The sequence below is a fragment of the Curtobacterium sp. PhB25 genome, assembly GCF_004365375.1.
GTDB lineage: Bacteria > Actinomycetota > Actinomycetes > Actinomycetales > Microbacteriaceae > Curtobacterium.
The window spans coordinates 868,563-983,487 of record NZ_SODR01000001.1; the positions used below are offsets into that span (position 1 = coordinate 868,563).

A 114,925-nucleotide genomic window follows, 5' to 3' on the forward strand; every position below is an offset into this window, starting at 1 on the left:
CGCTGGGCCTGTAGCGCGGCGCGCGCGCACTCGCTTCGTGAGCACAAATGGTCGGGTCCCATCACGGGACCCGACCATTTCTGCTCACCATGGGCGGTCTGCCGCACACCACGTCGGACGGGAGGCCCGTGGCGGCGTCGCCACGGGCCTCCCGTCCGGTGCGTGGGCACGCCCACTGCGCGCGGTCAGTGGATGGGGACCGGCCTGCGGTCTGTCCCGCCACAGCGACACGGTGCCGCCGATGCCGGCGGTCCGTTCCACGAAAGCGACAGTCTGCCGCGAACAGTTCGCGGCAGACTGTCGCTTTCGCGAACCGCGCTGGCGGCGCCTGCGCGCGATCAGTGGATGGGGACCGGCGCGGTGATCGGGCCGGTGCTCGGCGACGGGGAGCGCAGCGCGGCACGGCGCGTGGTGCGACGCTCGACCGAGTAGCTGAACATCGTGACGAGGACACCGAGCAGCGCGAGGACGATGCCGAGCCAGCCCGGTGCGACGAACCCGAAGCCGGCAGCGATGACCGCACCGCCGAGTGCTGCGCCGAGCGAGTTGCCGATGTTGAACGCCGAGTGGTTGAGCGCCGCGGCGATCGTCCGGGCGTCGCCGGCGACGTCCATCAGGCGGGACTGCACCGCCGGCGGGATCGCCGACGAGGTCGCACCGAGCAGGAAGGCGCCGAGCAGCATGCCCCAGAGCCACTGCGCGGTCAGCACCGTGAGCAGCAGCGCGCCGATGAGCGAGAACATGCCGAAGTAGATCGTGCGCTTCACGCTGTGGTCGGCGAGGTGTCCGCCGAGCACACCACCGACGACCATGCCGATGCCCACGACCACCAGGACGATCGGCACGAACGACTCCGGCATGCCGGTGACGTGCTGCACGAGCGGGGAGATGTACGAGTAGACGGCGAAGAACCCACCGAACCCGACGGCGCCGAGGCCCATCACGATCCAGACCTGCGGCACGCGGAAGGCGCGGAGCTCCCGGCCGATCGTCGCGTGCTCGTCACGGGCGCTCTTCGGCACGAAGGCCGCGACGGCGAGGAACGTGAGCGCGAACAATGCGGCGACGACGCCGTAGGCGATCCGCCAGCCGGCGAGCTGGCCGACCCAGGTGATCGCGGGGACACCGACGACGTTCGCGACCGACAGTCCGAGCAGCACCATCGCGATGCCCTTGCCGCGCTTGCCCGGGCCCATCATGTCGCCCGCGACGATCGAGGCGATGCCGAAGTAGGCGCCGTGCGGCAGGCCGGCGACGAAGCGGGCGACGAGCACCAGTCCGAACGACGGCAGGAGCGCGCTCGCGATCGTCGCGAGGACGAACCCGACGAGCAGCACGAGGATCAGGCCCTTGCGCGGGAACTTCGCCGACATCGCCGCGATGGTGGGAGCACCGACGACGACCCCGAGGGCGTAGGCGCTGACGAGCCAGCCCGCGTGCGCGATGCCGGCATCCGGGTCGAGGCCGTACTGCTGCGGCAGCAGCGCCTGCGCGATGTTCGGCAGCAGGCCCATCGCGACGAACTCGGTCGACCCGATGGCGAAGCCGCCGAGGGCGAGCGAGATGAGCGCGGCGGTGCGACGCGCAGGCGTGAGCTGTGACATGGGGCCTGTTCTCGGACGACGTCCTGCACGGGCGGCGTCGGATCGGGGTGTCGGCTGGACGGTGTCGCCTGGGCGACGGTGGTGACGGAGGCGTCCCGCGGTCGTCGCGGTCCACGTGCCGATCGGCAGCGCGGCCACGCCCGAACGGGGTGCCGGTCCGGGTTCAGCAGCGAACGGGACGGTCCGGGTGGCGACGACCATCCGGTCCGAGCAGTGTAGACCGCTCCAACGGCCGAACGGAAGTCGCCGTGCGCGGCCAGCACGGGTCGCACCGGGCTTGCCCGGTCGTACCCGAGGTGAACCGGGTCAGGCCGCCTGGCGCTCCGTGTGGGCGGGACGCGTCGACGCGGGTGTGAGATCGGGCAGCTCGTCGCGGTGCGTCCAACCGGCGCCGCACTCGGCGCACGTGGCCCAGGCGTTCTCGCCCTGTTCGTCCGTGTCGATGACGACCGTTCGCAGGTCGCAGTCGGGGCACCAGCCGTCGTGGGTCATCACGCGCTCCTCGTCGTCTCGGGGCCACCGGATGTGGCTCGACACGGGCCATGAGACACCCGACCACCGACATCCGAGGGAGGGCGTCGGCGTGTCGCGCGGGCCCTCGTTGTTCAATGAGCACGTGACCCTCGCCGCCACCGTGCTCGCCTCGTGCCGCGCCGGCGCGCCCGTGAACTGCGAGGACGCCACCGACCCGATGGGCATGGTCATCGTGCTCATCGCGGTGCTCGCCGGCATCGCGCTGCTGACGGTGTTCGTGGTGCTCGGACCGGACCCCCGCCGTCGGACCCGGGCACGGCGGCGCGACAAGCGCTGAGCGCTGCAGCCGCAGCGCGCGCCAGCGGGTTCAGCGCTACTCGCCGAGCGCAGCCTCGAGCCGCTCGAGCTTGCCGTCGATCTCGCCGGTGTGCCCCGGTCGGATGTCGGCCTTGAGCACGAGCGACACCCGCGTGCCGTAGACGCCCACGGCCTCGGTGGCGCGCTTGACGACGTCCATGACCTCGTCCCACTCCCCCTCGAGCTCGGTGAACATCGACGACGTGCGGTTCGGCAGGCCGCTCTCACGGACCACCCGCACGGCTGCGGCGACGGCGTCGTGCACGGAGCCGTCCGCCTGTTCGGAGGGACCACCGGACGGAGCAACGGAGAAGGCGACGATCATGCGTCCATCCTGCCCGCGCCCCGGCCCATCCGCACCAGCTCGACCACGGTCCACGCCAGGATCGCCACCTCGAGCACGTTCCGCAGCGTCAGCACCACGAGCATCCACGGCTGCAGCGTGAGCACCTGGTCGTAGTAGGCCGGGTAGATCAGCTGCGTCAGCACGGCGGTGGGGAGCGCGGCGATCGCGATCGGCACGAACCGGCGCACACTCGGCGTCCCGGCGGCCAGTCCCCACACGATCGGCACGGCGAGCCACCCGATGTACTGCGGCGACCCGACCTTGTTGGTGGCGATGAGCGTGGCGACGAACAGCAGCGCGAGCACGGGAGCGAGCTCGGCCCGACGGGCGCCACGGCGTGCGGCCCACAGCGCGAGCACGACACCGGCGACGACCACGAGGGCCATCAGCGGCGTCGAGACCGCGGCAGCGGCGTGCGTGCCGGCCCCGGAGACCTCGAACGTCAGGATCTGCTGGTTGTAGAACACGGCCGCACCGGGAGCCCCGAACGCTGCCGCCCACATGAACGGCGTCGCGAGCGGTGACTCGATCTGCAGCGCCCGACCGGTCTGCTCCCCGATGAACGACAGCAGGTACGGCGCTCCGCCCCAGAGCACGTCGACGAGCACGATGAGCGCGCTGAGCACGAGGGCACCGGCCAGCACACCGCGGCGGTGCCCCTTGCGCAGGAGCAGCAGCACGGCGACGAGGGCGGCCGGCCAGACCTTCGTCCACGCACCGGCGGTGAACAGCGCCGAGGCGACCGCCGGCCGCGAGGCGACGAAGGCCACCCCGACCAGCGCGAACACCGTCGCCACCGTGTCGATGCGACCGAGCGCGATCGGCCCGAGTGCGAGCAGGAACGCGAGCCACCACCACACGACCCGCACGCCACGCGACGACGAGCCGTCCGCACGCGAGCCGAACGCACCGCGCGCCCGGAACCGCCACAGGAACGCACACGCGACGGCGTCGAGCAGCACCATCAGCAGCAGCCACCCAGAGCCGATCGACGCGATCCCACCGAGTGCTGCGGCGGCCATCGGCACGATCGCCAGGATCGGGTAGACCCACTCGCCGTCGATCCCGACCCAGAAGTCCGCGCTCCGCCCGGTCTCGATCCACCGGCTGTAGGTGATGGTGACGTCGCCGAGCGGCAGGTTCGCCGAGATCGCGGTCAGCCACCACAGCGCCGCGTGCACGGCGGCGAACGCCAGGACGAACCCGACGCGTTCGATCCACGGGTTCCCGGTCCTGCGCACCGAACGAGCGTACCGGCAGGGAGCGCACCCGAACCCGCAGCGAGCGCACCCGAACCGGCTGAGAATCCCAGGCTCCCCCAACCATGACGTGTCACCGTCTTGCTCGTGACCACCGAAACCCCGCGCGGGCGCCGCAAGGCCGTCATCTGGATCTCCGTCATCGCCGCCGTCGTCGTGCTCGGCGTCATCGGGGCGATCGTCGCGACGAACGTCTACACGAGCAACGAGAACGCGAAGGCGTCGGCGGCACCGTCCGTGGCCGCCAGCCGCGAGGCCTCCACCCTCGACGACTCCGACCTGTCCGGCGCGTGGACGGTCGGCGGCGACTCCGAGGCCGGATACCGCCTGCACGAGGTCCTCAACGGCTCCGACGTCACCGTCACCGGCCGCACCGACAGCGTCTCCGGCAGCGCCACCGTCGACGGCACGAGCATCACGAAGGCGACGATCACGGTGCAGGTCGCCGACATCGCCACCGACTCCGACCAGCGCGACTCCTACTTCCGCGACTCCGCGATGGACACCGCCGCCTTCCCCGAGGCCACGTTCGAACTCACCGAGCCGATCGCCGACGCGGTCCCGAGCGGCTCGGACACGACGAAGGTCACCGCTGCCGGCAAGCTCACGCTGCACGGCGTCACGAAGGACGTCACCGCCGACCTGCAGGTCGGCCTGAACGGCGACGGCGTCGACATCTCCGGCTCGATCCCGGTCACGTTCTCGGACTACGGCGTGCAGGCGCCGAGCCTCGGCTTCGTGAAGGTCGACGACTCCGGCACGGTCGAGTTCCTGGTGCACGCGACCCCCGCGAGCTGACGTCCGCGACGCGCGTCACGCCCGTGACGTGCGCGACAGGCGGACGGGAGGCCCGTGGCGGCCCCGCCACGGGCCTCCCGTCCGTCCCCTGCTCGCGTCCCAGGCCGCGCCCGCGCACGCATGCGTGCGCATGTTGCGACCTTCCACCTGTCGAACCCGCGGTGTCCCGTCGGAACATGCGCACGTACCCATTGCGTGCGCATCTTCCGACAGAACACGCGTCGATCACCTCGTGGATCGTCGGAAGGTGCACGCGCACCGACCGCTACCCGCGCGCGTCGCCGTCGATGACCAGGTCCCGCACGACCCCGGGCAGCTCGGCGATGAGCCCGGTCATCGGGAACGGCCCGCCACCGGAGGCCCGCCGCGCCGCGAGCCCGTGCACCACCGCGGCCGACGCGGCCAGGTGCGCGAGGTCCGACGGCGTCAGGGACGACCCCGCAGCCTCGACGGAGCCCTGCCGCGACGCCACGAGCGCGCCGAGCACCCCGCCGAGCACGTCCCCGGCACCGGCGGCGGCGAGCCACGGCGTCGCCGACGACGCCACCAACCGGACCGACCCGTCGGGCGTGACCACGTGCGTGCGCTCGCCCTTGAGCAGGACGACGCTGCCGGTCTGCGCGGCGGCACGGAGCGCTGCTGCGGCCGGGTCCTGCTCGATCGACTCGCGGGAGACGCCGAGCAACGACGCGAGCTCCCCCGCGTGCGGGGTCAGGACGGCGAGCGGGCCGAGGTCGACGAGCGGGATCGCGCCCGCGTCGACCACGACCGGGACGCCGTCGTCCGAAGCGTGCGTGAAGGCCGAGGCGGTCGTGTCGTCCAGGTCACCGAGCGATGACGCCGAGATTCCTGAGCCGACGAGCCAGGCCTGCACCCGACCGACGCCGGCGACGGACTCGGGGCGACGCGCCAGGACGTGGTCCGACGCCCGCGACGGCCCGACGTACCGGACCATGCCGACACCGGTGTGGATCGCGGCGTCGACCCCGAGCACCGCGGCACCCGGGTACTGGTCGGAGCCGGTCGCGATGCCGAGCACCCCGCGGCGGTACTTGGTGGACTCCCCCGTCGGCGCGGTGACCCACGCGGCGGCATCGGACGGCTGGACGGGCACGAAGTCGTTCACCGGCCCCACGTTACGGTGGAGCGCATGAGCCTGTTCCTGCCTGGTCGCGTGGTGGTCTTCGACTACGGCGAGGTGATCAGCCGGACGCCGCACGCGTCGCGCGACGCCCTCGTCGAGCTGACCGGGGTGCCCGCCGACGAACTGTTCCCCTCCTACCAGGAGCTCCGCCACGACCTCGACCGCGGCGACCTGTCCGTGGTGGCGTACTGGCGGGCGATCGGCGAGCGCGTCGGGCGGACCTGGAGCATCACCGACATCCACCGGTTCTGGGCGGTCGACTTCACCGGGTGGTTCGAGGTCGAACCGGAGACCCTGGCGATCGTCGAGGAGCTGCACGACGCGGGGACCCGGGTGGCGCTGCTGTCGAACGCCGGCTTCGACTTCGGTGACCCGTACCGACGCTCCCCGATGGGCTCGCTGTTCGAGACGGTGGTGGTGAGCGCCGAGGAGCACGTCCTGAAGCCCGACGCATCCATCTACCGCGACACGTGCGCACGTCTGGGAATCGAGCCGCAGCAGATGGTGTTCGTGGACAACAGGGCCGAGAACGCCACCGGCGCGGAAGCGATCGGGGCGGTCGGCCACCACTACACGTCGTCGGCGTCACTGCGGTCGTTCCTGACGGAACTCGCGGCCGAGCCGGCGCCCGTCCCCTGAGGAGTCCCGCGTGACGCACGCCCTGTTCGAGCCGATCACCATCCGCGACCTGACGGTCCGCAACCGCATCTGGGTCTCCCCGATGTGCCAGTACTCGGCCGAGGAGCAGGACGGCGTGCCGACCGCGTGGCACCTCGTCCACCTGGGCGGCTTCGCCAAGGGCGGTGCCGGTGCGGTGGTCGTCGATGCGACCGGCGTGGTGCCGGAAGGCCGGATCAGCCCGCAGGACCTCGGGCTCTGGAACGACCAGCAGCGCGATGCCTTCAAGCCGATCGTCGACTTCCTGCACGCGCAGGGCGCTGCCGCCGGTGTCCAGCTCGCGCACGCCGGCCGCAAGGCGTCGACGTTCCGCCCGTGGGAGTCCACGCACGGTTCGGTCCCCGTCGACCAGGGCGGCTGGTCCACCGTCGCCCCGTCCGCCGTGGCCTTCGACGGCTACGCGGTCCCGCGCGAGCTGGAGACCGAGGACATCCGGGTCGTCGCACTGGCGTTCGCGCAGTCCGCTCGCCGCGCCGTCGAGGCCGGGTTCGACCTGGTCGAGATCCACGCCGCCCACGGGTACCTGCTGCACCAGTTCCTCTCGCCGTTGAGCAACCACCGCACCGACCAGTACGGCGGGTCGCTCGAGAACCGTGCCCGGGCGCTGCTCGAGGTCCTCGACGCCGTCCGTGCCGAGGTCGGCGAGGGCTTCCCGATCGTCGTGCGGTTCTCGGCGACCGACTGGGTGGACGGTGGGGTCACGCTCGACGAGACAACGCATGTCGCTCGGTGGGCCGCGGAGCACGGCGCGGACCTGGCCGACGTCTCGACCGGCGGCAGCGTCGCGAGCGCGCCGATCCCGGTCGGCCCCGGCTACCAGGTGCCGCACGCCGCGGCGATCAAGCGCGACGCCGGCATCGGCACCATCGCGGTCGGCATGATCTCCGAGGGCTTCCAGGCCGAGCAGATCGTCGCGACCGGCCAGGCCGACGTGGTGATGGTGGGCCGCGAGTTCCTGCGCGACCCGGGCTTCCCGCTGCGCGTGGCCGTCGAGCTCGGCGTGACCGTCGACTACGAGCCGCAGCAGTACCACCGCGCGCGGGTCACGGCGTAGACGCGCGGCCTTCCTGAACGGATTCTCGGTCGGCCCCTCGGGCAGGCAGTACGATTGGCAGCACTGTGGACGATCCCCCGAATAGTTCTTCGCCTCACTCATCCGCCGCTCACTCGGTGAGCTGCACGTCATCCCCGTGCGCGGACGGGGGTGAATCATGAGTCCGATCGACATCGTCATGCTCGTCGGCGGCATCCTGCTGACACTCGGCACCGGGGTCTTCGTCGCGTCCGAGTTCGCGCTGGTCAACCTCGACCGCGCCGACGTCGAAGCGCGTCGTGACCGCGGTGAGCCGGGCCTGGCACCCGTCATCGGGGCGTTGAAGGTCACCTCGACGCACCTGTCCAGTGCGCAGCTCGGCATCACGCTGACCACGCTGCTCACCGGCTACCTGCTCGAGCCGTCCATCGCGAAGCTGCTCGAAGCGCCGTTCCTGGCGATGAACCTGCCCGAGGGCATCGTCGAGACCGTCGGATCGATCATCGCGCTCGTCATCGCGACCCTGCTGTCGATGATCCTCGGCGAGCTCGTGCCGAAGAACTTCGCGCTCGCGCTGCCGCTGCAGACCGCGAAGCTCGTCGTGCCGTTGCAGATCGCCTTCACGACCGTGTTCAAGCCGGCGGTCGCGGTGCTCAACGGCACCGCGAACGCCGTGCTGCGGTCGATCGGCATCGAGCCGCAAGAGGAACTGTCCGGTGCTCGCAGCGCCGAGGAGCTCACCTCGCTGCTCCGCCGTTCGGCGTCCGAGGGGTCGCTCGAGCAGGACACCGCGACGCTCCTCCAGCGGACGATCTCGTTCTCGGAGCTCAGCGCCAGCGACGTCATGACGCCGCGCCCGCGGCTCTCCACCATCCGGGTGTCCGAGTCCGCGCAGGACGTCATCGCCCTCGCCCGCAAGACCGGCTTCAGCCGCTTCCCCGTCATCGAGGAGGACGCGGACGACGTCGTCGGCATCGTGCACGTCAAGCAGGCCGTCGCCGTCCCCCGCGAGAAGCGCCCGGAGGTCCCCGTCGGAGCGCTCATGACCGACGCCGAACGCGTGCCCGAGACGATGCCGGGCGACACCCTGCTCGCCGAGGTCCGCGGCCGCGGCTACCAGATGGTCATCGTGGTCGACGAGTACGGCGGCACCGCCGGGGTCGTCACGCTCGAGGACCTCATCGAGGAGATCGTCGGCGAGGTCTCCGACGAGCACGACCGCGCGCGCATCGACGTGGTCCGTTCCCGCGACTGGCTGACCTTCCCCGGCCTGCTGCGTCCCGACGAGCTCGAGGACCGCGCCGGCGTGAAGGTGCCGGAGGACGGCCCGTACGAGACCGTCGGCGGCTTCCTCATGTCGACGCTCGGCCGCCTGCCCGTCGTCGGTGACGAGGTCCCGCTCGACAGCGGTGTCTTCCGGGTCGAACGTCTGGACGGCCGCCGGATCGACCGCATCCGCTGGACCCCGACGGACACCGCGGCGACCGCCATCATCATCCCGGCCACGAAGACCGGCACCAAGACCGCGAAGCGGTCCGAGACGAAGGAGAGCACCCGATGAGCTCCGACTGGTGGGGGATCTTCTGGCTCTTCGTGCTGCTGCTCGGCAACGCGTACTTCGTCGCCGCCGAGTTCGCCGTCATCTCCGCCCGCCGCTCCCAGATCGAACCGCGCGCAGAAGAAGGCTCGAAGGCCGCGCAGATGACCCTGTGGGCGATGGAGCACGCCACCCGCATGCTCGCGACCACGCAGCTCGGCATCACGGTCTGCTCGCTGCTCATCCTGAACGTCTCCGAGCCGGCGATCCACCACCTGCTCGAGGTGCCGCTGCACCTGACGGGCTGGAGCGTCGAGGTCGTCGGCACCGTGGCGTTCGTGGTCACGCTGCTGCTCGTCTCGTTCCTGCACGTGGTGTTCGGCGAGATGGTCCCGAAGAACATCTCGTTCTCGATGCCGGACCGCGCAGCGCTGCTGCTCGTGCCGACGCTCTGGTACATCGGCCACGGCCTGCACTGGGTCATCGTCGGCCTGAACGAGGTCGCGAACGCCGTGCTGCGCCTGTTCCGCGTCGAGCCCAAGGACGAAGCCGTCAGCGCCTTCACGGTGGAAGAGGTGCAGACGATCGTGGAGCAGTCCCGCCGCGAGGGCACCCTGACCGACGACGGCAAGCTCGCCCTGGCGTTCGAGTTCACCGAGAAGAAGGTCCGCGACGTCGCCGTGCCGATGGCCGAGCTCGTCACCCTGCCCGAGGACGCCACCCCGGCGGACGTCGAGCGTGCGGTGGCGCAGCGCGGGTTCTCGCGGTACGTGCTCGTCGGCGAGGACGGCTCCCCCACGGGCTACGTGCACGTGAAGGACGTCATCGACCTGCGGCCGGACGAGTTCGACGACCCGGTGCCGCCGAAGCGCATCCGCCAGCTCATCTCGCTCTACACGGAGATGGACCTGGAGGACGCCCTGGCCACCATGCGGGCTGCGGGCCGCCACGTCGCGCGGGCGTTCGACGCCGATGGCCGGACCCTCGGCGTGCTCTTCCTCGAGGACATCCTCGAGGAGCTCGTCGGCGAGGTCGAGGACGCGACCCGACGCCGGTAGCCGCACCGCCAGTCCCGCCAGTTCCGCCAAAGCGACAGATTCCCGCGAACGTTCCGCAGGGATCTGTCGCTTTCGCGATGGCGGACGGGAGTCCCGCGGCAACGCAGCCACGGGCTTCCCGTCCGCCCCGCGGCCAGCCGCGAGACTCGGCGTGAGCGACCGATCTCACGGCCGGCGCTACAGATTCGGTCGCCCAGCCGAGACTCGGTGCCGCCAGTCCCGCCAAAGCGACAGATTCCCGCGAACGTTCCGCAGGGATCTGTCGCTTTCGCGATGGCGGACGGGAGGCACGTGGCGGTCTCACCACGGGCCTCCCGTCCGTTCGTGGTCGCGACCAGGGCCGCGCCCGCCGGCGCGCTACCAGCTGACGGGGAGCGGCTTGCCCTCTTCGTAGCCGGCGGCGGACTGGATGCCGACCAGGGCACGCTCGGAGAACTCGGCCAGCGACGCGGCGCCCGCGTAGGTGGCGGAGCTCCGGACGCCCGTGGTGATCATGTCGAGCAGGTCCTCGACGCTCGGGCGCTCCGGGTCGAGGTAGATCGTCGACGACGAGATCCCCTCGGCGAAGAGCTCCTTGCGGGCCCGCTCGTACGGGTCGAGCCGCTCGAAGCGCTCGCGGACGGCCTTCGCGGACGCCATCCCCCAGCTCTCCTTGTAGGCCTTGCCGGCGGCGTCGCGACGGAGCACGCCCGGCGCTTCGAGGGTGCCGGCGAACCACGAGCCGATCATCACGGCCGAGGCGCCGGCCGCCAGTGCGAGGGCGACGTCGCGCGGGTAGCGCACCCCGCCGTCGGCCCAGACGTGCGCGCCGAGGGACCGGGCGGCGGCGGCGGTCTCGAGGACGGCGGAGAACTGCGGCCGACCGACGGCGGTCATCATGCGCGTGGTGCACATGGCGCCGGGTCCGACACCGACCTTGATGATGTCCGCGCCCGCGTCGACGAGGTGGGCGACGGCGTCGGCGGTGACGACGTTGCCGGCGACGAGCGGGATGCCGAGCCGGAGCCCCGCGACGGTGCGGAGCGCGCGGAGCATGCTCTCCTGGTGGCCGTGCGCCGTGTCGAGCACGAGCACGTCGACCCCGGCGGCGGCGAGGGCCTGCGCCTTGGCGGCGACGTCGCCGTTGATGCCGATCGCGGCCGCGACGCGCAGGCGACCAGAGACGTCGACGGCCGGCGTGTAGATGTCCGAGCGGATGGCGCTGGTCCGGCTCGTGGTGCCGACGACCTTGCCGTGCCGCACGACGGGCGCGAAGTCGACCTCGGCGCCGCTCAGGACGTCGTAGACGTGGCGGGGCGTGCCGGCGTCCTCGGCGTCGATCGCGGTCGAGGCGCCGTGCAGCAGGTCGCCGAGCGTCGCGTCGGGACCGGCGTCGCCGAGCCGGCTGGCGGGGACGCACCCGAGGTACTCCCCGGCGGCGTCGCGGACCACCACGCCCCGACCGGCGACGGGCAGCAGCTGCTCGAGCGCCTCGGCGACGGTGGTGGACGAGCCCATGTCGTAGGCGGTGTCGTAGTCGACCGGCTGGTCCTTCACCCAGCGGATCGCGGCGTCGAGGTCCTGCAGGTGCATGTCCTGCGGCAGGACGCCGAGGCCCCCGCGCCGGGCCAGGGTCGCGGCGAGGCGCGGACCCGTGACCGAGTTCATGTTGGCGCTCACGATCGGGATCGTCGCACCGCTGCCGTCGTTCGACGCGAGGTCGACGTCGAAGCGGCTCGTCACGCCGGATCGGCTCGGGACGAGGAAGACGTCGGAGTAGGTCAGGTCGTGTGTCGGCCGCGTCTCGTAGAACCTCATGGGCCCCACTGTACGGCTCCGCCCGGAGGCCGGACCGGGCCCCGACTCGCGCCGCGGCTGACACCGAACGGACATGTGCGAGCGGCTAGGCTTGGCACCTGTGCGGGGCAGGGTTGCACCGCACGACACACACGAGCATCTATCGACGGAGAGTGGGCGATCGGCTGTGTCGAGCCATCTGACCGGAACGGACGAGACCGCGGGCGAATTCGGGGCGAACGAGTGGCTCGTCGACGAGCTCTACGAGCAGTTCGTCGCGGACAAGGAGTCGGTCGACAAGTCCTGGTGGCCGGTCCTCGAGAGCTACCACCGCACGCAGGTCGGCGGCGCTCCGGCAGCTGACCAGCAGTCCTCGACGCCCGCGCAGTCGACCACGCAGCAGCCCGCGACCGGCGACGCGCCGGCCCCGCAGCAGGCAGCGCAGGGTGGTCCGATCCAGGCGAAGACCACGTCGCGCCAGCCGACCCCGCCGCCGATCCCGGCCGAGGCCAACGACGCCGCCGACGACCACGAGGAGACCCACGAGGACGTGGCGACCCCGCTCCGGGGCATGGCGAAGACCCTGGCGTCGAACATGGACGCCTCGCTGACCGTCCCGACGGCAACGAGTGTCCGGACGACCCCGGCGAAGCTGATGATCGACAACCGGATCGTCATCAACAACCACCTGCGCCGTGCCCGCGGCGGCAAGATCTCCTTCACCCACCTCATCGGGTGGGCGATGGTGCAGGCACTCAAGGACTTCCCGAGCCAGAACGTGTTCTACGAGGAGCGCGACGGCAAGCCGTTCGTCGTCGCCCCGGCGCACGTGGGCCTCGGCATCGCGATCGACGTCCCGAAGAAGGACGGCACCCGGTCGCTCCTCGTGCCGAGCATCAAGCGTGCGGAGACCCTGACCTTCGGCCAGTTCCTGTCGGCCTACGAGGACCTGGTCAAGCGGGCCCGCGACAACAAGCTGACGCCGGCCGACTTCCAGGGCACGACGATCTCGCTCACGAACCCGGGCGGCATCGGCACCGTGCACTCGGTCCCCCGCCTGACCAAGGGGCAGGGCGCGATCATCGGCGCCGGCGCCCTCGAGTACCCGGCGCAGTTCCAGGGCTCGGCGTCGAAGACCCTCGTCGAGCTCGGCATCGGCAAGACCATCACCCTGACGAGCACCTACGACCACCGGGTGATCCAGGGCGCCGGCTCGGGCGAGTACCTCAAGCACGTGCACGAACGCCTCATCGGCGAGCACGGCTTCTACGACGGCATCTTCGCGGCGCTCCGGATCCCGTACAAGCCGATCCAGTGGGCGAACGACATCAACGTCGACCTGGCGCACCGGGTCAACAAGACCGCCCGCGTGCAGGAGCTCATCAACAGTTACCGCGTCCGCGGGCACCTGATGGCCGACATCGACCCGCTCGAGTACCGCCAGCGCACGCACCCCGACCTCGAGATCGAGAGCCACGGGCTGACGTTCTGGGACCTCGACCGCGAGTTCGTCACCGGTGGGCTGGCCGGCACGACGAGTGCTCCGCTGCGCGACGTCCTCGGGATCCTGCGCGACGCCTACTGCCGCACCGTCGGCATCGAGTACATGCACATCCAGGACCCGGAGCAGCGCCGCTGGGTGCAGGAACGCATCGAGGTCCCGTACTCGAAGCCGTCGAAGGACGAGCAGCTGCGCGTCCTCGGCAAGCTCAACGAGGCCGAGGCGTTCGAGACCTTCCTGCAGACCAAGTACGTCGGGCAGAAGCGCTTCTCGCTCGAGGGCGGCGAGTCCACCATCGCGTTCCTCGACACGCTCATCCAGCACGCTGCCGGTGTCGGCCTGGCCGAGGTCGCGATCGGCATGGCCCACCGCGGTCGCCTGAACGTCCTGACGAACATCGCCGGCAAGACCTACGGCCAGATCTTCCGTGAGTTCGAGGGCTCGTCCCTGCCGGGCTCGGTGTCCGGTCAGGGTTCCGGCGACGTGAAGTACCACGTCGGCACCGAGGGGCTGTTCCGCACCTCGGACGGCTCGAGCATCCCCGTGACGATCGCGGCGAACCCGTCCCACCTCGAGGCCGTCGACGGCGTGCTCGAGGGCATCGTCCGGGCCAAGCAGGACAAGCAGGGCCCCGGTTCGACGAACGTCCTACCGGTGCTCGTGCACGGCGACGCGGCGATGGCCGGTCAGGGCGTGGTCGTCGAGACGCTGCAGATGTCGCAGCTCCGCGGCTACCGCACGGGCGGCACCGTGCACCTGGTCATCAACAACCAGGTCGGGTTCACCACCCCGCCCGAGTCGGCGCGCAGCTCGGTGTACTCCACCGACGTCGCCAAGACGATCCAGGCGCCGATCTTCCACGTGAACGGCGACGACCCCGAAGCCGTCGCACGCGTCGCCGACCTGGCGTTCGCGTACCGCGAGGCGTTCCACCGTGACGTCGTCATCGACCTCATCTGCTACCGCCGCCGCGGGCACAACGAGGGCGACGACCCCTCGATGACCCAGCCGCTCATGTACAACCTGATCGAGGCGAAGCGGTCCGTCCGCACGCTGTACACCGAGGCCCTCGTCGGCCGCGGGGACATCACGCAGGAAGAGTACGACGAGGCGCACCGCGACTTCCAGGACCGCCTCGAGCGTGCCTTCGCCGAGACGCACGAGGCGCAGACCGGCACCATCCCGGTGATCCAGGTCGACGACGACGGTGCCGTGCAGGGGCTCGAACGCCCGGCGGCGCAGCAGGACGACTCCGAGGTCGAGGTCCGCGAGACCGCGGTGTCGGAAGAGCTCGTCCGCTCCATCGGTGACGCGCACAGCAACCCGCCCGCTGGCTTCTCGATCCACCCGAAGCTGCAGCAGCTGCTGTCGAAGCGCACCGACATGACGCGCAACGGCGGCGTGGACTGGGCGATGGCCGAGCTCATGGCGATCGGTTCGCTGCTGGTGGAAGGCAAGCCCGTCCGGTTCGCCGGCCAGGACGCCCGCCGCGGCACCTTCGTCCAGCGCCAGGCGGTGTTCCACGACCGGTCGAACGGCCAGGAGTGGCTGCCGCTGTCGAACCTCACCGAGGACCAGGCCCGGTTCACCATCTACGACTCGCTGCTCAGCGAGTACGCGGCGATGGCGTTCGAGTACGGCTACTCGGTCGAGCGGCCCGAGGCACTCGTGCTGTGGGAGGCGCAGTTCGGCGACTTCGCGAACGGCGCCCAGACCGTCATCGACGAGTTCATCTCGTCCGCCGAGCAGAAGTGGGGGCAGCGCTCCGGCCTCGTCCTGCTGCTGCCGCACGGCTACGAGGGCCAGGGACCGGACCACTCGTCCGCCCGCATCGAGCGCTACCTGCAGCTGTGCGCCGAGGACAACATGGTCGTCGCCCGCCCGTCCACTCCGGCGTCGTACTTCCACCTGCTGCGCCGCCAGGCGTGGGAGCGTCCGCAGAAGCCGCTGATCGTGTTCTCCCCGAAGGCCATGCTCCGCCTGCGCCAGGCGACGAGCGCGGTCGAGGCCTTCACGAACGGCACCTTCCAGGAAGTGATCGACGAAGACCGTCTGCGCTCATCCGACCACCCCGACAAGGCGGCGGTGCGTCGGGTGGTCCTGCACTCCGGCAAGGTGCACCACGACCTGCGCGCCGAGGCGGACAAGCGCGGGGTCACCGACGTCGCCCTCGTCCGGCTCGAGCAGCTCGCGCCGCTCCCCCTCGAGCGCATCCTCGAGGTGTTGGCCGGCTACCCGGACGCCGACGTCGTGTGGGCGCAGGAGGAGCCGGAGAACCAGGGCGCCTGGCCGTTCGTCTGCATGAACCTGTCGCCGCACCTCGACGGTCGGCCGCTGTCGGTCGCCGCCCGTGCCGCGAGTGCCGCGCCGGCCACCGGCTCGTCGAAGCGCTCCGCACAGGAAGCCACCGAGGTCATCGAGAAGGCGTTGAACGCGTCGGCCTGAGCGTCAGGAAGCGCCCCGCGCGGGAGTCCGAGGGACTCCTGCACGGGGCGCTTCGACGTTCGCGAGGAACGTGACGGCTACGCGATCTTCGTGTAGCGCACACCCGCGTCGTGGTACCCGCGCTTCTGGTAGAACCGGTGCGCGCTGTCCGTGGCAGCCGCACTGACGGCGCTCAGGCGACGCGCGCCCTGCTCGACCGCCCACGCTTCGAAGGTGCCGATGAGCGCGGAACCGGTGCCGAGCCTCCTGGCCGTGTCGTCGACCACCAGCAGCAGGAGCTGCGCCGTCGGCTCGTCGCTCGCGTACGCCCAGGTGACCTGCGCGCCGGCGACGGCGACCGCGCGACCGTCGTCGCCACGCACCACCCAGGTGCGGTGTCCGGCCTCGGGCGTGAGCCGCTCGAGGCGTGCGCGCATCGCCGCGTCGTCGACCTCGTGGCCGAGCAGGCGGACGAGGGCAGCGACGTCGGAGACGTCCGTGTCGGACCAGGTGGTGATCGACTCGACGAGGAGGGTCATGTCCGTGACACTACCGACCCGACCCGCCGTGTGACGACGGAGCCGAGGACCTCAGTGGGTCGACTGCTCCAGCCGGATGCGCGCGAGGATCTCGCCACGCAGTTCTTCCGGAGCGGTCTCCTTGCACGCGCGGCGCACGGTCTCGATCAGGACGACGCCGACGCGGTGTTCGGTCGTGCAGTCCTCGCAGTCGTCCATGTGCTCACGGATGTCCGCCGCGTCCTCGCGGCAGAGCTCCCCGTGCAGGAACTCCTCGAGCTCGGCCTTCGCCTTGGAGCAGTCGCAGCCGCTCATCGTGCTTCCTTCCCATCGACGCGACCCTCGGTCGCGGCAGTCTTCCGGCCTCGTCCGCGCATCGTCGCCGTCGACGCTGCGTCCGGGACGATGCCGGTCTCACGGGCGTGGTCCGCCAGGAGCCCCCGGAGGAGCCGGCGACCACGGTGCAGACGGCTCATGACCGTCCCCACGGGGGTCTTCATGATGTCGGCGATCTCCTGGTACGAGAAGCCCTCGACATCGGCGAAGTACACGGCCATCCGGAAGTCCTCGGGGATGGCCTGCAGGGCGTCCTTGACGGCGGACGACGGCAGGTGGTCGATCGCGTCGGCCTCGGCGGACCGTGCGGAGATCGACTGGGTGACGCTCTCGGCGCCGCCGAGCTGCCAGTCCTCGAGCTCGTCGATGGTGCCCTGGTACGGGTTCCGCTGGTTCTTGCGGTACGTGTTGATGAACGTGTTCGTCAGGATCCGGTACAGCCAGGCCTTCAGGTTCGTGCCCTGCTTGAACTGGCGGAACGCGGCGAACGCCTTGACGAAGGTCTCCTGCACCAGGTCCGAGGCGTCGGCCGGGTTGCGGGTCATCCGCATCGCCGCGCCGTACAGCTGGTCCATGAAGGGCAGTGCCTGGGTCTCGAAGAGGGCCCGGAGTTCGTCGGCCGACACGGTCTTGGCGTCGACGAAGGACTCGTCGTCCGCTTCTTCCGCCTCGACCGCGTCGAGCTGCTCCTCGGTCTCCTCGACCAGGTCGTGCGGTGCTGCCTGCGGCTCGTCGGTCGTCATCGCGGGCCAGTCTAGAGCGAGCGACGTGGACACGCCGGGCAGGCGCGTCCGCGAGGGTGCGAGTGCTGTCGCCAAGGGTCCTCCCGATCGTTTCAGTAGTCTTGTGAACCGATGGCAGACACGACGCATTCCCAGAGCGGTGCACAGGCCGCCGCGGACCCGGCCCCCTGGATCGCCCCGCTCGCGCGCGGTCCCCTGCGTGGCGACGTCGCGCTGCCCGGCTCGAAGTCGCTGACGAACCGCGAGCTCGTGCTCGCCGCCCTCGCCGACGGCCCCTCCGTCATCCGCCTGCCGCTGCACTCGCGCGACTCGGCGCTCATGATCGCGGCGCTCCGGCAGCTCGGCGTCGGGATCGACGAGGTCGAGCCGGCACCGGGAACGCAGCCGAACCCCTACGGGCCCGACCTCCGGATCACCCCGGCACCGATGCACGGCGACGTCCGCGTCGACTGCGGCCTCGCCGGCACCGTGATGCGGTTCCTGCCGCCGCTGGCCGCCCTGGCGGTCGGCCCGGTCGTCGTCGACGGCGACCCCTACGCCCGCAAGCGTCCGATGCACGCGATCATCGGGGCGCTCGTCGACCTGGGCGTCGACGTCACCGACGACGGCGCCGGCTCGATGCCGTTCGCGTTCACCGGCACCGGGTCGGTCCGCGGAGGCGCCCTGTCGATCGATGCATCGGCGTCGTCGCAGTTCGTGTCGGGCCTGCTGCTCTCCGCGCCCCGCTTCGACGAGGGCCTGCACCTCACCCACGTCGGGGAGCGCCTGCCGAGCCTGCCGCACATCGAGATGACCGTCGCCGCGCTCCGTGCCCGCGGCGTGACCGTCGACGAACCCGCGGTCGGCGAGTGGGTCGTCCACCCCGGTCCGATCGCCGCGCGCGACGTCACCATCGAGCCCGACCTGTCGAACGCCGCGCCGTTCGCGGTCGCCGCGCTCGTCGCCGGCGGCACCGTCCGCATCCGCACCTGGCCGCGCGAGACCACGCAGGTCGGCGCCGACCTCGAGACGCTCCTGCCCCTGTGGGGCGCGACCGTGGCCCGTGACGGCGACGACCTGGTCGTCGACGGCGGCGTCGGGATCCGGGGCGGGGCCTCCTTGCCGGGTCTCGACCTGGACCTCAGCCGCGGCGGCGAACTCGCACCGGCGCTCGTCGCGCTGGCCGCGCTGGCCGGCGGGCCGACCGAGATCACCGGGATCGGCCACCTGCGTGGGCACGAGACGGATCGTCTCGCCGCGCTCGCGGCGGACGTGAACCGGTCGGGAGGCGCGGTGCACGAACTCGACGACGGCCTGCGCATCGAGCCTGCCGCGCTCCACGGCGGCGGCTGGGCCGCGTACGACGACCACCGGATGGCGACGGCCGGCGCCGTCGTGGGCCTCGTCGTCGACGGCGTCGCCGTCGACGACATCGGGTGCACGGCCAAGACGCTGCCGCAGTTCCCCGAGCTGTGGGCGGCGCTCGTCTCGACCGGGGACGCGGGGGCCTGACGCATGAGCTGGTGGGACGACGTCGACGGTGACGACTCCGACGCGGACGAACCGTACGGACAGTACGACGAGTCGAGCGTGCGGGTGCGTCCGAACCCGAAGGGCAACCGGCCCCGCACGAAGACCCGGCCGACGTACGACGACGCCCCCGTGGGGTGGGTCACGAACGTCGACCGTGGGCGGTTCGGCGTGCTGGTGGGGACGGGCTCCGGCTCCGATCCCGGATCCGAGCACGTCATCACGGCGACGAAGGCCCGCGAGCTCGGCAAGAAGTCCGTCGTCACCGGCGACCACGTGTCGCTCGTCGGCGACGTCTCGGGCGACCCCGGATCGCTGGCGCGCATCGTGAAGGTCGCCGAGCGCACCACGCTGCTCCGCCGCAGTGCCGACGACTCCGACGAGGTCGAGCGCGTCATCGTGGCGAACGCCGACCAGATGCTCATCGTCGTGGCGGCCGCCGACCCCGAGCCCCGCACCCGGCTCATCGACCGCTACCTGGTCGCCGCGTTCGACGCCGGGCTCGACCCGATCCTCTGCATCACGAAGACGGACCTCGCCGATCCGGCACCGTTCCTGGCGCACTTCGCCTGCCTCTCCTTGCGGATCGTGACGAGCCGGTCCGACGACGTCCCGTTCGAGGCCCTGCACGACCTGCTCGACGACAAGGTCACCGTGACCGTGGGGCACTCCGGTGTCGGCAAGTCGACCCTCGTGAACGCCCTGACCGGGTCGACGCGGGCGATCGGCGTCGTGAACTCGGTGACCGGGCGCGGGCGGCACACCTCGTCGTCGTCGATCGCGCTGCGGGTCCGTGACGGCGGGTGGATCATCGACACCCCGGGCGTCCGGTCGTTCGGCCTCGGGCACGTCGACCCGGCGAACGTCTTCCGCGCGTTCGCCTCGCACGCGATCCCGGTGCGGCCCGCGCGGGACGACATCCCGTTGGCGCAGGCGCACGACTGGGAGATCGTCGACCGGGTGCAGGACGGCGAGCTCGGCGCCACCGGTGTCGAACGGCTCGACTCGTTCCGCGCACTCCTGACGGGCATGGGCGCCTCCGACCCCGGCCTCGAGTAGCCCGCGGCGCGCCCGCGCCCGCCGGCGTGCGCCGATGGGTCACGAACTGTCGCCTGACAGAGCAGCATTCAACGGTTCGTGGCCGCTCGAGCTCCGACGCATGGCATGTCGTGACCACTCCGGCGCCCCGTCCCGCTCGCCCGTCCTGTCCAGGCGTGGCCAGTCCCGCCCGTCCCGTCCAGTCGCGGCCCTCCAGTCGCGGCCCGTCCAGGTTCCGAAATCTGCACATCTCGGCGGTGGTTCGGGCCGTTCGTGAAACCTCGGCGAACCGCGTGCGGCATGTCGTGGAACCTCGGCGGAGGGCGCTCGGGCGTGGCACCTCGTCCCACCGCGCCCGGCCCGACCGCACCCCCACCCAGCACGCGTCGACAAGTGCGCAGCGGTGTTGTACAGTGAACCCTCGTGTCTGAAGTTGCAAAGTACAACTTTGCGCCGACCCCCGCCGTCGACGCCCCGTCCTCGAGCACGACAACGACGTCGCACGCGCACCACTCCCCCACCCACAAGTCCTCACGAGCACCGCGACCGCAGCGCACCGACAGCGTCCTGCGCCCGGCCGGCCTCGGACGGGTGCTCCTGACCTTCGCCACGCACATCCTCGTGCCGCTGTTCCTCGCCGCCGGCATGGGCCTGGCCTACCTCGGTGCCTTCCACGCCCCCGCGCCGAAGGAACTGCCCGTCGGCATCGTCGGGCAGTCCGCCGCGACCCAGGTGTTCGCCCAGACCGTCACCGACGAGTCCGACGGTGCCCTCGTCGCCCACGTCGTCCCCTCGACCAAGGACGCCGAGCGGCAGATCCGCGACCGCGACCTGGCCGCCGTGTACGCCCCGACCACCACGGGCGCGACGCTCTACGTGTCGACCGCGGCATCGGAGACGACCGCGAGCGCCGCACAGAAGGTCTTCCTGCCGATCGCGTACGAGCAGCACGTGCCGTTCCGGGTCGTCGACGTCGTCCCCACGGGCGAACAGGACAGCACCGGCCAGGGGCTGTTCTTCCTGCTCGTCGCCCTGAGCGTCGGCGGCTACGCATCGGCCATCGCCGTGGCGTCCGTCGCGACGAAGCTCCGCGCGGTGTGGACCGCGGTGGTCGGCCTCGCCGCCGCCGGGGTCGTCGCCGGCATCGGGATCATCGTCGCCGGGCCGATCTACGGCGTCATCACCACGCACCACTGGCAGGTGTTCCTGTTCGCCTGGCTGTACGACGCGATCATCGTCGCGATCGGCGTCGGCCTGCACCCGGTCCTCGGGCGGTGGACGACACCCGTGCTCACCATGCTGTTCGTGATGCTCAACTTCACGTCGTCCGGCGGCATCTTCCAGGCGTCGTTCGTGCCCGGGTTCTTCTCCGCACTCCACTCCTTCTGGAGTGGCGCCGCGTGGCTGCAGGCGGCACAGGACCTGCAGTACTTCCCGGACGCCTCGCTCGGCCGGTCGTCCCTGGTGCTCGCGCTCTGGCTCGCCGCAGCCGTCCTGCTGTGCGTGGTCGTGCACGGCCTCGTCGCCCGCCGCACCCGCATCGCCCGCGAGCGTGAGGTCACCCGGCTCGAAGAGGAAGAGGTCGTCGCCGCGTAGCCCCGCTACGCTCGACCCGTGGACCTCAGCGCCGACTTGGACTTCGCCCGCTCGCTCGCCGACATCGCCGACACGATCAGCCTCGAGCGGTTCCGCGCCGCCGACCTGCACGTGTCGAAGAAGGCCGACAGCACGCACGTGACCGACGCCGACCAGGCCGTCGAACACGCCCTGCGCGAGCGGATCGCGACGGAACGACCCGACGACGCGTTCCTCGGCGAGGAGACCACGGCGGACACCGGCGCCGAGGCGACCAGCGAGGGGCACCGTCAGTGGGTCATCGACCCGATCGACGGCACCGCGAACTACCTGCGCGGTGTGCCGGTGTGGGCGACGCTCATCGCCCTGGCGGTCGACGGCCGCCCCGTGCTCGGCGTCGTGAGCGCCCCCGCGCTCGGCAAGCGCTGGTGGGCGGCCGAGGGCCTCGGCGCGCACTCGTTCGACGGCGACCTCCGCGTCTCCGGTGTCGCGGACCTGTCCGACGCGAGCCTGAGCTACAACAGCATCCAGCAGTGGGACGACGACGACCGGCTCGAGTCCCTCGTCGGCCTGTCCCGCAAGGTCTGGCGGACGCGCGCCTACGGCGACATGTGGTCGTACATGCTGGTCGCCGAGGGGGTCATCGACATCGCGGGCGAACCCGACCTGAAGCCGTGGGACATCGCGGCCCTCGTGCCCATCGTGGAGGAAGCCGGCGGGCGCTTCAGTTCACTCGACGGCGACCCCGGGGCCTGGCACGGCAGTGCACTCGCGACGAACGGCCTGGTGCACGACGCCGTCGTCGAGGTCATCCGCCGCTAGCACGACCCCGAACGACACGCTCGACGTCGGATGACGTCGCGGGTGTCGGTCCGAGTCGATCAGGCGGCCGCAGCCGCCGCCTCACGCCGAGCCGCACGCCGCCGCACCACCAGGTCCCCGACCGCCAGCACGAGCGCGAGGGCCATCAGCGAGACCGTGAACGTCGTGCCGCTCCGGAACGCGTCGTGGTACGCATCGAGCCGACTCCCGCCGGAGCCCCCGGCAGCAGCACCCCGCACGATCCCGTAGAAGATGCTCGTCGCCACCGCGGTCCCGATCGCGGTCCCGACGCGCTGCCCGAGCTGCTGCATCGACCCGGCGACCCCGGACTGCTCCACGGGGATCTCGGCCAGGGTGAGCGTCTGGTTCGGCGACACCACGAACCCGCCGCCGAGGCCGCCGACCAGGAAGGCCCCGGCCATCGCCCACGGCGTCACCTCCGGCGGGGTCAGCACCGCGGCGAGCATGAGGAGCACGAAGCCGACGACGACCATGAAGAGCCCGAAGACCACCAGGGCCCGTCCGACCCGGTCGACGATCCGTCCGCCGATGTAGGACCCCACGGCGCTCGTGGCCGCGAACGGGATGCTCACCATGCCGGCGAACAGCGGTGACAGCCCGAGCCCCTCCTGCAGGAACAGCGTCACCATCAGGAAGGACGCCGGGATCGCCGCGAAGTAGACGGCCACGATCGACAGCCCGTTGCGGTACGACGACAGCCGGAACAGCTCGAAGTGCACCACCGGTGACTTGCCCTGCTGCTTGTACCGGACCTCCCAGAGCACGAACAGGCCGAGGAACACGACGAAGGCGATCAGCCAGAGCCACCGGGCACCGGAGTCGCCGGCACCCGTGGTGAGCACGAACGGCAGCATCAGCGTGATGATGGCGGCGCCGAGCAGCAGGATGCCGACGATGTCCAGCTCGCGGTCCTTCGCCTGTCCCTGCGCCCCCTTGGGCAGCAGCCGCATCGCGAAGAACAGCGCGACGAGTCCGAGCGGCACGTTCATCCAGAACAGCAGCCGCCACCCGTTCTCCTCGCCGCCGATCGCGATGAGGCCACCGCCGATCGTCGGGCCGAGCGCCGTCGAGATGCCGATCATGGCGCCGAACAGCCCGAAGGCCCGTCCTCGCTCCGGGCCCCGGAACAACTGCTGCACGAGTCCGATCACCTGCGGCATCTGGGTGCCGGCGGCGAAGCCCTGCAGGATCCGCGTGACCATGAGCACCTCGATGGTCGGCGCCACGGCGCAGAGCAGGCTCGACACGGTGAACGCCACGAGTCCGATGATGAACAGGGCACGGCGGCTCTTCAGGTCGCCGAGCCGACCGGCGGGCACGAGGGCGAGGCCGAACGCCAGCGCGTACCCCGCCACGATGAGCTGCAGGGATGAACTGGTGGCGTCGAGGGACTTCTCGATCGACGGCAGCCCGACGTTGACCTTCGACAGGTCGAGGATCGTCAGGGCGGCCACCGCGACGCACACGGCGAAGGCCCTCCAACGCGTGCGGTCGTCGAGGCGGGCGTCGGTCGGGTCAGCGCTGGACATCACCATCGTTCGTACACCGACCGGCCTCCGGGCGGGCGAGACCCACCCCCCGGGTGGGTGACACCCCCTCGTCGTGGCCCCCCGGACTGGGGGCACCGTTGCCGGATACGCGGTGCGCGGGGCGGCTCAGATGGTCAGGACCTGAGTTATCGTGCTCGTACGGAAGGTCACGCAAGCACCTGGATTCCCTAGATCCGAGTACACGTGCACGGCCTCCCGTGTTCGTCCGAAGACCCTAACCCGAGGGGTGATACAGACGATGACATCATCGTTCCCGAGCGGAACCGAGTGCACCCTCACTCGTCGACCGCATTCAATCCACGACAGCTCCGGCGCGCGCGCAGTCGCCGCCATCCGTCCGCACTCCGACACGGCCACCCACCGTGCAGCAGTCCGGTCCGCCTCACGGCGCCCCGTCGCAGCGCTCGCAGCGTTCGCCGACGACCTCTCCGCAGGATCCGCTTCCGGGCCCGGAGGCCGGTGAGTCATGGCACTCACCGGTCGACGTCTCGAGGTCGACCGGATCGCGACCCTCGCTGTACTCCCTCGGGAGTCCGCGATGGTCGTGGTCGGCGACCCTGGTTCCGGACGCAGCAGCGTCCTCGACGCGGTCTCGAACCGCGTTTCCCTCCCCGTCGTGCGGGTCGGTGTCAACGGGAGTGAATCCCGTTGGCCGCTGGCCGGCGTGACCTCCTTGTTCACCGCGCTCGACGACCCTCGTGCGACGGCCCACATCGCCCATCTCCTGCAGACGGGTGAGACGGCGGTCCCCGTGACCGCCGGACTGGCGGCGGCGCACGACTTCCTCGACGCCGTGCACGCCCTCACCCTGCCGCCGACGCTCGTGCTGATCGACGACCTCGACCGCATGGACGTCGAGAGCCAGGAGCTCATCGCGTTCCTCGCCGGCCGACTCGCAGGCACCGCCCTGCGCGTCGTGGCGACGGTCCGTTCGGTGCCGTCGGACGGTCCGCTCGCGGCCCTGCCGGCGCTCCGCATCGAGCCGCTGCCGTCCGACGAGGCACTCATCCTCGCCCGGACCATGGCACCGGAAGAAGCGAACGACGGCGTCCTCGCCGTCCTCGCCGCGGAGACCGGTGGCAACCCCGGCGCGCTCCGCGAACAACTCGCGGTGCTCAGCCGCGAGCAGCTCACCGGCGCGGAGCCGATCGTGCTCCCGCTCCGACCCACTCCGACGACCGAGGCCCTCGCAGCCCTCGCACTCGGGTCCGCCGCGGGACGAGATCTGGACGTCCTCGCGAAACTCGCCCTGGTGCCGGTCGCGAAGACCACGGCCTGGGACCGCGACGAGTTGGACGACCTGGTCGGAGCAGGCCTCGCCACCGTGCGGGGCCAGAGCGTGACGGTCCGCGACCCCCTGGTCCGGTCCTCGCTGTACTGGCGTATGCCCGCCCGTGACCGCCGCGCGGCGCACGCCGCGCTGGCCACGGCGAGCGCCGAGTCCGACCCGCGGGCAGCCGCGTGGCACCGGAGCTTCGTCGACGACGTCCCCGACGTGGTCGCGTTGCTCAGCGCCGCACGGTCCTACGTGGTGGACGGCAACGTGCACGCCGCGATCGCCCTCACCGAGCGTGCCCTGCACGTCGGTGGTGGCACCGAGGACGAGCTCGTCGCGCTGCTCGGGGTCGCTGAGGCCCTGCTCGGCAACCGGCTGCTCGGCTTCGCCGCGCGGTACCTCGCCGCGCTCCGTCCGTTCCGGACGACGGCGCACGAGGTCCGCCGGCTGCGCCTGCAGTACTCGGCGCAGTACCTCAGTGGCGACGCCGTGCACGCGGACGAACTCCTCGTGTCGGTGGACGCGACCGAGCCGGCCGACGTGGACGCGGTCGCCGGGCTGATGGCCATGGTGGCGTGCTTCCGTGCCGAGGCGTGGGAGCTCGACCAGGCGAAGGACCTGCTGCACCGCGTCGAGCCCCTCGAGGCGTCGGCGTCTCCGCACACGTTGGAGATCACGACGACCGCGCGGGAGCTCATCGCCGCGATCGACGGCACCCTGCCGTCGGACACCGACCTGCACGACGGACTCGCAACGTCGGTGCTGCTGGCGATGTCCGACCCGACCCTGCTGCTCCTCGCCCACGCGCTGAGCATCGCTGAGCGGTACCGGAGCGCGCGTCGGGTGTTCGCACTCGTCCTCGCCCGTGGCCCGCAGACGGCGCCGGTGTGGACCGAGGCAGCCCGCTACCTGACCGCCGAGAACGAGGTGCGCTCCGGGAACTTCCGGCAGGCGCTCCGCGCGATCGACGTGTGGGAGGCCGGTTCCTCGGTGGTCGAACGGCTCCGTGAGCCGTCGCGGGCCATCGCGATCGCCTGGCGGCACTTCGCCGAGGGGCGCTCCGCCGATGCCCTCGCGGTCGTGGACCGGTGCCTCGAGCACCGTTCGACGAGCCGCCTGTGGGGTGCGACGGCGAAGCTGCACGCGCTCCGCGGTCGGGTCCTGCTGCTCGACGGCCGACTGGAGGAGGCAGCCGCCGCACTCGAAGCGGCGGACGCCATCGGCAGGTCCCTGCGGAACCCCGCGGTGCTCCGGCACCTCGGCGACCTGGTCGAGGCGTACGCACGCCTCGGACGGATCGACGACGCCCGCACCATCACCGCGCGGCTCGCTGCGGACCACCACGCCCGACCGGGTCGCTGGGGTGCGCTCGTGCTGCCGAGGAGCCTCGCGCTCGTCGCCGACGACACCACCAGGGACACCGCCCGTCGCCGCGCGTTGGAGCTGTTCCAGCCGCACGACTCGCAGTTCGAGCGGGCACGGACGTTCGCGGCCCTCGCGACGGTCGGCAACCCCGCCGAGCGTCCGCGTCTCGGTGCGGCAGCAGCGGCGGCGTACGAGGCGGCCGGCATGCGCCGTCCCCTCGTCACCCCCGCACCGGCAGCGGCCATGCCGCCGTTCGGCACGGGGCCGTCGCTCCGGTCCGCACCGGTGCTGTCCGCGTCGATGCCGGGGACGCCCCGGAGCGCTCCGGACGCCTCGGCGGTGCTCACCTCGCTCACGGCCGAGGAGCGCGCCGTGGTGCAGAAGGTGACGGAGGGCTACCGCAACCGCGAGATCGCGTCGTCGCTGTTCATGTCGCAGCGCACGGTGGAGCTGCGGCTCACGCAGATCTACCGCAAGGTGGGCGCGCGGTCGCGCTCCCACCTGGTCGCGCTGCTCACGTAGTCGACGCGAGCACAAGGCGGACGGGAGGCCCGGTACCAGCTGGTACCGGGCCTCCCGTCCGCCTTTTCGCTGTTTTCACGCAACCGGCCTCGCAGGCTCGGTCGGCGCTGGCGCCGCGCGCCGCTGGCGCGTCGCTTCATGCGGAGCGCGCGCGTTGCGGGAGTCCGCACGCGACCGCACCGCGGCGCCCCCCGCACGCGGGGAACCGCAAGAGCAGTCGACGACTGTTGCCGTGGCGGCGTCGCCGGGTGAGGCTTCTCATGCACCGACCGCCGTGCCCCTCCCGAGGGGCCAGACCGCGGTACCCCGTCCGGTACCCGAACCTCGTGGCCCACCCACTCCGTCGTCCGTCCTCGCCTGATCCGAGGACGGGCGCCGGTCAGGACCGCGAGGGCCCGGACGCGCGGCAGACCCGACGGCGGTCGGTGCCGAACCCCGCTCCACTCCCCCACCCCGTTCCCCCGAAGGGACAGCCGATGTGCGGCATCATCGCGGCCCGCGTGTCTGACGACGCGACGCCCTACCTGCTCGACGGACTCGAACGACTCGAGTACCGCGGCTACGACTCCGCCGGCATCGCCGTCCGGACCGCCGCCGGACGCACCGAGACGATCCGCTCGGTCTCCCGTGTCGGGGACCTGCGCACGCTCGTCGCCGCCCGGTCCGGCGACGCCCTGACCGGCGTCGGCATCGGCCACACCCGCTGGGCCACGCACGGTGCCGTGCGCGAGGCGAACGCCCACCCGCACGCCGACTGCTCGCGCCGGATCAGCATCGTGCACAACGGCATCATCGAGAACGCCGACCGCCTGCGCGACATGCTCACGGCGCAGGGCCACCGGTTCCGCTCCGAGGTCGACTCCGAGGTCATCGCGCACCTCGTCGAGCGCGCCCTGGCCGTCGACCCGGACCTGATGCTCGCCGTGCAGATCGCGACCGCGCAGCTCGAGGGGTCGTGGGCGATCGTCGTCCTCGACGCCCGCGACGGCCGGATGGTCGTGGCCGCGGACCGTTCCCCGCTCGTCGTCGCCCGGTCCGCCCGCGGCGACTTCGTGGCGAGCGACATCGGCGCGATCGCCGAGTGGTGCGAGACCTTCGTCGCGCTCCGCGACGGTGACGTCGTCGAGCTCGGCGAGGCCTGGACCTGGTCGTCGAACGGGATCACCGTCCCCGTGCCGTTCCCCACCCCGTCGCCGTTCGCCGCCACCGCGCTGGACCTCGGCGACCACCCCGACCACATGGCGAAGGAGATCGGCGAGCAGGCCGACGTCGTCAGCACGATCCTGGACCGCATCGCCCGCCGCACCGCTGACGGAAGTATGTGGGTCGGCCTCGGCCTGCCCGCCTTCCAGCGCCTGGCGATCGTCGCCTGCGGCACCTCGCTCAACGCCGGCCAGGTGATCGCCACCGCGCTGCGTGGCATCGGCGGCGTCCCCACCGACATCGTCGTCGCCAGCGAGGCCGACCAGGCCGTGCTCGGCCCCGACACCCTGGTCGTCGCGATCAGCCAGTCCGGCGAGACCGCCGACGTCCTCCGCGCACTCGACCGCTTCGAGGACCGCCACCCGGTGCTCGCGCTGACGAACAACGTGCACTCCTCGCTGGCCCGTCGCGCCGACGCCGTGCTCGACTGCCACGCGGGTCCGGAGATCGGTGTCGCCGCGACGAAGACGTTCACCGCGCAGGTCGTCGTCGGTGTCGCCGCGGTGATCTCCGCACTCGTGGCGTCCGGCCGCATCGAGATCGCACGTGCCCACGCGCTCGTCGACGAGCTCCTCGACCTGCCGGCACGCATCGAGCACGCCACGCAGGTGTCCGCCGACCGGATGCCGCTCCTGGTGTCGAGCGTGAAGGAGGCCACCGGCTTCCTGTTCCTCGGCCGCGGTGCCGGCCTGCCGTACGCCGCCGAGGGCGCACTCAAGCTCAAGGAGCTCAGCTACCGCTGGGCCGAGGCGTACCCCGCGGGCGAGCTGAAGCACGGCCCGCTCGCCCTCGTCGACGAGGGCACCCCCGTCGTCGTGATCGACCACGGCGAGCCGAAGATCCAGTCGGCGATCGCCGAGGTCCGGGCCCGCGGCGGGTTCGTCATCACCATCGGCGGCGAAGGCTCCGACATCCCGGCGCTCGGCAGCCGCGGCACCGGCGGACTCGCCTGGGGCGCCATGGCGGCGCCGTGGGGTCCGCTCGAGGCCGTCGTGCCGCTGCAGATGCTCGCCCGCGAACTCGCACTGCAGCTCGGCTGCGACGTCGACAAGCCGCGCAACCTGGCGAAGTCGGTGACGGTCGAGTGATGCGCGGTCGGATGAACCACCTGACGACGTTCCTGGTCGTGCTCACGGCGTTCGCGATCGCCATGACGACGGTGCTCGTCGTCGTGGTGGCCGGGCCGACCGTCCTGGGCTGAGCCGGGCGGGTGGGCGGGCGCCGACTCGGATCGACGTTCTCGATGTCGTACGACGTCGAGGGTGTCGTTCCACATCGTCCTCGACGCCGGGTCTCGGGCAGTTCGCGGGACACGGCTGCGATGCTGGTCCCTTGACCACCGCAGCCCCGCCCCTCGTGTTCGTCGCGCTCGTCGTCGGCGCGCTCCTGCCGTTCCTGCCGCTCGTCGGACGCGTCGCACGGATCGCCGCGACCATCGCGCACGAGGTCGGGCACTGCATCGTCGTCGTCCCGTTCGGCGGCCGCATCCAGCGCATCGACCTGCACCCGGACGGCTCCGGCGAGGCCTGGGTCCAGCTCGGTCGGGTCCCCGGCGGCATCCGCTGGCTCGTCCGGATCCTCAACCTCTACGCCGGGTACAGCGCGCCGCTCTGGGCCGGGGTGCTCCTGGTGACCGGGGTGCTGCACGGCTCGCGGTGGCTGCCCGTCGCCGTGCTCGGGGTCATCGGGCTCGTGGCGCTGGTGTTCGTGCGGAACTGGTTCGGGCTGCTCGTCGTCCTCGGGTTCGACGTCCTGGCGCTGTGGGTGGCACTGCGTCCGTCCGAGACCACGGTGCTCGTGGTCGCCGCCGTCGGGGCGTTCTTCGTCGTCGACGGACTGCGGTCCGTCGTGCAGGTCGCACGGTGGCTGCTCACCGGCGCCCGCGTGCAGACGGACTTCCACATCGCCGCAGCCGAGATGCGGGTGCCGGCCGGGGTCTGGTTCGTGCTGTTCGTGCTGGTGAACGGCCTGGCGGTGTGGCTCGCACGGGTCCCGTTGCTCGAGGTCTGGGACACCGTGGTGGCGGGCGTGCGCGCGCTCTTCTGACGGGGTGCCGTGGTCGCACCACGTCCGCGACGATCCACGCGGTGATCGACTGGTGCAATGACGCAGAACGGGTGCGCAGCCCCGCGCTTACTCCCAGGGGCGCTGCGCGAGCTCGGCGGGGTCGAACACCCGGCCGCCGGCGACCACGAGCGACCGCGGCACCCGTCGCACCAGGGCGTCCATCGGGTTCTCGGCGTCGAGCAGCACCACGTCGGCACGCGCCCCCGCCACGAGGTCGTGCGCCTCGTCGGTGACGAACCGGGCACCGTCGCGCGTGGCGAGCTCCACCACGCGGGTCAGGTCCTCGTCCCGCACCACACCGCCGGCCCGCGCGTACTGCCACGCGATGCCGAGCAGGTCGCCGTCGCCGTAGGGGCTCCACAGGTCACGGATGCCGTCGGTGCCGAAGCCGAACCGCACGCCGGCCTCGTCGAACTCGTACAGGGGAAGCTGTCGCATCCGCACCGGGGCGACGGTGGTCATCGTGACGCCGAGCGACGCCATCCGGGCGAGCAGGTCGCGGCGACGCACGGGATCGACGTCGACGATCGCGAACCCGTGGGCGATGTTGACCCTGCCCGGTGCGATGCCGAGCCGCTCCACCCGGTCGAGCACCAGGTCGAACGCGAACGCACCGAGCTCGGCGGGCTCGTGCAGGTGGATGTCGATGCCGCACCCGGTGTCGGCGGCGATGGCGAACAGGCCGTCGAGCTGCCCGACCGGGTCGCGGTCGATGAGCGACGGGTCGAGCCCACCGATGTGGTCGGCTCCGGCCGTCGCCGCCTGCCGCAGCAGGTCGAGCACACCGGGCCGCCGCAGCACGCCGTCCTGCGGGAAGGCGACGATCGACACCTCGACCGCACCGTCGAGCGCGTCGGCCGCCGCACGCACGGCCTCGATCCCCCGCAGCCCGACGCCGAGGTCGACGTCGACGTGCGTGCGGACCCGGGTGGTGCCGGTGCGCAGCCCCTCGCGCAGCACCCGCGTGGCGACGGGTTCGCTCGGGATCCCGAGGGCGTCACGCCGAGCCCGTTCGTGCGCGATGCGCCCCTGCGTGCCGGGCTCGCCGCCGTACGACTCCCACTCGTGCCCCCACCAGCTCTTGTCGACGTGGGCGTGCGTGTTGACGAGCCCCGGCAGCGCGAGCTGGCCGCGCCCGTCGACGACCCGAGCACCAGCACCGGCACCGGCACCGGCACCGCCACTGGCACTGGCACCGCCCGCGACGCCGTCGCCCGCTCCGGTCGCGGTGACCGAGACGATGCGGCCGTCCGCCACCCGGATGTCCGACCGTGCACCACCCCACGGACGGACATCGCGGATGATCAGGGTCGCTTCGTCGGTCGCCATGCCCCCATCGTGGCAGCCGCCAGGGCCCCGCCGCGACCCCACCGCACCCCGGTTCCGCGTAACGGAACGCCGCAATCGCCTGTCCACGCAGCGAAGGCTGCGAGGCTACCGCCAGACGACTCCCGGAGGTGTCCCATGGCGAACGACGATCACGGTTTCTCGACCGAACAGGTGCACGGCGGCTTCGTGCCCGACGCAGGGCACGGCGCACGGATCCCGGCCATCCACATGTCCTCCGGCTTCCTCTTCGACGACTTCGACCAGGCGCGCGACCGCTTCGCCGGCACCGAGGACGGCTACACCTACACCCGCCTCGGCAACCCGACGAACGCCGACGTCGAGCGCCGCGTCGCCCTGCTCGAGCGGGGCGTCGAGGCGATCCTCGTCGGCAGCGGCCAGGCGGCGGCCACCATCGCGTTCCTCGGGCTCCTGCAGGCGGGCGACCACGTCGTCGCCGCCCGCAGCATCTACGAGGGCACCAAGGGGCTGCTCGTGCAGAACCTCGGCCGCCTCGGCATCGAGGTCGACTTCGTCGCCGACCAGCGCGACCTCGACGAGTGGGCACGGCTCGTCCGCCCGAACACGAAGGCGTTCTTCGCCGAGACGATCCCGAACCCGAAGAACGACGTCCTCGACATCACCGGCGTCGCCGACACCGCGCACCGTGCCGGCGTCCCCCTGATCGTCGACAACACCCTGGCGACGCCGTACCTGGTCCGGCCGGTCGAGCACGGTGCCGACATCGTCATCCACTCGGCATCGAAGTTCCTGTCCGGCCACGGCGCGGGCCTCGGCGGCGTGGTCGTCGACGGCGGCACGTTCGACTGGTCCGCCTCCCCGGAGCGCTGGCAGCACCTCACCAGCCCGGAGCGGTCACTCGGCGGCGACAGCTACGTCGAGCGTTACGGCAACCGGGCGTTCGTCGTCTTCGCGCGTGACGTCGTCGCCTCGCGCATCGGCCCCACCCCGTCGCCGTTCAACGCGTTCCTGATCCGCCAGGGCATCGAGACGCTGAGCCTGCGCGTGGAACGCCACAGCGCGAACGCGCTGGCGGTGGCGCAGTGGTTGGAAGCACAGCCGGAGGTGACGAGCGTCGACCACGCGGGTCTGGCCTCCAGTCCGTTCCACGACCTCGCCCAGCGCTACCTGCCGCGCGGTGCCGGCTCCGTCTTCGCGTTCACGCTGGCGGGCGGCGAAGCCGCCGCGCACACCTTCATCGACAGCGTCCAGCTGTTCAGCCGCATGACCCACCTGGGCGACGTCCGCTCGCTGATCCTGCACCCCGCGACGACGACGCACGCCGGCAAGACCGCCGCGGAGCGCGCCGACCAGGGCATCGACGGCGGCCTGATCCGACTGTCGGTCGGCATCGAGGACGTCGCGGACCTGCTCCGCGACCTGGAACGCGGGTTCGCCGCGTTGCGTTCCGGGATCGACGGGGAGAGCCTGGAGGCCCGTGGCGCGTCCGACGCGGAGCGTGCGTCCCTGGAACACTCGGTCCCAGGCACGCACGTGATCTCGGAGGAGCTCTAGACGATGGCACGACCGCAACACTTCGGGTACTTCTTCTCGCGCGGGTTCGGCCCGCAGGCGTGGGGGCGCTCGGACTGGGACTGGGGCCACGACTGGACCAAGCCCGACCTGTACCAGCAGTCCGTCCGCACGCTCGAGCACGCCGGCATGGACCTGGTCATCGCCGAGGACGCCATCTCGCTCGGTAACCCGTCGACGCTCGACCTGCGCATCCGCCAGGCGTACGGCGGCCCGAAGCACGACCCGCTGCTGCTCGCGCCGTACCTGTTCGCGGCGACCTCGCACATCGGCATCGCGCCGACCGTGAACGCCGGCTTCACGCCGCCGTACCTGGCCGCACGACAGTTCGCCACACTGGCGCACCTGTCCTCCGAGCGGCTCGGCATCAACGTCGTGACCGACGTCGGCAGTGCCCGGCACGCCGGTCTGCCGCCGCTGCCGCACGACCAGGCGTACGACCGTGCCGAGGAGTGGATCACGCTGCTCCGCCGGCTCTGGGGGTCGTGGGAGTCGTCCGGGTACGTCGGGGACCCCTCCGACTGGCACTTCGCTGACGGCGACGCCCTCGACGCGTTCCACCACGAGGGCGCGTACTTCACCGCCGACGGCCCGCTCAACGCGCTGCCCCTCGACTCGGACCCGGTGGTCGTCTCCCCCGGTGGCTCCGGTCGGGGCCTCGCGTTCGCCGGCACCCACTCGGACGTGCAACTCGCGCTCGCGCCCCTGTCGGCCGCCGCGGTGGCGGACTACCGCGGTCGCGTGATCGCCGCAGCGCAGGCCGCCGGACGCACGGCCGCCGACCTGCGCATCCTGTTCGTCCTCAAGCCCGAGATCGTCTCGTCGTCCGACGAGGCCGACCGGATCGTCGAGGCGTCCCGGCACCCGTCCGACGACGACCTGCGGACCGCGGCGATCGCGTGGTCGAGCGACTCCGAGACGGACCTGCTCGCGCTCGACCTCGACGCGCCCGTGCCGGACGGGACCTTCGGCGACCACGTCTCCGCCGGCACGATCCGCGGGCTGCTCGGCGACACCCCGGACGCCCCGCTGCGCGCGCTCCTGGAACGCAAGGCCCGCAAGGGGCGGGTGTCCTCGCGCGAGGGCTTCGTCGGCACCGCCGACGAGTTCGCCGACTTCATCGAGGAGCTCGGGTCGGACGCCGACAACGACGGCATCATCTTCTCGGGCGACCTGCACCCGGCGCAGATCCACCGGATGTTCGGCGACCTGGTGCCGGTGCTCCGGCGCCGTGGGCTCCTGCGGCGGGAGTACGGCGCCGGGGGCATCCGGGCGAACCTGTTCGACTTCTAGTGGTGGACCGGCTCGACTAATGGTGGACCGGCTCGACTAGTGGTGGACCGGCTCGACCACGCCTGATTCCTCGACGTCACGGACGTCGTCGGCCGTGCGGAGGATCTCCGCACGGTCCGAGGCGGAGTTGATCGCCCAGTAGTAGATCACCAGCGAGAACACCGCGACGACGACGATGTCGATCCACAGCGGGAACACCGGGTGCGTCAGCGGACCGAAGTCGCTGAGGAACACGATGAGCCCCATGCCGATCAGGTACGGCAGCAGCCACTGCGCCGCCTTCCAGTCCCAGCGCGGCCGGACGCTCGAGGCACCGCGGAACACGTTGTTCAGGATGATCACCACGGCACCGATGAGGATCGCGACGCCGAGCTTCCAGTCGGTGTCCCACCCGGTCCACAGGATGATGAGGTTCGCGACGATGAACGCGATCGGTGACAGCACCGCTGCGGCGGGCATCCGGTAGGGGCGCTCGATCTCCGGGATCCGCTTCCGGAACGCACCGAGCGCCAACGGGGCACCGGCGTACATCAGGACCGACGCGCTCGTGATGAGGCTCACCAGCCCCTGCCACGAGGGGAACGGTGCGAAGCACGCGCAACCGACGACGAACGCCGCGACGAGCCCGACCCACGGCACGCCCTGCTTCGTCGTCCACTCGAACGCCTTCGGGAAGTACCCGTTGCGACTGAGTCCGTAGGAGATGCGGCTCGTCGCCGTCACGTAGATCAGCCCGGTCCCCGCGGGCGAGATGATCGCGTCGATGAAGATGACCACCGCCAGCCACGTGATGCCCGCGGCCATCGCGATGTCGGCGAACGGCCCCGTGTACTTCGTGAAGTCGGCGGTGGCCCAGGACCCCTGGATCGCATCCGACCGGAGCACCCCGAGGAACACGACCTGCAGCAGCAGGTAGATCACCAGCCCGATGAGCACCGAGCCGATGACGGCGCGCGGGATGTCCCGCCGCGGGTTCTTCGCTTCACCCGCGAGCTGGTCGGCCTGCTCGAAGCCCAGGAAGGCGAAGATGATGCCGGAGGTGGACACCGCCGCCAGGACCCCCTTGGCACCCTCGGGCATGAAGCCGTCAGCCGCCGTGAAGTTCGAGCCGTGGAACCCGCTGAACGCCAGCACGATGATGACCAGCAGCGGGATGGCGACCTTCCACCACGTCGCCGCCGAGTTCGTGTTCGCGAGGATCCGGACGCTGAGCAGGTTGATCACGGTGACCACCGCCATGAGGACGACGGCGACCGCGATGCCCGCGCCGGTGAGCAGCTGCTGCGTCTCCCCGTCCACCGTCGTCGTGTGCAGCCACGGGTGCGCGAACTGCCAGTGCTGCGCGTACTTGATCATCGCCTCGACCTCGATCGGGGCGACGGTCACGGACTGCAACCAGGAGAACCAGCCGAACGACGCGCCGGCGATGCCACCGAACGCGATGTGCGGGAACCGTGCCGTCCCGCCCGCGATCGGGAACATGCCGCCGAGTTCGGCGTGTACGAGGGCGAGGACGAGGATCGCCACACCACCGATGAGCCACGAGATGATCGCGGCCGGGCCGGCGGTCTTCAGGGCCTCCTGCGACCCGAAGAGCCAACCGGAGCCGATGATCGACCCCGTCGAGGCCCAGATGAGCCCGATGAAGCCCACGTTCCGCTTGAGGCCGGAGTCCGGCAACGCCGGCGTCGTCGTTGTAGCCACTGCTGCTCCCGTCGAGTGAGCGGGCCCCACGAACGGGGGTCGCGCTCATCGACTCTGGCACCGGGACAGCGGCTTGGCCGGATTCTTTAACATGCCGGAAACAATTGTGCTGTATAAGCACTCAGGCTGCTACTTCTTGGACTTCTTCTTCTTGCCGTCGTCCTTCTTGTCCGACTTCTTCTTGTCGGACTTCTTCTTGCCGTCGTCCTTCTTGTCCGACTTCTTCTTGTCGGACTTCTTCTTGCCGTCGCTCTGCTTCTTGGACGGCTTCTCGTCCGACTTCTTCGGCTTCGCTTCCCCCGAAGGCAACGGCAGGACCGGTGCCTGCTCCGGCGACTCGACCCCGTCGATCGGCTCGACGACCACGGCGGAACCCGTGTCCAGCGCGACGTCGACCGCGTGTTCCTCGAGCACGGGCGCGAGCGCGTCCGTCACCCGCTCCACGGTGAGCACCGCGTCGTCCTCGGCGAGCCGCAACAGCGCCTGCGCGGTCCGCACCCGGGTCGTGGTCTTGCGTGCCAGGACGTCGGCGCGCGCACCCTCGAGGAACGTGCGGAGCGTGCGCTCGACGACCGACCGTCCACGCGGTGCAGCGCGGTCCAGGCGGTCCAGCTCACCGGCGACCCCGGCCACGTCATCGGCGACGTGCTCGTGCCGCACCGACTCGATCAGCGCCGCGATCGCTGCTGCACCCCGTTCGACAGCAGCCGAACGCTGGTCGAGCACGACGAGCATCTCGACGACCGAACCGTAGGTGACGGTCTCGAGGCGGACGGGCTCGGCACCCCGGCCGCGGACGACCAGGCGGGCGTCGGGCGTGGGCAGCCAGGCAGCGAGGGCGGCAACCGTGGCGACGGACCCCACGATCCGCTCGTAGTCGGCGAGCACCACTCGCTCCTGCTCGCGCAGACGGACTCGGATCGCGATCTCCTGCACCACGTGGGGGCCTTCCGTTCGGGGTCGGCGCGGGCGTTTCCCTGCGCCTCCTCCGGAGCGTAGTCCCCTGACGTGGCGAGACAGCGAACGCCCCGGCATCGTCCAGGGACGGTGACGGGGCGTTCGTGCAACACGTGGTGACAGCGGCTCGACGACCGGCGAATGGTGGAGATGGGGGGAATCGAACCCCCGTCCATCGCTGCAATTCGACGTCTTCTACGGGCGTATCCGGATAGTTCGTTCTGCTCGGCCCCGTCCTTTGCTACCGGCTTCTAGGACGACGGGCCCAGTCTCAGTGCAAGTCCCGCACGGCCCTGAGGCGCAACCGTGCGGCAAGTCCTCTGGATGACGCCGGGATCAGGTTAGGGGACGGTCACCTGGCCGACGGACTTCATGTGCTGGGCTGCTTACGCAGCGAGAGCGAAGTCAGTGCGCTTGGAATTGGCACTTGTTGTTTTCCACGGATCGTTCACGAGATAACCGTGGGTCCTCGGCCCGCTTCCCGTCGGCACACAGGCAATGTCGAAACCGATCATCCCCATGCGGGCCGGACGTGCGAGCCGCTGTCACGCTGTTGAGTTGTGTTGCGACTACTCCGATCGGAGCAGTCCCTCAGTCTAGCTGACCGAGGTGCGAGGCCGCTACTCGCCGACGCGGTTCTTCGTGCGCATGGCCCGCTCGGCCTCACGCTTGTCGGTCTTCTCCCGCATGGCCTGACGCTTGTCGAACTCGCGCTTGCCCTTGGCGACCGCGATCTCGATCTTGGCGCGACCGTCGTGGAAGTAGATCTGCAGCGGCACGAGGGTGTAGCCGCCCTGGGCCGTCTTGTGCGAGATCTTCACGATCTGCTGCTTGTGGAGGAGCAGCTTGCGCTTGCGCCGAGGTGCGTGGTTGTTCCACGTGCCCTCGGTGTACTCGGGGATGTGCACGGCATCGATCCAGGCTTCGCCCCGGTCGATGTAGGCGTACCCGTCGACCAACGAGGCGCGTCCCATGCGCAGGGACTTCACCTCGGTGCCGGACAGGACCATGCCGGCCTCGTACGTGTCCTCGATGAGGTAGTCGTGTCGGGCGCGACGGTTCGTCGCGACGATCTTCTCACCGCGTTCCTTCGCCATGACGACTCCTCTCGTACCGGGCACTGCGCTGCGCAGCCCTACAGACTACCCAACAGCAGGCGCCGCACGCACCTTCCCGGCGCGGCGGATCAGACCTTGAGGTAGCGGCGGATGGCGATCGACGCCGACACCGCGGCGAGCAACACCCCGATGACGATCACCGACGGCACCACGATGGCCGCATCCCCCATGCCGATGAAGGCTGTGCCGGTGAAGCGCTCGGCCAGGAAGTTCCGGACGAAGAACCACACCACCGCGGTGATGGCACCACCCGCCAGGACGGCTCCGATGGCGGCGGCGATCACCCCCTCGAGCACGAACGGCGTCTGGATGAACCGGTTCGACGCACCGACCAGCCGCATGATGCCGAGCTCTCGCCTGCGACTGAAGGCGGACAACCGGATCGTGGTCGCGATGAGGAGCACGGCCGCGACGAGCATGAGCGCCGCGATGCCGATCGCCGTGTACGACGACGCGTTGAGCAGGTTGAAGATCGGTTGCAGGTAGCCGCGTTGGTCGACGACGCTCTGCACACCGGCGACCTTCGACAGGCTCTCGACGAGGACGTCGGCCTGCGACGGGTTCTTCAGGTTCACCCAGAACGTCTCGTTCAGGTACTCGGGCTTGACGAACTCGGTCGCCGCGGAGTCCTTGAACTGCTCCTTGAAGCGGGTGAACGCCTGGTCCTGGTCCTCGTAGTACGTCTTCTCGATGTACGGCTTGAGGGTGGACGACTCGAGCTGGGCCTGGACCTGCTTCCGCTGGTCCTCGGTGGCCTTGGCACCCGTGCAGTTGCCGGTGGTGTCGGTGTCGGTGCACAGGTAGACGGCGACCTGCGCCCGGTCGTACCAGTACCCCTTCATCTGGTTGATCTGCATCTGGAGCAGGATCGCTGTCCCGACGAAGGTGAGCGAGATGAAGGTCACGAGGACGACGGAGACGACCATCGACGCGTTGCGCCGCAGGCCCGAGCCGACCTCGGACATGACGAGCCCGAGCCTCATCGGATGAGCCCCGGGATGGTCTGGATGCCGGTGGTGTTCGACACGGTGCCGCGCTGGATCGGGACCGCCTGGGTCTGGTAGCCGCCGGACTGCTCGTCACGGAGGACCGTGCCGTTCGACAGCTCGATGACCCGACGCTGCATCTGGTTCACGATGCTGGCGTCGTGGGTCGCCATGAGCACGGTGGTGCCTCCCTGGTTGATGCGTTCGAGGAGCGCCATGATGCCGGCGGACGTGGTGGGGTCCAGGTTGCCGGTGGGCTCGTCGGCCAGCAGGATCGCCGGTTTGTTGACGACGGCGCGGGCGATCGCCACGCGCTGCTGCTCACCACCGGAGAGCTCGTGCGGCATGCGGGTCGCCTTGCCCGCGAGTCCGACGAGCTTCAGCACGTCGGTGACGGCCTCGCTGATGAAGCCCTTGCTCTTGCCGATCACCTGCAGCGAGAACGCGACGTTGTCGAAGACGTTCTTGTTGGGCAGGAGTCGGAAGTCCTGGAACACGACGCCGAGGTTGCGCCGGAAGTACGGGACCTTCCGCGACGCCAGGGACCCGAGGCGCTGCCCGAGCACGTGGATCTGGCCGCGGGAGGGCTTCTCCTCCTTGAGCACGAGGCGCAGGAAGCTGGACTTGCCGGAACCCGAGGCGCCCACGAGGAACACGAACTCGCCCTTGAGGATCTCGAGGGTGAGGTTGTCGAGCGCCGGACTCGGGTTGCCCGAGTAGACCTTGGTGACCTGGTCGAATTTGATCATGACCGGATCAGGGTAGGTCGCCCCGCTTGGAAAGCAAGCGAGGCGCGCGGCTCACGAACCCCTACGCGTCGACGGATTGCTTGCGCCAGCGGATGCCGGCGTTGATGAAGCCGTCCAGGTCGCCGTCGAACACGGCTGAGGGGTTGTTCACCTCGTGCTCGCTCCGCAGGTCCTTGACCATCTGGTACGGCGCCAGCACGTAGGACCGGATCTGGTCGCCCCAGCTCGCCGTGATGTTGCCGGCGAGTTCCTTCTTCTTCGCGTTCTCCTCTTCCTTCTTCAGGAGGAGCAGGCGCGACTGCAGCACGCGCATGGCGGCCGCACGGTTCTGGATCTGCGACTTCTCGTTCTGCATCGAGACGACGGTGCCGGTCGGGATGTGCGTCAGGCGCACCGCGGAGTCGGTCGTGTTGACGGACTGCCCGCCGGGGCCCGACGAACGGAAGACGTCGACGCGGATGTCGTTCTCGGGGATGTCGATGACCATCGTCTCCGGCATGAGCGGGATGACCTCGACCGCGGCGAACGAGGTCTGCCGCTTGCCCGCTGCGCCGAACGGCGACATGCGCACGAGTCGGTGGGTGCCGGCCTCGATCGACAGGGTGCCGAAGGCGTGGGGCGCGTCGACCTCGAACGTGGCGGACTTGATGCCCGCTTCTTCGGCGTAGGACGTCTCCATCACGGTGGTCTTGAAGCCGTGCTGTTCGGCGTACCGCAGGTACATGCGCATGAGCATCTCGGCGAAGTCCGCGGCGTCGACGCCACCGGCCCCGGCGCGGATGGTGATCACGGCGGGGCGGTCGTCGTACTCGCCGTCGAGGAGCGTCTGCACCTCGAGGTCGCCCATGGTCTTCTGGACCGCCTTGAGCTCGGCGACGGCTTCGTCGGCCGAGTCCTGGTCATCGCCCTCGTTCGCCATCTCGACCAGCACCTCGAGGTCGTCGATGCGTCGCTCGGTGTCGGTGATCTTCTTGAGCTCCGACTGCCGGTGCGAGAGCGCGCTCGTCACCTGCTGCGCGTGCTCGACGTCGTCCCAGAGGTCCTGGGCGCCCGCCTGCTCGCTGAGGTCGGCGATCTCACGCTGCAGGCGGTCGACGTCGACCACCGAGCGGATGTTGCCGAAGGTCTCTCGGAGGGCGGAGAGCTGCTCGGTGAAGTCCAGTTCGACCATGGTCACCGATCCTACCGGCGCGGCAGGCCGGTCGGCGTCGCACCCGCGCCGGCGGGCGCGCTACCGCCCCAGCAACGGCTCCCGTGACGCCATGCCCGCAGCCCCGGCCCGCGCGACCGCGTCCGGCAGCGCCGCCAGGAAGGCGTCGACGTCCGCATCGGTCGAGGTGTGTCCGAGCGTGATCCGGAGCGCGCCGCGGGCGTCCTGCTCCGACAGGCCCATCGCGAGCAGCACGTGCGACGCCTCGGGCACACCGGCCTGGCACGCGGATCCGGTCGAGACGGCGACCCCGGCCGCGTCGAGCAGGAACAGCAGCGAGTCGCCCTCGCAGCCCGGGAACGTGAAGTGCGCGTTGCCGGGCAGCCGGTCGTCGGGGTCCCCCATCAGCACGGCGGACGGCACGGCCGCACGGACTCCGGCGACGAGCCGGTCGCGCAGGGCGACGAGCGACGGGTGCGGCATCGGCTCGGCGGCGACCATCGTGGCCGCGACGCCGAACGAGGCCGCAGCGGGGGCGTCCTGGGTGCCGCTCCGCACCTGGCGCTGCTGCCCGCCGCCGTGGATGAGGGGCTCGACGGTGGCCTTCCGCCCGAGCACCAGCGCACCGATGCCGACCGGTCCGCCGACCTTGTGCGCGGAGACACTCAGGGCGTCGAGGCCGGACGCGGCGAACGACACCGGCACCTGGCCGTAGGCGGCGACGGCGTCGCTGTGCACGGGCACGCCAGCGGCGTGCGCCAGCTCCACGATCCGTGCCACGGGCTGGATGGTGCCCACCTCGTTGTTCGCCCACAGGAACGTGACCAGGGCGACGTCGTCGGCGGAGGCGAGCCGTGCCTCCAGTCCGACGAGGTCGACGCGACCCTGCGCGTCCAACGGGACCACGTCGATGACGGCCCCCTCGTGCGTCTCCAACCAGGTCAGGGTGTCGACGGTGGCGTGGTGCTCGCCACCCGGCACGACGATGCGGGGGCGGGCACGGTCGCGTTGCCGGGCCCAGAACAGGCCCTTCACGGCGAGGTTGATGCTCTCCGTGCCGCCGGAGGTGAAGACGACCTCGACGGTGTCGGCGTCGAGCGACCGGGCGACCGCGGCGCGACCGTCCTCGAGCAGCATCTTGGCGCGCTGCCCGGCGCTGTGGATCGACGACGGGTTGCCGACGGTGCCGAGCGCATCGGTGAACGCGGCGAGCGCCTCCGGCAGGATCGGCGTCGTCGCGGCGTGGTCGAGGTAGACCGGCATCTGCACCCCCTGGAACGAGCGGTGTCCAGGATACGCGCCGGTCCTCGTACCCTTGTCGGGTGCACGAGACAGCGATCGACCACACCCCGGGGTTCGACCTCGGGGCCGACGTCCCGCGGTTCTCCCTGCGGTCCGCCACCGCCACGGCCGTCGTCGTGGTCGTCGAGCGAGCGGACGGGCAGCCGGTCCGGTACCCGCTCGAGCGGCTGCCGGCGACCGACCTGTGGACGGCCGAGACCCCCGGCGCCGCCCCGGGTGACCGGTACCACCTGCTCGTCGACGGGCCCGTCGGACCGCGGAACGAGTTCGACCCGACACGGCCCCTGCTCGACCCGTACGCCCGCGGCATCGCCCCGACCGGACTCGGCACGCCCCGCTGGACGAGCGTCGTCGTGGACGACGCCTTCGACTGGGGCGGCGTCGTCAAGCCCACGGTCCCGCTCGACCGCGCCGTGGTCTACGAGGCGAACGTCCGCACCCTGACCGCCGCGAACCCGCACCTGCCGGAGCACCTGCGCGGCACGTACGCCGGGGTGGCGCACGAGAGCACCATCGCGCACCTGCACCGGATCGGTGTCACGACGCTCGAGCTCCTGCCGGTGCACGCGTTCGACACCGAGAACTGGTTGCGGGACGCCGGCCGCGAGAACGCCTGGGGCTACAACACCCTCGGGTTCTTCGCGCCGCACGCCGCGCACGCTTCCGCACCCGCACGGGCCGAGGGCGCGTCCGCGGTCCTGCGCGAGTTCAAGGGCATGGTCCGGCTGCTGCACGAAGCGGGCATCCAGGTGGTGCTCGACGTCGTCTACAACCACACGGCGGAAGAGGGCCTCGGCGGGCCCACCACCAGCCTGCGCGGCATCGACGGTGCGGAGCGGTACCGGTGGACCCAGGCCGCGCCGCCGTTCCGGGACACCTACTACGACACCACCGGCTGCGGGAACACCCTGGACACCTCGGTGGAGTCCACGGCGGACCTGATCGTCGACAGCCTGGTCTACTGGGCGCGCGAGGTGCAGGTCGACGGCTTCCGCTTCGACCTGATGGCCGCGCTCGCCCGCGACGCCCACCACGTCTTCGATCCGCAGCACCCCCTGCTCGAGCGGATCCGGAACCACCCCGACCTGCAGGACACCCTGGTCATCGCCGAACCGTGGGACGTCGGACCCGACGGTTGGAAGACCGGCTCGTTCGGGGCGGCCGGCGACCGGACCAGTGAGTGGAACGACGGCTTCCGCAACACGGTCCGCCAGTTCTGGCTGACGGACATCGCCGAGGAACGCCGCAACGGCATGCCCCGCACCGGCATCGGCGCCCTCGCCGGCGCCCTGACCGGCTCGCGCCACGTCTTCGGTGCCGACCGCGGTCCGCTCGCGAGCGTCAACTTCGTCACCGCCCACGACGGCTTCACGCTGCTCGACCTGGTGTCGTACGACGGCAAGCACAACGAGGCGAACGGCGAGGAGAACCGCGACGGTTCGAACGACAACCGCTCGTTCAACCACGGCATCGAGGGCGACACCGCCGACCGCGGCGTCCGGGCAGCGCGCGGCCGGTCGATGCGGAACCTCGCGGCGACGCTGCTGCTCTCCGCCGGCGTGCCGATGCTCACCGCGGGTGACGAGCGGAGCCGCACGCAGCACGGCAACAACAACGCGTACGTCGTGTCCGACGACCTCACCCCGGTGGACTGGTCCGACGACGAGGACGCCGAGTCGATGACCGAGGCCGTCGCCGCGCTCGCCCGGTTCCGGCAGGCGCACCCCGCACTCCGGCCGACGCGCTTCGGCGTCGAGGGGCAGGAGACCCCGGGTGCCTCGCGGATGTCCTGGTACGGGCCGGACGGGCACCCGATGACCATCGAGGGCTGGGACCAGCCGGTGCACCGCGTCCTGCAGTACTTCGCCGAGTCGACGCCCGAGCACGAGCCGTACGACCGCGTGCTGGTCGTGGTGCACGGCAGCGGGCGCACCCGTGACCTGACGCTGCCGGTGCGCGAGGACGTGCTCGGCTACCGCCTCGCGTGGTCGAGCGAGAAGCACCGTGACCACGAGCGGCTCCGCCCCGCCGGTCAGGTGTTCACCGCGTACGGCCCCGGCATCCACCTGTTCGAGCCGGCGTAGCGCGCGATCCGGCCCGCGCCCGGCACGTGACCAGCGGGCGGACGGGAGGCCCGTGGCGGCCCCGCCACGGGCCTCCCGTCCGGTTCCTCCACAGGTCCACGGCGCGCCCGACCGCCCACAGCGGGCGGATTCCGGGGAACGCGGAGGCGCTCGCCGGGTAGCGTCGGCTCCGTGGCCACCGCAGACCGACCCCGCCGACCGAAGATCGGGCGCATCCCGATCACCGAGCTCGCCCCGAGGACGCCGAACGGGTTCCCCGGCAAGGCGTTCGACGGCGAGGTGATCACGTTCGGTGCGACCGTCTTCCGAGAAGGACACGGCATCATCGGCGCCGACCTCGTCCTCGAACGCCCGGACGGGGGCACCAGGACCGTCCCCCTGGCCCTCGGCGCGCCCGGGACCGACCGGTACGAGGCGACCGTCCAGGTCGACCACGTCGGCGTCTGGACCTGGCACGTCGAGTCCTACTCCGACGACTGGGCCACGTGGCTGCACGCCGCGCGGCTGAAGATCGCGGCCGGGGTGGACACCGAGGCGACGCTCCTCGACGGCGCCCTGCTGCTCGACCGGCTCGCCGACGAGACCGACTCCCCCGCCGCCACCCGTGCGGCAGCCAAGGTGCGCGACACCGACCTCGACCCGGCCGAGCGCCTGGCCGCCGTCGACGACCCGCGCATCGTGGCCGAGGTCGAGGAAGCCCCGCTCACCTCGCTCCGGACGCACTCCCCGACGCAGCTGCTCGACGTCGAACGCACCCGTGCCGGGGTCGGCGCCTGGTACGAGTTCTTCCCCCGCAGCGAAGGCGCGAAGAAGAACCCGGACGGCTCGTGGAAGAGCGGCGACTTCCGGACCTCGGCCCGTCGTCTGCCCGCCGTCGCCCGGATGGGCTTCGATGTCGTCTACCTGCCGCCGATCCACCCGATCGGCACGACCGCGCGCAAGGGGCCGAACAACACGCTCACCCCGGGGCCGCACGACCCCGGCAGCCCCTGGGCGATCGGCTCCCCCGAGGGCGGGCACGACGCGATCCACCCCGACCTCGGGTCCGAGGACGACTTCCGCGACTTCGTCGAGACCGCCAAGAACACCGGCATGGAAGTGGCGCTCGACTTCGCGCTGCAGTGCTCCCCCGACCACCCCTGGGTCACCGAGCACCCGAACTGGTTCACGCAGCGCGCCGACGGCTCGATCGCCACGGCCGAGAACCCGCCGAAGCGGTACCAGGACATCTACCCGATCCAGTTCGACTCCGACCCCGAGGGCCTGGTCGCCGAGGTCCTGCGCGTCCTGCGGCACTGGATCGACTTCGGCATCCGGATCTTCCGGGTCGACAACCCGCACACCAAGCCGCTCTGGTTCTGGGAGCGCGTCATCCGCGAAGTCCGCGACGAGCACCCGGACACCGTGTTCCTGGCCGAGGCGTTCACCCGGCCGGCGATGATGCGCGCACTGGCCGAGGTCGGGTTCCAGCAGTCGTACTCGTACTTCACGTGGCGGAACACGAAGGAAGAGATCGAGTCCTACTTCGAGGAGCTGTCGCACGAGACGAGCGACTACCTGCGCCCGAACCTGTTCGTGAACACACCGGACATCCTCACCGAGTACCTGCAGTTCGGCGGTCGCGCCGGCTACAAGGTTCGTGCCGCGCTCGCTGCGACGGGCGCCCCGACGTGGGGCATGTACTCCGGGTACGAGCTGTTCGAGGACGTCGCCCGACCCGGCTCGGAAGAGAACATCGACAACGAAAAGTACGAGTACAAGCCGCGTGACTTCGCCCTGGCTGAGGCCGAGGGCGCGTCGCTCGCCCCGTACGTGACGATGCTCAACCGGCTCCGTGCCGCGCACCCCGCGCTCCGCCAGCTGCGGAACCTGCACGTGCACGCCGCCGACGACCCGGCGACCGTCGTGTACTCGAAGCACCTGTCCGGCGAGTTCATCCGCTCCGGGCACGCCGACACCGTGATCGTCGTCGCGAACGTCGACCCGCACTCGGCGCGTGAGACCACCGTGCACCTGGACCTCGCTGCGCTCGGCCTGCCGGCCGACAGCCGGTTCGACGTCCGTGACGTCGTGACCGGGCAGCGCTGGGTCTGGGGCGCGTCGAACTACGTCCGCCTGGACGCGTTCCAGGAACCCGTGCACCTGCTCGTCGTGGAAGGACTGCACCGATGACGAACGACCCGACCGCACCCCAGCCGACCCCGCCGTCGCGCCGCGGCCCTGCCGTACCGCCGGTCCCGCCCCCGCCGCCGCCCGTGCCCGCGCGGACACCGTCCGACGCGAAGCCGGAGCCGCGCTACGAGCCGCGGGTCTCCGCCCCCGACGAGGACCTGCCAGGCGCTCCCGCTGCACCGCGCGAGGCGCCCGACCGCGGGGTCGCCGAGTCCGCCACGCTGGCGGGGCACCCCGCCGACGCGACGCACCCGCGGGTACCGTCCGTCGACGCCGTCGCGTCCTCGGGCGCTCCGACCGGAGGCCCGTCCACCGTCGCGCCGTCGACCGCCCTCCCGACGCCGCCGGCTCCCGAGCCCGCCACCGCCGACAGCACGGGCCCGCGCCCGGCTCCGGTCGAGCAGTGGCTGCGCCAACAGGTCGCCGAGGGCCGCTGGTCCCAGCCCCACGACGTCCTCGGCCCGCACGCCGTCGACGGTGGCACGAGCGTCCGCGTGGTGCGCCATCTGGCGCAGGCGGTCCGGCTCGTCCGGCTCGACGGCGACGACGTCGAGCTGACCCACGAGGGCGACGGTCTCTGGGCCGGTGCCACCGCCGAGGAGCTCGGGCGCTACCGGGTCGAGGCCGACTACGACTTCGACGAGTCCTCGGAAGAGGACGACGCCACCTGGACGACCGACGACGCGTACCGGTTCGCCCCGACGCTCGGCGAGCTCGACCTGCACCTGTTCGGTGAGGGCCGCGACGAGCAGCTCTGGCACCACCTCGGCGCGCACGTCCGCACGATCGACGGCGTCGACGGCGTCGCGTTCTCCGTGTGGGCACCCCGAGCGACCGCCGTCCGCGTCATCGGCGACTTCGAGGGCTGGGAAGGCCGCACCACCGCGATGCGCCGCCTGAGCGACCTCGGTGTCTGGGAGCTGTTCTGGCCCGGAGCCGTCGCGGGGCAGCGGTACAAGTTCCAGATCCTCACCGACTCCGGCTGGGTCGAGCGCGCGGACCCGTTCGCCCGCGAGGCCGAGATCGCCCCGGCCACCGCCTCGGTCATCACCGAGTCGAGCTACACGTGGTCCGACGGCGACCGTGCCTGGATGGAACGCCGCGCGGAGACGACCACGCACGACCAGCCGATGAGCGTCTACGAGGTCCACCTCGGCTCGTGGCGCCCCGGGCTGTCGTACCGCGAGGTCGCCGACCAGCTCATCGGGCACGTGCAGTACACGGGCTTCACGCACGTGGAGTTCCTGCCGCTCGCCGAGCACCCGTTCGGCGGCTCGTGGGGCTACCAGGTCACCGGGTACTACGCCCCGACCGCACGCTACGGCTCCCCCGACGACCTGCGGTACCTGATCGACCGCCTGCACTCCGCCGGCATCGGCGTGATCATGGACTGGGTCCCCGGACACTTCCCGAAGGACGAGTGGGCACTCGGACGCTTCGACGGCCACGCGCTGTTCGAGCACCCGGACCCCCGCCGCGGCGAGCAGCTCGACTGGGGCACCTACGTGTTCGACTTCGGGCAGCCGCAGGTCCGGAACTTCCTGGTCGCCAACGCCCTGTACTGGCTCGAGGAGTTCCACATCGACGGCCTGCGCGTCGACGCCGTCGCCTCGATCCTGTACCTCGACTACTCCCGCACCGACTGGCTGCCGAACATCCACGGCGGCCGCGAGAACCTGGACGCCGTCGCGTTCCTGCAGGAGACGAACGCCACCGCCTACAAGCGCTACCCGGGCATCGTCATGATCGCCGAGGAGAGCACCTCGTGGCCCGGCGTGACCCAGCCGACCAGCGCCGGTGGTCTCGGGTTCGGCCAGAAGTGGAACATGGGCTGGATGCACGACTCGCTCGAGTACGTGCAGCGCGACCCCGCGTACCGCAGCTACCACCACGACGAGATCACGTTCTCGCTCGTCTACGCCTTCAGTGAGCAGTTCACCCTGCCGATCAGCCACGACGAGGTCGTGCACGGCAAGGGTTCCCTCTACGGCAAGATGCCCGGCGACGAGTGGCAGAAGCTCGCGAACGTCCGGGCCTACCTGGCGTTCATGTGGGCGCACCCCGGCAAGCAGCTGCTCTTCATGGGGCAGGAGTTCGCCCAGCCCGCAGAGTGGTCCGAGGCGAAGGGGCTCGACTGGTGGCTCCTCGACCAGCCCGGGCACCGCGGCGTGCAGGACCTCGTCGCCGCCCTGAACCGGGTCTACAAGGACACGCCCGCGCTCTGGACGCACGACAGCACGGCCGACGGCTTCGAGTGGATCGAGGGCGGCGACGCACCCCACTCGACGCTCGGGTTCCTGCGCAAGGACGGCGACGACCGGCTGGCGGTGTTCGTGAACTTCTCGGGCGTGCCCGTGGAGCGTCGGTTCGGCCTGCCGAGCGCCGGCGAGTGGCACGAGGTGCTCAACACCGACGCCGCGGAGTACGGCGGCTCCGGTGTCGGCAACCTCGGAGTCGTCACCGCCGAGGACACCCCGTGGGCCGGCCGCCCCGCATCGGCGCACCTCGTGGTGCCGCCGCTCGGGGCCGTCTGGCTCAAGCTCGAGCGCTAGCTGTGGCCCGCGTCCTGGACGCGGCCGCAGACGGACGGGAGGCCCGGTGCCAGCTGGCACCGGGCCTCCCGTTCGTCGGTTGCGGACCGCTAGTACAGCGCGCTCGCCAAGCGACGGCGGGCCGCGACGACGCGCGGGTCGTCGGTCCCGATGAGCTCGAAGTACTCGACCAGGCGGACGCGCAGGGCCTCACGGTCCTCGCCGAACACCGTCGGCACCAGGTCGAGCAGGCGCCCGAAGGCGTCCTCGACGTGGCCACCTGAGATGTCGAGGTCGGCGACCGCGAGCTGCGCCTGGACGTCCTTCGGACCCGCACCGGCGGCGGCACGGATGTCGTCGGCGGTGTGGCCGTTCAGCCGGTCCAGGAGCGACACCTGCGCGAGCCCCGCGACGGCCATCTGGTCGTGCGGGTCCTGCAGGATCGCGGTCTTGTACTCGGTGATCGCCGTGGCGTAGTCGCCCTGCTCGATCGCGTCGTACGCGGCCTGGTGGTGCGGCGGCAGCGCTTCCGGCTCCGGCTCGCCCTGCTCGGCGGTGTCGTCCGGCGGAGCGGCACCGTCCACGGTGACGCGACCGGAGACGCCGTTCTGCTCGGCTGCCTGGAGCACCTGCTCGTAGACGTCGCGGACCTGCGCCTCGGGCAGCGCGCCGACGAAGAGCCCGAGCGGGCGTCCGCCGATCAGCGCGGCCACGGTCGGGATCGACTGCGCCTGGAACGCCTGCACGAGCTGCGGGTTCGTGTCGGCGTCCACCTTGGCGAGCAGCACGCGCCCGCCGTACTCGGCGGTCAGCTGCTCGAGGATCGGCGAGAGCTGCTTGCACGGCCCGCACCACTCGGCCCAGATGTCGACGATCACCGGCACCACGGACGACAGCTCCAGGACGTCCTGGAACGTGTCGTCGGTGACGTCGAGCACGAGCGACGGGACGGTCAGGTCGCCGCCGGTCTCGGTGCCCGGCGCTGCTGCACCGGTCGGGCTTCCCGCCTGCGCCGGAGCACCGGCAGGCGGCTGGGGCGGCCGCTGTGCGCGGTCGACGAGGGACGACAGGTCCACGGCTCCGCGGAGCCCGGACGGGGTCGGGGGGATGTTGCTCATTGCACCTCACTCGCTGCGGTCAGGCCCTGCGTGAACCCGAGCAGGACCACTTTGTCATCCGAGGCGACCGGCGGCACGTAGAAGAGCAGCTGGACGCCGTACGTGGCGCTGATGCCCTTCTTGCTCGTGTCGACCCCGGACAGTGCCCTGACGGCACCCTCGGTGTTGACCTCGGCGCCGGAGGCGGTCGGGGTCACCTTCTCGATCTCGTTGAGGTCGGCGGAGACGAGCGCGCCGGCGTCGTCGGTCGCGATCGCGACGGCGGAGTCCTCCGGGGTCTCGGACGAGTACTCGATCTTCGCCGTGTCCGGCAGGGACTTCGCCTTCTTGTCCTTGTACGCCTTGCCGATGGTGGTGCGGAGGCCGTCACCCTCGGTGGCGAACAGGTCGGCGTACTCGCTCTTCGAGTCCTTGGACAGGATGTCGCCGTAGGCGGTCGCGACCTGGTCCGGGGCGATCGCGAGCAGCTTCGACTGCGGAGCCAGGAGCGCCGCGCCGATCGACGTCGGCGCGAGGCTCGGGATCTTGGCGTCGGCCTCGAGCGAGACGTCGTAGGCGACCTTGTACGGGTCGCGCGCGGTGTCCTGCACGAGCGTCAGGGCCTGCGGTGCCGACTTGGCGTCGCAGTCCTCGGCGACGATCACGAACACCGTGCGCGGCCACGTGTCGGTCTGCTGGGGCAACGCGACGCACACCTGACCGGCCGAGATCGCCGGCGGTGCCTTGGCGTCGGAGTCCTTGCCGCGGATGGAGTAGTTCGCCAGGCGCAGGTCGAGCGCGGCACCGGTGAAGCGGGTCTTCGCCAGGTCACGGTCACGGGCGCCGTCGGACTGCTTCGCCACCGTGGCGATCCGCTCGACGACCCGGGTGATCTGCTGCTTGGTCGCCGCCGTGGGCTCGGTGGTCTCCGCCGCGCCGGTCGCGCTGGCCGTGGGGGTCGGGGTCGCGAGCGAGGGGTCCCCGCCCTGCGGCCAGTAGTCGGAGGAGCAGCCGGCCAGGGCGAGCGTGCCGACGAGCACCACGGGGACCGCGATGAACGCGCGCGATCCACGGCGGCCCCGCGTCGGGACCTGTGCACCGGCGGCGGCGGCACGGCGCGAGGCCCGCACGCGCGGCGGTCGGGTGCCACCGCTGCGACGACGCGGCCCACGACCGCGGCGCTGGTGCAGGAACGCCAGGACCAGCAGCACGATGCCGCCGAGTGCGAAGACGCCACCGGCGACCAGCAGGGGGCCGACGGACGGCGTCGCGGTGTCCTTCGGCCAGGTGACCGAGACGTCGCTCGGGGCGGCGGCGGTGCCGTCGCTGACGATGAGGACCGAGACGTCCTGCGGCAGACGGACCGTGAACTGCCCGGAGCCGTCGTACTCCTGGTACCAGAGGTCACTGCCCTTCGGCGACGGGACGGACGCCTCGGAGCCGGTGGTCTTGCCCACCAGCTTCGCGCTCTCGGCGTCGAACCGGAGCGTGGTGTGCTCGGCGTCACCGACCCACGCGTCGACGTCGGCCGTCTTGCCGTACGCCGCGAAGACCTTGCCGGAGCCGGACACGTTGATGCGCTGGTAGCCGGGGTTCGCGTTGAGCGTCGACCCGGGGATCACGGTGACCGGAGCAGAGCTGGTGGTCGAGCTGTCCGCGACGAGCGAGGACGGCGGAGCGAACACGGTCCGCTGTCCGACCGCCAACGCGACGAGCAGCAGGCCGATGACGAAACTGACGATCGCCAGGACGAATCGCACGAACACTCTCCCTACCGCGCCGGGGTGGGGATGTCGGCGCGCGAATCAGCGACTCAGGATAGCGAGCATGGCTGAGCAGCGCATCCATCCGGGCTGTCGTCGGACTCAGACGACCCCGTCGGGCCACCACTACACTCGACCGCGGGCCGGATCGGGCCCTCCGCCGAGCACCCAGGAGCGACACGTGGCGAACGACGAGGCAGAGTTCGGGACCGAGCTGCGCGGGTACCGCCGCGACGACGTCGACCGCTCACTGAACGACCTGCGCCGTGAGCTCATCAAGTCGAACACCGACCGTGCCGACGCCGCGAAGGAGATCCGTCTCCTGCAGTCCCGCGTCTCCGAGCTCCAGGGCGAACTCGACGAGGCCGGCACCCCCACCTACAGCGGCCTGGGCACGCGACTCGAGTCGACCCTGCGCGTGGCAGAGGAGCAGTCCACCCGTCTCATCAGCCAGGCGGACATCGACGCGCAGCGCCTGCGGGCGTCGAGCCGGGCCGAGGCCGACCGCACCGTTCGCGAGGCACAGGCAGAAGCCCGCGACACCCTCGAGGACGCGCGCACCCGCTCCACCAACGAACTCACCCGTGCTCGTGCCGAGGCCGCCGACACCGTCGAGCGTGCCCGTGCCGAAGCCGGCCTGCTGACCCAGGACGCCCGCAACGAGGCCGCCGCCATCCGGGGTGCCGCGGTGACCGAGGCCGCCGAGGTCCGCTCCGTCGCCATCCGTGAGACGAACGCCCTGCGCGCCCAGGTCGAGCACGAGGTCGCCGAGCTGCGCGAGATCGCCCAGCGCGAGTCGGCCGACTCCCGCACCGCCGCAGCCGACCTCGACCGCGAGACCGAGCACCGGCGCTCGGTGTTCGAGGCCGACCACGCCCGCCGGGTCGAGGACCTCGACCACGAGGAGTCGACCCGCCGTCAGGCACTCGAGCGCGAGGTCGCCGAGGGGCGTGCTGCGTGGCACCGGGAGCGCGACGAGCAGCAGCAGGCGCACACCCTGGCGATCGAGACCGGCCGCGCCGAGCTGCAGGCCGAGGTCGACCGACGTCGCGCCGAGATCGACGGCGAGTTCGCCGACCGCCGCCGGGTCGTGGACGAGGAACTCGCCGCCGCCCGTGCCGAGTGGGACCGGGAGCTCGCCTCGGCGCGCACCGCCCTGGCACAGGAGGCCGAAGCGTCGCGTGCGCAGCTGCGCGTCGACGAGGAACAGACGCGCGTCGAGAACGAGCGCCTCGTGCAGGAGACCGCCGACCGCATCGCACGCGAGCTCGAGGAGCACGACACCCGCATCGAGCGGGAGCGCGCCGAGGCCGACGCCGCCGCCGAACGCGCGGACCGCGAGCACGAGAACGCGCTCGCCGCCCGCCGCGAACGCGAGCACGCCGAGGTCGACACCGAGATCGCCGACCGTCGCTCCGCCGAACTCGACACCCTCGAGTCCGAGCGCACCGCCCTCCGTCAGGAGATCGACACCGCGCGCGCCGACCTGGCGAAGGAACGTGACGAGGCCCGTGCCGAGGTCGCCCGCGAGCGTGACGAGGCCCGCACGACGCTCGAGTCCGAGCTCGCCTCACGCCGGGACGACGCCGAGCAGGACTACCTGCAGAAGCACCACGAGACCGTCACCGAGACGCAGAAGTACCTCGACGAGGCGAACCTGCAGCTCGCCGAGGCCACGCGCCGTGCCACCGAGGCCCGTGAGCGCGCCGAGCGGCTCCAGCAGGAAGCCGACGACCTCGAGCGCACCAGCACCGCCGACGCGCAGGAGCACGCCCGCACCATCGTCGCCGATGCCCAGGACCGCGTGCACCGGATGGTCTCCGATGCCGAGGAGCGCACGGCTGCCATCACCGCCGAGGCCGAGGACCGACTGTCGGCGATCCGCACCGAGCGCGAGGCCGTTGCGGGCTACCTGGAGAACCTGCGCGGCGTGCTCACGCACGCGACCGGCCTGCTGGGGACCGCACCCGGTACTGCGCCCGGAGCGGCCGACGACGCAGTGGACGCGACCGAACGCTGACGCGAGCCGACCAGGAGGCGCGGGTCGCGCCTCCCGGTCGGCCCACCGCACCGAAGTGGGCACGTACCGTGCGTCGGACCGGCGAGTGCCGTCAGACCGGCCAGTGCGTCGGCAGCGGCGCGCTGCCCGGCACGACGAGGTCGGCGACGGCGTCGAGGACGATCCGGACGTACCGCTCCCCCACCCACAGGTGCTTCGCGCCCTCGATCGGGACGACCCGGACGTTCGGGGCGACGGCGAACCGGGCAATCGCTTCGTCGGGCTGCAGGAAGTCGTCGTGCTCGGGCACCAGGGCCACCACCGGGACGTCCACGGCTGCCCAGCGCGCGAGCTCGTCCGCCGTGGTGCGGTGCAGCGGCGGCGAGAGCAGGACCGCGCCCGCCACGGTGCCGGCCTCGACGTGTTCCAGCGCGTGCTTGAGGATCACCTCGGTACCGAAGGACCACCCGACCAACCACGGCGTCGGCAGACCACGGTCGACCACCTCGGCGACGGCGGATCGCAGGTCGAAGCCCTCGGAGACACCCTCGCCGAACACGCCCTCGGACGTGCCGCGTGGTGACGTCACCGACCGGAAGTTGAAGCGCAGGACCGCGATGTCCGCCAGCGCCGGCAGACGTGCGGCGGCCTTCTTGAGCACGTGCGAGTCCATGAAGCCGTGCGCGGTCGGCAGTGGGTGCAGCGTCACGACGGTGCCCCGTGCCGGGCGCGACTCCGGTTCGGCGAGCTCCCCGACCAGGGTGAGGTGGTCGTCGGTGACGAGCTCGACGTCGGTGCGGCGGGCGGGCAACTGCGTGGCGGAGCGGATCTCGCCGTCGGGCTCGGTGTGCTCGCTCATGCAATGCTCCAGCAGTGGTTGTGCCAGTGTCGGCGTGATGCCAGGTCGGCAGCGTCGCCGAGGACCCCGTCGGAACGCCAGACCACCACGTGTGCGGTGCCGGGCAGGACCGTACCGCCGCACCCGGGGCAGACGTACTCCTTCTGCGCCGAGGCCGCGGAGACGGGCTGGACGAGGTACTCCCGCCCGCGACGCACCTCGGTGCGCTTCCACGAGCTCATCAGCCGATCGAGGCCGGTGTCCTCGTCAGGCTCGACGTCGCGACCACGGGGACGCCGCGGCCGGTTGCTGCGCGGCACCCCAACTGCCGATCAGTACCAGTTGTTGGCCTGGCTGTGGCCCCAGGCGCCGCAGGGCGTGCCGTAGACCCCGGAGATGTAGTTGAGACCCCACGTGATCTGCGTCGCGGGGTTCGTCTGCCAGTCGGCACCGGCGGTCGCCATCTTGCTGCCCGGGAGCGCCTGCGGGATGCCGTACGCACCGCTGGGGTTGTAGGCGTTCACCCGCCAGCCGGACTCCTTGTTCCACAGCGAGACGAGGCAGTTGTACTGGTCGGTGCCCCAACCCCGGGCCGTGACGAGCTGCAGGGCGATGGCCTGTGCGCTGCCCGCGTCGGGCGTCGCGGCCACGGCGGCCAGCGTGTTCGCGGCGGAGACGCTCTCGGTCTCGGTCGCGGCGGCGTCGGTCGTGTCGTCGGTGGTGGCGTCGTCGGCTTCTTCCTCGACGACCGGCTTGACGACCTTGGGCGCCGGCACGGTCACGCCGTAGCCGTCACGGTCGGCAGCGGCGTCGCCGTAGGTGCCGTGCGCGGTGTACTGCTGCGGGGCCTGCGGCGTCTTCACGAGCACCGGGGTGTCGACCGCGGCCTGCGCGACGTCGGCCTGGAGCGGGTTGAAGAGCGACGCACCGACGAAGAGGAAGACCCCGACGAACGAGAACGCCGGAACCGAGGAACGCTTCCGTGCGAAGGCGTTGACCGCGGCGGCTGCGCCACGGCTCGGCTGCTGCGCCGTCGCGGTGCGCTGCTTCGCGGCACGCGGGTCCACCCGGGCCGCGGGGGCCTCGTGCGCGAACGCGGCGATGCGTTCGTCGGACACGCGGTTCGCTGCGACGGACTTCGGCGTCGCGACGGGACCGGTCTCCGGCAGGACCTGCGGGTTCGCCGGGAGCACCGAGGTGTCCGCCGTACGGGTTCGGTTCAGTGCCGCGCGGCGCTCACCCGAAGCCTGGAGGCTGAGGTGCTCGCGGGGATCGCGGTCGGAGCTGTGGTCTGCCGTGTGCCTGCCCATGAGTAGGACCAGGGTAACGGAACGATCACGGAAAGCGAAGCACCTGGGTGCAGCGCGTCGTCAGCGGACGGCGAGCATGACCTCGACGACGGCGTCGAGCAGCGCGTCCACCTGGCCCTCGCGGTAGCCGCCGTGCTTCGGGCGGAACACGATCGACCGCACCTCGGTGAGGCTCAGCGGCTTGCCCTCGCGGAAGTAGCCACCGAGGCGGGCCGCGAACGCGTCGACGTCCTTCGGGTGGTAGCCGGTGCCGAGCACGCTCACCCGGTTGAACCGCTGTCCGTCCGGGCGCTCGAGGCGGGCCACGACGTCGGAGGCCTTCGTGCGGGCCTCGGCGTACCAGGCCTTCTGTCCGGCGTCGCCGATCTCCCGCTCGCGCTCCCGGGCCGCGAAGGCGTCCTCGAGGCGCTCCAGCGCTGCGTCGACGTGCGAGGTGGAGTAGCCGCCCTTGCGCATCGAGAACGCGGTGGCGCGGATCTTCGCAGCCTCGATGCCGGGGGCGCTGTCGTCGGCGGAGTACGCACGACGGGCGTCCTCGAGGAAACGCTCGACTTCGTCGACGTCGTATCCGAGGGCGGAGCGGGCTGCGGTCGGGAAGGTGGTGGCCACGGCGTCATTCTGCCAGTCCCGACCCGTGGCACAACCTGGACGCGCTGAGGGCGGCGCTCAGGGTGGGCCGACGAGGTCGATCGAGGTCGGTCAGTGGTTGACGATCAGGTACAGCACGTAGGCGACGGCAGCCGACGGCAGGATGCTGTCGATGCGGTCGAGCAGTCCGCCGTGCCCGGGCAGGAAGGACGAGATGTCCTTGATGCCGAGGTCGCGCTTGATCATCGACTCGGTGAGGTCGCCCAGGGTCGCCGACCCGGAGATCAGCACGCCGAGCACGACGCCGGTCCACCAGGGCAGGCCGAGCATGAGCCAGGCGACCAGGATGCCGACGATGATGCTCGCTGCGACCGATCCGGCGAAGCCCTCCCACGTCTTCTTCGGGCTGATCCGCGGCGCCATCGGGTGCTTGCCGAGGTTCAACCCGGTGGCGTAGGCACCGGTGTCGACAGCGACGACGACCAGGATGAAGCCGATCACCCACAGGTTGCCCTGCGACTGCGCGGAGAGCAGGACGACACAGGCGCCGAGCAGCGAGATGTACGCCTGCACGAACAGGCCGTTCGTGACGTCGCGGAACACGTCGCCGGCCGACGGCTTCTGCCGCGAGAGCGCGACCTCGATCAGACGCCAGAGGCTGATCAGGACGATGCCACCGAGCAGTGTGAAGAGTGCCGCGACCTGCCCGAGCAGGAACGCCGCCGGCACGATCGCGATCGCGACGGCGACGCTCGGGATCCGCGGGACGTCCCGGCCCGCGAAGCGCATGGCGCTCGTGAGCTCGTAGACGCCCACGCCGAGCAGGAACGCCGCCACGACCATGAACGACGGTGGCCAGATGAGGAGCGTGCCGAGCATGACGACGGCGAACGCGAGCGCGATGCCGATCGCCGCCGGCAGGTTGCGCCCGGTGCGCGCCGTCAGGGCCTCGTTGCGCGCACCGAAGTCGGCCTTGCGCTGCCGGAGCTGCGCCTCGAAGTCGGTGCGGGCCGCTCGGGCACGCGCATCGAAGTCCTGGCGGAGCCCCTTCTTCACGGGCCCGGTGTGGTCGGGTCCGTGCTCTGCTGTGGGGCGTTCACCGCCCTGGTCCGGGCGGCGCATCAGACCTCGAGGAGTTCGGCTTCCTTCTTCTTCAGCGACTCGTCGATCTGGTCGACGTGCTTCTTCGTCAGGGCCTCGAGGTCCTTGTCGCCGCGCGAGATCTCGTCGTCCGAGATCTCACCTTTGAGCGCGTCGAGGTCGTCCTTGGCCTTGCGGCGGATGTTCCGGATGACGACCTTGTGGTCCTCGCCCTTCGTCCGCACGAGCTTGACGAACTCCTTGCGGCGGTCCTTGGTGAGCTCCGGGATCGTCACGCGGACGATGTCGCCGTCGTTCGTCGGGCTGGCGCCGAGGTTCGGGAACGTCGCGATGGCGCGCTCGATCTCCTTGAGCGCCGTCTTGTCGTACGGCGTCACGATGAGCGTGCGGGCCTCGGGCGTCTGCAGCGACGCGAGCTGCGCGAGCGGCGTCGGCGTGCCGTAGTACTCGACCGGGATCTTCTGGAAGAGCGCCGCGTTGATGCGGCCGGTGCGGACGGTCGAGAAGTCGTCCTTGGCGACCTCGACAGCCTTCGCCATCTTCTCGGTGGCTTCGGTCAGGACATCACTGATCACGGTGTTACTCCTTCGGTACTGGCGTCGAGTCTAGTCAGCGGTGCGGGTCAGTTGCTGACCACGGTGCCGATGCGCTCGCCACGGATGGCGGCCTGGACGTTGCCGTCGCCCTCCATGCCGAAGACGTGCATCGGCATGCCGTTGTCCATGCAGAGCGAGAACGCGGTGGCGTCGACGACCTTCAGACCCTTCAGGAGCGCGTCCTGGTAGGTCACGTGGTGCAGCTTCTCGGCCGTGGCGTCCTTCTTCGGGTCCGCCGTGTACACGCCGTCGACACCGTTCTTGGCGACGAGGACCTCGTCGGCCTTGATCTCGAGTGCTCGCTGCGCGGCCACCGTGTCGGTCGAGAAGTACGGCAGACCGGCGCCGGCGCCGAAGATGACGACGCGGCCCTTCTCGAGGTGCCGCTCGGCGCGCCGCGGGATGTACGGCTCGGCGACCTGGGTCATCGCGATGGCCGACTGCACGCGCGTGGCGGCCCCGGCCTGCTCGAGGAAGTCCTGCAGCGCCAGCGCGTTCATCACGGTGCCGAGCATGCCCATGTAGTCGGCACGGCCGCGGTCCATCCCGCGCTGCGAGAGCTCGGCGCCGCGGAAGAAGTTGCCCCCGCCGACGACGATCGCGATCTCGACCTCGCGCGCGGCGACGGCGATCTCCTTGGCGATGGCCCCGATCACGTCGGGGTTCACGCCGAGCGATCCGGCCCCGAAGGCCTCTCCCGACAGCTTCAGCAGTACGCGGCGTCGTCCGGTCTTCTCGTCGGTCATCTGATCGCACCCTTCGTCGTGGTCTCGTGGAAATGTACTCGCGGATGTGTCGCGTGTGTGTCGCGCCCGGAGGCGCGAAAAACGGGGCCAGGAACCTGGTTGGTTCCTGACCCCGTCACGGGTTCGTTACGCGCCGACCTTGACGCGGGCGAAGCCCTGGATCGTGATGCCGGCGTTCTCGGCGGCCTTCGCGACGGAGATCTTGTTGTCCTTCGCGTAGTCCTGGTCGAGGAGCGACACCTGCTTGATGTAGGCGTTCACCCGACCCTCGACGATCTTCGGGAGCGCAGCCTCGGGCTTGCCCTCCTCGCGCGTGATCGCCTCGACGGTCGCACGCTCCTTGGCGATCTCGTCGGCCGGGACCTCGTCGCGGGTCAGGTACGTCGGGTTCGCGAACGCGACGTGCTGGGCGATCGAGCGGGCCTCGGCAGCGTTGTCACCCTCGTACGCGATGACGACGGCGATCTGCGGCGGCAGGTCCTGGCTGGTCTTGTGCAGGTAGATCTCGAAGGCCGAGCCCTCGACACGGCGGACCGTGCGGACCTCGAGCTTCTCGCCCAGTGCGGCGGCCGACTCGTTGACGACCTCGAGAACGGTCTTGCCGTCGACGGGGGCGGCGTTCGCGGCGGCGACGTCAGCTGCACCGGCGGCCGCGACGGCCCCGAGCACCTTGTCGGCCAGCGTCGTGAACTTCTCGTTCTTCGCGACGAAGTCGGTCTCGCTCGCGAGCTCGACGACCGTGGCGGCGCCGTTCTCGGAGCTCGCGACGACGACGCCCTCGGAGGTGGCACGGTCGTCGCGCTTGGCGACGGCCTTCGCACCCTTGATGCGGAGCAGCTCGACGGCCTTGTCGTAGTCGCCGTCGGCCTCGACGAGCGCGTTCTTCGCGTCCATCATGCCGGCGCCGAGGTCCTCGCGGAGCTTCTTCACGTCAGCAGCGGTGAAGTTTGCCATTGACTGTCCTTTCTGGACGGTACGTGTGTGGAGAGTGGTGACGCAGGCGCCGGACCCGATCGGGTCCGGCGCCTGCGACAGGTCACTCGGCGGGGGTGGTCTCCGCGGCTGCCTCGGCCTCGGCCGTCGGCTCCGCGTTCTTCGCGTCGTCGGCGATCGGCTCGCCGATCTCCTTCGCGGCGACCTGCGCGTCAGCGTTGTTCTCCTCGACGGTCGCACCCTCGGGAGCGGCGTCGGCGGACGGCGTCGCGGCGTCGCCACCGAGGAGCTCCTGCTCCCACTCGGCGAGGGGCTCTGCGGCCTCTTCGTCGTCGCCACCGTTGTGGCGGGTCTTCAGGCCCTCGGCCGCGGCGTCGGCGACGATGCGGGTGAGGAGACCGACGGAGCGGATCGCGTCGTCGTTGCCCGGGATCGGGTACGTGATCTCGTCAGGGTCGCAGTTGGTGTCGAGGATGCCGATGATCGGGATACCGAGCTTCTGCGCCTCGTCGACCGCGAGGTGCTCCTTCTTGGTGTCGACGATCCAGAGCGCGCTCGGGGTCCGCGTGAGGTTGCGGATACCACCGAGGGTCTTGTGGAGCTTGTCCAGCTCGCGCTTCTTGATGAGGAGCTCCTTCTTGGTGAAGCCCTTCGTCGTGTCGTCGAAGTCGATCTCCTCGAGCTCCTTCATGCGCGCGAGGCGCTTGGAGACCGTCTGGAAGTTCGTCAGCAGACCGCCGAGCCAACGCTGGTTGACGTACGGCTGGCCGACGCGGGTCGCCTGCTCGGCGATGGAGCCCTGCGCCTGCTTCTTGGTGCCCACGAAGAGGATCGTGCCACCGTGCGCGACCGTCTCCTTGACGAAGTCGTACGCGCGGTCGATGAAGGCCAGCGACTGCTGCAGGTCGATGATGTGGATGCCCGAGCGCTCGGCGAGGATGAAGCGCTTCACCTTCGGGTTCCACCGACGGGTCTGGTGTCCGAAGTGGACGCCGCTGTCGAGCAGCTGGCGGATGGTGACGACGGCCATGTGCCGTCCTCCTTCTGTGTTCTCGGAGCGCAGCTGTGCTGTGCCCCTGTTGCGGTTGTGTCGAGCACGACCGGAGGTCGTGATCCCTGGTGTCCTGGCACGCGACCGCCCGCTCGTGAGAGCGGGACCGGTGGTCGGGTGCCGGGTCGGAGACGGCGAACCGTTGACGACCCTGTGGACACGCGAAGTCAGCGCGCATCAGCGCACTGCTGGAGAAATGCTAGCAGACAGGAGGCCCGGATCACGCGCGCCGACCGGCTGACGTGATCCGGGCCTCCTGTCCGGTGTTCTGGGTGTCTCAGACGCGACTGATCACGCCTTCGCGTTCACCGTGTCGCCCTCGGCGGAGATGCCCATCTCCTCGAGCGAGCGACCCTTGGTCTCCGGGATCTTCGCGATGACGAAGAAGAACGAGATCAGCGCGAACAGCGCGTAGATGCCGTACGTGACCGTCAGGTTGAAGCCGGACAGCACCGGGAAGGTGATCGTGACGATGAAGTTCGCGACCCAGTTGGCGGCCGAGCCGATGCCGAGCGCCGTGGCGCGGATGCGGTTCGGGAACATCTCGCCGAGCAGTACCCACATGAGCGGACCCCACGTCGCGCCGAACGACACGACGAACAGGTTCGCGAAGATGAGGGCGATGACGCCCCACGCGCCGGGCAGGCTCGGGTTGCCGTCCACGATCGTCGACTGCGAGAACGCGATCGCGACCATCGCCAGCGACACGAACATGCCGGCGGAACCGGTGACGAGCAGCGGCTTCCGACCGACCTTGTCGACCAGGAAGATCGCGATGAAGGTGACCGCGACGTTGACCACCGACGTGATCGTGGAGATGAGGAAGGAGTCGCTCTCCTTGAACCCGACCGCCTGCCAGAGCGTCGTCGAGTAGTAGAAGATCACGTTGATGCCGACGAACTGCTGCAGCACGGCCAGGATGATGCCGACCCAGACGATGGGCTGCAGGCCGAAGCGGTTGCCCCGGATGGAGCCCTTCTTCTCGTTGGCTTCCTTCTTGATGCCGTCCTGGATCTCCTCCAGGCTCGTGTTCACCGTGTCGCGCGGGACGATCTTCGTCATGACCGCGCGGGCGTCCTCCGTCCGCCCCTTGGCGAGCAGGTACCGCGGCGACTCCGGCAGCGTGATCGCGAGGATGCCGTAGACCACCGACGGGATCACGCCGACCAGGAACATCCAACGCCAGGCCGGCAGGCCGAAGACCTCGGCGGACGCGCTGCCTGCCGTGACGGCGAAGAACTGGTCGGAGAGCAGCGCGGCGAAGATACCGAGCGTGATCGCGAGCTGCTGGAACGAGGCAAGGCGCCCGCGGATCGCCTTCGGCGAGACCTCGGAGATGTACGCCGGCGCGATCACCGAGGCCGTACCGATGCCGAGGCCGCCGACGAGACGCCACAGGACGAAGTCCCACGTGGCGAACGCGAAGCCCGAGCCGATCGAGCTCACCAGGAACAGCACCGCGGCCCAGAACATCACCCGGGTGCGACCCCAGCGGTCAGCCAGTCGACCGGCGAAGTAGGCGCCGAACGCACAGCCGATGAGCGCGGAAGCGACGGCGAAGCCGCTCGCCGCCTCGGACAGGCCGAACTCGCCCTTGATGGCCTCGACGGCGCCGTTGATGACCGACGAGTCGAAGCCGAAGAGGAAACCGCCCACCGCTGCTGCGATGGCGAACGCGGTGACCTTCCCCTTGAACGCACGGTCCTCGCCGTGCCCGGTGGCTGTGTTGGACACGATGCTCCTGGGTTCTGCCGGCCGTGCTGCTGTGGGCACGGTGCCCCGGCGGTCGGCTCGTTCGCCGTCCGTGCGGCGTTGCGTGGTCCGGAGCGGCCCCGACTGTACTCCTCGTGGTGGATGTGGTCATAACCGGGTGCGCTCGGTGCGCGGGGCGGGGCGCGGGGCGTGGGCGTGGGCACGACCGTTCCGACAGTCCACGCGGTGATCACCTCGTGCTTCGTCGCGAGACGCGTCCGCATGCTCGTTCGTTGCGGTCGCGTCGTCCCTCCACAGGCCGGGAGGCCCGCGCCACCCTCCACGGACCGCCTCACCTCGGTCGTGTGGCCGGTTCGTGGCGGACAGAGTAACGGCATGCTCCCGTTCCCCGGCTCCGGCACTCGGCTCCCTCCGGTCGCCGCGATGGTGGTGGTGATCGGGATGCTCGGGGCGTTCTGGACGGCCACCGCGTCGTTGCCCGGACCCGTGCCCGCGCCGGAGGACCTGCGCGACCACCGGGATCGCTCGGCGGCGACTCGTGCTGATGAGCCGTGGGCCTGGCCGACCGACACGCGGGTGGTCGAGCGCGGGTGGGAGCCGCCGTCCGACGACTACGCCGCCGGTCACCGCGGGATCGACGTCCCGGCGCCGCTCGGCACGACTGCGGCGGCGGTCGACGACGGCACTGTGGCGTTCGCCGGACCAGTCGGCGGCAGGAGCGTCGTGACGGTCGACCACGGCGGCGGGCTCGTCAGCACCCTCGACTCAGTGCAGCCGCTCGCCGCCGCCGGGGACGACGTCCGACAGGGTGATCCGGTCGGCCGGGTGTCCGTGGGGCACTGCCCGGCCTCGGCACCGTGTCTGCACCTCGGCGCGCGGGTCGACGGCCGCTACGTGGACCCGACGTCGTACCTTCCCGCGGCCGAGTGGCCCGTGCTGTTGCCGGAGTCCGCCTGGCCTGGGTGATTGTCGGCCACGAGCGGTGGGCGACGGGCGACTTCGACGTGCGACGTCGGTCGGCGAGCTGGCTGGCCGGGTGCGTGGGCGAGCGTCAGGCGCGGCGGTCGCGCCGTCAGGCGCGCGGGTGGGCCGTCCGGTAGACCTCGCGCAGCCGCGCTGAGGAAACGTGCGTGTAGATCTGCGTCGTCCCGAGGCTCGCGTGCCCGAGCAGTTCTTGGACCGCCCGCAGGTCCGCTCCCCCGTCGAGCAGGTGCGTCGCCGCGGTGTGCCGGAAGGTGTGCGGTCCGCTCGGCCCTTCGCCGGGAAGGTCCCCGAGCAGGCGAGCCACCACGCGGTATGCACTGCGCACCCCGAGCCGGCCACCCTGGTCACCGAGGAACAGTGCCGTGCTCGGTACGTCGGCCCGCGCCGCGAGGGTCGGACGCCCCCGCGACGTCCACGCCTCGAGTGCGTCACGGGCCGGGACACCGAACGGCACGACCCGCTCCTTCCCGCCCTTCCCGAGCACGCGGACCGTGAGCCGCCCGCGATCGACGTCGGCGACGTCGATGCCGACGAGCTCGCTCACCCGGATGGCCGCGGCGTACAGCAGCTCCACGAGCGCCAGGTCCCGCAGCGCACCGGGATCGTCGGTCGCTGCACGGGCCGCGAGGCCGTCGAGCAGCCCACGGACCTGGTCGGCCGACACCACCCGCGGCAGGTGCGAGCCGCCCTTCGGTGCACGGAGCCGCACGCCGGCGTCCATCGCGGTCACCCCGGTCTCGCTCGCCCACCGGGTGAAGGCCCGGACCGACGACGACCGGCGGGCGATCGTCGACCGTGCGAGCCCCCGCTGGTCGGCTTCCCACAACCAGTCACGGAGGAGTTCGAGGTCGACCCCGTCGATGCCGACGACGCCGCGTCGCGCGGCGAACTCGACGAACTGCTCGAGGTCGTTCGCGTACGCGCGGAGCGTCTGCTCGCTGAGCCCCCTGGCGTGTCGAGCGTGCCCGAGGAACGAGTCGACCGCTGCCACGAGTCGCTCTTCCTTCTGCTCTGCTCGGTCCGCCACGTCGTCAGCGTACGGCTGGCCGACGTCATGCGCGGCTCCACCCGCCGCTGCTGTGCGCCACGAGCCCTTGCAACTGCGCGAGCGCGAGAGCGTCCGCCACCGCAGCTCCGGACAGCCCGGACCGTCGAGCGATCTCGGCCTCTGGCAAGGCACGACGGCCGAGCGCGTCGAGGACCCGGACGACCTCGGGATCGCGCTGGACCGACACGAGGGGTTCGTCCGCCGCCGCGGTCGCAACGGATGCGGCCACGGGACGCATCGCGGCGACCGGGTCCCCCGGGTGCACGACGAGCTGCGCCCGGCCCTGCGCCACGAGCCGGTGGCACCCGACCGACGCCGAGGACGCGAACGCTCCCGGGACGGCGAACACCGGGCGACCGAGCTGCCCGGCGTGGTGTGCGGTGTTGAGCGCACCGGACCGCGCACCGGCCTCCACGACGACCGCAGCATCGGCGAGGGCGGCGATCAACCGGTTCCGGGCCAGGAAGCGCCACCGGGTCGGGCGGGTCCCCGGCGCCGACTCCGCCACCAGGGCGCCCTGCCGAGCGACGTTGTGGAGCAGCTGGACGTTGCCGGCGGGGTAGAGCTGGTCGATCCCCCCGGCCAGGACCGCGATCGTCGGGGCCCCTGCGGCGATCGCCACCCGGTGTGCGACCGCGTCGATCCCGTAAGCGCCGCCGCTGACGATCGTGCAGCCGGCGTCCGCGGCGGACGAGGTGATCTCGGCGGCTGCTTCGGCCCCGGCGATGGTGTTCGCCCGCGACCCGACCACGGCCAGGGCGGGTGCCCCGTCGCCGACACCCGCCATGGCGCTGCGCGTCCAGAGCACGAGTGGTGCGTGGGGGCCGAGGTCGTCGATCGCCGTCGGCCACCCAGCGGACCCGGGCACGAGCAGTCGTGCCCCGACGGCTTCGGCCGAGGCGACGACGTCGGCCACGTCGGACCGGACCAAGCGCGGTCGCCACCGGTCGATTGCCGTGTGCAGGACACCGGCGAACGCATCGGGATCCTCCGCACCGGGTACGCCGGCCTCCACACACCCGTCGAGCAGATCCTCGAACGCACCGTCGGCTGCCAGCAGGACCGAGCCGAGGGCGCGCTCCGACCCGAGAGCCGCCATGAGCTCACCGGCAACGGAGTCCCCCGGCTCCGCGATCACGGACCACGCGACCCGAGCGGCGGTCTGGACCGGGTCCGACGCCCCGTCAGTCCCGAGGACCCGACGGATCGCGGCGAGCAGTTCGCTGCCGTGGTCGGGCCCCACGCCGCTCACAGTGCGCTCCGCAGGGCAAGAGCACCCCGGACGTGTGCTCTGCTCGGACGGTCGACCGCTTCGAGGTCGGCGAGGGTCCACGCGAGCCGCATCACCCGGTCCCACCCCCGCATGGTCAAGCTGCCGAGGTCGAGCGCCCGGTCGAGCTCGGTGGTCGAACCGGGTTCGATCCGGCCGTCCGCCCGCAGCCAGGCTCCGGTGACCTCGGCGTTCTTCGTCCACCCGGTGTCCCGGAGGCGTTCGGCCATCCGAGCGCGGGCCGCGGCGACCCCGGCGCGGGCCTCGGCCGTCGTCGGCGTGCTCCCGTCGGCACCACGCATCTTCCCGGTCGTCACCCGGGGCACGAGCACCCGGATGTCCATCCGGTCGAGCAGCGGTCCGGACATCCGCCCGAGGTAGCGCCGAACCGCACTCGGCGGACACTCACACGGTTGGCCGTGCGCTCCGCCGGCGTTGCCGCACGGGCAGGGATTGGCAGCGAGCACGACCTGGCACCGCGCCGGGAACTCGGCGGCGCCCGCAGCCCGGTGGATGGTGATCCGACCGGACTCGAGCGGCTGGCGGAGCGCGTCGAGCACCGCACGGGGGAACTCCGGTGCTTCGTCGAGGAACAGGATGCCGCCGGTCGCCCGCGACACTGCTCCGGGTCGCAGCACACCGGAGCCGCCGCCGATCAGGGAGATCGCCGACGCGGAGTGGTGCGGGGCCTCCCACGGGGGCTTCGTGCTCCACGACGCCGGCCCGAGTCCGGCGACGGACCGGACGGCGGCGACCTCGAGCGCGGTCGCGTCGTCGAGGTCGGGCAGGAGTCCGGGCAGGCGCTCCGCGAGCATCGTCTTGCCGGCACCGGGTGGACCGAGCAGGAGCGCGTGGTGCCCACCGGCCGCCGCGGCGACGACGGCGCGCACCCCGATCGGGTTCCCGACGACGTCCGACAGTTCGGCCACCGGGCGTTGGACCGAGGGCACCGGCACCGGCAGCACCGCGTCGACCTCGACCGGCGGCAGCAGCGCGCCGGCGTCGATCGCGGCCGCACGGAGTGAGTCGACCCCGGTGGTGCGCACGCCGTCGACCACGCGGGCCTCGGGCAGGTTGCCGATCGGCAGCACGACCCGGTCGGCCCCGGCGTCGCGGGCGGCGAGCAGCATCGGGATGACGCCGGCGACCGGTCGGACCCGACCGTCCAGACCGAGCTCCCCGATGTAGACGATCCGCTCACTGACGTCGGGTGCGAGTCCGGCGCCGGCGAGCACCGCCATCGCGATCGCCAGGTCGAACCCGGAACCCCGTTTCGGGATCGCCGCGGGCGTGAGGTTCACCGTGATCCGGCGAGCCGGCAACGGACACCCGGCGTTCGCAGCGGCGGCACGGACTCGCTCGCGCGCCTCGCCGAGCGAGGTGTCCGGCAGTCCGATGATGCTGAAGGCGGGCAGTTGGCTGGTCAGGTGGGCCTCGACCTCGATCCGGCGCCCGGTCACGCCGAGCAGCGCGACGGCCGCAGCACGGCCGATGCCCGTCACAGCACACCCGCCACGTGTTGGACGGCCGTCCGCGGACCGTCGACGTGGACCGCGACCACGTCGATGCGGATCGCGCGTGCCGACACCTCCGGATGGGCATCGAACCACTCGGCCACGAGTCGTCGCATCCGGGTGAGCTTCGTCGCCGTGATCGCCTCGAACGGATGCCCCGTCGTCGTACCGGATCGCGTCTTCACCTCGATGAACGCGAGTGTGCACGAATCCCACGCGACGATGTCGATCTCGCCCCGGGCGCACCGCCAATTCCGCTCGAGGACCCGGAAACCCCGTTCGTGCAACCACGCCACGGCCTGGTCCTCGCCGAACCGCCCCAGGCGGCCGTTCCGGAGTGTTCGTCCGGGGCGATCGTGCAGCTTCTGTTCCATGTCATTGCCTCCACGGCAACGATCGCGGGAACGGCAGCGCGGATGGCCGCCGATGGAGACTCTGTGGAATCAGACGACGACGATCGCCCTTGGGGAGGAATGACGAAGGACCCGGGTGATCGCGATCATCCGGGCCCTTCGTCGACAGCGGCTCAGTGTGCGGCTGCGTACGCTTCCTGCACCTGGGTCGAGATACGACCACGGGTCGAGACCTCGTAGCCGTTCTCCTTCGCCCACTCGCGGATCTTGCCGAGCTCTTCGGAGTTGCCACGCTTCGGGGCCGACTTCGGGGCCGTGCTGCCGGTGCGACGACCGGAGACCTTGCGCGCTGCGGCGATGTAGTCGGAGATCGCTTCGCGGAACTTGTCGACGTTGTCGTTCGTCAGGTCGATCTCGTACGACGAGCCGTCGAAACCGAATTCGACCGTGCGACCTTCACCGGTGGTGATGGGGGAATCGTCGAGGTCGTCGACGAGCTGGACGGTGACCTTCTGTGCCATGCGCGGCTCCTGTTCATTGGACGGGAAATCCCGACCAGAATAGCGCGTGGAATTCCGGCACGTCACCGATCACCGGCGATTCACCGAATGCACCGGAATTGACGATCACTCGTCGAGTGCGAGTTCCTTCGGCAGTTCGAGTTCTCGCGATGTCAGTTCTTCGACATTCACGTCCTTGAACGTGAGGACGCGGACACCCTTGACGAACCGGTCGGAACGGTAGACGTCCCACACCCAGACGTCGTTCATCGTCAGTTCGAAGTAGAAATCGTGTTCGGTGTCCCGGCGCACGAGTTCGACCTCGTTCGCCAGGTAGAAACGCCGCTCGGTCTCGACCACGTAGCGGAACTGCGACACGACGTCGCGGTACTCGCGGTACAGGGCCAGCTCGACCTCGCGGTCGTAGTCGTCGAATTCGTCCTCATCCATTGCGCCCACAGTCTACGGCGGCAGCCGCACCAGTGCGCGACAGCAGCTCGAGGGATGCACCCGAAGACGGAAGTGCGAGCAAGCTCGGCGTCCGCTCCCGATCCGAGCCCACCGAGGTTCCACAACACGCCGTGTGCGCTCCGCCGAGGTTCCGCTGCGGCACCGGGCGTGCGCCGAGATGCCGAGATTTCGGAACCTCGCGGACCACAGGCAGGCAGCCGGGGCCGACCGCAGCGCGTCAGCTGACGAGCGCGTCGAAGCCCTCGAGTGACACGCTCGACGCCTGGTGCAGCCACGACTTCCGGTGCAGTGCGTGCGCCCCGACCGCGCGGATGGCGTCGTAGTGCGCGGTCGAGCCGTAGCCCTTGTTCGACGCCCAGGCGTAGTGCGGTGCCTCGTCGTGGGCCGCGATCATCAGGGCATCCCGCGCGACCTTCGCCACGATCGACGCCGCGGCGACCGAGGCGCAGTCCCGGTCGGCCTTGACCTGCACGACGACCTCGAGCGGGTCCGTCGTCGGACGGAGCGAAGCGGGGACGGCACGGGACAGCCAGTCGAAGGACCCGTCCAGCACGACGACGGCGCCGTCGAGCGACAGGCCACCGGCGACCAGCGACTCGAGCGCCTGCGCCCCTGCGGCCCCGAGCGCCGGGACGATCCCCTGCCGGTCGACGTACTCGGCGGACGCCATGCCGACGGCGGTGCGCGCCCATCGGGTGACGACGGGGACCAGGTCCGTCCGGCGGGTGGCGGACAGCAGCTTCGAGTCGGCCAGACCCTGCGGGACCCGCCCGACGTCGATCGTCACGGCCGCGACGCCCACGCCGACGGGGCCGGCGATCGCACCGCGTCCGACCTCGTCCATCCCGATGACCGTGACACGGCCTTCGGCCAGCAGCCGCTTCTCGACGCGGAGGGAGGGGCGGACGGGGGTCACTGGTCGCGCTCCTCCACCCCGGCGAACACCTCGGGGTGGTCGTCGAGCCACGTCCAGCGGCTCGTCGGCCAGGAGATCACGAAGGCGCGGCCGGTCACGTCGGACAACGGCACGAACCCCTTCGACGGTGTGTCCCCGTTGTAGCGGGAGTCCTTGGAGTCGTTGCGGTTGTCGCCCATCACCCAGATGGTGCCCTTCGGCACGGTGACGGAGAAGTCGGTCGCTGAAGCAGGGGCGCCGGCCGGCAGCTTGAGGTACGGCTCCTTGATCGGGACGCCGTTCACCGACATCTGCCCGAGGTCGTTGCAGCAGGAGACCTTGTCCCCCGGCAGACCGATCACACGCTTGATGAGGTGGTCGTCGCTGTCGCCCGTCCCGAGGCCGATCTGCGTGAGGACCCAGTCGATCGCCTTGGCGGGCTGGGTGTCCGGCGTGACGCTCGGCACCTCGGACCCGGCGAGCCATCCACCCGGGTCCTTGAACACGACGACGTCGCCGCGTTTCAGTGCCACGACACCCGGGACGAGTTCGTTGACGATCACGCGGTCGTTGATCTGCAGGGTGTTCTCCATCGACGCCGACGGGATGTAGAACGAGCGGATCAGGAAGGTCTTGACCAAGAACGACACGAGCAGCGCCGCGATGAAGATGATGACGAGGTCGCGGAGGAATGTGAGGATCCCGTTGCGCTGCTTCTCGGGCCGGGGCCTGCGCCCGGATTCCTCAGTCGTGTCCGTCATTTCCGCTCTCGTTCACACCGTGCACGCCCGGGTTCAGTGGGCGCAAAGGGAAAGCCCCCCGTCGATGCACAACCGTACATCGGCGAGGGGCCAGCAGCGGCGTCCGGCTCGCGGACGCTCACTGTGAAGGCGATCAGGCGTCGCGCTTCTCCTTGATCTTGCGGCGGGCCGCCTTGCCGCGCAGTTCGCGCAGGTAGTAGAGCTTCGCGCGACGGACGTCACCCTTGGTGACGATCTCGATGTGGTCGATGATCGGCGAGTGCACCGGGAACCAGCGCTCGACGCCGACCTGGAAGCTCACCTTGCGGACCTTGAAGGTCTCGCCGATGCCGTGGCCCTGGCGGCCGATGACGACACCCTGGAAGACCTGGATACGCGAGCGCGTGCCTTCGACGATGTTCACGTGCACCTTGATGGTGTCACCGGCGCGGAAGTCCGGGACGTCGGTCCGCAGCGATGCTGCGTCGACGTTGTCGAGGAGCTGGCTCATGGCTGTTCTACTCTCTGCGGACGCACACGGGTCGCCGCGGATCGATGTCTGATGAAGTGGTGGTGCGTGCCCGGTGTCGGCGACTCCCCCGTGGCAGAGTCCAGCCAGGGCACAGCGATCCATACTGCCACACAGAACGCCGGGGGCAAAACAGCGAGGATGGACCCATGATCGAACTGCGCACCCCCACGGAACTCGACGGACTGCGAGTCGCCGGTCGGTTCGTGGCCGACGTCCTCGACGAACTGCTCGCCACGGTCGACGTCGGCGTGAACCTGCTCGAGCTCGACCGCGTCGCCGCGCGGATGATCGCCGACCGGGGCGCCGAGAGCTGCTACGTCGACTACCACCCCTCGTTCGGCAAGTCGCCGTTCGGCAAGAACCTGTGCACCTCGGTGAACGACGCGGCGCTGCACGGTCTGCCGTTCGACCACGTGCTGCAGGACGGCGACCTCGTCAGCCTCGACTTCGCCGCGAGCGTCGACGGCTGGGTGGCGGACTCCGCCGTGTCGGTGCAGGTCGGGACGCCCCGCGACGAGGACCAGACGCTCATCTCGACCGTCGAGCGCGCCCTCGCAGCCGGCATCGCGCAGGCTGCTCCGGGCAACAAGCTCGGTGACGTCTCGCACGCGATCGGGCACGTGGCGAAGGAGGCGGGCTACAGCGTCAACCTGCAGTTCGGCGGGCACGGTGTCGGTCACACGATGCACGGCGACCCGCACGTGCCGAACGACGGACGTCCGGGTCGCGGCCTGAAGCTCCGGCCGGGCCTGGTGGTCGCGATCGAGCCGTGGCTCATGCAGGGCACCGACGAGCTGTACCAGGACGACGACGGCTGGACGCTCCGGAGCGTCGACGGCTCACGTGCTGCGCACGTCGAGCACACGGTGGCGGTCACCGAGGCCGGACCCGAGGTCCTCACCCTGCGTCGCGCCCAGCGCGCCGACCCGACCGCCTGACGGACTGGAGGCGCGGTGCGGTCCCGCCCCGCGCCTCCCGTCCGACACGGGTCGCGACCAGTGCCCCAAAGCGACAGATCTCGGCTGTGGCCGCCGTCATGTGCGCGACAGCGACAGTTGCCCGCGGATGTTCCGCGGCAGACTGTCGCTTTCGCGAAAGCGACAACCGGCAGGCGTCAACCGGCAGCCGGACGCGCGCCCGTCAGGAAGGCGCTACGCGTCGGGCAGCAGGTCCGGCCGGACGCGCCGCGTCCGCTCCACCTGCTGCTCGTGCCGCCACGCAGCGACCTTGCCGTGGTGGCCGCTGAGCAGCACCTCGGGCACGTCGTGGTCGCGCCAGGACGCGGGCTTCGTGTACGAGGGGTACTCGAGCAGGCCGTCCTCGTGGGACTCCTCGACCAGGGACTCGGGGTTGCCGACGACGCCGGGGACGAGTCGCCCGACGGCCTCGATCATGGCCATCGCCGCGACCTCGCCGCCGTTCAGCACGTAGTCGCCGAGCGAGAGCTCGACAACCGAGCAGCGTGACGCCGCCCACTCGAAGACGCGGGCGTCGATGCCCTCGTACCGCCCGCAGGCGAACACGAGGTGGTCGGAGGTCGACGCGAGCGAGCGCGCGATGGACTGCTTGAACGGCGTGCCGGCGGGCGTCGGGACCACGAGGGTCGACGAGCCGTCCGGCCGCAGCAGGGCGTCCAGCGCCTGCGCCCACGGTTCCGGCTTCATCACCATGCCGGCGCCGCCGCCGTACGGCGTGTCGTCGACGGTGCGGTGCCGGTCGGTCGTCCAGGAGCGCAGGTCGTGCACGTGCAGGTCGAGCAGCCCACCGGAGCGGGCCTTGCCGAGCAGGGACACATCCAGCACGGAGAAGAACTCCGGGAAGATCGTGACGATGTCGATCCGCACGGCAGCTAGTCCGTGACCGTCTCGGGCCGGGAGGTGTCCTCGGGGTCCTCGAACAGACCCTGCGGCGGCGTGACCGTGACGGTGCCGGACGCGATGTCGACCGCGGGCACGATCGCCGCGACGAACGGCACGAGGACCTCGCCGCGCGACGGGGTGTCGATCGCGAGCAGGTCCTGCGCCGGCATGTGGTCGACCCGGGCGACGGTGCCGACCTCGACGCCGTCGCGCAGCACCTTCAGCCCGACCAGCTGGTGGTCGTACCAGGCGTCGTCCTCGCCGGTCTCGGCGTCGGCGTCCTGCTCGACCCAGAGGATGATCCGGGCGAGCGACTCGGCGCCGGTGCGGTCGTCGATCCCCGCGAAGAACGCGACGGGGTGACCGTTGTACCAGCGGAGCTCGTCCAGCTCGAGGGTCTTGCCCGACCACGGTGAGTCGTCGGGGACCTGGAGCGTGAACGTGGCACCGGGGGTGAACCGACGATCCGGGTCGTCGGTGTAGAGCTCGAGCTTGATGCCGCCCTTGAGCCCGTGTGCCTTCGTGATTCGACCCACCCGGAGCTGGGTCGTCTCCCTAGGAATCGGTGTCGACCACGTCGACCCGCACACGCTTGCCGTCGGCCAGGGCCGAGACGAGGGTGCGGAGTGCCTTGGCGGTCCGCCCGGCACGACCGATCACGCGGCCGAGGTCCTCGGGGTGCACGCGCACCTCGAGGACCTCGCCCCGCGGGGAGGTGGAGCTGGCGACGCGCACGTCGTCAGGGTGATCGACGATCCCCTTGACGAGGTGCGTCAGCGCGGATTCGAGCAAGGACTACGCCTCGGTCGTCTCGTCGGCGGTCTCGGCGTCGTCGGTCTTGGCGGCGGGAGCCGTCTTCTCCGACTTCGGCTTGAGGACGGCCTTCTTCGAGGAGTCGACCTGGAAGGCCTGCTTCGGCTCGGCGACCTTGACCTTGGACGCGGTGTCCTTCTCGCCCTTGAACTTGGCCCAGTCGCCGGTCAGCTTGAGGAGGGCCGCGACCTGCTCGGTCGGCTGCGCGCCGACGCCGAGCCAGTAGAGCGCACGCTCGGACTCGATCTTGATGACCGAGGGCTCCTCGGTCGGGTGGTACTGACCGATCTCCTCGAGGACACGACCATCGCGCTTGGTGCGCGAGTCGGCCACGACGATGCGGTAGTAGGGCGCACGGATCTTACCGAGACGCTTCAGACGGATCTTGACAGCCACAATTGCTCCTGTTTGCTTACGTTGTGGTTGAACTGGAACCGCGGGCGTGGGGGCACACACGGTGAAAGCTCGAGAGAGATCGCTCACAGCTGGATAGAGGGTCGAGCTGCGGCGATTCGACCGTTCATTCTTACAGATTCCGGGCCGTGATGCGAGCCGACGCGCTACGGCGCGAGTCGCCGGACCGCTTCGAGGGCCTCGGACGTCGCGCGGACCGCGTCCACGCTCCGTGCGTCGCGTGCGCCGCCGACGACGGCGAACGGCACACCGGCGGCCTGGAGGCCCGTCACGAGTCCGTCACGCACGTCACCCTCGGTGTCGATCGCGCGTTCCTGCCCGGCGCAGACCACGACGGTGTCCGCCGGGATCGCACGCTCCTCGCCGTGCTCGTCGCGGATCCAGAGGGCACCGGGCTCGATGCGCAGGTACTCCTGCACGCCACCGACCATGCGCACCCCCGCGTCACGGAGGCGACCGATGGCGACCCAGCGCGAGGTGATCCCGACTCCCTGCCCGAACTTGCCCGATCGGCGGAGCACGGTGACGTCGGAGCCCGGCCGGATCGTGCGCGACGCCGCGGGCAGCCGCTGGGGGACGTCGCCGACGAGTTCCTCGGAGACGTCGAGGTCCCAGCGCGCGGCGAACTCGGTGGCGCGGACCGACTCGTCCGGCGACTCGGTCAGGAACGCTGCGGTGTCGACGCCGATGCCGCCGCCGCCGATGATCGCGACGGTGCCGGCCGGCACGCCCTCGCGCAGTGCCCGCTCGTACGACAGGACGTGCGGCAGGTGTGCACCGGGGACGTCGACGTCGCGCGGGACCACCCCGGCGGCGAGCACCACGGCGTCGCTGTCGGCCAGGTCCGCAGTCGTGGCCGGGCGGCCGAGGTGCACCGTGGCTCCCCGCTCGTCGAGTTCGGCGCGGGCAGCCCGCACGGTGGCGGCGTAGTCCTCCTTGCCGGGCACGAGCGCGGCGAGGCCGAACTGGCCGCCGAGCCGGTCGGCGGCCTCCCACACGGTGACGCGGTGGCCGCGTCGGGCCGCGTCGACGGCTGCGGCGAGTCCGGCCGGTCCCCCGCCGACGACGTCGACGCGCTTGGGGTCGGTGGTCGGACGCGCGGGGAACGCGACCTCGCGGGCGGCACGCGGGTTCACCAGGCAGGACACCGGCGCGCCGATGATCGAGCGGTCGAGGCAGGCCTGGTTGCAGCCGATGCACGTGTTCACCAGGGCGAACCGGCCCGCCAGCGACCGGTTCACGAGCGCGGGGTCGGCGAGGAACGGTCGGGCCAGGGCGACGGCGTCGATGGCTCCGTCGGCGAGGACGGTCTCACCGTCGCGCAGGTCGGTCATCCGGTTCGACGCGATCACCCGGACGTCGGGGTACGACGAGGCGCGCACGACTCCGGCGATGCGCGCGGCGTAGGCGAGCCAGGCACCGTGCGGCACGGCGGCCTGCACGGTCGGGGTGCGGGACTCGTGCCAGCCGATCCCGACCGAGATGCCGTCGAGCCCGAGCGGCAGCAGGTCGTGCACCAGGGCGTCGACGTCGTCCTCGGTCGACGAACCGGGCATCAGGTCGGCGCCGGAGAGCCGGATCGTCACGGCCAGGTCGGGCACCGCTGCACGGACGGCCTCGACGACCGACACCGTGAAGCGCCGTCGACGCTCCGGCGAACCGCCCCACTCGTCGTCACGCAGGTTCGTCAGCGGCGACTGGAACTGGTTGATGAGGTAGCCCTCGGACGCCATGATCTCGACGCCGTCGAACCCGATGTCGCGCGCGGACCGGGCCGCGGCGGCGAAGTCCTCGATGGTGCGCTCGATCTCGGCCGGCGTCAACTCGGTCGGCACCACGCCGCGGGCGGCCGCCCAGGGCAGGGCCGACGGTGCCACCACGCGCTGGGGCTCCCCGTGCCGGTCGACCATCCCCGCGGCGAGCGCGTAGCGGCCGGCGTGGAACAGCTGCGCGAGGATCGTGGAGCCCTCCTCGTGCACGGCGTCGACCGCGGCGCGGAACCGCTCGTCCGCTCCCCCGACACCGAACACGGCGAAGTCGGGGCCACCACGGGCCTCGTCGTTCACCGCGATGCCGCCGGTGATGATGCAGGCGGCGCCGCCGGCGGCACGTTCGCGGTAGAACGCCGCCATGCCGGCCCCACCGTCGTCGTGCACCTCGAGTCCGGTGTGCATCGACCCCATGACCACCCGGTTCGGCAGGGTCAGGGGGCCGAGTGTCCACGGCGAGGAGACGACGGCGAGCTCGGGCATGGCGACGGTGCTCATGCCCCTACTCTGCCCCGTCGACAGCCGCGTCGACAGCCGCGTCGTCAGCAGGCAGCACCGCGTCGCGCAGCGGCGACGTCGTGTCCGCCCAGAACGGCGGGGCGATCACGGTCAGGCCGCCGTCGACCGACAGCACCTGCCCGGTGATGTAGCCGGCCTTGTCGGAGAGCAGGAAGTCCACCGCGTCGGCCATGTCGTCGGCGGTGCCGGGGCGCTGCAGCGGGAGCTTCTCGAACACCGAGTCGATCGGCGCCTGGCCGGGGACCTTCGTGTAGAAGTACTCGAGCGAGTCGGTGTCGATGAGGCCACCGTTGACCGCGTTCACCGTGATCTGGCGCGGACCGAACTCGACCGCCATGTACTTCATGTACGACTCGCTCATGGCCTTCGCGGCGCCGAGCGCGGCGTAGGTCGGGAACGCGCGGAGCGATCCGTACGAGGTCACGACGACGATGCGCCCACCGCGGTCCATCAGCTCGGCGGCACGCTGCGCCCCGAGCACGAACGAGCGGGCGTTGGTGGCGTAGCTGCGGTCCAGGTGGTGCAGCTTCAGTTCCTTGACCGGCTTGAACGCGCTGGCGGCGGCGTTCGCGACGAAGTGGTCGAGGCGGCCGTAGGTGTCCCGCACCAGGTCGAACAGGGCGTCGATCGACTCCGGCTGCTCGATGTCGACCTGCGCGGTGATCCCGTCGCCGCCGGCGGCCTTGACGTCGGCCAGGGATTCCTCGGCCAGGTCGGCGTTGCCCTTGTACGTGACCACGACGGTCACGCCGCGCTGGCCGAGCTTCTGCGCGAGCAGGCGGCCGATGCCGCGCGAAGCGCCCGTGATCAGTGCGATGGGTGCGTTGGTGTTGTCGGTCACTGCGGTCCTTTGCGTGCGTGGGTGGGGGACGGACTGGGCCCACATCGCCGGTTCCCGGGCGACGCGCCAGCGGCGTCCGGGCCGTGTCGATGGGGAGAGGCGCGTGGCGGGCCCGCCACGGGCCTCCCGTCCGGTGGGTGGTTGCTGTCTAGAACCCGGCCTTGCCGGTGACGACGGCGCGGCCGACGACCAGCTTCTGGATCTCGTTGGTGCCCTCTTCGAAGCGCTGCGCGCGCGCGTCGCGGTAGACACGCTCGATCGCGTTGCGCTTCCAGTAGCCCTGGCCGCCGTGCACCTGCAGGGCCTTGTCGGTGACGCGGGCGAGCATGTCGACCGCGACCATCTTCGAGGCGCTGGACAACGTGCCCGCGTCGGGGCGGTCCTCTTCGTAGGCTCGGGCGGCCTCGAGCACCAGGGCGCGGGCGGCGGCGATGTCGGCGTAGTTCTCGGCCAGGTAGAACTGGATCGCCTGGCGGCTGGACAGCTGCTTGCCGAACGTCTCGCGCTTGTTCGCGTACTCGACGGCGAGCTCGTTCGCACGCTCGGCGAGGCCGACGGCGCTCATCGCGACGGACACGCGACTCGGCAGCAGGAAGCCGCCGAGCGCGACCTCGAGCCCCTGACCCTCGGCGCCGAGCAGCGCACTGGCCGGCACGGGCACGTCGGTGAAGCGCAGGATCGCGTGGTCGGTGCCCCGGATGCCCATGGTGTCGGAGTCGTCGATCACCTCGGCGCCCGGCAGCCCGCTGTTCGGCATGAGGAACGCGACCGTGCCGTCCTGGCCGCTGGTGCCCTCGAGGCGGGCGGCGATGAGCCAGTAGTCGGCCTGCACGCCGAACGTGATGAGGTGCTTCTCACCGTTCATGACGTAGGTGTCGCCCTCGCGGCGGACGGTGGTGCGGATGTCCGCGCCGGTGCCGGCCGTGGCCTCGGTCAGGGTGAACGCGACGAGCTTGTCGCCCGCGACGCTCGGCTTCACGACCTGCTCGATCTGCTCCGGCGTCGCGTAGGGGGCCATCGCGCGCCAGGTGCCGTTGATGACGTGCACGAGCATCCGGATCGACGCGTGCGAACGCGAGACGATCTCCATGATCTCGAGGTAGCGCGAGAACGGGATCGCCCGTCCGCCGAGCTCGGTCGGGGCGGCGAGGCTGAGCCACCCGTTGTCCTTGAGCTCCTGGAACAGCTCCGGGGCGACCCGGCCGGTGCGCTCGATCTCGTCCGCCCACTCCTCACCGCGGCCGCGGACCCACTCGGTGACCTCGGCCTTGAGCTGCTGGAAGGTGGATTCGGTGGCGGTTTCCATGACCAGCGTCATCGTGTCTCGTTCTCCTTCGTGGTGCTCGCGGCGACGAACGCGGCTGCCTGCTCACGCAGGACGTTCTTCTGGACCTTGCCGACGGCGTTGCGCGGCAGTTCGTCGATGGACTCGAGCCGCTCTGGCCAGTAGTACTTGCTCACGCCCGCCTTGTCGAGCGCCTGCTGCATCGCCGCGAAGTCGAGCCGCTCGGCACCGGCAGCCGGCACGACGAACGCGCACGCGCGCTCACCGAGTCGGGGGTCCGGCATCGCGACGATCGCCACGTCGGTGACCAGGGGGTGCTGGTAGAGCAGGTTCTCGATCTCGACGACCGGGATCTTCTCGCCACCGCGGTTGATGACGTCCTTGATCCGGCCGGTGATCGACAGGAAGCCGTTCGCGTCGACCTTCGCCAGGTCGCCGGTCTTGTACCAGCCGTCCTCGGTGAAGACGTCGTCGGTCAGGTCCTGGCGGTCGAGGTACCCGTCGAACATCGTCGGCGAGTGCAGCTCGAAGTTGCCCTCGGTGTCGGCGGGGAGCTCGTGGCCCTCGTCGTCGACGATCCGGATCCGGATGCCCGGCAGCGCACGACCGTCGTGCCCGTACGCTGCCGCCGGGTCGTCGATCGGGCTGGACAGGGCGCCGAGGCAGGTCTCGCTCGTACCGAACGCGCCGAGGATGGCCGTGCCGAGCACCGTCGCGGCCCGCTGGGCGAGGGCCCGCGGCACGGCGGCACCGGTCGGCACGAAGATCCGCAGCGACTCGGGCTGGGCGGCACCGGCTTCGACCAGGTCGACGAGGTCGGTCAGGAACGGGGTCGCGCACTGCACGAACGACGCCTTCGCGACGCCGAACGCCTGCTCGAGCGCGACGGTGCCGTCCCACACCGGCTGGATGACCTGCGGCGCACCGAGCCGGAACGCCAGCAGCATGCCGTACAGGAAACCGGTCTGGTGCGCGAGCGGCGACGGGATGTAGATCCGGTCCGCGCTCGTCAAGCCCGACTGCGCGACGTGCATGGCCGTGGCCAGCCCGAGGGTGCGGTGCGGGTGCTGCACGCCCTTCGGCTCCCCCGTCGTGCCGCTGGTGAACAGCAGCTGGCAGACGTCGTTCGGGCCCGGCGCGCGCGAGGTGATCTCGTCGACGTCCACGTGCACGGCGTCGAGGGCGTTGTCGAAGTAGCGCCAGTGCCAGTCGCTCGTGGCCACCCGGTCCAGGGCGTCGGCCGGCAGCGGCGGCTGGTTCGTCGGGGCGTCGACCTGGCCGCGCGCCTCGGACCGGAGCACGATGACGTGCTCGACCGACAGCCGGCGCTGCTGTGCCTTCGCCTCGTCGATGACGTCGAGGAGCTCGAGCGCGGGCCGGCGCTTGCGGAACACGTTCGGCAGGAACACCACACGGGCGCGGGACCGGGCGAGCGTCATCGTCGTCTCGCGCGGACCGAACACCGGCATGATCGGCGTCGCGACGGCCCCGATCTGGATCGCCCCGAGGGTGATGGAGACGAACTCGCGCCAGTTCGGCAGCTGCATGGCGACCGACTCGCCCGTGCGGACCCCGAGCTCGAGCAGGAGCGCGGAGACCTTGTCGGCCTCGTCCTGCAGTTCCCGCCACGTGGTGTTCACGGGTGCTGCGCCGCCGACCTCGATGACCGCGAGGCCGTCGGGATCGGTGGTCGCGAGCGCGCGGACCTTCTCGCTCAGCACGAGGGGGTCGGCGTCGACACCGGCGAGCGCGAGCGGCTCCGGGGTCGTGGGCGCGACCGGGTGCTGTTCGCCGGCGGCGCGATCGCCGACGGTGCGATCGCCGACGGTGCGCTCGCCATCGGCGCGCCCGCCATCGGTGCGCTCGCCGACGGTGCGCTCGCCATCGGCGCGCTCGCCATCGGTGCGCTCGCCGAGGTCGGTGCGCTCGTCGGCGATCGCGGCGGCCTCCGCCGCGTCGGCCCGGTCGTCGCGGGCGATCTGCGCGGCGAGGGCGTCGCCGACCTCCATGTCGAGGCCGACGGAGTTCATCGCCTCGAGGAACGTCGGGTACGAGATCCGGTAGGCCCGCGGGTAGGTCAGCCCCGAAGTACCGCGCGCCTTCGAGGCGGCGACGGCAAGTGACATCAGGACCCGGTGGTCGTTGAACGACGACATCTGCGCGCCGTGGAGTCCCTCGGCCCCGACACCGGTGACGCGGAGTTCGTCGGCACCCTGCTCCGCTCGGCCACCCATGCGGTTGAGCTGCAGCATCGCCGCGACGCGGTCGGACTCCTTCAACCGGATGTGGGCGACGTTCCACAGCCGGGTGGTGCCCTCGGCGAAGGTGGCCATGGTCGACAGGACCGGCAGCAGGTCGGGGATCGGTTGGCAGTCGATGTCGAGCGGTCGCAGCGGGGAACCGTCGTGCTCGATGCGCACGAACCCGGTCTCCTCGTCGATCCGCATCGGGACGCCCATCGCCGTCGCGAGGTCGAGGAACTCGCTCTCCGGGTGGTCGGTCTCGGCGGTGGTGAAGGCCGTCATGCCGCGCAGGAGCAGGTTCGACTCGCGGATGCCGGCCGCTGCGATGCCGAACGCGGCGGAGCCGATGTCCGGCGGGATGACGTAGTCGTGCGGGATGGCCTGCTGGTTCGCCGGGATCCGGTACTCGAGCCAGTCGTCGGAGACCTCGACCGACAGGCCGAACTCCCGCATCATCCGGACGGTCAGTTCGACGTAGGGCTGCTCGTTGAGCCGGTCGCCGGTGATGTGGATCCGGGTCTCCTGCTCGGCGAACGGGGCCACGAGGAGCAGGCCGGAGACCCACTGCGACAGGGTGCCGGCGATCGTGACGTCGCCGCCGCGGGGGCGCTTCGGCTGGACGGTGACGGGCGGGCAGTCGTTCGTCGCCTCGAGCTCGATGCCCATCTGGGTCAGCGAGGTCAGCAGCGCCTTGATGGGCCGGCGCTGGAAGTACTTCATGCCCACGAGCGTCATCGGCTCGTCGGCGAGCGACGCCAGACCGGTCATGAAGTAGAGCGTGGTGCCGGAGGACCCCATGTTCAGGATGCCGTCGGCGCCACGGGACCCGTGGTCGACGACGTCGGTGGCCTCGTACCGGCCGCCGAGCCCGGTGACGTGGTACTCGTCCCCGCGACGCTTCACGTCGACGCCGAGGGCGCGGAGCGTGCCGACGGTCCACTCGACCTGGCGGGTGGCGCTGATGCCGGAGACGATGCTCGTCCCCTTCGCCAGCGACGCGAGCACCAGCGCGCGGTGCGCGTGGTACTTCGAGACCGGGACGTCGAGTTCACCGACGAGTGGTGCGGACGTGCCGCGCACGACCAACTGCATGCGTACCTCTTCCTGCTCTGTACATATCAACGGTACGCCCGGTGTGGAACTACTGTGAATCGGATCCGCACGACCAGAAGCCGCCGTCGTTGTGCGTGTCCGACAACCTTCCGGGCAGGATGTACAGCATGGACATCCGCTTCACCGAGTCCCCTCCGTCGACCATCGGCGTCGAGTGGGAGCTCCCGCTGGTCGATCTGTCGACCGGCGACCTCGCGCCCCGTGCCCCTGCCGTCATCGCGGCCGTGCACGAACGACTCGGCGATCGCGAGCGGGTGACCGAGGAGCTCCTGACCAACACCGTCGAGGTCGTCTCCAGCGTGCACTCACGGGTCCGCGACGCCACGAGCGAGCTGTCCGGCATCATCGGCGAGGTCATCGACGCCGCCGAACCGCTCGACGCCCAGGTCATGTGCTCCGGCACGCATCCGTTCGCCGTCTGGGACCAGCAGGAGATCACCCCGGACAGCGAGCACTACACGACCCTGATCGATCGGACGCGCTGGTGGGGTCGGCAGATGCTCATCTGGGGCGTCCACGTGCACGTCGGCATCGACGACCGTGACAAGGCCCTACCGATCCTCGGCGCGATGCTCGCGTACGTCCCGCACCTGCAGGCCTTCACGGCGTCCAGCCCGTTCTGGGCCGGCATCGACACCGGGTACGCCTCGAACCGGGCCCTCATGTTCCAGCAGCTCCCCACCGGTGGACTGCCGCCGGCGCTCGGGGCCTGGGCGAACTTCGAAGAGGTCGTGAGCGATCTCACGCACACGGGCGTCATCGACAGCGTGAAGGACCTGCGCTGGGACATCCGCCCGTCGCCGAAGTGGGGGACGCTCGAGAACCGGGTCTCCGACGGCATCTCGACCCTGCACGAGGTCGGCGCCGTGACCGCGCTCGTGCAGTGCCTGGTCACCACGATGTCCGACCGGCTCGACGCCGGCGAGACCCTGCCGACGATGCAGCCGTGGTTCATCCGTGAGAACAAGTGGCGCGCCGCCCGCTACGGCATGGAGGCCGAGATCATCACGAACGCCGCCGGCGACGAGCGGCTCGTGACCGACGAGGTGCACGACCTGGTGCAGCGGCTCGACCCGGTGGCCGAGCGGCTCGGCTGCCAGCAGGAGCTGCACCACCTCGACACGATGATCGCGAACGGTGCGTCGTACCAGCGGCAGCTCCGGGTCGCCCAGGAGCACGGCGGTGACCTGCGCGAGGTCGTCCGCCACCTGGTGACGGAGTTCCGCGAGTCCCTGTGACCCCGGGCCGTTCCGCGTAGCTGGTCAGATCGGGCGTACCGGGTCGTTTCTTCCGACCAGGTACGCCCGATTCCGCTTTCCATCGCGGCTGCTCTGGGAAGGAGCGCCACGAGCCCGCCCCGCGCCTCCAGTCCGCGCCCACTCACCCGGTCGCTCCGGGCATGCCTGGTCGATCCGGGCGTACCGGGTCGTTTTTTCCGACCAGGTACGCCCGATTCCGCTTTCCATCGCGCCCGTTCTGGGAAGGAACGTCGCGACGTGCGCGCAGACGGACGGGAGGCCCGGTGCCAGCTGGCACCGGGCCTCCCGTCCGTCAGGGGGTCGCGACTAGCGACCCAGGAACTTCTGCAGGCTCGCGAGCTCTTCCTCGGTCGGCGCCTTGCCGCCCTTGGCGGCACCGCCGAGGCCGAGGCCGGAGCCCTTCGGCGCCTGCTGCGGAGCGGCAGCCGTACCGGCGGCGATCGCCGCACGCTTGGCCGGGTTGCCGACCTTCGACTTCTTCTTGCCGCCCTGCTGCTGCTTCTTGCCGCCGTGCATGCCCGGGATCGGACCCATGCCCGGCATCTGCGGCACGCCACCACGGGCGACGGTCTTCATCATCTTCGCGGCCTGCTCGAACCGGTTCACGAGGGCGTTGACCTCGGTGACCGTGGAGCCGGCACCCTTGGCGATGCGGAGTCGGCGCGAGCCGTTGAGGAGCTTCGGAAGTTCGCGCTCCTTCGGCGTCATCGACTGGATGATCGCCTCGGTACGCACGATCTCGCGCTCGTCGAAGTTGTCGAGCGCCTCGCGCATGCCCTTGGCGCCCGGGAGCATGCCGAGCATGCCCTTGATCGAGCCAGCCTTGCGGAGCTGCTGCATCTGCTGCAGGAAGTCGTTCAGCGTGAACGAGTCGGACGCGATCTTCTCGGCGACCGCGCGGGCTTCGTCCTCGTCGAAGGCCGACTGGGCCTGCTCGATGAGCGACATGATGTCGCCGAGGTCGAGGATGCGGCTCGCCATGCGGTCCGGGTGGAACGGCTCGAAGTCGTCGAGGCCCTCGCCGGTGGAGGCGAACATGATCGGGCGGCCCGTGACACTGGCGACCGACAGCGCCGCACCACCGCGGGCGTCGCCGTCGAGCTTCGACAGCACGACTCCGGTGAAGTCGACGCCTTCCTGGAACGCGCGGGCCGTGACGACGGCGTCCTGACCGATCATCGCGTCGATGACGAACAGGACCTCGTCGGGGTCGACGGCCTTGCGGATGTTCGCGGCCTGCTTCATCAGCTCGGCATCGACACCGAGACGACCGGCGGTGTCCACGATGACGGTGTCGTACTGCTGGTCGACCGCGGCCTTGATGGCGTTCTTGGCGACCTTGACCGGGTCACCGACGCCGTTGCCGGGCTCCGGAGCGAAGACGTGGACGCCGGCCTGCTCGCCGACGACCTGCAGCTGCTGCACGGCGTTCGGACGCTGGAGGTCCGCCGCGACGAGCATCGGGGTGTGGCCGTCCTTCTTGAGCCACTTGCCGAGCTTGCCGGCGAGGGTGGTCTTACCGGCACCCTGCAGACCCGCGAGCATGATGACCGTCGGCGGCTTCTTCGCGAACTCGAGGCGACGCTGCTGCCCGCCCAGGATGCCGACGAGTTCCTCGTTGACGATCTGGACGACCTGCTGCGCCGGGTTCAGCGCGCGGTTGACCTCGTCGGAGAGGGCACGCTCGCGCACTGCTGCGGTGAACGCCTTGACGACCTCGAGCGCGACGTCGGCGTCGAGGAGCGCCCGCCGGATCTCGCGGACGGTGCCGTCGACGTCGGACGGAGTCAGCCGACCCTTGCTCCGCAGATTGCGGAAGGTCTCGGTCAGCCGATCGGAGAGTGAACCGAATTGCGCCATGATCCGTCGATTCTACAAGGCTCGGAGCTCGGGTCCCGGTCGGTCAGCGGAGCAGCACGCCGGGCGTGAGCTCGACCGGGGCGTCCAGCCCGACGTCGAGGACCACCGGCGCGGTCGACGGCAGGCGGTCAGCGGTCGGGAACCACCGCCGCTCCGGCGACACCAGGATGACGAGACCGTCGACGTCGCCGACCGCGGCGAAGCCCTCGCCTGCTGGGTTGGCGTAGGGCTCGAGTCCGGCGCGGCGCAGTTTCTCGACGGCGCCGAGGACGTCGGGCACGGCGATGCCGACCTCGCTGACCGACAGGAGCGGGACGGCGGACGCGAACGCGGGTGCGGCGGACGCGGGCCCGGACGCGGGTGCGGCCGCGGCGAGGTCCCGTCGCTCGATCAGTTCGAGCAGCTGCTCGTCCGGACCCTCGAAGTACACCGATCGCGAGTTCCAGTTCGGCGGGCCCTCGAACTCGTCACGGCCGTCGGCGTCGACCAGCACCGTCGCGATGCCGGCGATCCACTCGGCAGCCGCGGCGAACGTGCCCGTCGGGATCGTGATCGCGAGGTGCAGCGCACCGGTCATCCCCGGCAGCTCCCGGAACAGGAGCCGCGTCGACCCCACCACGACCTCGACCACTCCGTCGACGCGGTCGACCGGGCAGCCGAGCCGTTCCCAGAACCGGGCGGTGTCGTCGAGCGAGCGGGTGGCGAGCTGTGCCTGGCGGATGTCCATGTCCGCCATCCGAAGCCCTCAACCACGGTTCAGGTCAAGGTCGTCCGCGTTGTTGTACTCCGTCCAGAAACCGTCGTAGGCTCGCCAGCATGCCGGAACTCGAGATCGTGCGGCCTGCCGGGCTGCTCGACTACGCCGAGGGACTCGCGCTGCAGCGGGACCTCCACGCCGACGTCGTCGCCGGCCGCTCCCCCGGGGCCCTCGTACTGTGCGAGCACCCGTCCGTGTACACCGCCGGCCGACGCACCGAGCCGTCCGACCTGCCGACGAACGGAGCTCCGGTGGTCGACGTGGACCGCGGCGGGCGCATCACCTGGCACGGCCCCGGGCAGCTCGTCGCCTACCCGATCGTCCGGCTGGCCGTTCCGATCGACGTCGTGGCGTGGGTGCGTGACCTCGAGCAGGTCATCATCGACGCGGCGGCCTCCGTGGGGGTGCACGCCGAGCGGGTCGACGGCCGGAGCGGCGCCTGGCTCCGCGGAGCGGACGGCACGCCGCCCGCCAAGGTCGGCGCCATCGGGCTGCACGTCGCCGAGGGCGTGACGACCCACGGCATCGCGATCAACTGTGCCAACGCACTCGACGCCTACGCCGCGATCGTGCCGTGCGGCATCGCCGACGCCGGGGTGACGACGCTGAGCGCCGCCGCCGGGCGTCCCGTCACGGTCGCCGACCTCGCCGACGTCGTGGTCGACCGCATCCGTGCCGCCGAGCACGGCATGCGGACCGGCCACCGGATCGGCAGCGCCGCCCAGAGCACCACGACCGCCCGCGTCACGACCGCCGACACCACGTTCCCCAGCACCGCGCCCGCACGACAGGAGACCCTCGTATGACCCTCGCCCCCGAAGGCCGCCGGATGCTCCGCGTCGAGGCCCGCAACGCCGAGACCCCGATCGAGACGAAGCCCGGGTGGATCAAGACCCGTGCCACCCAGGGCCCGGAGTTCCGCGAGCTGTCCGCCCTGGTCAAGGACAAGCAGCTGCACACCGTCTGCCAGGAGGCCGGCTGCCCGAACATCTTCGAGTGCTGGGAGGACCGCGAGGCCACGTTCCTGATCGGCGGCTCGCAGTGCACTCGCCGGTGCGACTTCTGCCAGATCGACACCGGCAAGCCCGAGCCGCTCGACCGCGACGAGCCCCGCCGGGTCGCCGACTCGGTCGTGTCCATGGGACTCAAGTACGCCACAGTGACCGGCGTCGCCCGCGACGACCTGCCGGACGGCGGCTCCTGGCTCTACGCCGAGACCATCCGCCAGATCCACGAGCACTCCCCCGGCACCGGCGTCGAGATCCTGGTGCCGGACTTCAACGGCCGCCCGGACCAGCTCGGCCAGGTGTTCGACGCCCGCCCCGAGGTCTTCGCCCACAACGTCGAGACCGTGCCGCGGATCTTCAAGCGGATCCGACCGGCGTTCACGTTCGAGCGCTCCCTCGACGTCATCACGCAGGGCCGCGACGCCGGGCTCGTCACGAAGTCGAACCTGATCCTCGGCATGGGCGAGGAGCGCATCGAGATCGAGGACGCCCTGCAACGCCTGTTCGACGCCGGCACGGACATCATCACGTTGACGCAGTACCTCCGCCCGTCGCCGCGGCACCTGCCGGTGGCGCGCTGGGTCAAGCCGGAGGAGTTCGTCGCGCTGCGTGAGGTCGCCGAGGAGATGGGCTTCGCCGGGGTCCTCGCCGGCCCGCTCGTCCGGTCGTCGTACCGCGCCGGACGCCTGTGGGCACGCGCCACGGTCGCGCGCGGCGGCTCGGTTCCCGAGCACCTGTCGCACCTGCTCGACGCGGCGCCGGGTCGCCAGGCCGTCTGAAGCCGGCCACCGGTCCGCGAAAGCGACAGATGCCCGCCGACAGTTCGCGGCAGTCTGTCGCTTTGGCGGCACTGGTCGCGACCACGGACAGACGGGAGGCACGGTGCCAGCTGGCACCGTGCCTCCCGTTCGTCCATCCGCCCGTTCAGGGCGACGCGAGCGCTATGCGCGACCGCGGATGCTCCTGAGGAGCCAGCCGATGACGGCCAGGATGATGAGGACGATCCCGACCCACAGCAGGAACTTCAGCGCACCGACGAAGATGCCGCTGAAGAGCAGGACGAGGCCGACGATGATCGCGATGATCAGGAGTGCTGGCATTGAAAGGGCTCCTTCCGGTGTACCTGGACGATCCCTGTACTGCGGAGACAGTACCCGGAATCAGCCGACGAGGTTCTGCACGAACACGTGCGGGGTGAAACCGGTCAGGTCGTTGATGCCCTCGCCCTGCCCGATCAGCTTGATCGGGATGCCCGTCTTCTCCTGCACGCTGAGCACGAACCCGGCCTTCGCGGAGCCGTCGAGCTTGGTGATGACGAGACCGGTGACCCCGGCGCCCTCGATGAACGCCTGCGCCTGGGCCAGGCCGTTCTGCCCGGTGGTCGCGTCGAGGACGAGGAGCACCTCGCTGATCTCGGTCTGCTTCTCGACGACGCGCTTGATCTTCGTCAGCTCGTCCATCAGGCCTGCCTTCGTGTGCAGGCGGCCGGCGGTGTCGATGACCACGATCTCGGTGTTGTCGCGGATCGCCTTCTCGACGGTCTGGTACGCCACCGAGGCCGGGTCCTGCCCGGGCTGCGAGGGGCGGACGACGTCGACGCCGGCGCGCTCGGCCCAGGTCGCGACCTGCTCGACCGCGGCAGCACGGAAGGTGTCGGCCGCACCGACGAGGACCGTGCGGTCGTAGGTCTTCAGGAACTTGGCGAACTTGCCGATCGTCGTGGTCTTGCCGACGCCGTTCACCCCGACGACGAGCACGACGGCGGGCCGCGCGCTGAGCTTGAGCGTGGTGTCGAGCTTCGACAGCCGTTCCTCGAGCACCTCGCGCAGCATGCGCTGCAGGTCGGCCGGGTCGGTCGTGCCGTAGCGGTCAACGCGCGCGTGCAGGTCCTCGATGATCGCCTCGGAGATGTCCGGACCGAAGTCGGCGCCGATCAGCGCGGTCTCGAGGTCCTCCCACGTGGTCTCGTCGATCGTCTTGCGCTGGAAGAGGCCGCGCAGCCGTGAGGACAGGGACCAGGAACTCGCCATGCTCCCAGCTTAGAGCGCGGCGCATGTCCGCTGTGCCCGGTATGCTCGGTCTCACGAAGGGGAGTATTCCCTCTCGGTGACCCCGTCAGTACGGCCCGGAACGATCCGGACCCGGGGCGCCGGTCGTGTTCGGTTGCAGCAGATCGCGGCGGAAGAGACCTTCAGGCCTCGGCGTACCCACGTGTCGTCACACGACATGCACTCGTACGTCGCCTACCTGAAGGAAACCGTGGACGTCCCACTCTTCGTCTGGCTCCTCACCATCGCAGGCATCCTCGCCCTGCTGGTGTTCGACTTCTACTCGCACGTGCGCACCCCGCACGTGCCGCACATCCGCGAATCCGCGTTCTGGTCCGTGTTCTACATCGGACTCGCGATCCTGTTCGGCTTCGGCATCCTGGTCTTCGGCGGCGGACAAGCCGGCGGTGAGTACTTCGCCGGGTGGCTCACCGAGAAGGCGTTGTCGGTCGACAACCTGTTCGTCTTCCTCATCATCATGACGAGCTTCGCCGTACCGAAGGAGTTCCAGCAGAAGGTCCTGCTGGTCGGCGTCGCGATCGCCCTCGTCGCCCGAGGCATCTTCATCGCGCTCGGCGTCACGATCATCGAGAACTTCTCGTGGGTGTTCTACCTGTTCGGTGCGCTGCTGTTCTGGCTCGCGTGGTCGCAGGCCCGCAGCGGCAACGACCACGGCGGCGACGAGGGCGACTCCCGCCTGATCCGCATCCTGAAGCGCATCATCCCGACGTCGGACCACTACGACGGCGACCGCCTGACCACCAAGGTCGACGGCAAGCGCCTGTTCACCCCGATGCTGCTCGTCATGGTCGCGATCGGTCTGACCGACGTGCTGTTCGCGCTCGACTCGATCCCCGCGATCTTCGGGCTGACCCAGGACGCCTTCATCGTGTTCACCGCGAACGCGTTCTCGTTGCTCGGGCTGCGGCAGCTGTACTTCCTGATCGCCGGGCTGCTCGAGCGTCTGATCTACCTCGGCCAGGGCCTCGCGGTCATCCTCGGCTTCATCGGTGTGAAGCTCGTCTTCCACGCCATGCACGTCAACGAGCTGCCGTTCATCAACGGTGGCGAGCACATCGAGTGGGCGCCCGAGATCCCGATCTGGTTCTCGCTGGGCTTCATCCTGCTGACCATCGCGGTCGCGACGACCGCCTCGCTGGTCGTCTCGAAGAAGCGCCAGGAGCGCGGGCTCACCCCGACGGGCGAGCCGAAGGAGTCGGTCGCGGCCGACGCGGAGTAAGCGTCACGCCCTGGACGGGCGGCAACACAGACGGGAGGCACGGTGCCAGCTGGCACCGTGCCTCCCGTCTGTCCGTGGTCGCGACCAGAGCTACGAAAGCGACAGATCTCGTCGCGGGCCCACGATCCTCTCCATGAAAGCGACAGATTGCCGCGAACTGTTGGCGGAGATCTGTCGCTTTCGCGGCGCGCGATCGCAGCCAGCCAGCCAGCCAGCCGGCTACGCGACCGCGTCGGCGGGCTCGCGCTTCTGCACCCGCTGGCCGACGACGGCGGACACGCCGTCCTGCCGCATCGACACCCCGTACAGGGCGTCGGCGATCTCCATCGTGCGCTTCTGGTGCGTGATGACGATGAGCTGCGACGACTCGCGGAGCCGCTCGAACACCGTCAGCAGGCGGCCGAGGTTGGCGTCGTCGAGGGCAGCCTCGACCTCGTCCATGATGTAGAACGGCGACGGCCTGGCGGTGAAGATCGCGACGAGCAGCGCCACTGCGGCCAGGGACCGCTCGCCACCGGACAGCAGCGTCAGGCGGTCGATCTTCTTGCCGGCGGGCTTCACCTGCACGTCGATCCCGGTGCCGAGCAGGTCGGTCGGGTCGGTGAGGTTGATCGAGCCGGAGCCGCCCGGGAACAGGATCGGGAAGATGACGTCGAAGGCGTCCTTCGTGTCGTTGAACGCCGACTCGAAGATCGTCTGCATCTTCGTGTCGAGCTCGTCGATGATCGTCATCAGGTCGGTGCGGGTCTTCTGCAGGTCCTCGAGCTGCTCGGCGAGGAACGCGTGCCGCTGCTCGAGCGCCTGGAACTCCTCGAGCGCGAGCGGGTTCACCTTGCCGAGCCGGCCGAGGTCGCGTTCGGCGGCCTGCAGGCGGCGCTCCTGCTCGGCGCGGACGTACGGCACGGTCTCGACGTCGTCGGGGTCGACCTCGTCGGTGACGTCGAACTCGGGCAGGGCGGGGCCGCCGGGCAGGGTCGATTCGGCGTCGACGAGCGCCACCGAGTCGTCGCGGGGGCTGGTGTCGAGGTCCGCCGTGCCGTCGTCGGGGGCGATGTCGGTGTCGGCATCGTCGACCGGCACCGTGTCGCCGGCCGCTGGCACTGTGTCGCTGTCGACCGGCACCGTGTCGCCGTCCGCCGGCTCGTCGAGGCCCGCCGAGGCAGCCGCCGCGCGCTCGGCGTCGCGGTGCTTCCGCGCCAGCACCCGCGGGTCCACCAGCACGTCGACCGGCACCGGCACGGTCGGCCCGTACTCGGTGACGAGCACGGCCTCGGTCAGCCCGAGGTCGCTCAGCGCCCGGTCGAGCACGCCCGACACGTGCAGCTTCTTCTCGTAGATCTCCATCTCGAGCGAGTGCACGCCGTCGGTGATGGTCTGCAGCCGGTCGCGGAGCTCGCGCTCCTCGTTCCGGATCGCCTGCAGTTCGGTGTTGCGCTTCGACCGTTCGGACTCGTCGGTCGCGAGCTGCACGCGTGCCTCGGCCAGCGACCGGTCGACGGCGCCCAGCACGCCCGGCAGGTCGGCGAGGACGGCTTCGGCGGTCTCGATCTGCCCGCGGCGGATCACCGCACGGCGCGCTGCTTCCTCTGCCGCCGCGCGCTCGGCCTCGAGCTGGCGTTCGAGCTGCTCGGCGCGGTGCCGTTCGGCGCGGACACGCTCGCGCACGGTCTGCACCTGGATGCGCTGCTCGACCTCGGCGGCGCGTGCGGCCTCGAGTGCGTCCTGCAGGCCCGGACGCTCGGAGGCGTCGACGACGGGCCGCTCCTGCTCGGTGAACGCGCGGTGCGCCGCCTCGGCCTCTGCCAGGGCGCCGTCGACGACCTCGACGGCGCCGTCGGTCTCGGCGAGGGCGGCACGCAGGCGCTCCACCTCGGCCGCCGCGTTCTCGGCCTTCGCCCGCGTCGAGGCGCTGGCCCGGTCGTACTCGGCCGTCGCCTTCGCGTGCGCGCGGGATGCAGCGTCGGCATCGTCCGCACGGCGGCGTGCGTCCTCGACGGCGGTGCGTGCTGCCTGGAGGCCCGTGGCTGCGTCCTCGGCGTCCGCCCTGATGGCGTCGCGTCGCGTCACGGCGTCGTCGCGCTCCGCGACGAGCTCGATCCGCGAGGTCACGCGCTCCCCGCCGCCGGTGACGCGGACGGCGCGCACGAGGTCACCGGACCGGGTGACGACCGTCGCGTGCGGGGCGGCGGCGAGCACGGCCTCCAGGTCGAGCGTGTCCGCGTTCGCGCCTTGGCCGTCGGCAGTCTCCGCGATCAGGGTGTTCCGCAGGATCGCGGCGATCGCCGGCGGGCCCTGCACGAGATCGAGGGCACGGCGGACGCCGGCCGGCAACGTGTCCGGCAGGTCCGTGGGGACGACCTCGGCGTCCGCGACGACGACGTCGATGCGACCGATGTCCGCGGAGCGGGCGTGGTCGACGGCGTCGAGCGCGACCGCGCGGTCATCAGCGAGGACGGCATCCGCGAGCCCGTCGAGCGCGACGGCGACGGCGCCCTCGAACCCGGGCGTCACCGTGAGCGCGTCGGCCAGGCGGCCGACGATGCCCGCACGTCCGGCGTCGATGAGCGCCTGCGAACCGTCGCGGACGTCGATCGACATGCCGAGCGCCGCGACCCGCGCGTCGAGGGCGTCCCGCTCGCGCTCGAGGGCGTGCAGCCGGTCGCGCTGCTCGTCGCGGGCGGCCTGCGCGGTCTCCAGCTGCGCACGAGCCGACTGGAGCGTGGCGGCGAGGGCCTCGTCGTCGACGCCCTCGGACGGATCGGTGCCGAGTTCGGCGAGGGCCGCGGTCGCACGCTCGGCGCGTTCGCCCGCCTCGGCGAGGGCCCGCTGGCGACGCTCACGGTCCGCCATCGTGGACCCGCGCTTCGACCGGGCCACGTCGACGGCGTTCGTCAGCCGCTGCGCCTCGAGGTCGTGCTGCGAGACGCGGGCGGCCTGCGCGGCGATGCGTTCGTCGAGGGCGTCGAGGGCGTCACGGGCGGCCTGCACCGCACGGGCGGTCTCGACGGAACCGCCCTGCATCTCGTCGGCGCGGGCGGCGAGCCGATCAGCCTCGGCACGGACACCGGCCACCCGCTCCGGGGTGATCGAGGGGCCCTGCTGCGGGGCGTCGGCCTGCTGCGCCAGGAACATCAGCCGCTGGTTCGCCAGGCTGGACAGCCCGCGCAGGCGCTCCTGCACGCTCTCCAGGCGGTGCACCACGGTCCGGGCGCGATCGACGTCATCGCCGACCATGCTCTGCTCGACGTGCTGCTGGCGGACCCGGGTCTGGTCGAGTCGCTCGGTCAGGACGATGCGCTCGGACTTGCGGCCCGCCTCGACCTCCTGGTGGTCGTGCAGTTCGCGGCGCAGCCGGACGACGTCGTCGGCGAGGATGCGGGCCTTGGCGTCCCGCGCGACGGCGGCGACGGACTGGGCCTTGCGCGCGACCTCGGCCTGGCGGCCGAGCGGCTTCAGCTGGCGCCGGATCTCGCCCGCCAGGTCGGACAGGCGGGTCAGGTTCGTCTGCATCGCGTCGAGCTTGCGGAGGGTCTTCTCCTTGCGGCGACGGTGCTTCAGGATGCCCGCGGCTTCCTCGATGAAGCCGCGGCGGTCCTCCGGAGTGGCGTGCAGGACCTTGTCGAGCTGCCCCTGCCCGACGATGACGTGCATCTCCCGCCCGAGGCCGGTGTCGCTCAGGAGCTCCTGCACGTCGAGCAGCCGGCAGTTCTCGCCGTTGATGGCGTACTCGCTGCCGCCGTTGCGGAACAACGTGCGTGCGATCGTCACCTCGGAGTAGTCGATCGGCAGCAGCCCGTCGGTGTTGTCGATCGTCAGCAGCACCTGGGCACGGCCGAGCGGCCCGCGGGTCGAGGTGCCCGCGAAGATGACGTCCTCCATCTTGCCGCCGCGCAGGGTCTTCGCCCCCTGCTCCCCCATCACCCAGGCGAGGGCGTCGACGACGTTGGACTTGCCCGAGCCGTTCGGGCCGACGATGCACGTGACGCCCGGCTCGAACGCGAACGTCGTCGGCTGCGCGAAGGACTTGAACCCCTTGATGGTCAGGCTCTTCAAGTACATGCGGTCTCCGGGTGTGCTCACGCGTGCTGCGGCGGGGCCGCTGCTGGGCTGTGCTGCTGGGCGTCAGGCTAACGCGTCCGGGCGCGGGGACGCGGTTGGCACACGGGACAGATGTGGCTCGACCGGTTCATGAAGGCCTCGCGCACGATCGTGGTGCCGCAGCGGGGGCACGGCTTGCCCTGCTGGCCGTACACGTTCAGGCGCTGCGAGAAGTACCCGGACTGCCCGTTGACGTTGACGTACTGGGCGTCGAAGCTCGTCCCGCCGTCCTCGAGCGCACGCCGGAGGACACTGCGCACCTCGTGGAGCAGGCGTGCGAGGTCGGCACGGGTCAGCCGCTCGGCCGGGCGGTCGTAGTGCAGCTTCGCAGCCCAGAGGGACTCGTCGGCGTAGATGTTCCCGATGCCGCTCACGACGCCCTGGTCGAGCAGGATCCGCTTGATGCCGCTCGAACGCTTCCGGGCGATGGCGGTGAAGCGGTCGTCGTCGAACGCGGGGTCGAGCGGGTCGCGGGCGATGTGCGACACCTGCTGCGGCACGCTCCGGCGCCACACGGCGTCGGGGTCCGATGCGTCGACGTGCCCGGCGAACCCGGCGGGGGCGCCGTCCACCGTCGGCACCATCGCGTCGATCGCCATCGAGCCGAAGGTGCGCTGGTCGACGAACTCGAGCTCGACCGCGGGTTCGGCGGTGCCGTCGCGGTCGGTGCCGGCGGGTTGCACGTCGATGAGGATGCGGCGGTGCTTCGCCGCCGGTCGACCGCGGCCGAGCAGGATCTGGCCGCTCATGCCGAGGTGGGCGACGAGCGCTTCGGGCCGGTCGCCCTCGTGCTCGGGCTGCAACGGCATCCAGAGGAACTTGCCCCGACGGACCGCTGCGGCGATGGTGCGACCGGTCAGGCGGTCGGCGAAGTCCTCGGCCGGGCCGTCGTGCCGGGTGAGCGCTCGCTCGTCCAGGACGTCGACGTGCAGCACCCGAGCGCCGCTGACCGCGGGTTCGAGGCCGGCGCGGACGACCTCGACCTCGGGGAGTTCGGGCACGCGGTCAGGCCGCTCGGCCGGACAGCCGGGTCCAGGCGTCGAGCGCCGCGGACATCTCGGCGGCCTTCTTGCTCGAGCCGGTGCCGACGGCGATGTCCTCGCCCTGCAGGACGACGGTCGCGCTGAAGGTCTTGTCGTGGTCCGGGCCGGTCTCGGTGACGCGGTAGGCCGGGTTGCCGAGCGACAGGCTCGCCGCGAGCTCCTGCAGGCTCGTCTTCGGGTCCATCGCGGCGCCGAAGCGGTCAGGGTCGATCATCAGCGGCTCGACCAGGCGGAGCACCAGGTCGGTCGCCGGGTCGGGGCCCGCGGACAGGTAGGTGGCACCGATGACGGCCTCGACGGTGTCGGCGAGGATCGACGACTTGTCGCGGCCGCCGGTCTGTTCCTCGCCCTTGCCGAGGCGCAGGTACTGGCCGAGCCCGATCATCCGGGCGATCTCGGCCAGCGCGACCGTCGACACCAGGCTGGCGCGACGCTTCGCGAGGTCACCCTCGTCGAGGTCGGGGAAGGACCGGTAGAGCTTCACGGTCACGGCCTGGCCGAGGATCGAGTCGCCGAGGAACTCGAGGCGCTCGTTGTGCTTGATGCCCCCGTGCTCGTAGGCGTAGGAGCGGTGTGTCAGGGCGAGCTGGAGCAGCTCGAGGTCGATGTCGACCCCGAGCTGGCCCTGCAGACGAACGACGTCCGGCCCAACGGGGCGGGACCCCGTGGCGCCGGACGTCGTCGTCATGCGTTCGGTCCGATCAGACGTCGGCGACCTTGCGGCCCTTGTACTCCATGTACAGGGGGGTGCCGGCCGAGTCCTCGACGACCTTCGCGCGGTGCGGGAGGCTGTAGGTGACCTGACCGTTCTCGATCGTCTTGACGAGCTGGATCGGCGTGGCCTTCCACTGCGAACGACGGGCGTGCGTGTTCGCACGGGACTGCTTGCGCTTGGGAACGGCCATGGTGAATCTCTTTCGGTTGGTCGGTGGTCGGTACGGGGGCTGGCGGTGTCGGGGCCTACTCGGCCTCGGCCCGCTCCTCGCCCTCGGTGGTCTTCGTGTCGGTGGTGTCGCCGTGGGCGGCACGCTCGGCTGCTTCGAGCTGGATGCCGGTCAGGGCTGCCCAGCGCGGGTCCAGGGTCTCGTGAACGGGCTGCTCATCGAGGTCTGCCAGTCGCTCGCCCGTCACCGGGTCGAGGCCTGGGCAGTCCGGTCGGCAGACCGGCTGGAACGGCAGCGCCAGCACCACCGCATCTCGAACGACCTGTTCGCAGTCCACGTGGTCATCGCGAACGAAGAAGTCGAAATCCTCCGAGGCATCATACGCGAACAGCTCGGCGAAATCGACCTCGACGGGTTCGCTGATGTCGATGAGGCAGCGCGAGCACTCCCCCGTCGCGTCGGCCGAGGCGTGACCGGACACGAGGACGCCCTCGTGCAGGCCCTCGAGCCGCAGGTCGATGCGCAGCGGAGCACCTTCGCGCACCGCGATCACACCGGCTCCCAGCGCGTCCGGCACCACGATGTCGAGCGAGTGCTCGCGCATCTCGCCCGGACGGTGCGCCAGGTCGCGCACGCGCAGGGCGTAGGGGCTGTTCACGTGGGAAGACACGATCGTCAACCCTAGCGTGAACGCAGCCGAGAGTCGAGGCAGGCGGGGGTGTGTCCGCGCGTCGGCCGGCCGTGCCTCCGGCTCGGCGCGCGGCTCGGCGTGCGGCTCAGCGTGCGGCGAGGGCTGCCGCCACGGCCTTCGGCACGTAGGGGGTGACGTCGCCGCCGAGCGTCGACACCTGGCGGATGAGCGAGCTCGACACGTGGGAGCGCGAGGCGTCGGGCAGCAGGAACACGGTCTCGACGTCGGCGAGGTGCCGGTTCATGATCGCCATCGGGGTCTCGTAGGCGACGTCCTCGCCCGACCGCACGCCCTTGACGAGCACCTTCGCCCCGACCTGCCGGCAGTAGTCGACGAGGAGCCCGGAGGTCCACTCCCCGACCCGGACCGTTCCCGGCGTGCCGACCTCGGCCAAGGACTCCTCGATGAGCCGGACGCGGTCGACCGCCTCGAACATCGCGGGCTTCTTGTCCGGGTTGTGCACCACGAGCACGTGCACCTCGTCGAACAGCCCAGCAGCTCGACCGATGACGTCGAGGTGCCCGAGCGTGACGGGGTCGAAGGAACCGGGGACCACCGCGATCTGCGCCATGGCAGCGACGATACCGGTCCGTGCCGGGGCGTCCGGCCCGGGGTCAGTTCTTGCCGAGGAACGCCGCGTCGGACTCGTCGAGGCGGCGCGCCAGTGCTTCGCGCAGGGCCGGGGACCCGTCGAGCTCGGGATCGGGCTCGAGGACCCGCTCGGCTTCGCCACGGGCGTCCACGATGAGGTCGGCGTGCTCGACCACGCGCAGCAGGTTGAGCGACGACCGGCCGCCCGACTGCCGCTCGCCGAGCACGTCGCCCTCGCGCCGGAGCTCGAGGTCGACCCGGGCGAGCTCGAAGCCGTCGTCCGAGGCGGACACCGCGTCGACGCGCTCCCGCGAGGTGGTCTCGAGCTCGGCGGTGGTGACGAGCAGGCAGACGCCCCCCCACTGCCCACGGCCGATGCGGCCACGCAGCTGGTGCAGCTGCGAGACACCGAAGCGATCGGCGTCGAGCACGGCCATCATCGCGGCGTTCGGCACGTCGACACCGACCTCGATCACGGTCGTGGCGACGAGGACGTCCAGGTCGCCGGCGGCGAAGGACGTCATCACGCGGTCCTTCTCGTCCGCCGTCATCCGGCCGTGCAGCACCGCGATCCGCCGGCCGTCGAGCACGGGCATCGTGCGCATCCGCTCGGCGGTGGCGAGCACGGTCGCCGGCGCGCGCTTGGGGGCGTCGTCCTCGGACTCGGCGGGCGCGGGCTCGCCGTCGTCCTCGGCGTGGGCGTCGTCGATCGCGGGGCAGACCACGAAGGCCTGACGCCCCTTGTCGAGCTCCTCCGCCATCCGGGACCAGATGCGGGACTCCCACCCGGGGTGCTCCGCCAGCGGGACCGTGAAGGTCTCGACGCCGGCACGGCCGGAGGGCAGCCCGGTGATCGTCGAGACGTCGAGGTCGCCGAACACCGTCATCGCGACGGTGCGCGGGATCGGGGTGGCGGTGAGCACCAGGACGTGCGGCGGAGTGGCGCCCTTGGTCCGGAGCGCTTCACGCTGCTCGACGCCGAAGCGGTGCTGCTCGTCGACGACCACGAGCCCGAGCTCGGCGAAGTCGACGCGGTCGCCGAGCAGGGCGTGGGTGCCGACCACGAGCCGTGAGCTGCCCGACGCCGCGGCGAGCAGAGCCCTCCGGCGTTCGTCGGTGGACTGCGACCCGGTCAGGATCACCGGACGGAGCTCGGCCGCCAGGTCCGGTCCGAGGAACTTCACGATGGACCGGAGGTGCTGCGCGGCCAGCACCTCGGTCGGGGCGATGAGGGCGGACTGCCCACCGGACTCGGCCACCGTGAGCATGGCGCGGATGGCCACGAGGGTCTTGCCGGAGCCGACCTCGCCCTGCACCAGCCGGTGCATCGGCCAGGTGCGGGCGATGTCGGTGTCGATCTCGGCACCGACGGCACGCTGGTCGTCGGTCAGGGTGAACGGCAGGGTGGCGTCGAACCGCTCGAGGATGCCACCGGGAGCCGCCACCCGCGGGGTCGCCGCGGTGCGTCGGGCGCGGATCCGGCGCTGCACCAGGGCGGTCTGCAGCACGAACGCCTCGCGGTAGCGCAGGGCGTCCTGCGCGCGCTTGAAGTCCGCGACCTTCTCGGGGCGGTGGAGCAGCTCGAGCGCCCGGCGGAACGGGACGAGGTCGAGCCGGCTGCGCGCCGAGGCCGGCACCGGGTCGGGCAGGTCCGGCAGGGTGTCGAGCACGATCCCCATCGACTTCGCGATCTGCCACGAGGTGAGCGAGGCCGTCGCCGGGTAGATCGGGATCGGCTGCCGCGACCACCGGATCGCTTCGTCCGAACCGGGGTCGGCCGTGGCGCGGGGGTCGTCGGGGTCGAAGAGCTCGTAGTCCGGGTGGGCGAGCTGGCGGGCACCGCGGTAGTCGCTGACCTTGCCGGAGAAGATGCCGCGGGCACCGGGCACCAGGTCCTTGGTGCGCCAGCCCTGGTTGAAGAACGTCAGGGTGAGCAGCCCCTTGCCGTCGCCGATCTTCGCTTCGAGGATCGATCCGCGACGGGCGCGCATCGTGCGCTCGCGGACGTCGACCACCTCGGCCACGATGGTGACCGGCTCACCGATCGCCAGGGAGTCGAGTGCCGTCAGCGCCCCGCGCTCGGCGTAGCGCCGGGGTGCGTGCTCGAGGAACTCCCCCACCGTGCGGTGGCCGAACGCCTTCTGGATCGCGGACGCGGTCCGACCACCGAGCACGTTCGCGAGCCGCGCGTCGAGGGGCGCCGGACCGAGGTCGGGCGCGGCCGGCGCAGCGGGGGTTCCGGTGGTGACCACGGACACCACGGTACCGGGCACGACCGACGTGCCACGTGCCTCCCGTCCGGCCTGTGGACGACGCCGCCGGCCGATACGGTGGCTGCATGACCCGCATCATCGCCGGCGCCGCCGGCAACACGACGCTCCGTGTGCCGAAGTCCGGCACCCGGCCGACGAGCGACCGGGTGCGCGAGGCGCTGTTCTCGTCGCTCGAGGCCCGTGGGCTCGTCGACGACACCTCCGTCGCGGACCTCTACGCCGGCACCGGTGCCCTCGGGCTCGAAGCGGCGTCGCGCGGCGCGGTCGAGGTCGTGTTGGTCGACCGCGCGTCGGCCGCGGCGCAGGCGTGCCGGGCGAACGCGAAGGCCGTGCAGCAGCGGATCCCCGGGGTGCGGATCGACGTGCAGCCGCAGCCGGTGCTCGGGTACCTGCGCGGGACGGTGCGCACGTTCGACCTGGTGTTCATCGACCCGCCCTACGACGTGACCGAGCACGAGATCGCCGAGGTGCTCGAGACGCTCGTGCCGCGGTTGACCGCCGGTGCCGTGGTGGTCGTCGAGCGGAGCAAGCGCTCCGCCGAACCGACGTGGCCCGCGGGGCTCGAGCCGTTCAGCAAGCGCAGCTACGGCGAGACCGTGGCGTGGGAGGCCGTGGCTGCCGCGTCCTGAGCCGCGTGGGCGTCGCTGGGTGGGCGCGTTTCGCGACGATCCACGAGTCGATCGACGCGTGCCGTGTCGCAAGATGCGCATGCATCGGATGCGTGCGCATCTTCCGACAGGACACCGGGTGATCGACGCGTGTTCCGTCGACAGATGCACGCGCACTGACCGGGAGGCCCGGCTCGGCTCCGCCACGTCGCCTCCGTCCGACGTCGGGCCGGGTGGGTCAGCCGGCGGCGCCGTCCCAGTCGGCGTAGGGGTCCCAGCCGGTCGTCGGCACCGGGGCTCCGGCGCGCAGCAGGTCCGCGTCGCCGCGGTCGCGCGCGACTCCGATGCGGCGGAAGCCACCCGGCAGCGCAGCCTCGGCGGGGAAGGTCGCGAGCAGACCGTGGTCCTCGCCACCGTGCAGCGCGACCTCGTCGAGCGGGGCGTCGGCATCGAGGTCGAGCGTCACCCGGCTCGCACGGGCCAGCCGCCCGGCGTCGATCGCCAGGCCGTCGGACAGGTCGAGCATCGCCGTCGCCCCGGCGACAGCAGCGAGGGGCCCGTCGCCGATCGGGGGCACGGGTCGGCGCTGGCGGTCGACGTCGGGATCGGCGTCCGCACCGCTCGCCACCGTCGCTGCACGGTCCGGCTCGCCCTGCGCGTCCACGCCGTCACGGAAGAGCCGTGCGAGCCCGCGGGCAGCGCGGCCGAGTTCGCCGGACACCGCCACGACGTCGCCCACACGAGCTCCTGACCGGAGCACCGGGGCGTGACCACCGAGGTCGCCGAACGCCGTCACCGCCACCGTGAAGGTCGCCGAGGTGGAGAGGTCGCCGCCGACCACACCGCAGCCGGGCGCGAGGGCGTCGACAGCGAAGCGGAAGCCGTCCGCGATGCCCTCGAGCACCGCCACGGGGGTGTCCTGCGGTGCAGCGAGGGCGATGACGAGGCCACTCGGCACCGCACCCATCGCCGCGACGTCCGACAGGTTCGTCGCGGCGGCCTTCCAGCCGACGTCCTCGGGCGAGGACCACGCCCACCGGAAGTCCGGGCCGTGCACCATCATGTCCGTCGTCACGACGAACCGGCCGTCGGGAGCGGCGACGACGGCGCAGTCGTCCCCGGGCCCCACGAGCGGCGAGCCCGTCGGCAGCCGGCTCGTGATCCGGTCGAGGACGACCAGCTCACCGAGCTCCCCCACGGTCGGTCCGGCCCAGGCGTCGTACGTCGCGTCCACACGAGAACGGTAGCCTGGACCGCGATGGACACCGCGCGCCGCACCCCTCGCACCCTCGCGATCGCGGGGGTCGTGATCGCCCTCGCGGCAGGGCTGACCGGGTGCACGAACTCCGTCGGCATGAGCGCGGCACCCTCTGCGAACGCAGCGGCGTGCGCGGCCGCACAGGTGCGGTTGCCCGCGACCGTCGACTCGACGTACGACCTGCGGAACACCAACGCACAGTCCACCGCGGCCTGGGGCGACCCCGAGGCCGCGCTGTACCACTGCGGCGTCGCCGTGCCGACCGTGTCCGACCTGCCGTGCTTCACGCTCGGGTCGGTCGACTGGATCCGCGACGACCGCGGCAAGCAGATCGTCTACACGACGTTCGGACGGTCCCCCGCGGTGCAGGTCGTCGTCGACACGTCGAAGACCGGCAGCGCGGTGCTGCAGGACATCGCGACGGCGGTGTCGACGCTGCCGGAGGACGGGCACAAGTGCCTGGACCCGTCCGACGTGCAGGGCTGACGCGGGCCGACCCCGTCGCCCCGCCCAGCGTCACCGGACGGCGGCGCGCCCCAGCTCGATGAGCTCGGTGACCAGCTCGCCGTAGGACACACCGGATGCCGCCCAGCAGCGCGGGTACATCGACAGCGGGGTGAACCCGGGCATCGTGTTGACCTCGTTCACGACGAAGCCGTCGTCGGTCAGGAAGCAGTCGACGCGGGCGAGCCCCGAGCCACCGATGGCCTCGAACGCACGGGCACCGATCGACCGGATCTCGTCGGTCTGCGCCTCGGTGAGCGGCGCCGGGCACAGCAGCGACTCATCGCCACCGAGGTACTTCGACGCGAAGTCGTAGAAGCCGTCCTCCGCCACGACGATCTCGCCGGGCAGGCTCGTGCGCGGCGCACCGTCACGGCCCTCGAGCACGGCGACCTCGACCTCGCGGCCGACGACCCGCGGTTCGACGATCACCTTGGAGTCGTGCTCGAACGCCAGGTCCATCGCGGCGCCGAGCTCGTCGGGCCCGTCGACGCGCGAGACGCCCATGCTCGACCCCGCGCGTGCCGGCTTCACGAACAGCGGCCAGCCGTGCGCCGCGATCGTCTCGGCGACGTCGACCGGGTCGGACGCCCACTCGCGGCGGAGCACGGTCGTCCAGGGAGCGACCCGCAGACCGGCGTGCTCGAGGACGGCCTTCGCGACGTGCTTGTCCATCGCCAGGGCGCTGGCGAGCACGCCGTCACCGACGTACGGCAGACCGGCGATCTCGAGCAGGCCCTGGATCGTGCCGTCCTCGCCGAACGGACCGTGCAGGATCGGGAACACCACGTCGACGGCGACGGTCGTGACCGAGCCGTCCGGGTGCGAGACGACGAGTTCGTTCGTCGCCGGCGAGGTCGGGAACGCCACACGCGTGCCGTTGTCGGGCACGGTCGGCAGGGAGCCGTCGCGGATCGCCCACTGCGAGGGGTCGTCGGACTGCAGCGTGAACGCGCCGTCCTTCGTGATGCCGATCGGGACGATCTGGTACTCGGTGCGGTCGACGACGTCCATGATGCCGCCGGCGGTCACGCAGCTGATCTCGTGCTCGCTCGAGCGCCCGCCGAACAGGACGGCGACGGTGGTCGTGGGAACGTCGGTTCCCTCGGGGATCGTGGGCACGGGAGTCCCTTCGTGACTCGGTGCGGGACCGGTCACTCGCCCTGGGGCTCGTCGGTCTCGGTGAGGTGCGGCGCGATGTTGCGCGGATCGAGCCTACCGGCGAGGACCTCGCCGACCTGGCTGACGATGGGCATGTCGACGCCGTTCGCGGCGGCGAGCTCGAGGATCGGTGCGACGGACGCCAGGCCCTCGGCGGTCTGGTTCATCTGCCGCACGACCTCGTCGAACCGGTACCCCTGACCGAGCAGGCGCCCGGCGGTGTTGTTCCGGGACAACGGCGACTGGCAGGTCGCGATGAGGTCGCCGAGGCCCGCGAGGCCCGACAGGGTGGACGGCTGCGCGCCGAGCGACACCGCGAACTCGGTCATCTCGGCGAGGCCGCGGGTGATGATCGACGCCTTGGTGTTCTCGCCGTAGCCGACGCCGTCGACGATGCCGATCGCCACGGCGATGAGGTTCTTCAGCACGCCGCCGAACTCGGTGCCGATGACGTCGGTGTTGATGAACGACCGGAAGTACGGGTTCGTCGCGACGGCGGCGACAGCGGTCGCGGTCTCCACGCTCGACGACGACACCACGGCGGCGGTCGGCTGCCGACGGGCGATCTCGAGCGCCAGGTTCGGTCCGCTCGCGACGGCGATGCGGTCCTGGTCGATGCCGAGTCCCTGGAGCAGGACCTCGCTCATCCGCAGGCCGGTGCTCTTCTCGACGCCCTTCATCAGGCTGACGACGGGGACACCGGCGGGCAGGAGCTCGCGGATCGCGTCGAGGTTCGACCGCAGGGTCTGCGACGGCACCGACACGTACACCTGGGTGGCGCCGTCGAGCACCTGCTCGAGCGACGTCGACGCCGTGAGGGTGCGGGGCAGGTTGATGCCGGGCAGGTAGTCGGAGTTCCGCTTCGTCTCGGTGATCTCGCGGGCGACCTCGGGACGCCGGGCCCACACGACCGTGGAGGCACCGCCCTCGGCGAGCACCTTCGCGAACGTGGTGCCCCAGCTGCCGGCACCGATGACCGCCACGCGGGGCTTGTCGGTCGACTGCATCACCACCCGGATCGCGGCGGTGTCGAAGGCACCCGGCGCTGCTGCGACGGGGTCGGGACGATCGTCGTGCGGGCGGAGGTCACTCAAACCGGCCGGTCTCCTTCTGGTTGTTCGCCGCCGGGTCCCAGCGGGTCTTCGGGGCCTGCTCGCCACGGAGCTGCTCGAGCAGCTCCGTGATGCGCTGCATGAGCAGCTCGGTGGCCTCGGTCAGCATCTGCTGGTCGATCGGCCGGCCACGGTAGGCGGACAGGTCGACGGGGTCGCCGACGATGACGTCCACGCGCGACCGCGGGAACAGGCGGAGCTTGTTCGAGTAGCGCGCCATGATGCCCTGCGTGCCCCAGTGGGCCATCGGGATCAGCGGCACGTCGTTCTCGAGCGCGATGCGGACGGCCCCGGTCTTGCCGCGCATCGGCCACAGGTCGGGGTCGCGGGTGAGCGTGCCCTCGGGGTAGACGATGATCGCCCCACCCTGCTCGATGAGCGACCGCCCGCCGCCGAGTGGGTCGCTCAACCGGGTGCGGCCGGAGCGCTCGACCGGGATCTGCCCCATGCCGGACATGAGCTTGCCGAAGACGGGCACCTTGAACAGCGAGGCCTTGGCCAGGAACCGCGGGGCCCGCCGACTGATGTAGACGGCGGTGCCGACGACCAGCGGGTCGATGTTCGTGAAGTGGTTCGGCGCGAGCACGAAGGCACCGTCCGCCGGCAGGCGGTTCGGGCCGTACCAGTGGTAGTTCGACGAGAACCGGAACGTCGGGATGACGACCGACGCCACGATGCGGAACGCGGGGTTGAGCTCCCCACGCTTCCAACGCCGTCCACGCACCGGCAGGCCGGTCGCGACCTGCACGGCGGACGCACCACGGGCCTCCCGGCCATCGCCCTGGCGCGACGGGCCGTCACCAGGACGCGACGGACCGTCACCCGGCTGCGGAACCGACACCGCGACTAACCCGCGAAGTCGAAGTCGGCGCCCAGCTTCCGCAGCTTCGGGATGAAGTGCTCGTAGCCGCGGCTGATGATGCCGACGTTGGTGATGTGGGACTCGCCGTCGGCGGTCAGGGCCGCGATGAGGTGGCTGAAGCCACCGCGGAGGTCGGGGACCCGGACGTTCGCCGCGTGCAGCGTCGTCGGACCGGTGATGACCGCGGCCTGCTCGAACGGGCGACGGGCGACACGGCGGTCGTGCCCGGGCAGCCCCTCCTTGTGGACGACGATGTCGGCGCCCATCTCGTTCAGTGCGTCGGTGAAGCCGAAGCGGTTCTCGTACACGGTCTCGTGCACGATGCTCTGCCCCTCGGCCTGGGTCAGCGCCACGACGAGCGGCTGCTGCCAGTCGGTCATGAAGCCGGGGTGCACGTCGGTCTCGATGACGACGGGCTTGAGGGTGTCGCGCTCACGGTAGAAGCGGATGCCGTCCTCTTGCACGTCGAAACCGCCGCCGACCTTGCGGAAGACGTTGAGGAACGTCATGAGCTCCTGCTGGTTCGCGCCCTCGACGAAGATGTCGCCGTCGGTGGCGAGCGCGGCGGAGGCCCAGCTGGCGGCCTCGTTGCGGTCGTTGATCGCACGGTGCGTGTAGCCGCGCAGCGACTCGACGCCCTCGATGAAGATCACGCGGTTCGGCTCGACGGACACGATCGCGCCCATCTTCTGCAGGATCGCGATGAGGTCCATGATCTCGGGCTCGATCGCCGCGTTCCGCAGCTCCGTGACGCCGGTCGCCAGGACGGACGACAACAGGACCTGCTCGGTCGCGCCGACGCTCGGGTACGGCAGCTCGATGGACGCGCCCTTCAGCCCGTTCGGAGCCGTCAGGTGGATGCCGTTGACCTGCTTGTCGACGACTGCACCCATGGCGCGGAGCGCGTCGAGGTGGAAGTCGATCGGGCGGTCGCCGATGCGGCAGCCGCCGAGGTCGGGGATGAACGCCTCGCCGAGCTTGTGCAGCAGCGGGCCGCAGAACAGGATCGGGATGCGGCTCGAGCCGGCGTGGGCGTCGATCTCGGCGAAGTGCGCCGACTCGACGTTGGCCGGGTCGAGGATGAGCTCGCCTCGTGCAGGATCGGTGATGCGCACGCCGTGCACCTCGAGCAGCCCACGGACGACCTTGACGTCGGAGATGTCCGGGACGTCCTTGAGGATCGACGGGGTGTCACCGAGCAGCGACGCCACCATGGCCTTGGTCGCGAGGTTCTTCGCCCCGCGGACCTCGATGCGCCCCACGAGCGGCTTGCCCCCGCGGATGACGATCTCGTCCGACTTGAGGCCCACGCGCGCCCCTGCGGCCGCTGCGTCCTGTACGAGAGAGTTCACTACTTCACCGGCAATGTCTTCGGCCGCCAACTGGAGCGGCGGGATTCGAACTCCGTGATCGAGGTCTCGTCACGGAGGGTGAGCCCGATGTCGTCGAGCCCTTCCATCAACCGCCAACGAGTGTAAGCGTCGATCTCGAAGGGGACGTCCACATCCCCGAGCGACACGCGCTGCGCCACCAGGTCCACGGTCGCCGACACCCCCGGGTTCCGCTCGATCTCGGCCCAGAGCCGCTCGACTTCCGATTCGGTCACGATCGCGGTGACGAGGCCCTGCTTGCCCGCGTTGCCCTTGAAGATGTCGGCGAACCGGGGCGAGATGACGACCGCGAAGCCGAAGTCACGCAGTGCCCAGACCGCGTGCTCACGGGACGAGCCGGTGCCGAAGTCCGGACCGGCCACCAGGACCTTCGCGCCCTGGTACTCGGGCTGGTTCAGCACGAAGTCGGGGTCCTGGCGCCAGCCGGAGAACAGGGCGTCCTCGAAGCCGGTCTTCGTGACGCGCTTGAGGTAGACCGCGGGGATGATCTGGTCGGTGTCGACGTTCGACCGCTTGAGCGGGGCGGCGATGCCGGTGACGGTGGTGATCTTGTCCATCAGAAGGTCCCCTCGGTGGTGTTCGCTGTGTCGGTCACGTTCGCCAGTGCGTCGTCGGTCGCCAGGTCCCACGGGCTGGACAGCGTGCCGCGGATCGCGGTGGCGGCGGCCACGAGCGGCGACACCAGGTGCGTGCGTCCGCCCTTGCCCTGGCGCCCCTCGAAGTTGCGGTTCGACGTGCTCGCGCAGCGCTCCTCCGGTGCGAGCTGGTCGGGGTTCATGCCGAGGCACATCGAGCAGCCGGCGAACCGCCACTCGGCGCCGAACTCCTTGATCACGACGTCGAGCCCCTCGGCCTCGGCCTCGAGCCGCACCCGGGCGGACCCCGGCACGACCATGACCCGGACGCCGTCGGCCTTCTTGCGGCCCTGGATGATCGACGCGAAGGCCCGCAGGTCCTCGATGCGCGAGTTCGTGCACGAGCCCATGAAGACCGCGTCGACGGCGATGTCCTTCATCGGGGTGCCGGCGGCGATGTCCATGTAGTCGAGGGCCCGCTGCGCAGCGGCCTGGTCGTTCGGGTCTTCGAAGTCGAGAGGCGAAGGCACGTTCTCCGACAGCGAGACGCCCTGGCCAGGGTTGGTGCCCCAGGTGACGAAGGGCTCGAGGTCGTCGGCGTCGATGAAGACCTCGGCGTCGAACACGGCGTCGTCGTCGGTCGCCAGGGTGTCCCAGTACGCGACGGCGTCGTCCCAGTCGGAACCGGTCGGGGCGTGGTCGCGGCCCTGCACGTAGTCGTAGGTGATCTGGTCGGGGGCGACCATGCCGGCGCGGGCACCGGCCTCGATCGACATGTTGCAGATGGTCATCCGGCCCTCCATCGAGAGCGCACGGATCGCGGAACCGCGGTACTCGAGCACGTAGCCCTGTCCGCCGCCGGTGCCGATCTTCGCGATGACCGCCAGGATGATGTCCTTCGCGGTCACGCCCGGACGCAACGTGCCCTCGACCGTGATCGCCATCGTCTTGAAGGGCTTCAACGGCAGGGTCTGCGTCGCCAGGACGTGCTCGACCTCGGAGGTGCCGATGCCGAACGCCATCGCGCCGAACGCCCCGTGGGTGCTGGTGTGCGAGTCGCCGCAGACGACGGTGATGCCGGGCATCGTCAGGCCGAGCTGCGGGCCGACGACGTGCACGATCCCCTGCTCCTTGTCGCCGAGCGAGTGCAGGCGGACCCCGAACTCCTCGCAGTTGCGGCGCAGGGTCTCGATCTGGATCCGGCTCGTCGGGTCCGCGATGGGGCGGTCGATGGCGAGCGTCGGGGTGTTGTGGTCCTCGGTCGCGATCGTCAGGTCGAGCCGGCGCACCGGGCGCCCGGCCTGGCGCAGACCGTCGAACGCCTGCGGGCTCGTGACCTCGTGCACGAGGTGGAGGTCGATGTAGAGGAGGTCCGGGTTACCGTCCTCACCCTTGACCACGACGTGGTCGTCCCACACCTTCTCGGCGAGCGTCCTACCCATGAGCTCGACTCCCTCGTTCTCGTCGTTGCGCCGCGACCGCGGCACGATCAGGCGACTCTACCATTGGTATACCAACGCGTCGTCGCGTTCTCCACGCGGTGCGACGGTCGACCGGGAGGCCCGTGGCGACTCGACGACACCCGTCGCGGTGGGAAGATGGTCGGGACATGACGACACCTGCGCACTCGACCCGGACGATCAACCTCGAGGGCGCGGCACGCGCAGCGATCGCGGGCGGTGCACCACTGGCGCTGCTCATCGCCCTCGGGATGCCGGGCTACGCCGCGTTCGCGATGTTCGCCGGCTTCACCGCGATCTTCGGGGCGACCGAGCCGTACCGGCAGCGCGCCGTCACCACCGGCGTCGCGGGTGCGCTGCAGACCCTGTGCATGTTCGCGGGCATCGGCGTCGCCCTGCTCGGCTCCCCGCTCTGGCTGCAGGCGACCGGGCTCGTCGTCGTGCTCGTCGTCGCGGTCTGCACCCTGTCGACCCTGCGGACGATCCCCGCGCAGCCGATCTTCCCCGTGTTCGCGTTCGTGGTCTCCGCCCTCGTGCCGCTGCAGCCCGCGGACCTCCCGCTCGTCGCGACGATCATCGTCTGCTCGGTCGTCTGGGCGTGGCTCGTCGCGATGTCCGGGTTCGTCATCCGGCACGTGTGGCACCCGCGCGCCCCGCACCGGTTCCGGCCGCTGGCGCCGCTCAAGGAGCGCGGCTTCGGCATCCTCCGCACCGCCGCGCTGTGGGAGACCGTGGCGCTCAACGTCGTGGGGTCGCTCGTCGCCGGCGCGGTGGCGTCGACCATCCCCTGGCTCGGGCACCCGTACTGGGCCGTCATCGCGGTGGTCTCGACCCTGCCCGCGCTCCGCCAGCGGCACACCGTGATCCGGGCGTTCCAGCGCTTCATCGGCACGATCGGCGGCACCGTGATCGCCGTCGGGATCCTGCTGCTCGAGCCGTCGGCGTGGTGGATCGTCGTCATCGCCGTCGTGGGGCAGTTCTTCGCGGAGATCTTCGTCGCCCGGAACTACGCCGTCTGCCTGCTGTTCCTGACGCCGCTCGCCCTCGCCGTGTCGTGGCTGAGCCTGCCCGAGGCCCCGGAGCTCCTCGCACTCGACCGGGTCGCGCAGACCACCCTCGGTGCGCTCGTCAGCGTCGGGCTGTTGTTCGTGGGGCGCGCGATCGAGCGGCGGCGCGGCCGTGCCCTCGGTGCCACGAGCGCGATCCGTACCGTCTGAGTACCTGGAGACCCGTGCCGTACCTGGTCGTTCCGGGCACACCTGGTCGTTTCTTCTGACCAGGTGTGCCCGATCCCACCGACCATCGCGCGCGTTCGGGGAAAGAACGGGCGCGTCAGTCGCGGGGCTGGATGTTCCAGGCGTCGATGACCGGGCGGCCGTGCTCGTACCCGAGGACGCTGACCGATGCGGTACCGAGCTTCAGTACGGCACCGTCCTGCGGCGCAAGCCGGATCCACGCGGCGCCGAGGGCACGCAGCACGTGGCCGTGCGCGACGAACACGGCGTCCTGCCCCTCGGCGAGCACCGGACGAGCGCGGTTCAGGATGCGCTCGACGCGGACCCGGACTTCGGCGGCGTTCTCGCCAGGTGTGCCACCGGCGGGTACTCCGTCGGTCCAGAGGTCCCACGGCCCGTGGCGCAGCACCTTGATCTGCGGAGTGGTGAGCCCTTCGTACGCGCCGTAGTCCCACTCGTACAGGTCCTCGTCGAGCTCGGGGTCGACGCCGATCAGGTGCGCGGTGTCGCGGGCACGCTGCAGCGGACTCGACAGGGCCAACGCGAACGAGCGGTCGGCCAGGTACCGGCCGGCGCGCTTCGCCTGCTCGACACCGTTGTCCGTCAGCGGGATGTCGGTGCGGCCGGTGTGCTGCCCGCTCTTCGACCACTCCGTCTCTCCGTGACGGACGAGGACGAGTTCGCCGGGGCGTTCCGAGGTCATGAGTTCCTTCCGATCCAGAGGCCGAGCGCAGCTGCGCCGACCGAGACGACGAGCATCCCGAGGCCGTGCAGGACGGCGAGCCGGGGCTTGCCGGATCGGAGGAGCTGGACGGTCTCGACGCTCGCCGTCGAGAACGTCGTGTACCCACCCATCATGCCCGTCCCGAGCACCGCGACCGCCGGGAGCGGGATCGTCCCGGCCTGCCCGAGGCCGGTGAGCAGGCCGAGGACGAGCGATCCGGACACGTTGATCAGCACGGTCCCGAGCGGGAACCCGGCAGTCCGCGAGCGGGACGTGCGCGTCTTGACGAGGCCGTCGAGCAGGAACCGGAGCGCGGCTCCGACTCCCCCGCCGACGACGACGAGCAGCAGTTCGAGCGGGTTCACGACGCGCCTCCGTCCGGGCCGGTCGGACGCGGTCGGAGCCGCCCGGCGATCAACACCCCGAGCGCGACGGCGCCGAGCCCGAGGACGACGGACAGCAGTGCGTACCCGCTGCCCGCACCCCACCGACCGACGTCGATCAGCTGCGCGGTGTCGTCCGCGAGCGTGCTGTACGTCGTGAAGCCGCCGAGCACGCCGGTGCCGACGAACAGCCGGAGCGTGCGGCGCCCCTCGACGTCGGGCCCTCGCAGCGCGAGCGCCTCGAGCAGGAGCCCGAGACAGAAGGCCCCGACGACGTTGATCGCGAGGATCACCCAGCTGATGCCGTCGTGGCCGGGGAACGCCTCGGCGAGCAGTGCGCGGATCGCGGTCCCGATCGCGCCGCCGAGCGCGACGAGGGCGAGGAAGCGCCAGCGGAGGTGCGGCGGTCGCGCATCGGTCATCGGTACTCCTATCGCCGAGCACGCCGGATCGTCTCCGCGCGTGCGGTGTTCTCGGGATAGGGACCGTTGGCGCCTCGTGCGCGGTTGGGTCCGGCAGGCCCCACTGCCGGGTCTGACGACCCGTCCAGCGTACTGCTCAGTCGGCGACGGCGGCGATCGCCTCGACCTCGACGAGCTGGTCGTCGTAGCCGAGGACGGTCACGCCGAGCAGCGTGCTCGGCGCGTCGTGGTCTCCCATCGCGGCGCGGACGACGTCCCAGGCGGCGACGAGGTCCTGCTGCTCGGTCGTCGCGACGAGCACCCGCGTCTGGACGAGGTCGTCGATGCCGGCACCCGCGGCAGCGAGGGCGGTCCGCAGGTTCGCGATGCACTGCGCGGCCTGCCCGGCCACGTCACCGACGGCGACCGTCGCGCCGTGTTCGTCGAGCGGATAGGCCCCCGCGAGGAACACGAGCCGTGTCCCGGCCGCCACGGTGGACGCGTAGGCGTACTCCGCGACGTCACTGAGCGCTGCGGACCGGATGAGCTGGACGGCACTGGACACGGAAGCAGCCTGGCACACGACGACGAAACCCCCGGCGAGCCGGAGCTCGTCGGGGGTTTCGTGGTGCTGGTGACCCCAGCGGGATTCGAACCCGCGTTACCGCCGTGAGAGGGCAGCGTACTAGGCCGCTATACGATGGGGCCGCGGCTGTTGTCGGACTCGGAGCATGTCACCTGTGGTGACCCCAGCGGGATTCGAACCCGCGTTACCGCCGTGAGAGGGCAGCGTACTAGGCCGCTATACGATGGGGCCGTTCCGACAACTCGACAAGTATTGCACAAGCCGCGCATCGCGCCAAAACGAGGCGTGTCGCCCGGGTGTGCCGCCATGCCGCGCCCGGCATACGGCGCTCGCTGCGCGTGCAGATTCCGACAGAACACCGGTTGAACGACGCGCGTTCTGTCGCAACATGCAGACGAATCCGTTGCGTGCGCATCGAGCGACGAAACACCCGTCGAACGACGCGCGCTCTGTCGCAACATGCACGCGCATCGGTCGCGCGGCCGTGGACGCGACCGCCCATCGGACGGGAGGCCCGTGGCGGGCCCGCCACGGGCCTCCCGTCCGACCGCGCGCACGTCCGGAGCCGCACTTCGTGAGCAGGAATGGTCGCGTCGGTCGGGCCCACCCGACCATTTCTGCTCACGAAGCGACCACGGCACGGGCCCGCGCGGTCCCGCGCGGTCAGATCGTGAGCGACTCCCCCGGCCGCAGGATCTCGAGCACGCCGTGCGGGGCGAGCGCCTCGCGGAGCCGACCGGTGTGCATGCCGTAGCCGATGTCGGAGAGCGTGGCCTCGTGGATCGGGTAGGCACGGGCCGGGGCGAGCGCGGCGACGTAGTCCATCATGTCGGCGACCTTGAGCCACGGGGCACCGACGGGTGCGGCGAGGACTTCGACGGGCACGCCCGGGTCGGTGTACGAGTCGCCGGGGTGGAAGAGCGTGCGGTTCACGAGCACGCCGGTGTTGTCGACGATCGGCACCGAGGAGTGGATGAGCTGGTGCCGCGTGCCGTGGAAGTCGAGCTCGAACGGGCCGACGGTGCGGTGGTCGCCGTCGGTGACGACCTCGACCGCGATGCCGGAGTCGGCGAGCGCCGCGCGGACGCCCTCGGGGCCGAACACCACGGCGTCGGGGTTGGCGGCGAGGATCCGGTGCAGCTGCTCGGGCGTGACGTGGTCGGGGTGTTCGTGGGTGACGACGACCGCGACGACCCCGGTCGCGTCGACGGGGCGGGTGAAGTCGCCCGGGTCGAGCACCAGGCGTGCGTCGCCGTCCGACAGGATCTGGCAGGCGTGTTCGAGCTTCGTGACCTCCATGCGGGCGACGCTACCCGCGGCGGGCCGGGCGGGGTGGGCGACTCGGAACGACGTCTCCGTCGTCGTACGACATCGGGATCGTCGTTCCGAGTCGATCCCGCCCACGCACCACCACACACCCTCACCCCGGCGGCGGCCCCGTCGTCCCCCGCACCACCAGGTGCGCCGGCGCCGCGACGATCGCTCCGGCAGCGCCGCCGTCGACCTCGGCGAGCACTGCCCGCGCCGCTGCGCGCCCCTGCGCCTCCGGGTCCTGTGCCACGGTCGTCAGGCCCACGGTGGCGCCGTACTCGTGGCCGTCGATCCCGATCACGGAGACGTCCCCCGGCACCGACAGCCCGGCCTGCCCGGCGGCGAGGAGCACCCCGAGCGCCATCTCGTCCGAGGCGCACAACACGGCAGTCGGGCGATCGGGCCCGGCCCCAGCACCGGCACCGGCACCCCCGCCGAACAGCGCGTTGCCCGCCGCGAGCCCACCGGCGAACGAGAACCGTCCGTCGAGCAGCCACCGGTCCGGCACCGCGTGTCCGGCGGCCCGCATCGCGTCGACGAACCCGTCCCGCCGCAGGTGCGGCACCGCCACGTTCATGCCGGCCTCGTCCTGCCCGCCGACGTAGGCGACCCGCCGGTGTCCGAGTCCGCACAGGTGGTCGACCGCGATCCGGGTGACGGCTCGGTCGTCGACCCCGATGTTCCGCAGGCCCGGTGCGGGTCCGCCGATGACGATCATCGGGTGCCGGGTGAGTTCGAGCTCGGCACGCTCGGTCGCGTCGAGCACCAGGGACAGCAGGACCAGAGCGTCGACACGGTGCCGCAGCATCGAACGCCGGAACGCCCGGTCGCGGTCGCCGCCCGGCCCGCCCAGGTTGTAGAGCACGAGGTCGTACCCGGCCCGCCGGAGTTCCGCGTCGACGCCGCCGAGCGCCTTGACGTAGAACCACCGGTCGATCACCGGGACGACGACGCCCACGGCGCGCTGCCGCCCGGTGGCGAGGCCGGCCGCCGCCGAGCTCGGGACGTACCCGAGTTCGTCGGCGACCCGTCGGACCTCGTCGATCGTGGTCTCCGCCACGTTCTCCATGCCGCGCAGCGCTCGCGACACCGTGGACTTCGACAGTCCCGTGACGGTCGCGATCTCCTGGATCCCCATCGATACGACCCGGAAGGCCCGTCAGCCGTCCGTGCCGTGTGTGACGCCCGCCGGACGGTCGGCTGCAGTGCCGGGGGCGGCTTGCGCGACGGCCGCTGCGGTCCGGC

The 114,925-nt window shown here is 71.0% G+C and carries 103 protein-coding genes, 2 tRNA genes and 1 other RNA gene (2 of these 106 only partly in view); 31 read left to right on the plus strand and 75 right to left on the minus strand.

Annotated elements, in window-relative coordinates; genetic code table 11:
- Positions 1 to 14, plus strand: the final stretch of a protein-coding gene (locus tag EDF51_RS03970; protein WP_111086410.1) for a response regulator transcription factor. It extends 658 nt beyond the left edge of the window; only the last 14 of its 672 coding nucleotides appear in the window; its start codon lies off the left edge, out of view; it ends in the stop codon at positions 12 to 14.
- 324 nt (positions 15 to 338) lie between these two features.
- Here the strand turns inward: EDF51_RS03970 and EDF51_RS03975 are convergent, their stop codons facing one another.
- Positions 339 to 1,604, minus strand: a complete 1,266-nt coding sequence (locus EDF51_RS03975) for an MFS transporter (RefSeq protein ID WP_123312344.1) — start codon at positions 1,602 to 1,604, stop codon at positions 339 to 341.
- A 306-nt stretch (positions 1,605 to 1,910) separates the two neighbouring features.
- Positions 1,911 to 2,096 (minus strand): hypothetical protein, encoded by a 186-nt coding sequence (locus EDF51_RS03980; protein WP_133937107.1) that lies wholly within the window; start codon positions 2,094 to 2,096, stop codon positions 1,911 to 1,913.
- Positions 2,097 to 2,220: 124 nt separating this feature from the next.
- Here EDF51_RS03980 and EDF51_RS03985 point away from each other — a divergent pair, with 124 nt between their 5' ends.
- Entirely contained in the window at positions 2,221 to 2,415 is a 195-nt protein-coding gene (locus EDF51_RS03985) for a hypothetical protein (protein ID WP_123294223.1), read from the plus strand.
- 36 nt (positions 2,416 to 2,451) lie between these two features.
- On the opposite strand, the gene EDF51_RS03990 is transcribed toward EDF51_RS03985, so the two are convergent.
- On the minus strand, positions 2,452 to 2,760 hold the full coding sequence (locus EDF51_RS03990) for a thiamine-binding protein (RefSeq protein ID WP_123294222.1): 309 nt from the start codon (positions 2,758 to 2,760) through the stop codon (positions 2,452 to 2,454).
- Positions 2,757 to 4,022 (minus strand): glycosyltransferase 87 family protein, encoded by a 1,266-nt coding sequence (locus tag EDF51_RS03995; protein ID WP_131879760.1) that lies wholly within the window; start codon positions 4,020 to 4,022, stop codon positions 2,757 to 2,759. Before EDF51_RS03995 ends, EDF51_RS03990 begins: the two co-directional genes overlap by 4 nt.
- A gap of 105 nt (positions 4,023 to 4,127) precedes the next feature.
- Between EDF51_RS03995 and EDF51_RS04000 the strand changes: the two genes are divergently transcribed.
- The gene (locus tag EDF51_RS04000) at positions 4,128 to 4,838 is read left to right on the plus strand and encodes a YceI family protein (RefSeq protein WP_243698084.1); all 711 of its coding nucleotides are present in this window, start codon (positions 4,128 to 4,130) and stop codon (positions 4,836 to 4,838) included.
- Positions 4,839 to 5,103: 265 nt separating this feature from the next.
- Here EDF51_RS04000 and EDF51_RS04005 read toward each other — a convergent pair whose 3' ends face one another.
- A complete protein-coding gene (locus EDF51_RS04005) occupies positions 5,104 to 5,964 on the minus strand; it encodes an ADP/ATP-dependent (S)-NAD(P)H-hydrate dehydratase (RefSeq protein WP_131879762.1) in 861 nt (286 codons plus the stop codon).
- Positions 5,965 to 5,988: 24 nt separating this feature from the next.
- On the opposite strand from EDF51_RS04005, the gene EDF51_RS04010 reads away from it, so the two are divergent.
- From EDF51_RS04010 to EDF51_RS04025, 4 genes are all read left to right on the plus strand, one after another.
- Positions 5,989 to 6,621 carry an HAD family phosphatase gene (locus EDF51_RS04010; RefSeq protein WP_131879764.1) on the plus strand — a complete coding sequence of 211 codons (633 nt, stop codon included), beginning with the start codon at positions 5,989 to 5,991 and terminating at the stop codon, positions 6,619 to 6,621.
- Positions 6,622 to 6,631: 10 nt separating this feature from the next.
- Positions 6,632 to 7,714 (plus strand): NADH:flavin oxidoreductase/NADH oxidase, encoded by a 1,083-nt coding sequence (locus EDF51_RS04015; protein ID WP_134193901.1) that lies wholly within the window; start codon positions 6,632 to 6,634, stop codon positions 7,712 to 7,714.
- A 157-nt stretch (positions 7,715 to 7,871) separates the two neighbouring features.
- Positions 7,872 to 9,254 (plus strand): hemolysin family protein, encoded by a 1,383-nt coding sequence (locus EDF51_RS04020; protein WP_134193903.1) that lies wholly within the window; start codon positions 7,872 to 7,874, stop codon positions 9,252 to 9,254.
- On the plus strand, positions 9,251 to 10,288 hold the full coding sequence (locus EDF51_RS04025; protein WP_134193905.1) for a hemolysin family protein: 1,038 nt from the start codon (positions 9,251 to 9,253) through the stop codon (positions 10,286 to 10,288). The genes EDF51_RS04020 and EDF51_RS04025 overlap by 4 nt, the downstream gene beginning before the upstream one ends.
- A gap of 357 nt (positions 10,289 to 10,645) precedes the next feature.
- Here the strand turns inward: EDF51_RS04025 and EDF51_RS04030 are convergent, their stop codons facing one another.
- Entirely contained in the window at positions 10,646 to 12,085 is a 1,440-nt protein-coding gene (locus EDF51_RS04030) for a GuaB1 family IMP dehydrogenase-related protein (protein ID WP_131846431.1), read from the minus strand.
- A gap of 166 nt (positions 12,086 to 12,251) precedes the next feature.
- Between EDF51_RS04030 and EDF51_RS04035 the strand changes: the two genes are divergently transcribed.
- Positions 12,252 to 16,010: a multifunctional oxoglutarate decarboxylase/oxoglutarate dehydrogenase thiamine pyrophosphate-binding subunit/dihydrolipoyllysine-residue succinyltransferase subunit gene (locus EDF51_RS04035; protein WP_208321813.1), complete on the plus strand. Its 3,759-nt coding sequence runs from the start codon at positions 12,252 to 12,254 to the stop codon at positions 16,008 to 16,010.
- A 77-nt stretch (positions 16,011 to 16,087) separates the two neighbouring features.
- Here EDF51_RS04035 and EDF51_RS04040 read toward each other — a convergent pair whose 3' ends face one another.
- The 3 genes from EDF51_RS04040 to EDF51_RS04050 are packed head-to-tail and all read right to left on the minus strand — an operon-like array spanning position 16,088 to position 17,586.
- The gene (locus EDF51_RS04040; RefSeq protein ID WP_123294768.1) at positions 16,088 to 16,528 is read right to left on the minus strand and encodes a GNAT family N-acetyltransferase; all 441 of its coding nucleotides are present in this window, start codon (positions 16,526 to 16,528) and stop codon (positions 16,088 to 16,090) included.
- Positions 16,529 to 16,579: 51 nt separating this feature from the next.
- On the minus strand, positions 16,580 to 16,822 hold the full coding sequence (locus EDF51_RS04045; RefSeq protein ID WP_111086426.1) for a zf-HC2 domain-containing protein: 243 nt from the start codon (positions 16,820 to 16,822) through the stop codon (positions 16,580 to 16,582).
- Positions 16,819 to 17,586 (minus strand): sigma-70 family RNA polymerase sigma factor, encoded by a 768-nt coding sequence (locus tag EDF51_RS04050; protein ID WP_123294769.1) that lies wholly within the window; start codon positions 17,584 to 17,586, stop codon positions 16,819 to 16,821. The genes EDF51_RS04045 and EDF51_RS04050 overlap by 4 nt, the downstream gene beginning before the upstream one ends.
- 111 nt (positions 17,587 to 17,697) lie before the next feature.
- Between EDF51_RS04050 and aroA (EDF51_RS04055) the strand changes: the two genes are divergently transcribed.
- The 4 genes from aroA (EDF51_RS04055) to EDF51_RS04070 all read left to right on the plus strand — a co-directional run bounded on the left by aroA (EDF51_RS04055) (position 17,698) and on the right by EDF51_RS04070 (position 22,530).
- Positions 17,698 to 19,077: a 3-phosphoshikimate 1-carboxyvinyltransferase gene (gene aroA, locus EDF51_RS04055; protein ID WP_132100230.1), complete on the plus strand. Its 1,380-nt coding sequence runs from the start codon at positions 17,698 to 17,700 to the stop codon at positions 19,075 to 19,077.
- 3 nt (positions 19,078 to 19,080) lie between these two features.
- Positions 19,081 to 20,154 carry a ribosome small subunit-dependent GTPase A gene (gene rsgA / locus EDF51_RS04060; RefSeq protein ID WP_132100229.1) on the plus strand — a complete coding sequence of 358 codons (1,074 nt, stop codon included), beginning with the start codon at positions 19,081 to 19,083 and terminating at the stop codon, positions 20,152 to 20,154.
- A gap of 402 nt (positions 20,155 to 20,556) precedes the next feature.
- The gene (locus EDF51_RS04065) at positions 20,557 to 21,729 is read left to right on the plus strand and encodes a hypothetical protein (RefSeq protein WP_132100228.1); all 1,173 of its coding nucleotides are present in this window, start codon (positions 20,557 to 20,559) and stop codon (positions 21,727 to 21,729) included.
- An 18-nt stretch (positions 21,730 to 21,747) separates the two neighbouring features.
- On the plus strand, positions 21,748 to 22,530 hold the full coding sequence (locus tag EDF51_RS04070) for an inositol monophosphatase family protein (RefSeq protein ID WP_132100227.1): 783 nt from the start codon (positions 21,748 to 21,750) through the stop codon (positions 22,528 to 22,530).
- A 59-nt stretch (positions 22,531 to 22,589) separates the two neighbouring features.
- Here EDF51_RS04070 and EDF51_RS04075 read toward each other — a convergent pair whose 3' ends face one another.
- A complete protein-coding gene (locus tag EDF51_RS04075) occupies positions 22,590 to 24,080 on the minus strand; it encodes an MFS transporter (RefSeq protein ID WP_131846425.1) in 1,491 nt (496 codons plus the stop codon).
- 487 nt (positions 24,081 to 24,567) lie between these two features.
- Here EDF51_RS04075 and EDF51_RS04080 point away from each other — a divergent pair, with 487 nt between their 5' ends.
- The 4 genes from EDF51_RS04080 (at position 24,568) to EDF51_RS04090 (ending at position 30,513) form a co-directional block, all read left to right on the plus strand.
- Entirely contained in the window at positions 24,568 to 27,264 is a 2,697-nt protein-coding gene (locus EDF51_RS04080) for a LuxR family transcriptional regulator (protein WP_134193907.1), read from the plus strand.
- Between the two features lie 476 nt (positions 27,265 to 27,740).
- Positions 27,741 to 29,555, plus strand: coding sequence for a glutamine--fructose-6-phosphate transaminase (isomerizing) (glmS, locus tag EDF51_RS04085; protein ID WP_132100224.1), 1,815 nt, complete (start codon positions 27,741 to 27,743; stop codon positions 29,553 to 29,555).
- Positions 29,555 to 29,668 (plus strand): Rax2 family protein, encoded by a 114-nt coding sequence (locus EDF51_RS20235; protein ID WP_240347339.1) that lies wholly within the window; start codon positions 29,555 to 29,557, stop codon positions 29,666 to 29,668. The genes glmS and EDF51_RS20235 overlap by 1 nt, the downstream gene beginning before the upstream one ends.
- A gap of 131 nt (positions 29,669 to 29,799) precedes the next feature.
- A complete protein-coding gene (locus tag EDF51_RS04090) occupies positions 29,800 to 30,513 on the plus strand; it encodes a M50 family metallopeptidase (RefSeq protein WP_165900965.1) in 714 nt (237 codons plus the stop codon).
- An 87-nt stretch (positions 30,514 to 30,600) separates the two neighbouring features.
- On the opposite strand, the gene EDF51_RS04095 is transcribed toward EDF51_RS04090, so the two are convergent.
- A complete protein-coding gene (locus tag EDF51_RS04095; protein WP_132100222.1) occupies positions 30,601 to 31,863 on the minus strand; it encodes an amidohydrolase family protein in 1,263 nt (420 codons plus the stop codon).
- A 135-nt stretch (positions 31,864 to 31,998) separates the two neighbouring features.
- Between EDF51_RS04095 and EDF51_RS04100 the strand changes: the two genes are divergently transcribed.
- Entirely contained in the window at positions 31,999 to 33,396 is a 1,398-nt protein-coding gene (locus EDF51_RS04100) for a PLP-dependent transferase (RefSeq protein ID WP_132100221.1), read from the plus strand.
- A 3-nt stretch (positions 33,397 to 33,399) separates the two neighbouring features.
- Positions 33,400 to 34,707, plus strand: a complete 1,308-nt coding sequence (locus EDF51_RS04105) for an LLM class flavin-dependent oxidoreductase (protein ID WP_132100220.1) — start codon at positions 33,400 to 33,402, stop codon at positions 34,705 to 34,707.
- 36 nt (positions 34,708 to 34,743) lie between these two features.
- Here the strand turns inward: EDF51_RS04105 and EDF51_RS04110 are convergent, their stop codons facing one another.
- The 8 genes from EDF51_RS04110 to EDF51_RS04145 form a co-directional block, all read right to left on the minus strand.
- Positions 34,744 to 36,411 carry an APC family permease gene (locus EDF51_RS04110; protein ID WP_207906692.1) on the minus strand — a complete coding sequence of 556 codons (1,668 nt, stop codon included), beginning with the start codon at positions 36,409 to 36,411 and terminating at the stop codon, positions 34,744 to 34,746.
- 129 nt (positions 36,412 to 36,540) lie between these two features.
- Entirely contained in the window at positions 36,541 to 37,350 is an 810-nt protein-coding gene (locus EDF51_RS04115; protein ID WP_133937127.1) for a hypothetical protein, read from the minus strand.
- Between the two features lie 160 nt (positions 37,351 to 37,510).
- Positions 37,511 to 37,887, minus strand: a transfer-messenger RNA (tmRNA) gene (gene ssrA / locus EDF51_RS04120).
- Between the two features lie 101 nt (positions 37,888 to 37,988).
- Complete coding sequence (gene smpB / locus EDF51_RS04125) at positions 37,989 to 38,465, minus strand: SsrA-binding protein SmpB (protein ID WP_123294782.1); 477 nt, start codon at positions 38,463 to 38,465, stop codon at positions 37,989 to 37,991.
- Between the two features lie 89 nt (positions 38,466 to 38,554).
- Positions 38,555 to 39,469, minus strand: a complete 915-nt coding sequence (ftsX, locus tag EDF51_RS04130) for a permease-like cell division protein FtsX (RefSeq protein WP_111086440.1) — start codon at positions 39,467 to 39,469, stop codon at positions 38,555 to 38,557.
- Complete coding sequence (gene ftsE, locus EDF51_RS04135) at positions 39,466 to 40,221, minus strand: cell division ATP-binding protein FtsE (RefSeq protein ID WP_111086441.1); 756 nt, start codon at positions 40,219 to 40,221, stop codon at positions 39,466 to 39,468. Before ftsE ends, ftsX begins: the two co-directional genes overlap by 4 nt.
- A 61-nt stretch (positions 40,222 to 40,282) precedes the next feature.
- Positions 40,283 to 41,392, minus strand: coding sequence for a peptide chain release factor 2 (prfB, locus tag EDF51_RS04140; protein ID WP_132100217.1), 1,110 nt, complete (start codon positions 41,390 to 41,392; stop codon positions 40,283 to 40,285).
- A 60-nt stretch (positions 41,393 to 41,452) separates the two neighbouring features.
- Positions 41,453 to 42,634: a cysteine desulfurase family protein gene (locus tag EDF51_RS04145; protein ID WP_132100216.1), complete on the minus strand. Its 1,182-nt coding sequence runs from the start codon at positions 42,632 to 42,634 to the stop codon at positions 41,453 to 41,455.
- Between the two features lie 59 nt (positions 42,635 to 42,693).
- Between EDF51_RS04145 and EDF51_RS04150 the strand changes: the two genes are divergently transcribed.
- From EDF51_RS04150 to glgB, 3 genes are all read left to right on the plus strand, one after another.
- Positions 42,694 to 44,757 (plus strand): alpha-amylase family glycosyl hydrolase, encoded by a 2,064-nt coding sequence (locus EDF51_RS04150; protein WP_132100215.1) that lies wholly within the window; start codon positions 42,694 to 42,696, stop codon positions 44,755 to 44,757.
- Positions 44,758 to 44,928: 171 nt separating this feature from the next.
- A complete protein-coding gene (locus EDF51_RS04155; protein ID WP_173168709.1) occupies positions 44,929 to 46,929 on the plus strand; it encodes an alpha-1,4-glucan--maltose-1-phosphate maltosyltransferase in 2,001 nt (666 codons plus the stop codon).
- Entirely contained in the window at positions 46,926 to 49,481 is a 2,556-nt protein-coding gene (glgB, locus tag EDF51_RS04160) for a 1,4-alpha-glucan branching protein GlgB (RefSeq protein ID WP_207906691.1), read from the plus strand. The genes EDF51_RS04155 and glgB overlap by 4 nt, the downstream gene beginning before the upstream one ends.
- Before the next feature lie 89 nt (positions 49,482 to 49,570).
- Here glgB and EDF51_RS04165 read toward each other — a convergent pair whose 3' ends face one another.
- Both EDF51_RS04165 and EDF51_RS04170 read right to left on the minus strand, forming a co-directional pair.
- Entirely contained in the window at positions 49,571 to 50,578 is a 1,008-nt protein-coding gene (locus EDF51_RS04165) for a tetratricopeptide repeat protein (RefSeq protein ID WP_132100214.1), read from the minus strand.
- Positions 50,575 to 52,317, minus strand: coding sequence for a hypothetical protein (locus EDF51_RS04170; RefSeq protein ID WP_134193910.1), 1,743 nt, complete (start codon positions 52,315 to 52,317; stop codon positions 50,575 to 50,577). Before EDF51_RS04170 ends, EDF51_RS04165 begins: the two co-directional genes overlap by 4 nt.
- Positions 52,318 to 52,501: 184 nt before the next feature.
- Between EDF51_RS04170 and EDF51_RS04175 the strand changes: the two genes are divergently transcribed.
- On the plus strand, positions 52,502 to 54,340 hold the full coding sequence (locus EDF51_RS04175; protein ID WP_134193912.1) for a hypothetical protein: 1,839 nt from the start codon (positions 52,502 to 52,504) through the stop codon (positions 54,338 to 54,340).
- A 91-nt stretch (positions 54,341 to 54,431) separates the two neighbouring features.
- Here the strand turns inward: EDF51_RS04175 and EDF51_RS04180 are convergent, their stop codons facing one another.
- From EDF51_RS04180 to EDF51_RS04225, 10 genes are all read right to left on the minus strand, one after another.
- On the minus strand, positions 54,432 to 55,178 hold the full coding sequence (locus EDF51_RS04180) for an alpha/beta family hydrolase (RefSeq protein WP_134193914.1): 747 nt from the start codon (positions 55,176 to 55,178) through the stop codon (positions 54,432 to 54,434).
- The gene (locus EDF51_RS04185) at positions 55,175 to 55,477 is read right to left on the minus strand and encodes a hypothetical protein (protein ID WP_235035894.1); all 303 of its coding nucleotides are present in this window, start codon (positions 55,475 to 55,477) and stop codon (positions 55,175 to 55,177) included. Before EDF51_RS04185 ends, EDF51_RS04180 begins: the two co-directional genes overlap by 4 nt.
- A 12-nt stretch (positions 55,478 to 55,489) precedes the next feature.
- On the minus strand, positions 55,490 to 56,467 hold the full coding sequence (locus EDF51_RS20240) for a lytic transglycosylase domain-containing protein (protein WP_243837068.1): 978 nt from the start codon (positions 56,465 to 56,467) through the stop codon (positions 55,490 to 55,492).
- Positions 56,468 to 56,527: 60 nt separating this feature from the next.
- On the minus strand, positions 56,528 to 57,076 hold the full coding sequence (locus EDF51_RS04195) for a DivIVA domain-containing protein (RefSeq protein WP_111086090.1): 549 nt from the start codon (positions 57,074 to 57,076) through the stop codon (positions 56,528 to 56,530).
- A 90-nt stretch (positions 57,077 to 57,166) separates the two neighbouring features.
- Positions 57,167 to 58,111 (minus strand): phosphatidate cytidylyltransferase, encoded by a 945-nt coding sequence (locus EDF51_RS04200; protein WP_132100211.1) that lies wholly within the window; start codon positions 58,109 to 58,111, stop codon positions 57,167 to 57,169.
- A gap of 65 nt (positions 58,112 to 58,176) precedes the next feature.
- Entirely contained in the window at positions 58,177 to 58,731 is a 555-nt protein-coding gene (gene frr, locus EDF51_RS04205) for a ribosome recycling factor (RefSeq protein WP_111086089.1), read from the minus strand.
- A gap of 47 nt (positions 58,732 to 58,778) precedes the next feature.
- Positions 58,779 to 59,498, minus strand: a complete 720-nt coding sequence (pyrH, locus tag EDF51_RS04210; protein ID WP_111086088.1) for a UMP kinase — start codon at positions 59,496 to 59,498, stop codon at positions 58,779 to 58,781.
- Positions 59,499 to 59,624: 126 nt separating this feature from the next.
- Positions 59,625 to 60,452 (minus strand): translation elongation factor Ts, encoded by an 828-nt coding sequence (gene tsf, locus EDF51_RS04215; RefSeq protein ID WP_111086087.1) that lies wholly within the window; start codon positions 60,450 to 60,452, stop codon positions 59,625 to 59,627.
- Positions 60,453 to 60,534: 82 nt separating this feature from the next.
- Positions 60,535 to 61,461 (minus strand): 30S ribosomal protein S2, encoded by a 927-nt coding sequence (gene rpsB, locus EDF51_RS04220; RefSeq protein ID WP_111086086.1) that lies wholly within the window; start codon positions 61,459 to 61,461, stop codon positions 60,535 to 60,537.
- Between the two features lie 312 nt (positions 61,462 to 61,773).
- Entirely contained in the window at positions 61,774 to 63,216 is a 1,443-nt protein-coding gene (locus EDF51_RS04225) for a sugar porter family MFS transporter (protein ID WP_235035896.1), read from the minus strand.
- Positions 63,217 to 63,570: 354 nt separating this feature from the next.
- Between EDF51_RS04225 and EDF51_RS04230 the strand changes: the two genes are divergently transcribed.
- Complete coding sequence (locus EDF51_RS04230) at positions 63,571 to 64,161, plus strand: M23 family metallopeptidase (RefSeq protein WP_166673485.1); 591 nt, start codon at positions 63,571 to 63,573, stop codon at positions 64,159 to 64,161.
- Positions 64,162 to 64,267: 106 nt separating this feature from the next.
- Here the strand turns inward: EDF51_RS04230 and EDF51_RS04235 are convergent, their stop codons facing one another.
- The 9 genes from EDF51_RS04235 to rplS form a co-directional block, all read right to left on the minus strand.
- Positions 64,268 to 65,206, minus strand: a complete 939-nt coding sequence (locus EDF51_RS04235) for a tyrosine recombinase XerC (RefSeq protein ID WP_134193918.1) — start codon at positions 65,204 to 65,206, stop codon at positions 64,268 to 64,270.
- Positions 65,207 to 65,231: 25 nt separating this feature from the next.
- Positions 65,232 to 66,479: a DNA-processing protein DprA gene (gene dprA, locus EDF51_RS04240; protein WP_166673486.1), complete on the minus strand. Its 1,248-nt coding sequence runs from the start codon at positions 66,477 to 66,479 to the stop codon at positions 65,232 to 65,234.
- Complete coding sequence (locus EDF51_RS04245; RefSeq protein ID WP_134193922.1) at positions 66,476 to 67,999, minus strand: YifB family Mg chelatase-like AAA ATPase; 1,524 nt, start codon at positions 67,997 to 67,999, stop codon at positions 66,476 to 66,478. The genes dprA and EDF51_RS04245 overlap by 4 nt, the downstream gene beginning before the upstream one ends.
- Positions 67,996 to 68,385: a YraN family protein gene (locus EDF51_RS04250; protein WP_123294793.1), complete on the minus strand. Its 390-nt coding sequence runs from the start codon at positions 68,383 to 68,385 to the stop codon at positions 67,996 to 67,998. The genes EDF51_RS04245 and EDF51_RS04250 overlap by 4 nt, the downstream gene beginning before the upstream one ends.
- A 152-nt stretch (positions 68,386 to 68,537) precedes the next feature.
- Positions 68,538 to 68,885, minus strand: a complete 348-nt coding sequence (locus EDF51_RS04255; RefSeq protein ID WP_111086073.1) for an Lsr2 family protein — start codon at positions 68,883 to 68,885, stop codon at positions 68,538 to 68,540.
- A 105-nt stretch (positions 68,886 to 68,990) separates the two neighbouring features.
- Positions 68,991 to 69,314, minus strand: a complete 324-nt coding sequence (locus EDF51_RS04260; RefSeq protein ID WP_111086072.1) for a DUF2469 family protein — start codon at positions 69,312 to 69,314, stop codon at positions 68,991 to 68,993.
- Between the two features lie 238 nt (positions 69,315 to 69,552).
- Positions 69,553 to 70,251, minus strand: coding sequence for a ribonuclease HII (locus tag EDF51_RS04265; RefSeq protein ID WP_123294794.1), 699 nt, complete (start codon positions 70,249 to 70,251; stop codon positions 69,553 to 69,555).
- Positions 70,248 to 70,991 (minus strand): signal peptidase I, encoded by a 744-nt coding sequence (lepB, locus tag EDF51_RS04270; RefSeq protein ID WP_111086070.1) that lies wholly within the window; start codon positions 70,989 to 70,991, stop codon positions 70,248 to 70,250. The genes EDF51_RS04265 and lepB overlap by 4 nt, the downstream gene beginning before the upstream one ends.
- A 133-nt stretch (positions 70,992 to 71,124) precedes the next feature.
- Entirely contained in the window at positions 71,125 to 71,481 is a 357-nt protein-coding gene (gene rplS / locus EDF51_RS04275; protein ID WP_123339832.1) for a 50S ribosomal protein L19, read from the minus strand.
- Positions 71,482 to 71,648: 167 nt separating this feature from the next.
- Between rplS and map the strand changes: the two genes are divergently transcribed.
- Positions 71,649 to 72,440, plus strand: a complete 792-nt coding sequence (map, locus tag EDF51_RS04280; RefSeq protein WP_134193924.1) for a type I methionyl aminopeptidase — start codon at positions 71,649 to 71,651, stop codon at positions 72,438 to 72,440.
- A gap of 213 nt (positions 72,441 to 72,653) precedes the next feature.
- Here the strand turns inward: map and trmD are convergent, their stop codons facing one another.
- The 8 genes from trmD to aroA (EDF51_RS04320) all read right to left on the minus strand — a co-directional run bounded on the left by trmD (position 72,654) and on the right by aroA (EDF51_RS04320) (position 82,337).
- Positions 72,654 to 73,346, minus strand: coding sequence for a tRNA (guanosine(37)-N1)-methyltransferase TrmD (gene trmD, locus EDF51_RS04285; protein ID WP_134193926.1), 693 nt, complete (start codon positions 73,344 to 73,346; stop codon positions 72,654 to 72,656).
- 5 nt (positions 73,347 to 73,351) lie between these two features.
- Complete coding sequence (gene rimM / locus EDF51_RS04290; RefSeq protein WP_243648761.1) at positions 73,352 to 73,951, minus strand: ribosome maturation factor RimM; 600 nt, start codon at positions 73,949 to 73,951, stop codon at positions 73,352 to 73,354.
- Positions 73,917 to 74,153, minus strand: coding sequence for an RNA-binding protein (locus EDF51_RS04295; RefSeq protein WP_111086067.1), 237 nt, complete (start codon positions 74,151 to 74,153; stop codon positions 73,917 to 73,919). The genes rimM and EDF51_RS04295 overlap by 35 nt, the downstream gene beginning before the upstream one ends.
- Before the next feature lie 3 nt (positions 74,154 to 74,156).
- Complete coding sequence (gene rpsP / locus EDF51_RS04300) at positions 74,157 to 74,570, minus strand: 30S ribosomal protein S16 (protein WP_111086066.1); 414 nt, start codon at positions 74,568 to 74,570, stop codon at positions 74,157 to 74,159.
- 164 nt (positions 74,571 to 74,734) lie between these two features.
- On the minus strand, positions 74,735 to 76,855 hold the full coding sequence (locus tag EDF51_RS04305) for an FAD-dependent oxidoreductase (RefSeq protein ID WP_208321814.1): 2,121 nt from the start codon (positions 76,853 to 76,855) through the stop codon (positions 74,735 to 74,737).
- Positions 76,856 to 76,859: 4 nt separating this feature from the next.
- Positions 76,860 to 77,717 (minus strand): SDR family oxidoreductase, encoded by an 858-nt coding sequence (locus EDF51_RS04310; RefSeq protein WP_131846398.1) that lies wholly within the window; start codon positions 77,715 to 77,717, stop codon positions 76,860 to 76,862.
- Positions 77,718 to 77,865: 148 nt separating this feature from the next.
- Positions 77,866 to 79,035: an acyl-CoA dehydrogenase family protein gene (locus EDF51_RS04315; RefSeq protein ID WP_134193930.1), complete on the minus strand. Its 1,170-nt coding sequence runs from the start codon at positions 79,033 to 79,035 to the stop codon at positions 77,866 to 77,868.
- Positions 79,032 to 82,337, minus strand: a complete 3,306-nt coding sequence (aroA, locus tag EDF51_RS04320) for a 3-phosphoshikimate 1-carboxyvinyltransferase (RefSeq protein WP_134193932.1) — start codon at positions 82,335 to 82,337, stop codon at positions 79,032 to 79,034. The genes EDF51_RS04315 and aroA (EDF51_RS04320) overlap by 4 nt, the downstream gene beginning before the upstream one ends.
- A 119-nt stretch (positions 82,338 to 82,456) precedes the next feature.
- Here aroA (EDF51_RS04320) and EDF51_RS04325 point away from each other — a divergent pair, with 119 nt between their 5' ends.
- The gene (locus EDF51_RS04325) at positions 82,457 to 83,596 is read left to right on the plus strand and encodes a glutamate--cysteine ligase (protein ID WP_194673401.1); all 1,140 of its coding nucleotides are present in this window, start codon (positions 82,457 to 82,459) and stop codon (positions 83,594 to 83,596) included.
- Between the two features lie 327 nt (positions 83,597 to 83,923).
- Here EDF51_RS04325 and ffh read toward each other — a convergent pair whose 3' ends face one another.
- Both ffh and EDF51_RS04335 read right to left on the minus strand, forming a co-directional pair.
- Complete coding sequence (gene ffh / locus EDF51_RS04330; protein ID WP_123294804.1) at positions 83,924 to 85,477, minus strand: signal recognition particle protein; 1,554 nt, start codon at positions 85,475 to 85,477, stop codon at positions 83,924 to 83,926.
- A gap of 43 nt (positions 85,478 to 85,520) precedes the next feature.
- Positions 85,521 to 86,204 (minus strand): hypothetical protein, encoded by a 684-nt coding sequence (locus EDF51_RS04335; protein ID WP_131879833.1) that lies wholly within the window; start codon positions 86,202 to 86,204, stop codon positions 85,521 to 85,523.
- A gap of 89 nt (positions 86,205 to 86,293) precedes the next feature.
- Between EDF51_RS04335 and lipB the strand changes: the two genes are divergently transcribed.
- Positions 86,294 to 87,040 (plus strand): lipoyl(octanoyl) transferase LipB, encoded by a 747-nt coding sequence (gene lipB / locus EDF51_RS04340; RefSeq protein WP_131879835.1) that lies wholly within the window; start codon positions 86,294 to 86,296, stop codon positions 87,038 to 87,040.
- On the plus strand, positions 87,037 to 88,020 hold the full coding sequence (lipA, locus tag EDF51_RS04345; RefSeq protein WP_111086058.1) for a lipoyl synthase: 984 nt from the start codon (positions 87,037 to 87,039) through the stop codon (positions 88,018 to 88,020). Before lipB ends, lipA begins: the two co-directional genes overlap by 4 nt.
- A gap of 162 nt (positions 88,021 to 88,182) precedes the next feature.
- Here the strand turns inward: lipA and EDF51_RS19780 are convergent, their stop codons facing one another.
- Positions 88,183 to 88,341, minus strand: coding sequence for a DUF4175 domain-containing protein (locus EDF51_RS19780; protein WP_139199230.1), 159 nt, complete (start codon positions 88,339 to 88,341; stop codon positions 88,183 to 88,185).
- A gap of 60 nt (positions 88,342 to 88,401) precedes the next feature.
- Entirely contained in the window at positions 88,402 to 89,271 is an 870-nt protein-coding gene (gene ftsY, locus EDF51_RS04350; protein WP_111086057.1) for a signal recognition particle-docking protein FtsY, read from the minus strand.
- 229 nt (positions 89,272 to 89,500) lie between these two features.
- Here ftsY and EDF51_RS04355 point away from each other — a divergent pair, with 229 nt between their 5' ends.
- Positions 89,501 to 90,529 (plus strand): TerC family protein, encoded by a 1,029-nt coding sequence (locus EDF51_RS04355; RefSeq protein ID WP_111086101.1) that lies wholly within the window; start codon positions 89,501 to 89,503, stop codon positions 90,527 to 90,529.
- 219 nt (positions 90,530 to 90,748) lie between these two features.
- On the opposite strand, the gene EDF51_RS04360 is transcribed toward EDF51_RS04355, so the two are convergent.
- The 7 genes from EDF51_RS04360 to EDF51_RS04390 form a co-directional block, all read right to left on the minus strand.
- Entirely contained in the window at positions 90,749 to 94,609 is a 3,861-nt protein-coding gene (locus EDF51_RS04360; protein ID WP_243837069.1) for an AAA family ATPase, read from the minus strand.
- 47 nt (positions 94,610 to 94,656) lie between these two features.
- Positions 94,657 to 95,628 (minus strand): bifunctional DNA-formamidopyrimidine glycosylase/DNA-(apurinic or apyrimidinic site) lyase, encoded by a 972-nt coding sequence (gene mutM, locus EDF51_RS04365; RefSeq protein WP_134193934.1) that lies wholly within the window; start codon positions 95,626 to 95,628, stop codon positions 94,657 to 94,659.
- Between the two features lie 4 nt (positions 95,629 to 95,632).
- Positions 95,633 to 96,358 (minus strand): ribonuclease III, encoded by a 726-nt coding sequence (gene rnc, locus EDF51_RS04370; RefSeq protein WP_228506018.1) that lies wholly within the window; start codon positions 96,356 to 96,358, stop codon positions 95,633 to 95,635.
- A 13-nt stretch (positions 96,359 to 96,371) separates the two neighbouring features.
- A complete protein-coding gene (gene rpmF, locus EDF51_RS04375; protein WP_017888273.1) occupies positions 96,372 to 96,575 on the minus strand; it encodes a 50S ribosomal protein L32 in 204 nt (67 codons plus the stop codon).
- A 55-nt stretch (positions 96,576 to 96,630) separates the two neighbouring features.
- Positions 96,631 to 97,224: a DUF177 domain-containing protein gene (locus EDF51_RS04380; RefSeq protein ID WP_307860992.1), complete on the minus strand. Its 594-nt coding sequence runs from the start codon at positions 97,222 to 97,224 to the stop codon at positions 96,631 to 96,633.
- Between the two features lie 106 nt (positions 97,225 to 97,330).
- On the minus strand, positions 97,331 to 97,816 hold the full coding sequence (gene coaD / locus EDF51_RS04385; RefSeq protein ID WP_111086053.1) for a pantetheine-phosphate adenylyltransferase: 486 nt from the start codon (positions 97,814 to 97,816) through the stop codon (positions 97,331 to 97,333).
- A 43-nt stretch (positions 97,817 to 97,859) separates the two neighbouring features.
- Positions 97,860 to 100,088, minus strand: a complete 2,229-nt coding sequence (locus EDF51_RS04390) for an ATP-dependent DNA helicase RecG (RefSeq protein WP_134193936.1) — start codon at positions 100,086 to 100,088, stop codon at positions 97,860 to 97,862.
- Between the two features lie 86 nt (positions 100,089 to 100,174).
- Here EDF51_RS04390 and EDF51_RS04395 point away from each other — a divergent pair, with 86 nt between their 5' ends.
- Positions 100,175 to 100,738, plus strand: coding sequence for an RsmD family RNA methyltransferase (locus EDF51_RS04395; protein ID WP_123937675.1), 564 nt, complete (start codon positions 100,175 to 100,177; stop codon positions 100,736 to 100,738).
- Positions 100,739 to 100,955: 217 nt separating this feature from the next.
- On the opposite strand, the gene thiL is transcribed toward EDF51_RS04395, so the two are convergent.
- Positions 100,956 to 101,951 (minus strand): thiamine-phosphate kinase, encoded by a 996-nt coding sequence (gene thiL / locus EDF51_RS04400; protein WP_133937162.1) that lies wholly within the window; start codon positions 101,949 to 101,951, stop codon positions 100,956 to 100,958.
- Positions 101,952 to 101,975: 24 nt separating this feature from the next.
- Here thiL and EDF51_RS04405 point away from each other — a divergent pair, with 24 nt between their 5' ends.
- On the plus strand, positions 101,976 to 102,461 hold the full coding sequence (locus EDF51_RS04405) for a DUF3515 family protein (RefSeq protein WP_123937673.1): 486 nt from the start codon (positions 101,976 to 101,978) through the stop codon (positions 102,459 to 102,461).
- 30 nt (positions 102,462 to 102,491) lie between these two features.
- Here the strand turns inward: EDF51_RS04405 and EDF51_RS04410 are convergent, their stop codons facing one another.
- The 6 genes from EDF51_RS04410 to leuC form a co-directional block, all read right to left on the minus strand.
- Positions 102,492 to 103,601 carry a D-alanine--D-alanine ligase family protein gene (locus EDF51_RS04410; protein WP_279388055.1) on the minus strand — a complete coding sequence of 370 codons (1,110 nt, stop codon included), beginning with the start codon at positions 103,599 to 103,601 and terminating at the stop codon, positions 102,492 to 102,494.
- Positions 103,602 to 103,633: 32 nt separating this feature from the next.
- Complete coding sequence (locus tag EDF51_RS04415) at positions 103,634 to 104,647, minus strand: NAD(P)H-dependent glycerol-3-phosphate dehydrogenase (protein ID WP_111086095.1); 1,014 nt, start codon at positions 104,645 to 104,647, stop codon at positions 103,634 to 103,636.
- Positions 104,648 to 104,726: 79 nt separating this feature from the next.
- Positions 104,727 to 105,500 carry a lysophospholipid acyltransferase family protein gene (locus tag EDF51_RS04420; RefSeq protein ID WP_131919873.1) on the minus strand — a complete coding sequence of 258 codons (774 nt, stop codon included), beginning with the start codon at positions 105,498 to 105,500 and terminating at the stop codon, positions 104,727 to 104,729.
- Positions 105,501 to 105,598: 98 nt separating this feature from the next.
- Entirely contained in the window at positions 105,599 to 106,966 is a 1,368-nt protein-coding gene (murA, locus tag EDF51_RS04425; protein WP_123294811.1) for a UDP-N-acetylglucosamine 1-carboxyvinyltransferase, read from the minus strand.
- Entirely contained in the window at positions 106,966 to 107,562 is a 597-nt protein-coding gene (gene leuD / locus EDF51_RS04430) for a 3-isopropylmalate dehydratase small subunit (protein WP_111086049.1), read from the minus strand. The genes murA and leuD overlap by 1 nt, the downstream gene beginning before the upstream one ends.
- On the minus strand, positions 107,562 to 109,022 hold the full coding sequence (leuC, locus tag EDF51_RS04435) for a 3-isopropylmalate dehydratase large subunit (RefSeq protein WP_134193938.1): 1,461 nt from the start codon (positions 109,020 to 109,022) through the stop codon (positions 107,562 to 107,564). The genes leuD and leuC overlap by 1 nt, the downstream gene beginning before the upstream one ends.
- 167 nt (positions 109,023 to 109,189) lie before the next feature.
- Between leuC and EDF51_RS04440 the strand changes: the two genes are divergently transcribed.
- On the plus strand, positions 109,190 to 110,257 hold the full coding sequence (locus EDF51_RS04440) for an FUSC family protein (protein WP_134193940.1): 1,068 nt from the start codon (positions 109,190 to 109,192) through the stop codon (positions 110,255 to 110,257).
- A 115-nt stretch (positions 110,258 to 110,372) separates the two neighbouring features.
- Here EDF51_RS04440 and EDF51_RS04445 read toward each other — a convergent pair whose 3' ends face one another.
- The 9 genes from EDF51_RS04445 to EDF51_RS20125 form a co-directional block, all read right to left on the minus strand.
- Positions 110,373 to 110,978: a histidine phosphatase family protein gene (locus EDF51_RS04445; RefSeq protein WP_134193942.1), complete on the minus strand. Its 606-nt coding sequence runs from the start codon at positions 110,976 to 110,978 to the stop codon at positions 110,373 to 110,375.
- Entirely contained in the window at positions 110,975 to 111,364 is a 390-nt protein-coding gene (gene crcB, locus EDF51_RS04450; RefSeq protein WP_134193944.1) for a fluoride efflux transporter CrcB, read from the minus strand. Before crcB ends, EDF51_RS04445 begins: the two co-directional genes overlap by 4 nt.
- Positions 111,361 to 111,804 carry a CrcB family protein gene (locus tag EDF51_RS04455; RefSeq protein WP_134193946.1) on the minus strand — a complete coding sequence of 148 codons (444 nt, stop codon included), beginning with the start codon at positions 111,802 to 111,804 and terminating at the stop codon, positions 111,361 to 111,363. Before EDF51_RS04455 ends, crcB begins: the two co-directional genes overlap by 4 nt.
- Before the next feature lie 136 nt (positions 111,805 to 111,940).
- A complete protein-coding gene (locus EDF51_RS04460; RefSeq protein WP_134193948.1) occupies positions 111,941 to 112,348 on the minus strand; it encodes a RidA family protein in 408 nt (135 codons plus the stop codon).
- Positions 112,349 to 112,415: 67 nt separating this feature from the next.
- Positions 112,416 to 112,491 (minus strand) — tRNA-Glu (locus EDF51_RS04465).
- A 33-nt stretch (positions 112,492 to 112,524) separates the two neighbouring features.
- A tRNA-Glu gene (locus tag EDF51_RS04470) sits at positions 112,525 to 112,600 on the minus strand.
- A gap of 432 nt (positions 112,601 to 113,032) precedes the next feature.
- Positions 113,033 to 113,668 (minus strand): MBL fold metallo-hydrolase, encoded by a 636-nt coding sequence (locus EDF51_RS04475; protein WP_134193950.1) that lies wholly within the window; start codon positions 113,666 to 113,668, stop codon positions 113,033 to 113,035.
- Positions 113,669 to 113,789: 121 nt separating this feature from the next.
- Positions 113,790 to 114,818 (minus strand): LacI family DNA-binding transcriptional regulator, encoded by a 1,029-nt coding sequence (locus EDF51_RS04480; protein ID WP_134193952.1) that lies wholly within the window; start codon positions 114,816 to 114,818, stop codon positions 113,790 to 113,792.
- A gap of 21 nt (positions 114,819 to 114,839) precedes the next feature.
- Positions 114,840 to 114,925, minus strand: partial view of a hypothetical protein gene (locus EDF51_RS20125; protein WP_200849176.1) — the 3' end only. The gene runs 385 nt beyond the window's last position; 86 of the gene's 471 nt are visible here — the last part of the coding sequence; its start codon lies off the right edge, out of view; its stop codon occupies positions 114,840 to 114,842.

Bases quoted from the DNA above. Each gene is read 5' to 3' on its own strand.
- EDF51_RS03975 (WP_123312344.1), bottom strand. From the start codon at position 1,604: ATGTCACAGCTCACGCCTGCGCGTCGCACCGCCGCGCTCATCTCGCTC.
- EDF51_RS03980 (WP_133937107.1), bottom strand. From the start codon at position 2,096: ATGACCCACGACGGCTGGTGCCCCGACTGCGACCTGCGAACGGTCGTC.
- EDF51_RS03990 (WP_123294222.1), bottom strand. From the start codon at position 2,760: ATGATCGTCGCCTTCTCCGTTGCTCCGTCCGGTGGTCCCTCCGAACAG.
- EDF51_RS04010 (WP_131879764.1), top strand. From the start codon at position 5,989: ATGAGCCTGTTCCTGCCTGGTCGCGTGGTGGTCTTCGACTACGGCGAG.
- EDF51_RS04020 (WP_134193903.1), top strand. From the start codon at position 7,872: ATGAGTCCGATCGACATCGTCATGCTCGTCGGCGGCATCCTGCTGACA.
- EDF51_RS04025 (WP_134193905.1), top strand. From the start codon at position 9,251: ATGAGCTCCGACTGGTGGGGGATCTTCTGGCTCTTCGTGCTGCTGCTC.
- EDF51_RS04030 (WP_131846431.1), bottom strand. From the start codon at position 12,085: ATGAGGTTCTACGAGACGCGGCCGACACACGACCTGACCTACTCCGAC.
- EDF51_RS04040 (WP_123294768.1), bottom strand. From the start codon at position 16,528: ATGACCCTCCTCGTCGAGTCGATCACCACCTGGTCCGACACGGACGTC.
- EDF51_RS04045 (WP_111086426.1), bottom strand. From the start codon at position 16,822: ATGAGCGGCTGCGACTGCTCCAAGGCGAAGGCCGAGCTCGAGGAGTTC.
- EDF51_RS04050 (WP_123294769.1), bottom strand. From the start codon at position 17,586: ATGACGACCGACGAGCCGCAGGCAGCACCGCACGACCTGGTCGAGGAG.
- aroA (WP_132100230.1), top strand. From the start codon at position 17,698: ATGGCAGACACGACGCATTCCCAGAGCGGTGCACAGGCCGCCGCGGAC.
- rsgA (WP_132100229.1), top strand. From the start codon at position 19,081: ATGAGCTGGTGGGACGACGTCGACGGTGACGACTCCGACGCGGACGAA.
- EDF51_RS04075 (WP_131846425.1), bottom strand. From the start codon at position 24,080: ATGTCCAGCGCTGACCCGACCGACGCCCGCCTCGACGACCGCACGCGT.
- EDF51_RS04080 (WP_134193907.1), top strand. From the start codon at position 24,568: ATGGCACTCACCGGTCGACGTCTCGAGGTCGACCGGATCGCGACCCTC.
- glmS (WP_132100224.1), top strand. From the start codon at position 27,741: ATGTGCGGCATCATCGCGGCCCGCGTGTCTGACGACGCGACGCCCTAC.
- EDF51_RS20235 (WP_240347339.1), top strand. From the start codon at position 29,555: ATGCGCGGTCGGATGAACCACCTGACGACGTTCCTGGTCGTGCTCACG.
- EDF51_RS04095 (WP_132100222.1), bottom strand. From the start codon at position 31,863: ATGGCGACCGACGAAGCGACCCTGATCATCCGCGATGTCCGTCCGTGG.
- EDF51_RS04100 (WP_132100221.1), top strand. From the start codon at position 31,999: ATGGCGAACGACGATCACGGTTTCTCGACCGAACAGGTGCACGGCGGC.
- EDF51_RS04105 (WP_132100220.1), top strand. From the start codon at position 33,400: ATGGCACGACCGCAACACTTCGGGTACTTCTTCTCGCGCGGGTTCGGC.
- smpB (WP_123294782.1), bottom strand. From the start codon at position 38,465: ATGGCGAAGGAACGCGGTGAGAAGATCGTCGCGACGAACCGTCGCGCC.
- ftsX (WP_111086440.1), bottom strand. From the start codon at position 39,469: ATGAGGCTCGGGCTCGTCATGTCCGAGGTCGGCTCGGGCCTGCGGCGC.
- ftsE (WP_111086441.1), bottom strand. From the start codon at position 40,221: ATGATCAAATTCGACCAGGTCACCAAGGTCTACTCGGGCAACCCGAGT.
- prfB (WP_132100217.1), bottom strand. From the start codon at position 41,392: ATGGTCGAACTGGACTTCACCGAGCAGCTCTCCGCCCTCCGAGAGACC.
- EDF51_RS04145 (WP_132100216.1), bottom strand. From the start codon at position 42,634: ATGCCGGTCTACCTCGACCACGCCGCGACGACGCCGATCCTGCCGGAG.
- glgB (WP_207906691.1), top strand. From the start codon at position 46,926: ATGACGAACGACCCGACCGCACCCCAGCCGACCCCGCCGTCGCGCCGC.
- EDF51_RS04165 (WP_132100214.1), bottom strand. From the start codon at position 50,578: ATGAGCAACATCCCCCCGACCCCGTCCGGGCTCCGCGGAGCCGTGGAC.
- EDF51_RS04180 (WP_134193914.1), bottom strand. From the start codon at position 55,178: ATGAGCGAGCACACCGAGCCCGACGGCGAGATCCGCTCCGCCACGCAG.
- EDF51_RS20240 (WP_243837068.1), bottom strand. From the start codon at position 56,467: ATGGGCAGGCACACGGCAGACCACAGCTCCGACCGCGATCCCCGCGAG.
- pyrH (WP_111086088.1), bottom strand. From the start codon at position 59,498: ATGACCGACGAGAAGACCGGACGACGCCGCGTACTGCTGAAGCTGTCG.
- tsf (WP_111086087.1), bottom strand. From the start codon at position 60,452: ATGGCAAACTTCACCGCTGCTGACGTGAAGAAGCTCCGCGAGGACCTC.
- rpsB (WP_111086086.1), bottom strand. From the start codon at position 61,461: ATGGCCGTCGTCACCATCCGCCAGCTGCTCGACAGCGGCGTCCACTTC.
- EDF51_RS04230 (WP_166673485.1), top strand. From the start codon at position 63,571: ATGCTCCCGTTCCCCGGCTCCGGCACTCGGCTCCCTCCGGTCGCCGCG.
- EDF51_RS04250 (WP_123294793.1), bottom strand. From the start codon at position 68,385: ATGGAACAGAAGCTGCACGATCGCCCCGGACGAACACTCCGGAACGGC.
- EDF51_RS04255 (WP_111086073.1), bottom strand. From the start codon at position 68,885: ATGGCACAGAAGGTCACCGTCCAGCTCGTCGACGACCTCGACGATTCC.
- EDF51_RS04260 (WP_111086072.1), bottom strand. From the start codon at position 69,314: ATGGATGAGGACGAATTCGACGACTACGACCGCGAGGTCGAGCTGGCC.
- lepB (WP_111086070.1), bottom strand. From the start codon at position 70,991: ATGACGGACACGACTGAGGAATCCGGGCGCAGGCCCCGGCCCGAGAAG.
- rplS (WP_123339832.1), bottom strand. From the start codon at position 71,481: ATGAGCCAGCTCCTCGACAACGTCGACGCAGCATCGCTGCGGACCGAC.
- map (WP_134193924.1), top strand. From the start codon at position 71,649: ATGATCGAACTGCGCACCCCCACGGAACTCGACGGACTGCGAGTCGCC.
- EDF51_RS04305 (WP_208321814.1), bottom strand. From the start codon at position 76,855: ATGAGCACCGTCGCCATGCCCGAGCTCGCCGTCGTCTCCTCGCCGTGG.
- EDF51_RS04315 (WP_134193930.1), bottom strand. From the start codon at position 79,035: ATGACGCTGGTCATGGAAACCGCCACCGAATCCACCTTCCAGCAGCTC.
- aroA (WP_134193932.1), bottom strand. From the start codon at position 82,337: ATGCAGTTGGTCGTGCGCGGCACGTCCGCACCACTCGTCGGTGAACTC.
- EDF51_RS04325 (WP_194673401.1), top strand. From the start codon at position 82,457: ATGTACAGCATGGACATCCGCTTCACCGAGTCCCCTCCGTCGACCATC.
- ffh (WP_123294804.1), bottom strand. From the start codon at position 85,477: ATGGCGCAATTCGGTTCACTCTCCGATCGGCTGACCGAGACCTTCCGC.
- EDF51_RS04335 (WP_131879833.1), bottom strand. From the start codon at position 86,204: ATGGACATCCGCCAGGCACAGCTCGCCACCCGCTCGCTCGACGACACC.
- lipB (WP_131879835.1), top strand. From the start codon at position 86,294: ATGCCGGAACTCGAGATCGTGCGGCCTGCCGGGCTGCTCGACTACGCC.
- lipA (WP_111086058.1), top strand. From the start codon at position 87,037: ATGACCCTCGCCCCCGAAGGCCGCCGGATGCTCCGCGTCGAGGCCCGC.
- EDF51_RS19780 (WP_139199230.1), bottom strand. From the start codon at position 88,341: ATGCCAGCACTCCTGATCATCGCGATCATCGTCGGCCTCGTCCTGCTC.
- ftsY (WP_111086057.1), bottom strand. From the start codon at position 89,271: ATGGCGAGTTCCTGGTCCCTGTCCTCACGGCTGCGCGGCCTCTTCCAG.
- rnc (WP_228506018.1), bottom strand. From the start codon at position 96,358: ATGACGACGACGTCCGGCGCCACGGGGTCCCGCCCCGTTGGGCCGGAC.
- rpmF (WP_017888273.1), bottom strand. From the start codon at position 96,575: ATGGCCGTTCCCAAGCGCAAGCAGTCCCGTGCGAACACGCACGCCCGT.
- coaD (WP_111086053.1), bottom strand. From the start codon at position 97,816: ATGGCGCAGATCGCGGTGGTCCCCGGTTCCTTCGACCCCGTCACGCTC.
- EDF51_RS04395 (WP_123937675.1), top strand. From the start codon at position 100,175: ATGACCCGCATCATCGCCGGCGCCGCCGGCAACACGACGCTCCGTGTG.
- EDF51_RS04405 (WP_123937673.1), top strand. From the start codon at position 101,976: ATGGACACCGCGCGCCGCACCCCTCGCACCCTCGCGATCGCGGGGGTC.
- EDF51_RS04415 (WP_111086095.1), bottom strand. From the start codon at position 104,647: ATGCAGTCGACCGACAAGCCCCGCGTGGCGGTCATCGGTGCCGGCAGC.
- leuD (WP_111086049.1), bottom strand. From the start codon at position 107,562: ATGGACAAGATCACCACCGTCACCGGCATCGCCGCCCCGCTCAAGCGG.
- leuC (WP_134193938.1), bottom strand. From the start codon at position 109,022: ATGGGTAGGACGCTCGCCGAGAAGGTGTGGGACGACCACGTCGTGGTC.
- EDF51_RS04440 (WP_134193940.1), top strand. From the start codon at position 109,190: ATGACGACACCTGCGCACTCGACCCGGACGATCAACCTCGAGGGCGCG.
- EDF51_RS04445 (WP_134193942.1), bottom strand. From the start codon at position 110,978: ATGACCTCGGAACGCCCCGGCGAACTCGTCCTCGTCCGTCACGGAGAG.
- EDF51_RS04455 (WP_134193946.1), bottom strand. From the start codon at position 111,804: ATGACCGATGCGCGACCGCCGCACCTCCGCTGGCGCTTCCTCGCCCTC.
- EDF51_RS04475 (WP_134193950.1), bottom strand. From the start codon at position 113,668: ATGGAGGTCACGAAGCTCGAACACGCCTGCCAGATCCTGTCGGACGGC.
- EDF51_RS04480 (WP_134193952.1), bottom strand. From the start codon at position 114,818: ATGGGGATCCAGGAGATCGCGACCGTCACGGGACTGTCGAAGTCCACG.